At 61.2% G+C, this 107878-nt stretch carries 97 protein-coding genes, 4 tRNA genes and 1 pseudogene; 55 read left to right on the forward strand and 47 right to left on the reverse strand.

The window, feature by feature from the left end; translation table 11 throughout:
- The 3 genes from BLQ55_RS23045 to yjiA form a co-directional block, all read left to right on the forward strand.
- Window positions 1-1965, forward strand: a 1965-nt coding sequence (locus BLQ55_RS23045; protein ID WP_143011703.1) for a carbon starvation CstA family protein, incomplete at its 5' end; no start/stop codon positions are given.
- Window positions 1966-1980: 15 nt separating this feature from the next.
- Window positions 1981-2178, forward strand: coding sequence for a YbdD/YjiX family protein (locus tag BLQ55_RS23050; RefSeq protein ID WP_003182142.1), 198 nt, complete (start codon window positions 1981-1983; stop codon window positions 2176-2178).
- Between the two features lie 330 nt (window positions 2179-2508).
- Window positions 2509-3477, forward strand: a complete 969-nt coding sequence (gene yjiA / locus BLQ55_RS23055) for a GTPase (RefSeq protein ID WP_092257330.1) — start codon at window positions 2509-2511, stop codon at window positions 3475-3477.
- A gap of 156 nt (window positions 3478-3633) precedes the next feature.
- On the opposite strand, the gene BLQ55_RS23060 is transcribed toward yjiA, so the two are convergent.
- The 3 genes from BLQ55_RS23060 to BLQ55_RS23070 all read right to left on the reverse strand — a co-directional run bounded on the left by BLQ55_RS23060 (window position 3634) and on the right by BLQ55_RS23070 (window position 9729).
- Window positions 3634-4173 carry a hypothetical protein gene (locus BLQ55_RS23060; RefSeq protein ID WP_092204222.1) on the reverse strand — a complete coding sequence of 180 codons (540 nt, stop codon included), beginning with the start codon at window positions 4171-4173 and terminating at the stop codon, window positions 3634-3636.
- 224 nt (window positions 4174-4397) lie between these two features.
- Window positions 4398-5651, reverse strand: coding sequence for a serine hydroxymethyltransferase (gene glyA / locus BLQ55_RS23065; protein WP_060740543.1), 1254 nt, complete (start codon window positions 5649-5651; stop codon window positions 4398-4400).
- A gap of 229 nt (window positions 5652-5880) precedes the next feature.
- Window positions 5881-9729 (reverse strand): sensor domain-containing protein, encoded by a 3849-nt coding sequence (locus BLQ55_RS23070; protein ID WP_092204223.1) that lies wholly within the window; start codon window positions 9727-9729, stop codon window positions 5881-5883.
- A 271-nt stretch (window positions 9730-10000) separates the two neighbouring features.
- Here BLQ55_RS23070 and ettA point away from each other — a divergent pair, with 271 nt between their 5' ends.
- On the forward strand, window positions 10001-11665 hold the full coding sequence (ettA, locus tag BLQ55_RS23075) for an energy-dependent translational throttle protein EttA (RefSeq protein ID WP_018601028.1): 1665 nt from the start codon (window positions 10001-10003) through the stop codon (window positions 11663-11665).
- Between the two features lie 59 nt (window positions 11666-11724).
- On the opposite strand, the gene lanM is transcribed toward ettA, so the two are convergent.
- The 7 genes from lanM to BLQ55_RS23100 all read right to left on the reverse strand — a co-directional run bounded on the left by lanM (window position 11725) and on the right by BLQ55_RS23100 (window position 18991).
- The gene (gene lanM / locus BLQ55_RS23080) at window positions 11725-14793 is read right to left on the reverse strand and encodes a type 2 lanthipeptide synthetase LanM (protein ID WP_092257333.1); all 3069 of its coding nucleotides are present in this window, start codon (window positions 14791-14793) and stop codon (window positions 11725-11727) included.
- Between the two features lie 84 nt (window positions 14794-14877).
- Window positions 14878-15036 carry a hypothetical protein gene (locus BLQ55_RS32250; RefSeq protein ID WP_170842353.1) on the reverse strand — a complete coding sequence of 53 codons (159 nt, stop codon included), beginning with the start codon at window positions 15034-15036 and terminating at the stop codon, window positions 14878-14880.
- 153 nt (window positions 15037-15189) lie between these two features.
- The gene (locus tag BLQ55_RS32255) at window positions 15190-15333 is read right to left on the reverse strand and encodes a hypothetical protein (protein WP_176814241.1); all 144 of its coding nucleotides are present in this window, start codon (window positions 15331-15333) and stop codon (window positions 15190-15192) included.
- Window positions 15334-15524: 191 nt separating this feature from the next.
- Window positions 15525-16016: a GreA/GreB family elongation factor gene (locus BLQ55_RS23085; protein ID WP_092204225.1), complete on the reverse strand. Its 492-nt coding sequence runs from the start codon at window positions 16014-16016 to the stop codon at window positions 15525-15527.
- Window positions 16017-16086: 70 nt separating this feature from the next.
- Window positions 16087-16443: a putative periplasmic lipoprotein gene (locus BLQ55_RS23090; RefSeq protein ID WP_092204226.1), complete on the reverse strand. Its 357-nt coding sequence runs from the start codon at window positions 16441-16443 to the stop codon at window positions 16087-16089.
- A gap of 116 nt (window positions 16444-16559) precedes the next feature.
- Complete coding sequence (locus tag BLQ55_RS23095; protein ID WP_092257336.1) at window positions 16560-18413, reverse strand: Lnb N-terminal periplasmic domain-containing protein; 1854 nt, start codon at window positions 18411-18413, stop codon at window positions 16560-16562.
- 89 nt (window positions 18414-18502) lie between these two features.
- On the reverse strand, window positions 18503-18991 hold the full coding sequence (locus BLQ55_RS23100; protein ID WP_057451579.1) for a DUF3015 domain-containing protein: 489 nt from the start codon (window positions 18989-18991) through the stop codon (window positions 18503-18505).
- A 274-nt stretch (window positions 18992-19265) separates the two neighbouring features.
- On the opposite strand from BLQ55_RS23100, the gene BLQ55_RS23105 reads away from it, so the two are divergent.
- The 4 genes from BLQ55_RS23105 to BLQ55_RS23120 all read left to right on the forward strand — a co-directional run bounded on the left by BLQ55_RS23105 (window position 19266) and on the right by BLQ55_RS23120 (window position 23801).
- Window positions 19266-21704: a Lon protease family protein gene (locus tag BLQ55_RS23105; RefSeq protein WP_060740549.1), complete on the forward strand. Its 2439-nt coding sequence runs from the start codon at window positions 19266-19268 to the stop codon at window positions 21702-21704.
- A gap of 313 nt (window positions 21705-22017) precedes the next feature.
- Window positions 22018-22359, forward strand: a complete 342-nt coding sequence (locus tag BLQ55_RS23110) for a PA4575 family protein (RefSeq protein WP_013694243.1) — start codon at window positions 22018-22020, stop codon at window positions 22357-22359.
- Window positions 22360-22491: 132 nt separating this feature from the next.
- Window positions 22492-22980, forward strand: a complete 489-nt coding sequence (locus tag BLQ55_RS23115; RefSeq protein WP_025215565.1) for a TIGR00645 family protein — start codon at window positions 22492-22494, stop codon at window positions 22978-22980.
- A gap of 203 nt (window positions 22981-23183) precedes the next feature.
- Window positions 23184-23801 carry a BamJ family beta-barrel-assembly machinery protein gene (locus BLQ55_RS23120; protein ID WP_003205746.1) on the forward strand — a complete coding sequence of 206 codons (618 nt, stop codon included), beginning with the start codon at window positions 23184-23186 and terminating at the stop codon, window positions 23799-23801.
- Between the two features lie 135 nt (window positions 23802-23936).
- On the opposite strand, the gene BLQ55_RS23125 is transcribed toward BLQ55_RS23120, so the two are convergent.
- From BLQ55_RS23125 to BLQ55_RS23135, 3 genes are all read right to left on the reverse strand, one after another.
- Window positions 23937-24194 carry a PA4570 family protein gene (locus BLQ55_RS23125; protein ID WP_003205743.1) on the reverse strand — a complete coding sequence of 86 codons (258 nt, stop codon included), beginning with the start codon at window positions 24192-24194 and terminating at the stop codon, window positions 23937-23939.
- A gap of 205 nt (window positions 24195-24399) precedes the next feature.
- A complete protein-coding gene (locus tag BLQ55_RS23130) occupies window positions 24400-24741 on the reverse strand; it encodes a zinc ribbon domain-containing protein YjdM (protein ID WP_053123983.1) in 342 nt (113 codons plus the stop codon).
- Between the two features lie 198 nt (window positions 24742-24939).
- Window positions 24940-25908, reverse strand: a complete 969-nt coding sequence (locus BLQ55_RS23135) for a polyprenyl synthetase family protein (protein WP_092204228.1) — start codon at window positions 25906-25908, stop codon at window positions 24940-24942.
- A 239-nt stretch (window positions 25909-26147) separates the two neighbouring features.
- On the opposite strand from BLQ55_RS23135, the gene rplU reads away from it, so the two are divergent.
- The 5 genes from rplU to BLQ55_RS23160 all read left to right on the forward strand — a co-directional run bounded on the left by rplU (window position 26148) and on the right by BLQ55_RS23160 (window position 30044).
- Window positions 26148-26462: a 50S ribosomal protein L21 gene (gene rplU, locus BLQ55_RS23140; RefSeq protein WP_003176051.1), complete on the forward strand. Its 315-nt coding sequence runs from the start codon at window positions 26148-26150 to the stop codon at window positions 26460-26462.
- A gap of 35 nt (window positions 26463-26497) precedes the next feature.
- Window positions 26498-26755 carry a 50S ribosomal protein L27 gene (gene rpmA, locus BLQ55_RS23145; protein WP_003205738.1) on the forward strand — a complete coding sequence of 86 codons (258 nt, stop codon included), beginning with the start codon at window positions 26498-26500 and terminating at the stop codon, window positions 26753-26755.
- 190 nt (window positions 26756-26945) lie between these two features.
- Window positions 26946-28169 carry an Obg family GTPase CgtA gene (gene cgtA / locus BLQ55_RS23150; protein WP_092204229.1) on the forward strand — a complete coding sequence of 408 codons (1224 nt, stop codon included), beginning with the start codon at window positions 26946-26948 and terminating at the stop codon, window positions 28167-28169.
- Window positions 28170-28451: 282 nt separating this feature from the next.
- Window positions 28452-29570, forward strand: coding sequence for a glutamate 5-kinase (gene proB / locus BLQ55_RS23155; protein ID WP_072411890.1), 1119 nt, complete (start codon window positions 28452-28454; stop codon window positions 29568-29570).
- Between the two features lie 9 nt (window positions 29571-29579).
- The gene (locus tag BLQ55_RS23160; RefSeq protein WP_030140286.1) at window positions 29580-30044 is read left to right on the forward strand and encodes a CreA family protein; all 465 of its coding nucleotides are present in this window, start codon (window positions 29580-29582) and stop codon (window positions 30042-30044) included.
- Between the two features lie 172 nt (window positions 30045-30216).
- Here BLQ55_RS23160 and rpsT read toward each other — a convergent pair whose 3' ends face one another.
- A complete protein-coding gene (gene rpsT, locus BLQ55_RS23165) occupies window positions 30217-30495 on the reverse strand; it encodes a 30S ribosomal protein S20 (RefSeq protein ID WP_003185593.1) in 279 nt (92 codons plus the stop codon).
- Between the two features lie 254 nt (window positions 30496-30749).
- On the opposite strand from rpsT, the gene murJ reads away from it, so the two are divergent.
- From murJ to ispH, 6 genes are all read left to right on the forward strand, one after another.
- Window positions 30750-32288, forward strand: a complete 1539-nt coding sequence (murJ, locus tag BLQ55_RS23170) for a murein biosynthesis integral membrane protein MurJ (RefSeq protein WP_092204230.1) — start codon at window positions 30750-30752, stop codon at window positions 32286-32288.
- A gap of 129 nt (window positions 32289-32417) precedes the next feature.
- On the forward strand, window positions 32418-33356 hold the full coding sequence (gene ribF / locus BLQ55_RS23175) for a bifunctional riboflavin kinase/FAD synthetase (protein ID WP_170847636.1): 939 nt from the start codon (window positions 32418-32420) through the stop codon (window positions 33354-33356).
- Window positions 33357-33369: 13 nt separating this feature from the next.
- Complete coding sequence (ileS, locus tag BLQ55_RS23180; RefSeq protein ID WP_092204232.1) at window positions 33370-36201, forward strand: isoleucine--tRNA ligase; 2832 nt, start codon at window positions 33370-33372, stop codon at window positions 36199-36201.
- Window positions 36194-36706, forward strand: coding sequence for a signal peptidase II (gene lspA, locus BLQ55_RS23185; RefSeq protein WP_092257339.1), 513 nt, complete (start codon window positions 36194-36196; stop codon window positions 36704-36706). The genes ileS and lspA overlap by 8 nt, the downstream gene beginning before the upstream one ends.
- On the forward strand, window positions 36699-37136 hold the full coding sequence (fkpB, locus tag BLQ55_RS23190) for an FKBP-type peptidyl-prolyl cis-trans isomerase (protein WP_060740558.1): 438 nt from the start codon (window positions 36699-36701) through the stop codon (window positions 37134-37136). The genes lspA and fkpB overlap by 8 nt, the downstream gene beginning before the upstream one ends.
- Before the next feature lie 206 nt (window positions 37137-37342).
- Window positions 37343-38290: a 4-hydroxy-3-methylbut-2-enyl diphosphate reductase gene (ispH, locus tag BLQ55_RS23195; protein ID WP_060740559.1), complete on the forward strand. Its 948-nt coding sequence runs from the start codon at window positions 37343-37345 to the stop codon at window positions 38288-38290.
- On the opposite strand, the gene BLQ55_RS23200 is transcribed toward ispH, so the two are convergent.
- The gene (locus BLQ55_RS23200) at window positions 38244-38783 is read right to left on the reverse strand and encodes a GspH/FimT family pseudopilin (RefSeq protein WP_092257342.1); all 540 of its coding nucleotides are present in this window, start codon (window positions 38781-38783) and stop codon (window positions 38244-38246) included. The two genes, ispH and BLQ55_RS23200, sit on opposite strands and share 47 nt — an antisense overlap.
- A 157-nt stretch (window positions 38784-38940) precedes the next feature.
- Here BLQ55_RS23200 and BLQ55_RS23205 point away from each other — a divergent pair, with 157 nt between their 5' ends.
- The 8 genes from BLQ55_RS23205 to BLQ55_RS23240 all read left to right on the forward strand — a co-directional run bounded on the left by BLQ55_RS23205 (window position 38941) and on the right by BLQ55_RS23240 (window position 46900).
- Window positions 38941-39414 carry a GspH/FimT family pseudopilin gene (locus BLQ55_RS23205; protein ID WP_092204235.1) on the forward strand — a complete coding sequence of 158 codons (474 nt, stop codon included), beginning with the start codon at window positions 38941-38943 and terminating at the stop codon, window positions 39412-39414.
- Complete coding sequence (gene pilV, locus BLQ55_RS23210) at window positions 39411-39872, forward strand: type IV pilus modification protein PilV (RefSeq protein ID WP_092204236.1); 462 nt, start codon at window positions 39411-39413, stop codon at window positions 39870-39872. The genes BLQ55_RS23205 and pilV overlap by 4 nt, the downstream gene beginning before the upstream one ends.
- On the forward strand, window positions 39869-40594 hold the full coding sequence (locus tag BLQ55_RS23215) for a PilW family protein (RefSeq protein ID WP_092204237.1): 726 nt from the start codon (window positions 39869-39871) through the stop codon (window positions 40592-40594). Before pilV ends, BLQ55_RS23215 begins: the two co-directional genes overlap by 4 nt.
- Window positions 40595-40608: 14 nt before the next feature.
- Entirely contained in the window at window positions 40609-41079 is a 471-nt protein-coding gene (locus BLQ55_RS23220; RefSeq protein WP_092204238.1) for a pilus assembly PilX family protein, read from the forward strand.
- Window positions 41066-44164, forward strand: coding sequence for a pilus assembly protein (locus tag BLQ55_RS23225; protein ID WP_092257345.1), 3099 nt, complete (start codon window positions 41066-41068; stop codon window positions 44162-44164). Before BLQ55_RS23220 ends, BLQ55_RS23225 begins: the two co-directional genes overlap by 14 nt.
- Before the next feature lie 9 nt (window positions 44165-44173).
- The gene (locus BLQ55_RS23230) at window positions 44174-44575 is read left to right on the forward strand and encodes a type IV pilin protein (protein WP_092204240.1); all 402 of its coding nucleotides are present in this window, start codon (window positions 44174-44176) and stop codon (window positions 44573-44575) included.
- A 57-nt stretch (window positions 44576-44632) separates the two neighbouring features.
- Window positions 44633-45733 (forward strand): glycine oxidase ThiO, encoded by a 1101-nt coding sequence (thiO, locus tag BLQ55_RS23235; RefSeq protein ID WP_072411916.1) that lies wholly within the window; start codon window positions 44633-44635, stop codon window positions 45731-45733.
- An 849-nt stretch (window positions 45734-46582) separates the two neighbouring features.
- Window positions 46583-46900, forward strand: coding sequence for a DUF6124 family protein (locus BLQ55_RS23240; RefSeq protein ID WP_092257348.1), 318 nt, complete (start codon window positions 46583-46585; stop codon window positions 46898-46900).
- Between the two features lie 111 nt (window positions 46901-47011).
- Here the strand turns inward: BLQ55_RS23240 and BLQ55_RS23245 are convergent, their stop codons facing one another.
- From BLQ55_RS23245 to BLQ55_RS23260, 4 genes are all read right to left on the reverse strand, one after another.
- Window positions 47012-48358 (reverse strand): sigma-54-dependent transcriptional regulator, encoded by a 1347-nt coding sequence (locus BLQ55_RS23245; RefSeq protein ID WP_092257352.1) that lies wholly within the window; start codon window positions 48356-48358, stop codon window positions 47012-47014.
- Window positions 48355-49944 carry a sensor histidine kinase gene (locus tag BLQ55_RS23250; protein ID WP_092257355.1) on the reverse strand — a complete coding sequence of 530 codons (1590 nt, stop codon included), beginning with the start codon at window positions 49942-49944 and terminating at the stop codon, window positions 48355-48357. Before BLQ55_RS23250 ends, BLQ55_RS23245 begins: the two co-directional genes overlap by 4 nt.
- Window positions 49934-50167, reverse strand: coding sequence for a PP0621 family protein (locus BLQ55_RS23255; protein WP_092204244.1), 234 nt, complete (start codon window positions 50165-50167; stop codon window positions 49934-49936). The genes BLQ55_RS23250 and BLQ55_RS23255 overlap by 11 nt, the downstream gene beginning before the upstream one ends.
- Window positions 50168-50293: 126 nt before the next feature.
- Window positions 50294-51310 carry an outer membrane protein assembly factor BamD gene (locus BLQ55_RS23260; protein ID WP_092204245.1) on the reverse strand — a complete coding sequence of 339 codons (1017 nt, stop codon included), beginning with the start codon at window positions 51308-51310 and terminating at the stop codon, window positions 50294-50296.
- Between the two features lie 150 nt (window positions 51311-51460).
- Between BLQ55_RS23260 and rluD the strand changes: the two genes are divergently transcribed.
- From rluD to BLQ55_RS32975, 9 genes and pseudogenes are all read left to right on the forward strand, one after another.
- Window positions 51461-52423, forward strand: a complete 963-nt coding sequence (gene rluD / locus BLQ55_RS23265) for a 23S rRNA pseudouridine(1911/1915/1917) synthase RluD (protein WP_060740571.1) — start codon at window positions 51461-51463, stop codon at window positions 52421-52423.
- Window positions 52420-53145: a peptidoglycan editing factor PgeF gene (pgeF, locus tag BLQ55_RS23270; RefSeq protein ID WP_092257358.1), complete on the forward strand. Its 726-nt coding sequence runs from the start codon at window positions 52420-52422 to the stop codon at window positions 53143-53145. Before rluD ends, pgeF begins: the two co-directional genes overlap by 4 nt.
- 129 nt (window positions 53146-53274) lie before the next feature.
- Entirely contained in the window at window positions 53275-55839 is a 2565-nt protein-coding gene (gene clpB / locus BLQ55_RS23275) for an ATP-dependent chaperone ClpB (protein WP_053125348.1), read from the forward strand.
- Window positions 55840-56138: 299 nt separating this feature from the next.
- Window positions 56139-56214 (forward strand) — tRNA-Asn (locus BLQ55_RS23280).
- 7 nt (window positions 56215-56221) lie between these two features.
- Window positions 56222-56298: transfer RNA gene (locus tag BLQ55_RS23285), tRNA-Pro, on the forward strand.
- Window positions 56299-56303: 5 nt separating this feature from the next.
- Window positions 56304-56379 (forward strand) — tRNA-Lys (locus tag BLQ55_RS23290).
- Between the two features lie 93 nt (window positions 56380-56472).
- Window positions 56473-56549, forward strand: a tRNA-Pro gene (locus BLQ55_RS23295).
- Between the two features lie 146 nt (window positions 56550-56695).
- Window positions 56696-57466: pseudogene (locus tag BLQ55_RS32970) on the forward strand (MCP four helix bundle domain-containing protein); the annotation flags it as partial.
- Window positions 57458-58321, forward strand: coding sequence for a methyl-accepting chemotaxis protein (locus tag BLQ55_RS32975; RefSeq protein WP_371128550.1), 864 nt, complete (start codon window positions 57458-57460; stop codon window positions 58319-58321). The pseudogene BLQ55_RS32970 and the gene BLQ55_RS32975, both read left to right, overlap by 9 nt.
- Window positions 58322-58504: 183 nt before the next feature.
- On the opposite strand, the gene BLQ55_RS23305 is transcribed toward BLQ55_RS32975, so the two are convergent.
- Genes BLQ55_RS23305 through BLQ55_RS23320 form a run of 4 tightly spaced genes read right to left on the reverse strand, consistent with a single transcriptional unit; the run spans window position 58505 to window position 61240 of the window.
- Window positions 58505-59803, reverse strand: a complete 1299-nt coding sequence (locus BLQ55_RS23305; protein WP_092204248.1) for an NAD(P)/FAD-dependent oxidoreductase — start codon at window positions 59801-59803, stop codon at window positions 58505-58507.
- Window positions 59804-59863: 60 nt separating this feature from the next.
- Complete coding sequence (locus tag BLQ55_RS23310) at window positions 59864-60037, reverse strand: DUF3094 domain-containing protein (RefSeq protein WP_003185543.1); 174 nt, start codon at window positions 60035-60037, stop codon at window positions 59864-59866.
- A gap of 52 nt (window positions 60038-60089) precedes the next feature.
- Window positions 60090-60617 carry an MOSC domain-containing protein gene (locus BLQ55_RS23315; RefSeq protein WP_092204249.1) on the reverse strand — a complete coding sequence of 176 codons (528 nt, stop codon included), beginning with the start codon at window positions 60615-60617 and terminating at the stop codon, window positions 60090-60092.
- Window positions 60614-61240 carry a DUF1780 domain-containing protein gene (locus BLQ55_RS23320; RefSeq protein WP_025215531.1) on the reverse strand — a complete coding sequence of 209 codons (627 nt, stop codon included), beginning with the start codon at window positions 61238-61240 and terminating at the stop codon, window positions 60614-60616. The genes BLQ55_RS23315 and BLQ55_RS23320 overlap by 4 nt, the downstream gene beginning before the upstream one ends.
- A 131-nt stretch (window positions 61241-61371) precedes the next feature.
- Between BLQ55_RS23320 and BLQ55_RS23325 the strand changes: the two genes are divergently transcribed.
- Both BLQ55_RS23325 and BLQ55_RS23330 read left to right on the forward strand, forming a co-directional pair.
- Window positions 61372-62058 carry an energy-coupling factor ABC transporter permease gene (locus tag BLQ55_RS23325; protein ID WP_092257362.1) on the forward strand — a complete coding sequence of 229 codons (687 nt, stop codon included), beginning with the start codon at window positions 61372-61374 and terminating at the stop codon, window positions 62056-62058.
- 63 nt (window positions 62059-62121) lie between these two features.
- Window positions 62122-62337 (forward strand): hypothetical protein, encoded by a 216-nt coding sequence (locus tag BLQ55_RS23330; protein WP_053125334.1) that lies wholly within the window; start codon window positions 62122-62124, stop codon window positions 62335-62337.
- Between the two features lie 100 nt (window positions 62338-62437).
- On the opposite strand, the gene yacG is transcribed toward BLQ55_RS23330, so the two are convergent.
- From yacG to pilB, 5 genes are read right to left on the reverse strand one after another with little or no spacing between them, the layout of a single operon-like run.
- Window positions 62438-62638, reverse strand: a complete 201-nt coding sequence (gene yacG / locus BLQ55_RS23335) for a DNA gyrase inhibitor YacG (protein WP_046065035.1) — start codon at window positions 62636-62638, stop codon at window positions 62438-62440.
- Window positions 62635-63258 (reverse strand): dephospho-CoA kinase, encoded by a 624-nt coding sequence (coaE, locus tag BLQ55_RS23340; RefSeq protein WP_072411773.1) that lies wholly within the window; start codon window positions 63256-63258, stop codon window positions 62635-62637. The genes yacG and coaE overlap by 4 nt, the downstream gene beginning before the upstream one ends.
- Window positions 63258-64127, reverse strand: coding sequence for a prepilin peptidase (locus BLQ55_RS23345; RefSeq protein WP_092257365.1), 870 nt, complete (start codon window positions 64125-64127; stop codon window positions 63258-63260). The genes coaE and BLQ55_RS23345 overlap by 1 nt, the downstream gene beginning before the upstream one ends.
- 1 nt (window position 64128) lies before the next feature.
- A complete protein-coding gene (locus tag BLQ55_RS23350) occupies window positions 64129-65346 on the reverse strand; it encodes a type II secretion system F family protein (RefSeq protein WP_092204253.1) in 1218 nt (405 codons plus the stop codon).
- Window positions 65347-65348: 2 nt separating this feature from the next.
- Window positions 65349-67049 carry a type IV-A pilus assembly ATPase PilB gene (gene pilB, locus BLQ55_RS23355; RefSeq protein ID WP_092257368.1) on the reverse strand — a complete coding sequence of 567 codons (1701 nt, stop codon included), beginning with the start codon at window positions 67047-67049 and terminating at the stop codon, window positions 65349-65351.
- Between the two features lie 223 nt (window positions 67050-67272).
- Here pilB and BLQ55_RS23360 point away from each other — a divergent pair, with 223 nt between their 5' ends.
- Together BLQ55_RS23360 and BLQ55_RS23365 are read left to right on the forward strand one after the other, a co-directional pair.
- On the forward strand, window positions 67273-67689 hold the full coding sequence (locus BLQ55_RS23360) for a pilin (RefSeq protein ID WP_092257409.1): 417 nt from the start codon (window positions 67273-67275) through the stop codon (window positions 67687-67689).
- A 272-nt stretch (window positions 67690-67961) separates the two neighbouring features.
- A complete protein-coding gene (locus BLQ55_RS23365) occupies window positions 67962-68315 on the forward strand; it encodes a BON domain-containing protein (RefSeq protein ID WP_092204256.1) in 354 nt (117 codons plus the stop codon).
- Between the two features lie 312 nt (window positions 68316-68627).
- Here the strand turns inward: BLQ55_RS23365 and BLQ55_RS23370 are convergent, their stop codons facing one another.
- From BLQ55_RS23370 to dksA, 14 genes are all read right to left on the reverse strand, one after another.
- A complete protein-coding gene (locus BLQ55_RS23370) occupies window positions 68628-68924 on the reverse strand; it encodes a DUF2845 domain-containing protein (RefSeq protein ID WP_092204257.1) in 297 nt (98 codons plus the stop codon).
- 1 nt (window position 68925) lies between these two features.
- On the reverse strand, window positions 68926-71859 hold the full coding sequence (locus tag BLQ55_RS23375; RefSeq protein ID WP_176814242.1) for a DUF748 domain-containing protein: 2934 nt from the start codon (window positions 71857-71859) through the stop codon (window positions 68926-68928).
- Window positions 71860-71979: 120 nt separating this feature from the next.
- Window positions 71980-72996, reverse strand: a complete 1017-nt coding sequence (locus BLQ55_RS23380) for a class I SAM-dependent rRNA methyltransferase (RefSeq protein WP_092257374.1) — start codon at window positions 72994-72996, stop codon at window positions 71980-71982.
- Window positions 72997-73092: 96 nt separating this feature from the next.
- Entirely contained in the window at window positions 73093-75030 is a 1938-nt protein-coding gene (gene acs, locus BLQ55_RS23385; protein ID WP_092257377.1) for an acetate--CoA ligase, read from the reverse strand.
- Window positions 75031-75229: 199 nt separating this feature from the next.
- Entirely contained in the window at window positions 75230-76894 is a 1665-nt protein-coding gene (gene pgi, locus BLQ55_RS23390) for a glucose-6-phosphate isomerase (RefSeq protein WP_060740585.1), read from the reverse strand.
- A gap of 329 nt (window positions 76895-77223) precedes the next feature.
- Complete coding sequence (gene panC, locus BLQ55_RS23395; RefSeq protein ID WP_092204262.1) at window positions 77224-78084, reverse strand: pantoate--beta-alanine ligase; 861 nt, start codon at window positions 78082-78084, stop codon at window positions 77224-77226.
- Window positions 78081-78881, reverse strand: coding sequence for a 3-methyl-2-oxobutanoate hydroxymethyltransferase (gene panB, locus BLQ55_RS23400; protein WP_092257380.1), 801 nt, complete (start codon window positions 78879-78881; stop codon window positions 78081-78083). Before panB ends, panC begins: the two co-directional genes overlap by 4 nt.
- Window positions 78882-79245: 364 nt before the next feature.
- A complete protein-coding gene (gene folK / locus BLQ55_RS23405; protein ID WP_092204264.1) occupies window positions 79246-79731 on the reverse strand; it encodes a 2-amino-4-hydroxy-6-hydroxymethyldihydropteridine diphosphokinase in 486 nt (161 codons plus the stop codon).
- 3 nt (window positions 79732-79734) lie between these two features.
- Window positions 79735-81132, reverse strand: a complete 1398-nt coding sequence (locus BLQ55_RS23410; protein ID WP_170847638.1) for a polynucleotide adenylyltransferase PcnB — start codon at window positions 81130-81132, stop codon at window positions 79735-79737.
- Between the two features lie 790 nt (window positions 81133-81922).
- Window positions 81923-83356 carry a sigma-54-dependent transcriptional regulator gene (locus BLQ55_RS23415; protein ID WP_092257383.1) on the reverse strand — a complete coding sequence of 478 codons (1434 nt, stop codon included), beginning with the start codon at window positions 83354-83356 and terminating at the stop codon, window positions 81923-81925.
- Between the two features lie 22 nt (window positions 83357-83378).
- On the reverse strand, window positions 83379-86333 hold the full coding sequence (locus BLQ55_RS23420; protein WP_176814243.1) for a sensor histidine kinase: 2955 nt from the start codon (window positions 86331-86333) through the stop codon (window positions 83379-83381).
- On the reverse strand, window positions 86317-86493 hold the full coding sequence (locus BLQ55_RS23425) for a hypothetical protein (RefSeq protein WP_003176118.1): 177 nt from the start codon (window positions 86491-86493) through the stop codon (window positions 86317-86319). Before BLQ55_RS23425 ends, BLQ55_RS23420 begins: the two co-directional genes overlap by 17 nt.
- 77 nt (window positions 86494-86570) lie before the next feature.
- Complete coding sequence (gene gluQRS, locus BLQ55_RS23430) at window positions 86571-87452, reverse strand: tRNA glutamyl-Q(34) synthetase GluQRS (protein WP_092257389.1); 882 nt, start codon at window positions 87450-87452, stop codon at window positions 86571-86573.
- A 234-nt stretch (window positions 87453-87686) separates the two neighbouring features.
- Window positions 87687-88130: an RNA polymerase-binding protein DksA gene (gene dksA, locus BLQ55_RS23435; protein ID WP_003205639.1), complete on the reverse strand. Its 444-nt coding sequence runs from the start codon at window positions 88128-88130 to the stop codon at window positions 87687-87689.
- Window positions 88131-88468: 338 nt separating this feature from the next.
- On the opposite strand from dksA, the gene BLQ55_RS23440 reads away from it, so the two are divergent.
- Both BLQ55_RS23440 and sfsA read left to right on the forward strand, forming a co-directional pair.
- Window positions 88469-89641, forward strand: a complete 1173-nt coding sequence (locus tag BLQ55_RS23440; protein ID WP_092204268.1) for a pyridoxal phosphate-dependent aminotransferase — start codon at window positions 88469-88471, stop codon at window positions 89639-89641.
- A complete protein-coding gene (gene sfsA, locus BLQ55_RS23445; protein WP_092204269.1) occupies window positions 89641-90396 on the forward strand; it encodes a DNA/RNA nuclease SfsA in 756 nt (251 codons plus the stop codon). The genes BLQ55_RS23440 and sfsA overlap by 1 nt, the downstream gene beginning before the upstream one ends.
- On the opposite strand, the gene BLQ55_RS23450 is transcribed toward sfsA, so the two are convergent.
- Complete coding sequence (locus BLQ55_RS23450; RefSeq protein WP_092257391.1) at window positions 90352-90669, reverse strand: Rieske (2Fe-2S) protein; 318 nt, start codon at window positions 90667-90669, stop codon at window positions 90352-90354. The two genes, sfsA and BLQ55_RS23450, sit on opposite strands and share 45 nt — an antisense overlap.
- Before the next feature lie 255 nt (window positions 90670-90924).
- Here BLQ55_RS23450 and BLQ55_RS23455 point away from each other — a divergent pair, with 255 nt between their 5' ends.
- The 4 genes from BLQ55_RS23455 to BLQ55_RS23470 are packed head-to-tail and all read left to right on the forward strand — an operon-like array spanning window position 90925 to window position 94475.
- Complete coding sequence (locus tag BLQ55_RS23455) at window positions 90925-91803, forward strand: heme/hemin ABC transporter substrate-binding protein (protein ID WP_092204271.1); 879 nt, start codon at window positions 90925-90927, stop codon at window positions 91801-91803.
- 50 nt (window positions 91804-91853) lie between these two features.
- Window positions 91854-92837 (forward strand): FecCD family ABC transporter permease, encoded by a 984-nt coding sequence (locus BLQ55_RS23460; protein ID WP_170847640.1) that lies wholly within the window; start codon window positions 91854-91856, stop codon window positions 92835-92837.
- Window positions 92837-93604, forward strand: a complete 768-nt coding sequence (locus BLQ55_RS23465; RefSeq protein WP_092204273.1) for a heme ABC transporter ATP-binding protein — start codon at window positions 92837-92839, stop codon at window positions 93602-93604. Before BLQ55_RS23460 ends, BLQ55_RS23465 begins: the two co-directional genes overlap by 1 nt.
- A 22-nt stretch (window positions 93605-93626) precedes the next feature.
- The gene (locus BLQ55_RS23470; protein ID WP_092257394.1) at window positions 93627-94475 is read left to right on the forward strand and encodes a ChaN family lipoprotein; all 849 of its coding nucleotides are present in this window, start codon (window positions 93627-93629) and stop codon (window positions 94473-94475) included.
- Between the two features lie 221 nt (window positions 94476-94696).
- On the opposite strand, the gene BLQ55_RS23475 is transcribed toward BLQ55_RS23470, so the two are convergent.
- The 3 genes from BLQ55_RS23475 to BLQ55_RS23485 form a co-directional block, all read right to left on the reverse strand.
- Window positions 94697-94969, reverse strand: a complete 273-nt coding sequence (locus BLQ55_RS23475; RefSeq protein WP_003205623.1) for a TfoX/Sxy family protein — start codon at window positions 94967-94969, stop codon at window positions 94697-94699.
- A 223-nt stretch (window positions 94970-95192) separates the two neighbouring features.
- Window positions 95193-95534, reverse strand: a complete 342-nt coding sequence (locus BLQ55_RS23480; protein ID WP_060740600.1) for a pentapeptide repeat-containing protein — start codon at window positions 95532-95534, stop codon at window positions 95193-95195.
- A 91-nt stretch (window positions 95535-95625) separates the two neighbouring features.
- Window positions 95626-97182, reverse strand: a complete 1557-nt coding sequence (locus BLQ55_RS23485; protein WP_092257397.1) for a bifunctional aminoglycoside phosphotransferase/ATP-binding protein — start codon at window positions 97180-97182, stop codon at window positions 95626-95628.
- A gap of 119 nt (window positions 97183-97301) precedes the next feature.
- On the opposite strand from BLQ55_RS23485, the gene mrcB reads away from it, so the two are divergent.
- Genes mrcB through BLQ55_RS23500 form a run of 3 tightly spaced genes read left to right on the forward strand, consistent with a single transcriptional unit; the run spans window position 97302 to window position 100685 of the window.
- A complete protein-coding gene (gene mrcB, locus BLQ55_RS23490) occupies window positions 97302-99620 on the forward strand; it encodes a penicillin-binding protein 1B (protein ID WP_092257400.1) in 2319 nt (772 codons plus the stop codon).
- Between the two features lie 16 nt (window positions 99621-99636).
- On the forward strand, window positions 99637-100356 hold the full coding sequence (locus tag BLQ55_RS23495; protein WP_092204277.1) for a tetratricopeptide repeat protein: 720 nt from the start codon (window positions 99637-99639) through the stop codon (window positions 100354-100356).
- On the forward strand, window positions 100356-100685 hold the full coding sequence (locus BLQ55_RS23500; protein ID WP_092204278.1) for a YqcC family protein: 330 nt from the start codon (window positions 100356-100358) through the stop codon (window positions 100683-100685). Before BLQ55_RS23495 ends, BLQ55_RS23500 begins: the two co-directional genes overlap by 1 nt.
- Before the next feature lie 6 nt (window positions 100686-100691).
- Here BLQ55_RS23500 and BLQ55_RS23505 read toward each other — a convergent pair whose 3' ends face one another.
- The gene (locus tag BLQ55_RS23505; protein ID WP_175459562.1) at window positions 100692-101114 is read right to left on the reverse strand and encodes a DUF4124 domain-containing protein; all 423 of its coding nucleotides are present in this window, start codon (window positions 101112-101114) and stop codon (window positions 100692-100694) included.
- A 401-nt stretch (window positions 101115-101515) separates the two neighbouring features.
- On the opposite strand from BLQ55_RS23505, the gene BLQ55_RS23510 reads away from it, so the two are divergent.
- From BLQ55_RS23510 to msrQ, 6 genes are all read left to right on the forward strand, one after another.
- A complete protein-coding gene (locus BLQ55_RS23510) occupies window positions 101516-103240 on the forward strand; it encodes an acetolactate synthase 3 large subunit (protein ID WP_060743130.1) in 1725 nt (574 codons plus the stop codon).
- A 2-nt stretch (window positions 103241-103242) separates the two neighbouring features.
- A complete protein-coding gene (gene ilvN / locus BLQ55_RS23515) occupies window positions 103243-103734 on the forward strand; it encodes an acetolactate synthase small subunit (RefSeq protein WP_003205610.1) in 492 nt (163 codons plus the stop codon).
- A gap of 44 nt (window positions 103735-103778) precedes the next feature.
- On the forward strand, window positions 103779-104795 hold the full coding sequence (ilvC, locus tag BLQ55_RS23520; protein WP_024779611.1) for a ketol-acid reductoisomerase: 1017 nt from the start codon (window positions 103779-103781) through the stop codon (window positions 104793-104795).
- A 145-nt stretch (window positions 104796-104940) separates the two neighbouring features.
- The gene (gene pssA, locus BLQ55_RS23525; RefSeq protein WP_092204280.1) at window positions 104941-105786 is read left to right on the forward strand and encodes a CDP-diacylglycerol--serine O-phosphatidyltransferase; all 846 of its coding nucleotides are present in this window, start codon (window positions 104941-104943) and stop codon (window positions 105784-105786) included.
- Between the two features lie 75 nt (window positions 105787-105861).
- Window positions 105862-106875 carry a protein-methionine-sulfoxide reductase catalytic subunit MsrP gene (gene msrP, locus BLQ55_RS23530; RefSeq protein WP_092257406.1) on the forward strand — a complete coding sequence of 338 codons (1014 nt, stop codon included), beginning with the start codon at window positions 105862-105864 and terminating at the stop codon, window positions 106873-106875.
- Window positions 106875-107495 carry a protein-methionine-sulfoxide reductase heme-binding subunit MsrQ gene (msrQ, locus tag BLQ55_RS23535; protein ID WP_092204282.1) on the forward strand — a complete coding sequence of 207 codons (621 nt, stop codon included), beginning with the start codon at window positions 106875-106877 and terminating at the stop codon, window positions 107493-107495. The genes msrP and msrQ overlap by 1 nt, the downstream gene beginning before the upstream one ends.
- Window positions 107496-107878: the final 383 nt, after the last annotated feature.

A 107878-nucleotide genomic window follows, 5' to 3' on the forward strand; every position in this document is an offset into this window, starting at 1 on the left:
ATCAACGCCCTCTGGATCGTCGTCGCCGCCGTGGCCATCTACCTGGTCGCCTACCGCTACTACAGCCTCTTCATCGCCAACAACGTGATGCAACTCGATGCGCGCCGGGCCACCCCCGCCGTGCTCAACAACGATGGCCTGGACTACGTCCCGACCAACAAGCACATCCTCTTCGGCCACCACTTCGCGGCCATTGCCGGCGCGGGGCCGCTGGTCGGGCCGGTGCTGGCGGCGCAGATGGGCTACCTGCCCGGCACGCTCTGGCTGATCGCCGGCGTGGTGCTGGCCGGTGCCGTGCAGGACTTCATGGTCCTGTTCCTGTCCACGCGCCGCAACGGTCGCTCCCTGGGCGACATGGTGCGCGAGGAAATGGGCCGTATCCCCGGCACCATCGCGCTGTTCGGCTGCTTCCTGATCATGATCATCATCCTCGCGGTGCTGGCGCTGATCGTGGTCAAGGCCCTGGCCGAGAGCCCGTGGGGCATCTTCACGGTGATGGCGACCATCCCGATCGCGATGTTCATGGGCCTGTACATGCGCTACATCCGCCCGGGCCGCATCGGTGAGATCTCGCTCATCGGCGTGCTGTTGCTGCTGGGTTCGATCTGGCTGGGCGGGCAAATCGCCGCCGACCCGGTCTGGGCCAAGGCCTTCACCTTCACCGGGATCCAGATCACCTGGATGCTGATTGGCTACGGTTTCGTCGCGGCGGTGCTGCCGGTGTGGCTGATCCTGGCCCCGCGGGACTACCTGTCGACCTTCCTCAAGATCGGCACCATCGTCGCCCTGGCCATCGGCATCCTGGTCACCATGCCCGAGCTGAAAATGCCGGCGCTGACCCAGTTCACCGACGGCACCGGGCCGGTGTGGAAGGGCGGGCTGTTCCCGTTCCTGTTCATCACCATCGCCTGCGGCGCGGTCTCGGGCTTCCATGCGCTGATCTCGTCGGGCACCACGCCCAAGCTTTTGGATAACGAAACCAACGCCCGCTACATCGGTTACGGCGGCATGCTGATGGAGTCCTTCGTGGCGATCATGGCCATGGTGGCCGCGTCGGTGATCGAGCCGGGCGTGTACTTCGCCATGAACAGCCCGGCGGCCATCGTCGGCGGTGACGTGGTGGCCGTGGCCCAGACCGTCAGCAGTTGGGGTTTTGCCATCACGCCCGAGGCGCTGCAGGCGGTGGCCAAGGACATCGGCGAGACCACCGTGCTGGCCCGTGCCGGCGGTGCGCCGACCCTGGCGGTGGGGATCGCGCAGATCCTGCACTCGGTGCTGCCGGGTGAGAACACCATGGCGTTCTGGTACCACTTCGCGATCCTGTTCGAAGCGCTGTTCATCCTCACGGCCGTGGACGCCGGCACCCGTGCCGGGCGGTTCATGCTCCAGGACTTGCTCGGCTCGTTCGTGCCTTCGCTCAAGCGCACCGAATCCTGGCCGGCCAATCTGATCGCCACCGCAGGCTGCGTGGCGCTGTGGGGGTACTTGCTGTACCAGGGCGTGATCGATCCGCTGGGCGGCATCAACACCTTGTGGCCGCTGTTCGGCATCTCCAACCAGATGCTGGCCGGTATCGCCCTGATGCTCGGCACCGTGGTGCTGATCAAGATGAAGCGCCAGCGCTACGTCTGGGTCACGCTGCTGCCGGCGGCCTGGTTGCTGATCTGCACCACCACCGCGGGCCTGATCAAGCTGTTCGACGCCAACCCGGCGATCGGCTTCCTGGCCCTGGCGCGCAAATACAACGATGCCCTGGCCGCCGGCCAGATCCTGGCCCCGGCCAAGAGCATCGAGCAGATGCAGCACGTGGTGTTCAACGCCTACACCAACGCAACGCTGACGGTGTTGTTCCTGTTCGTGGTCTTCAGCATCCTGTTCTACGCGCTCAAGGTCGGCATCGCTGCCTGGGGCACCAAGGAACGCACGGACAAGGAAGCGCCATTCCAGGCCCTGCCGGACGCTTGATAGAGGATTGCAACAATGTTCAATGACTTGAGTCGCCTGGGTAAATACCTCGGTCAGGCCGCCCGCCTGATGGTCGGCATGCCCGACTACGACAACTACGTCGAGCACATGCAAACCAAGCACCCGGACAAACCGATGATGGACTACGAGGCGTTCTTTCGCGAACGCCAGGAGGCCCGTTACGGCGGCAAGGGTGGGCCCAAGTGCTGTTGAACTGATGGCCGGTGGATGATGCAACCCTTGTGGGAGCGAGCTTGCTCGCGATGGTGGTGGGGCAGTTGACGATGATGTCGACTGACCCGACGCTATCGCGAGCAAGCTCGCTCCCACAGTTGTTGTGGGGTGGCCTCAGGATGTGCATGCACCCAGATCCCTTTGTGGGGTGGCCTCAGGATGTGCATACACCACAGATCCTCTTGTGGGAGCGAGCTTGCTCGCGATGGCGGAGTGTCAGTTAATGATAATGTCGACTGACCCGACGCCTTCGCGAGCAGGCTCGTTCCCAGAAAATCGCTTTCCTTTCAGGCATCAAGGAGATTCAGTTTGTCCTCTCCCATCCCGGTCACCATCCTCAGCGGCTTCCTCGGCGCCGGCAAGACCACGCTGTTGCGCCATCTGCTCAAGGCCGAGCACGGCCTGAAAATCGCCGTGATCGAGAACGAATTCAGCGATGCCGGTATCGACACCCAACTGTTGGGCGGCGAGCCGGTGCAAGTCATGACCCTGGCCAACGGCTGCGTGTGCTGCACCATTCACACCGACCTGACCAAAGCCCTGTACCTGTTGCTCGAGCGGCTGGACAGCGGCGAGATCGCCTTCGACCGCCTGGTGATCGAGTGCACCGGCCTGGCCGACCCGGCCCCGGTGGCGCAGACTTTCTTCATCGACGAGGACCTGCGCGAGCGCTATATCCTCGACGGGATCCTGACCCTGGTGGACGCGGCTCACGCCGACGTCCACCTGACCCAGGCCATCGCCCAGGCCCAGGTCGGGTTTGCCGACCGCCTGCTCCTGAGCAAGACCGACCTGGTGGACGCCGCCCAGGTCCAGGCCCTTGGCGAGCGCCTGACGCGCATCAACCGACGGGCACCGATCAGGGTGGTTGAACACGGCCGGATCGACCTGGCCGAGTTGCTCGACATTCGCGGTTTCAATCTCAATGCGGACCTCGGCGCAGGGCTCAGCCTTCGACCGGTGGGCAAGGCAACCCCGGGCGATCGCATCAGCAGCCTGGTGCTGCGCACCGACAAGGCCCTGGATATCGACAAGCTCAGCGAGTTCATGAACCAGTTGCTGGAAGATCACGGCAAGCAATTGCTGCGCTACAAAGGCGTGCTGAGCATCGCCGGCGAACCCCGTCGACTGGTATTCCAGGGAGTACTCAAGCTGTACGGTTTCGATTGGGACACCGAGTGGGCCGCAGATGAACCCCGGGAAAGCGTGATCGTCTTCATCGCCGACGAGCTACCCGAAGAGAAAATCCGTGCCGGTTTTGAAGCGATTCTGTTTTGATGTCCCCTGTCTGCGGCCGGCGAAGCCGCTATGAAAACCAGGCACCTGGATGTGCCTGGTAGATTGGGTCGTTCCTGTGAGGAATGCTTCGCAGTCCAGCGGGGATAAATCCCCTCGCCACACAGGGTTGCCTGGTTTTATATGTTTTGGCTGGCCTCACTTTCCTTCGCGCAGGCTCAAGATAAAAGTGATCTTTGATTTTTCTTCGGTCTCGGCAAGATAGAGATAAGGTGAGCCGCGCACTCTTAATCCACCGACATATTTATGAGTGGCGGTCATGAGCGAGACGGGTGTGTGCAGGGTGTTAATGTTTTTCCGTGTGATGATGTTTTGTTGATGATCGATAAGAATAAAGCGCGTCGGATTGACGGTGTTTGGATTTTCTGCGCCGAGCACTTCAAGCCAACGCTTGCTGATCAGTTTGTTATAGTGTTCTCCGGGGTTTTTCAGGGTCAGAATATAGCCATTGGGCGTAGGCCGAAAATGCAGGATCAATTGAGCGCGGTCCATGCCCTGGGTTTCGGCGCGGATGCCGAGCAAGTGTGAGTGATCATGGGTTTGCGGTTTGCCGGTAAAAAATCCACCGCTGAATGAACTGACGGTTGCCATCGCGGGTTTGCCATGCAGTGTTTCAAGTAGATTTACGTGGGCGTCAAACATGCTGAGTGTTGCATGAAAGGAATGTTCACTGTCCATGTGATACATGAGTCCTGTGTTGAGTTTTGAAGTGTGGGTGCGGCGAGTTGGATCTTATTGGTTTATTGCTTGTTGGTGGTGTTATCTGTATTGCAGAAAGTTAAGTGCAAGGCAGATGTTGAGTGTTGTAAAGGTGGTTTGCTTAGGTGGCGTGGTCTTTTAAAGGCCAATAAAAAAGCCCGCATCGAAAGAGGCGGGCCTTTTATTGCGGTCTGACGGGCTGATTAAGCGCCGTATACCGGCAGCTTCTTGCAGATAGCCTTGACCTTCTCACGCACGGCGTCGATGACCGCTTCGTTGTTCAGGTCCGCCAGGATGTCGCAGATCCAGCCGGCCAGTTCCTTGCACTCGGCTTCCTTGAAGCCGCGAGTGGTCACGGCCGGGGTGCCGAAGCGCAGGCCCGAAGTGACGAACGGGGAGCGTGGGTCGTTGGGTACCGAGTTCTTGTTCACGGTGATGAACGCCTTGCCCAGCGCCGCGTCAGCGTCTTTGCCGGAGATGTCCTGCTTGATCAGCGAGAGCAGGAACAGGTGGTTTTCAGTACCGCCGGACACCACGTCGAAGCCGCGCTCGATGAACACGCCGGCCATGGCCTTGGCGTTCTTCACGACTTGTTGCTGGTAAGCCTTGAACTCAGGCTGCAGCGCTTCCTTGAAGCAGATCGCCTTGGCTGCGATCACGTGCTCCAGCGGGCCACCCTGGGCGCCCGGGAAGACGGCGGAGTTCAGCTTCTTCTCGATGTCGGCATTGGCGCGCGCCAGGATCAGGCCGCCACGTGGACCGCGCAGGGTCTTGTGGGTGGTGGTGGTGACCACGTCGGCGAACGGCACCGGGTTCGGGTAGACGCCCGCGGCGACCAGGCCGGCTACGTGGGCCATGTCGACGAACAGGTAGGCACCGACTTTGTCGGCGATTGCGCGAAAACGCGGGAAGTCGAGGATCTGCGAGTAGGCGGAGAAACCGGCCACGATCATTTTCGGCTTGTGCTCGAGGGCCAGGCGCTCGACTTCGTCGTAGTCGATCAGGCCGTTGCCGTCGATACCGTACTGGATGGCGTTGTACAGCTTGCCGGAGGAGGAAACGCTGGCGCCGTGGGTCAGGTGACCGCCGTGGGCCAGGCTCATGCCCAGGATGGTGTCACCGGCCGACAGCAGCGCCAGGTACACGGCGGCGTTGGCTTGGGAACCGGCGTGCGGCTGGACGTTGGCGTAATCGGCGCCGAACAGTTCCTTGGCGCGGTCGATGGCCAGTTGCTCGACCACGTCGACGTACTCGCAACCACCGTAGTAGCGCTTGCCCGGGTAACCTTCGGCGTACTTGTTGGTCAGTACCGAGCCTTGAGCTTCCATCACCGCGGGGCTGGTGTAGTTTTCCGAAGCGATCAGCTCAATGTGCTCTTCCTGGCGCTGAGCTTCTTGCTCCATGGCGGCAAAGAGATCGGCGTCGTACTTGGCAATAGTCAAATCACGGCTGAACATGGCGGTCCTCAAGGATCGGGGCAGAAAAGGGGGGCATTCTACCTCAACCGGTTTTGGAAGGCATATGAAAGGGCGTCATGTCGCGGACGAATGGGATTCAAGCGCCATTCTGCGTGGCCTTGGCGGGCCCTATCGCGAGCAAGCTCGCTCCCACAGGGTGATGGGCACGCACGTCCAAATGTGGGAGCGAGCTTGCTCGCGATGAGGCCACTACAGGCAGCGAAGAACCTCAGTCGAGCATGAACAACGCATCATTGCTGAACTGTGCTTCGAACCGATTGGCCGGCATCGGCCGGCCGAACAGGTAGCCCTGGACCTCGTCGCAGCCGTGCTCGCGCAGGAAATCCAGCTGCTCGTGGGTCTCGACGCCCTCGGCGATCACCGCCAGGTTGAGGCTGTGGGCCATGGCGATGATTGCCCGGGCGATCTGCGCATCCTGCTCGCCGGACGGTAGGCCGTCGACGAAGGTGCGGTCGATCTTCAGCACGTCGATGGGGAATTGCTTGAGGTAGTTGAGCGATGAATAACCAGTGCCGAAGTCATCGACGGCGATGCTCAGGCCCAGGTTTTTCAGCCCGGCGAGGATCTGCATCGCCTCGCTGACTTCGCGCATCAGGATACTTTCCGTCAGTTCCAGCTCCAGGCAGGCCGGTGGCAGACCGGTGCTGCGCAGGATATTGGCGATGCGCGTGCCCAACTGGCCATCGGAGAACTGCCGGGCCGAAATGTTGACCGAGACCTTCGGCACCCGGACCTTGGCCTGGTGCCAGGTCCTGAGTTGCCGGCAGGCTTCGGTGATGACCCAGTCGCCGACGTCCACCACCAGCCCGAGCTCTTCGAGCACCGGGATGAAATCCCCCGGTGGCACCAACCCACGTCGCGGATGGCGCCAGCGCAGCAGGGCCTCGGCGCCGGTCAACCGTTTGCCATCGCCGCTGAACTGCGGTTGGTAATACAGCACGAACTCGTTCTGCTCCAAGGCGTGGCGCAGGTCGCTTTCCAGTTCCAGGCGCTCCAGGGCGCTGGCGTTCATGTCGGCCTGGTAGAACTGGAAGTTGTTCTTGCCACGCTCCTTGGCGTGGTACATGGCCGTGTCGGCGTTCTTCATCAACTGGCTCAGTTCGTTGCCGTCCTGGGGGCTCAGGGCGATACCGATACTGGCGGTGACGAAAAACTCGCGGCCTTCGAGCACGAAGGGCCGGACCAGGCTGGCGAGGATCTGCTCGGCCACAGTGATGGCCCGGTTCAGCGCCATTTCACGGCTGACGCGCGGTTGCAGCAGCAGGGTGAACTCGTCGCCGCCCATGCGCGCCACGGTGTCGTCGTCGGCGACGCAGCCGAGCAGGCGCGTGGCCATCTCCTTGAGCATCCGGTCGCCGGCGGCGTGGCCCAGGGAGTCGTTGATCGGCTTGAAGCGGTCGAGGTCGAGGAACATCAGCACGACCCAGGTCTTCTGTCGCTCGGCCGATTGCAGCGCGGTGTGCAGGCGATCCTGGAACAGCGTGCGGTTGGGCAGGTGGGTCAGGGCGTCGTAATAGGCCAGGCGATGGATGCGCTGCTCGCTGGCCTTGCGTTCGCTGATGTCGCTGAAGAAGCACACATAACTGGCCAGGTCGCCTTCGTCGTCCAGCACGGCGGTGATGCCGACCCAGGCCGGGTAGTGTTCGCCATTGCGACGCTTGAGCCAGACTTCGCCTTCCCACGTGCTGTGTTGCTGCAACTGCTTGAGCACGTAGCGCAAGTGGGCTTCCTGTTGCTCGTCCACGGTCAGCATGTTGGGCAACTGGTCCAGCACTTGTGACACGGCATAACCGCTGACGCGACTGAAGGCTTCGTTGGCCTGGACAATGTAGCCGGCCGGGTCGGTGATCAGGATCGCCGAGGTCGAGTGCTCGAAGACCGTGGCGGCCATGCGCAGGTCTTTTTCGGCGCGACGCTGCTGGCTGATGTCGCGGCCAACGCCCAGCACGCCTTCGAACGCGCCGTGTTCATCCCACACCAGCACCAGCCGCAGCTCGATGGGGATCTTGCGCCCGTCGGCGCGCAGGCAGTCGAACAGGAACAGTTGGGTCTGCATCTGGTTGCGCAGCTCGGCCAGTTGCTCAGGCTTGTCGAGGGCCTTGCTGACGCGGTCCATCAGGCTGTAGATGCCGGTCAGTTGTTGTGGATTGGCGATGATCGATTGCCAGCCGTTCTGGAAAATCCAGTCGGCGGTGTAGCCCAGTACCGCTTGCACCGACGGGCTGACATAGTTGAGCGAAAGCTTGTTGTCGGTGGAGAAGATCACGTCGCTGATGCTTTCGGCGAGCATCCGGTAGCGTTGCTCGCTGTCGCGCAGCGATTCGCTGGCCTCGATCTGCTCGGTGACGTCCTTGGCCACGCCGATGATCCGGGTCACCTGGTCATGCCGGTCCCGGGCCAGTGCCTGTTCGCGAATGTCGAAACAGCGCCATTTGCCATTGCGATGGCGAAAGCGCAATTGGCATTGCAGCAGCTGAGTGTAGCCGCCACGGCGTTGTTCCTGGCGCAGGTTGTGGTAGTGATCGGCGTCGTCGCTGTGCAGCAGGATCTCCCAGAAGTACTCGCCCATCTGGTGCAGTTCGGTGCGGTCGTAGCCCAGGGTCTGGCCCAGGTGATGGTTGCTGAAGATCATCCGCTGGCTGATGACATCCTGCACGTAGAGATGATCCGGAACGGTGCGCACCACGTCGGACCAGAAACCTTCGCGTTCGAGCAGCGAGAGCTCGATCAGCTTGCGGCTGGTGATGTCGCTGATGCTCAGGATGACGGCGTTATAGTCGGGCTGTTTTTCCGGCAGGCGCAGCACCAGCCACAGGTGCTGGTCGCGGCCATGGGCGTCCTGGAGCTTGATTTCCAGCTCCAGTTGCTTGTGTTGGTCGAGCAGCGCTTCGAGCAGTTTCGAGCCGATGGGGTTGTTGTCTGGCGTGCCCTTGCCGACCAGCAACTGCCAAGCCTGGGCACAGGAGTCGACGTTGAGCAGTTTCAACGCCATCTGGTTGACTTCGGTGACGTGAACTTCCTGGCGCAATTGCTCGAGTTGGTGAGCGGTTTGCAGCCAGGCGCGCAATTGATCGCCATTGTGCAGGCCCGCCCGCTCAAAAAACGCCTTGAGCCCCGACAGGTCCAGCACACACAGGGCCACGCCGGTGCCTTCGAAAATATCCTGGTAACGCCGTCGACCTTCGTGCAACTGTCGCTGGCGCCGACGCATGTTCAAGAGGGCGATGACGGGCAGCAACGAAAACGCCAGGCCCAGCAGGCACTTGCCGATGAAGGCCGGCAGCAGTTGCTCGATCACCTGGCGCCGGTCGAACAGCCCCCGCAGTTGCCAGTCGCTGCTGCTCAGGGGCACGGTCAGTACCGTGTTCTCCAAGTCATCCGGCGACAGATGGGTAGGGCTGATCGAGGGCAGGCTCTCGTCGCGGCTGATGATCTGCTGGTTGAGGCGGTTTTCCACCAGCCACAGCGGGCGCAGCCCCACATCGGCTTGCTTGGTCAGGGTGGAGAAAAAATTCGGGGTCAGGCGCAGGGCCCAATAGCCACGGCTGCTGCCGCTGGCCTGGTGCAACAACAGATGCACCACGGAGCCGTCTTCGGCATTGCTGAAATAATGGGCCTGGGCCCGGCTGCGCCGCACCAGCTCGCCCAGGTAGTCGGCGTCATGGCTGTCGGCATCGCTGTCACTGAGCACCCGGCCGGAAGGGCTCAGCAGTGCCAGGCTGCGCAATTCGGGTAACGATTGTTGGAGTTTACGAACCAGGGCCTGCTGTTCGTCGGCACTTTGTGGCTGTTCGACGATCGGTAGCAGGTTGAGGGCGATTTGCGCGTTCAGGGCCATGTTCAGGCTGACTTGCGCGGCAAGATCGGCGGTGTAGTCGATGGTGTATTGGCGCTGTTGTTGTTGGGTTTCACGCAGTTGGTCAAGCAGTTGCCAGAACAGCAAGCCGAGCAATAGCAGCACCAGCGTGGCCAGCGCGCCCTTCAGCGTCCCGCGCAGGGGCGAGCCGGGCACGACAGCGGGTGCGCGAGGGGACAGGGGCGGAGTGACGTTGGACAAGCTGTAATCCTGCAGTTTGCTGGACTGGCGCGACGTGCACTATAAGCCGGACGCCCGAAGGGCGGCTAGCATGCCTTGACTTGTGGCAAAGTGCCAGCCCCTGGCGGCTGGACCTTGACCGACGGTTGAGGTAGCTTTGCCGGTCAAACAAGAGCGTTCCAGCTCCAGATTCCCAGGCTCTATCCGCCCGCAGGCATTGATGACCGTCAAGTGCCGGCGCCGCGCATGGCCTGGCTCGTTCTTTTCAACTGTCACTGACGCTAGGTTCACCATGGCTCAATACGTCTTCACCATGCATCGGCTGAGCAAAGTTGTTCCGCCGAAGCGGGAAATCCTGAAAAACATTTCATTGTCGTTCTTCCCCGGGGCCAAGATCGGCGTACTGGGTCTCAACGGCTCGGGTAAGTCCACGCTGCTGAAAATCATGGCCGGCGTCGATAACGAATTCGACGGTGAAGCCCGTCCGATGCCAGACCTGAACATCGGCTACCTGCCCCAGGAACCGCAGCTGGACCCGAGCAAGACCGTGCGTGAAGTGGTCGAGGAAGCGGTCAGCGTGATCAAGGACGCCCAGGCGCGCCTCGACGAAGTCTATGCCGCCTACGCCGACCCGGATGCCGACTTCGACAAGCTGGCCGCCGAACAGGCCAAGCTCGAAGCGATCCTGCAGGCCAGCGACGGCCACAACCTGGATCGCCAGCTGGAAGTGGCCGCCGATGCACTGCGCCTGCCGGCCTGGGACGCGAAGGTCGAACACCTCTCCGGTGGTGAAAAGCGCCGCGTGGCCTTGTGCCGCCTGCTGCTGTCGGCTCCGGACATGCTGCTGCTCGACGAACCGACCAACCACCTGGACGCCGATTCCGTCGCCTGGCTCGAACACTTCCTGCATGACTTCCCAGGCACCGTGGTTGCGATCACGCACGACCGTTACTTCCTGGACAACGTCGCCGGCTGGATCCTGGAACTCGACCGCGGCGCAGGCATTCCGTACGAGGGCAACTATTCGGGCTGGCTGGAAGCCAAGTCCGATCGTCTGGCCCAGGAATCCAAGCAGCAGTCGGCCCATGAAAAAGCCATGAAGGAAGAACTGGAGTGGGTGCGCAAAGGCGCCAAGGCCCGCCAGTCCAAATCCAAGGCCCGTCTGCAACGCTTCGAGGAAATGCAATCCCAGGAATTCCAGAAGCGCAGCGAAACCAACGAGATCTACATCCCGGCCGGTCCGCGCTTGGGTGACAAGGTCATCGAGTTCAAGAACGTCACCAAGGGTTATGGCGACCGCGTGCTGATCGACAACCTGTCGTTCTCCATGCCCAAAGGTGCCATCGTCGGGGTGATCGGTGGTAACGGAGCGGGTAAATCGACGCTGTTCCGCATGCTGATGGGCAAGGAAACCCCGGATTCGGGCAGCATCGAAATCGGTGAAACCGTGCAGTTGGCCTGCGTCGACCAGAGCCGCGAGGACCTGGACGGCAGCAAGACCGTGTTCCAGCAGATCTCCGACGGTTCCGATCAGATCCGCATCGGCAACTATGAAATCCCGTCGCGCACTTACGTCGGCCGCTTCAACTTCAAGGGCGGCGACCAGCAGAAGTTCGTCAAGGACCTGTCCGGCGGTGAGCGCGGTCGCTTGCACCTGGCGCTGACCTTGAAGGAGGGCGGCAACGTCCTGCTGCTCGACGAACCGTCCAACGACCTCGACGTCGAAACCCTGCGTTCCCTGGAAGAAGCCTTGCTGGACTTCCCGGGCGCCGCCATTGTGATCTCCCACGATCGTTGGTTCCTCGACCGCGTGGCGACCCACATCCTGGCGTACGAAGACGACTCCCAAGCGGTATTCTTCGAAGGCAACTACACCGAGTACGAAGCCGATCGCAAGAAACGCCTCGGCGAAGCGGCCGCCCAGCCGCATCGTGTACGGCACAAGAAACTGGCCTGATAGGGTCGGTTGCAGATCGGAACTGTGGGAGCGAGCTTGCTCGCTCCCACAGTTCCAGCCTACGTCTGCAGCGCGAAATCGAGCGAGAGTATGTTGGGGATCGTTGGATCGATCTCATACAGCAAGGCATAACCTGCGCCGGTAATGCCCGTCAGCAGGCTGACATCGGGAACCCGGTCATGGTCGAGGAAGGGGCCTTCGAAAAACTGCCTGGCGACCTCGCCAAGGGCCTGCTTGACCCTGCTGATACCCTCGGGGTCATCGGCGTGCCGATACCAGTCATACAGGCACATCAGATTGCCGAAATCGCCATGGCACAGGTTATAGCCATCGCCCAAGCCGTGCTGCCAGAGGTTGTTCTCGCAACGCTGGATATCGTCGAGCACCGTCTGTCGGGTGGTTGCGTCCAAGGCCTCGCCCATCGACTTCATGAGTTGTCGCCTGGCGATGAGGATACCACCGTCTCCGTGACACCACTTGGTGGCATGGTCGACGGGGCCCAGGTCTCTCAGGTCCAGCCAGAAACCCTCTCGGCTCAAGCGATTTTCACCCTCCAGCACCTGGATGGCCAAGGGCACCAACGCCCCATCGCCGGTCACGTCATAGGCTTTGCACAAGGCCTGGATGACGCCGGAGAGACCATGGGACAGGCCCGTTAAAATGACGGAGCGATCATCGCGTCGAAGAAGCTGGCCTTCTTCGATCAGTATCTGGTCCTTTATGTAAGCAACCATGCGCCGAATGGCCGGCAGCACATCCACTTGCGCCGATAACCCATGAATATTGGCCAGCAGCGTCACCGCACCACAACAGCCGCCCAGGAAGTCGAAATCGTAGTCTTCAGGGGGGGCATCAATCAGTTGGGTCAGCAGGCTGGCAATTTTCTCATCGTGTTTCGGATCACCGGTGATTTGGCGACGATTGATGAGCAGATAGAGATAGGAGCCCAGGCCATGATAGGCACTGACGGTCAGGTCGGCTTTGAAAAAGCCAAAGTGTTGTTCCAGTGAGGCCAGTATCTGATCCAGGAGCGACAATAAGCGTGGTTTGCCGCTTACCTTGAACAGGCTCAGATAAAACAACCCAATCCCGGCGATACCGGAGTACAACCCATGATCCATGGGTGAAGGGTATTTTCCACGTGTCGTTGGGTGCGTACGGAACGCCAACCAACTGACGTCCGTTGCCGTTCCCTTGATCGCAAGCGCTTCGAGGCGGGAACTGATGCCGAGTATCGCGTCGAGTCGATCCGCTTGGGGCGCTTTTTTTAGGGGGACACGTGATGACGGCTGTCCATTTGACTCCGGATACAAACACATTTCGAGCAGCGTGAGTTGTAATGCCCTGTCGGCTGCGGACAGATTGGCTATTTTCTGTAGGCAGCTTTTTATCGGAGGTTGTACTTTCGTCATGTCTATTGTTTCACCTTGTGCGCTCATCAACGCGTTGGAATTGAGCGGCATGGTGAAACACGGAATGCTGGATCTTTGCAGGTCGGCTATTTCATAACGCGGAATGCCCTTTGCTCGATAAGGCTCTTTCAAGTCTTTCCACAGGGTTGCAAGCAGAAGCTCCCGGTCCAGCATGTTTTTCATGAAGCGAGGATGGCGGCTCAGCCCGATAAAGTCCGCATATCGTTGAGAGTTTTTGAGCAAAACACGGGTTGATAATTCGCCTGCGGCTTGCTCAAGCATCTGCATGATCGTGTGCCGATGCGTCATCAATTCGCCATAAGCATATTCAAAGCCGTGGACAAGTTCGGCTTTATACGTTTCATGCCCCTTGCGTTCCCCCTGCAAAAGCGGCAAATGCTTTTGCGCCAGAAGGTGTTCGAACTCGACTTTACGTAAATGGTAAAAGCCATTTTCGAAAACCAGGGAGTGGCGGGTGGAAATGAACAGCGCTTGCCGAGTCAGCCCGCTCTGGTCGTTATTGGATTTTTGTGAAAAGGGTACGAAGCCGCTGGAACACACCGACTGCTGGATCACTTTGAAGGTGTTGGACAGTGCGCTATCGAGCGGCAGTTCGAGTAGCAGGTCGCTGGTGGACGCAGTGAACAAGCACTCAAGATCGATCATGACAGGGCTGCTGCCACACGCAATGATGTTCTCGTAATGGAAGTCGATGCCGTTGAGTGCATGAATGACGGCGATCTGTGCCCCCATCTTTTTATAGAACAGCGCCACGTCCGCTGCGCTGTCACAAGGCGTGTTGTCGACCTTTTCTATCCAGCTATGTCGCTCACGGCTGAGGATTCTTGGCGCGTGGATGGCAAAACAATCCGCGCCAGTCCACTCACGTAATTGTCCCAGCAGGCGATTGAAAAAAACTGCTTCGCGGCTTGCCCGTGGTTTGTAGACCAAGGAGGTTGTGCGGAATTTGACCTGGCAGACCGTTTCACCGCGACCGTGAGGGTCACCCAGGCCGAACTCGATAGCGTCGATTTTTCGGGATGGGATTGAGAATGCCATCTCCAGCGCGTCAACATCGCCGGCGAAGTCGAATATGACCGCATAAAGATAGTCGAGGGTGTCTTCCAGCAAATCAAAAAGCAGTGTTGCCAACACAGGATAGGAATCGAAAAACGCAAACAGTGGCAACGTGCGCAGCTGTTCGCTGAACCCGTCCAGGTCAATCTCGTCGCCGTCCGCAATCCGCGTATTCAGATAGTGGACCAGGCTTTGTTCCGATGTGCGTCCGACACGGGCCAAGACATAGTGCTCAAGGCTTGCCAACAGGGCGGCTTCATCAATGTGCAGTGACGCTTTGGCGTAGCGCCCATCCGCCTTGAACGTATCGATGAAATAAAGAAAAAAGCGGTAGCCAAACCAATAAAAATTGTCTTTGCCGCTCGCCGCCTTTTCCCTGCCGACGTGAAAGCTGTCGAGGCGAGCAAGCTTTTCCTTCAAGGCCCTCAAGACGGTTTCGCCGTCGTCAGGCTGGCGCTGTGGGTTACCGGGTGCCTTGGCATACGACGCCAGTTGTTCCCGGTTCAACCCGAAATGATCCAGCAAGGCCTGATCATCAGCATGCAGGCGGGTCAGGTTGTTTAAAAAAAGGGCGATGTCGCCGTCGGAAGTGAATCTGTACTGACCTCGCTGATTCAACTTCAAAGCGTTAACAAGCATGCCGTCGATCCTGAAATGGATAGAGCAGGCGTTGCCTGCTCTATGGTTATGGGTGTTGCCTGTTTGGACGATCAGTGGAAAGGCTTAGCAGCCGAGTGTCGAGCATTCGAGATTGGTGCACGTGCCAAAGGTGTTGCATTCCATTGTCGTTGCCAGTATCGAGCCCATGTTTTTGGTGGGCGCTTGATAAGCGTCGAAGTCGCTATAGAAGTCACCGGACATGTTCAGGATCTGTTCGCTCATGGTGTTGTCCTCATCAGTTATCAAACATCAAGTACAGGCAGTTGGGTGCGAGCAAGCGCATCCGAACGGTAGGATGTTGATAAAGTTGTTTTATAGTTGGGGTTAGGGAGTATCAAGGACCTGTTGTGCAGGTCTACTTTGATGGAAAAGGATTTAGCATAAAAGAGCGGTGCAGTTTAGGGTGCCGCATTCGACAATGGTCCGTGCTGCTGACTCGGAGGCCAGATCGGTGACCTGTTGGTAGAACTTGAAGTCGCTGTCGAAGTCACCTGACATTACCAGTATCTGTTCGCTCATTAGTGCATCTCCTTTCTGTTTTTACAGCGCGCCGATTACGGTGCGGGAAAAACAGTAGCATGGTCCTGATTTAACGCAAACTTGTTGTTATGACCTCATGTTGCAGTTACATATGGCTACAGACAAGTAACAGGTTATTGTCGGGCTTGATGTTAGAGGCTTTAATCATGTTTTAAAAAAAGCCGGCAACATCATGGAGTATCTATCGCAACGACCTCGATGGCGAGATCCCCCAGTGGTCGCCTCCATATCACTTCATCCCCCACCTTCGCCCCCAACAACGCGCGCCCCAGCGGCGAGCCCCAGTTGATCAAGCCACTGGCCGCATCGGCCTGGTCTTCACCCACTAACTGCACTCGCTGTTCGTGATCCTGTTCATCGACAAAGGTCACCCAATGCCCGATCCGCACTTGATCGGACGACGTCGGTGCAACGACCTGGGCGCTTTGCAGGCGCTGCTTGAAATAGCGCAGATCCCGTTCAAGGTCGGCGATCCGTTGTTTGTCCGCCAGATCCCCTCGGCTTGCCTGCTGGCCGTGCAACGCCTGCAATTCGGCGACCCGGGCCTGGAGTTGGGCAAGCCCGGTGGGCGTAACGTAATTGGGTTGCGCACTGACCTGACGTTCGACCGGCTGGTCGGCCTGGGCAGCGGCGTTGTCTTCGTTGACGAAAGCGCGGCTCATGGTGTTCTCCTCTATTGGAGTTTGGTCCATGGTCGCAGGCTTTTGGTTTCGACGAATGTCTATACGCGACTCACGGCGAGCGATAAGCCCGGCCGGCGTCCCGATCCTTTTCCTGTTGCCAGGCACGTTCGTGGTCATCCCAATGACGATCGCGGTAGGCATTGCGCTCCTCGCTTTCGCGCATCGCCTGGCACTGCCGGAAACCATCGCTCCAGCCTTCGGCGTAGCGTGGGTCCTTGAGGTACCGTGGTACGTCTTTCCTGAACTGACCGGTGATCACCCCCGCCGCTTGCCGACCACTGCTGCAACCGTCGTCGTAGCCGTCGGCGAACGCCGGTGGATAACCTCGGGCGATCAGGTCTTCATGAGTGGTTTCACAGCCACCGAGCAACATCACCATACCCAGTACCACTGCCGCGCGCCTCATTTGAGCCTTCCTGCCGTATCCACTTATACGAGAAGTCTAGAAGCGTATTCGTCAGGCCGATGTGAAAGCCCTGTGATTAATCCGTTTGTCTCTGTGCGCGTGCAGAACGGTGCCGGTCAATAGTGATACCACTTCACCTCGAGCATCACCTCGTTCTCCGGCGACGCCACGTGGCTGAACTCTCGCTGGGCACTCAAGCGCAGGCCGAGGTTGCGGGACAATTCCCACTGCTGGTTGAGGCTCAGGCTACGACGCACTTCGCCGTTGACGAAATAGTCGCCCTTGGCTTCCAGGCTCAAGTTGCCCAGAGGGTTTTTCCACAGCACGCCGCTGTTGAAACCGGCGGCCGGGGCGATGAACTGGGCGAAATCGTTGTTGTGCTCGACCCGCACCGTGCCCAGGGCGAAGCCCAGCACATCTTCGCCCAGCGCCCAGGTGCCGCCGGCGCCGCCGTTGACATGGCTGACCAAGGTTTCATCGTCGTGTTTGCCCGGCACCCGCTCCAGGCCGCCGGTAACCTGCCAGGACAGCGGTTGCAGCAGCTCGTTGCGTGGGGTCAGGGAGCGAATGGTCGCCAGATCCAGTTGCTGCACTTGCCAGTCATTGCCTTCGTACTGGCGCAGTTTCAATTGCAGGATTTCGATCTGTGCCCCCAGCGGGAAACTTTCGGCGTTGTCGTTGAGGTCGTGATAGGCCATGCGCAAGCCGTATTCACCGAACGCCCGGTCGCCCCGTGTGCCGAGGCCGGCCTGCCAGGTGCGCGATTGGTGACCGTCCTCGGGCAGGCCCGGTTGCGGGATGTCGAGTTCCGGCGCGGGGTTCTGGTTGATCGCCCGCAACAGCTCGAAGCTGCGCTGGGCCCGCTGCGGATCGCGTTCCTGGCCGTTGGCGCGATAGCGTTCCAGGCGATACGCCGCGTCGATGACCAGTGCCTGGCGTTCGCGGGGCAGCGCCTTGAATGCCGGTGCCTGCAGTTGCTGCTGATCGGCGCTGACGTTCAGTACCCATTGTTGTTCGTCAGCGCTGAGCGGTTCGGCGCGGCTGAGCAGTTCCCGTTCCCGGGACGGCCGGTACTGGATGCTTTCCACCAGGCCGGCTTCTTTCACCGCCTTGACGGTGTCGGTGGGAATCGCCGTCAGCGGGAATTGTTCGGTCAGGCGCAGGCTGGGGCGGGCCACTTGGAGCAATTCGAGCAGGCGATAGGAGCAGTTTTCGTCGAAAAAGAAATAGTCGAACTGAATCTGCTTGAGTTCCCAGACGTGCTCGACCATGCGCTCGGTTTCCGCCTGGCTCAGGTTGAGGCGGTATTCCCACAGGTCGCGGTTCTCCAGGCTACGGTACTCGGAGAGTTTTTCCTGGTACGGCACCAGGGCGAACAGGCCGGGATAGCCCCCCATCAGGCCCTTCCAGGCATAGAGGATGCTGTTGTCCGAGCCTTCGATGTAGGCGCCAAAGTTGATCGCGTAGCTGAGCAGGGCGGTCTTGTCGCTTTGCACATCGGCCTGGTCGATGCGCAACAGGGTGTGGCCGAACATCGAGGAGGGGCTGTTGAGGTACGCGGCGGGGAAAATCATCACTGCGCTGTGGGGCGACACGTCCTTGAACCATTGGGTGAAGTCGCTGCAATTGACCGTCGGCAGGTCCGTCAGGTTGAGCTGCGCCTTCAGCCAGCGGGTGCGCGCCGGGTACACGCACTGGGCATGTTGCTGGCCGGCGCTGGCCGGGCCATACAAGGCTTGCAGCGTGGCGGTCAGTTCACGGTCAGGATGTTCATTGCCATCGGGGGCGAGGAAGAATTTTTTGTCGCTGATATAGCTGCGCCAGCCGCCCAGCTTGGCGGTTTCGTAATGGCCCAGGGAGATCCAGAAGCGGTCATTGGCCAGTTGCTGCAAACGTTGAGGGTCGATATGGGGCGCGGCGGAAAGCGGGGCGCACACACAGAGCGCCAGCCAGGCAAGGCGTTTGAGCATAGTCGGCTACTTGGAAAGTCGAAAAAATAAAGACCGAAGGGGCCCCAAAAAGAAAACCCGCTCCCCGAGAGGAGCGAGTGGTGTCGAGCTTAAGCTTGAGTGGCGTACTTGGCCAGGCGAGGGTCGCTTTTCAATACGGCCAGGGTGTTGGTATGCACGTCTTCTGCGGTCACGTCAGCCTTGCTGAAGATCTGCTGGAAGTGCTCGTGGGTAACGGCGGAGAAGTGTGCGCGATCTTCCGGCGCTACGCCCAGTACCACGGCATAGGTGGTCAGCGCTTCGCCCTGACCCTTGGCCATGTCTTCGGACAGCTCGTTCATCATGCCATTCATGGCCAGCCAGGACTTGCCACCGTAGGTCAGTGCCGCGTTGGTCGAGCAGCCGTTGGTGCCGGAGGTCATGCCGAAGGTGGCGTTACCGGAAGTGCCGTTGGTGGTGGATGCCAGGAAGTGTGCCGGAGTGCCACGCTGACCTTCGAACAGCATGTTGCCCCAGCCGCAATCCGGGCCGCCCGGCGCCTGAGCCATGGCGTTGAGGGATACAGCGGTGAAGAGAGTACCGAGAAGAATCCGTTTCATAGCTATGTTCTCTTTATGTGCATACCAATGGACAGGGTCTGGCCCCTACAGCTGCCAGTGGGCCGGTTATTGTTCCAGCCGCGCACTTTGGAGTTTAGGCACGATCCCAGGGTTCCGTGACATTTTGCAAAAACTATCCTGCAAGTCCTTAATTTATCGAGCCCGGCCAGGGGTATGTCCCTGGACTATGCTTTGGCCTGAGACGCTCCTTGCCAGTCAGGTGCAGGCAGCGCCAGAATGCCGCTATCTGCCCCGCCTGATGTAAGGAAGCCCGATGCCTGATCCTGTTGCTGCCAGCTTGCGTCTAGCGCCCGAAGCGCTGACCCGTCCGTTTTCCGCTGAACAGTTCAGCTTCTCTACCACCAATGATCTGGAGCCCTTCCGCGGTGTGCTTGGCCAGGAACGTGCGGTCGAAGCCTTGCAGTTCGGCGTGGCCATGCCGCGCCCCGGTTACAACGTATTTGTCATGGGCGAGCCCGGCACCGGCCGGTTTTCCTTCGTCAAACGCTATCTCAAGGCCGAAGGCAAGCGCCTGCAGACCCCGGCGGACTGGGTCTACGTCAACAATTTCGATGAGCCCCGCGAGCCCCGTGCCCTGGAACTGCCGTCCGGCACGGCCGGTGCGTTCATCGGTGACATCAACGGCTTGATCGACAACCTGCTGGCGACCTTCCCGGCGGTGTTCGAGCACCCGTCCTACCAGCAGAAAAAAAGCGCCATCGACCGTGCTTTCAACCAGCGCTACGACCGGGCCCTGGATGTGATCGAGCGCCTGGCGCTGGAGAAGGATGTCGCGCTGTACCGTGACAGCAGCAACATCGCCTTCACGCCGATGAGCGAAGGCAAGGCCCTGGACGAGGCGGAATTCGCCCAGTTGCCGGAGGCCGAGCGCGAGCGTTTCCACGAGGACATCTCCGGCCTGGAAGAGCGCTTGAACGAAGAACTCGCCAGCCTGCCGCAATGGAAGCGCGAGTCCAGCAACCAGTTGCGCCAGCTCAACGAAGAAACCATCACCCTGGCCCTGCAACCGCTGCTGGCGCCGCTGTCGGAAAAGTATGCGGAGAACGCCGCGGTCTGTGGCTACCTGCAAGCCATGCAGGTCTATCTGCTCAAGACCGTGGTCGAGCAACTGGTGGACGATAGCAAGACCGACGCCATCGCCCGCAAGCTGCTGGAAGAGCAGTACGCGCCAAGCCTGGTGGTCGGGCATCCGTCCAGCGGTGGCGCGCCGGTGGTGTTCGAGCCGCACCCGACCTACGACAACCTGTTTGGCCGGATCGAGTACAGCACCGACCAGGGCGCGCTCTACACCACGTACCGACAGCTGCGTCCGGGTGCCTTGCACCGGGCCAATGGCGGTTTCCTGATCCTTGAAGCGGAAAAAATGCTTGGCGAGCCGTTCGTGTGGGATGCGCTCAAGCGCGCCCTGCAATCGCGCAAGCTGAAGATGGAGTCGCCCCTGGGTGAGCTGGGACGCCTGGCCACGGTGACCCTGACGCCGCAGCACATCCCGTTGCAGGTCAAGGTCGTGATCATCGGCGCCCGTCAGCTCTATTACGCCTTGCAGGACCTGGATCCGGACTTCCAGGAAATGTTTCGCGTGCTGGTGGATTTCGACGAAGACATCCCGATGGGCGACGAGAGCCTGGAGCAGTTCGCCCAGTTGCTCAAGACCCGCACTTCGGAAGAAGGCATGGCGCCGCTGACCGCCGATGCGGTGGCGCGCCTGGCGACCTACAGCGCCCGGCTGGCCGAACACCAGGGGCGCTTGTCGGCGCGCATTGGCGACCTGTTCCAACTGGTCAGCGAGGCGGACTTCATCCGCCAGCTGGCCGGTGACGAGATGACCGATGCCGGCCATATCGAACGTGCCCTCAAGGCCAAGGCCACCCGCACCGGACGCGTCTCGGCGCGGATCCTCGACGACATGTTGGCGGGGATCATCCTGATCGACACCGCAGGTGCGGCCGTGGGCAAATGCAACGGGCTGACGGTGCTGGAGGTCGGCGATTCGGCGTTCGGCGTGCCGGCGCGGATTTCCGCCACGGTGTACCCGGGCGGCAGCGGCATCGTCGACATCGAGCGGGAGGTCAACCTTGGCCAACCGATCCACTCCAAGGGCGTGATGATCCTCACCGGTTACCTGGGCAGCCGTTATGCCCAGGAATTCCCGCTGGCGATCTCGGCCAGCATCGCCCTGGAGCAATCTTACGGTTACGTGGACGGCGACAGTGCGTCCCTGGGCGAGGCGTGTACGCTGATCTCGGCCTTGTCGAAGACGCCGCTGAAGCAGTGCTTCGCCATCACCGGTTCGATCAACCAGTTCGGTGAAGTGCAGGCGGTGGGCGGGGTCAACGAGAAGATCGAAGGCTTCTTCCGCCTTTGCGAAGCCCGGGGGCTGACCGGTGAGCAAGGGGCGATCATTCCCCAGGCCAACGTCGCGACGCTGATGCTCGACGAGAAAGTGCTGGCCGCCGTGCGCGCCGGGCAGTTCCACGTCTATGCGGTGCGTCAGGCCGATGAAGCCCTGAGCCTGTTGGTGGGCGAGCCTGCCGGTGAGCCAGATGAAAACGGCGAGTTCCCGGAGGGCAGCGTCAACGCCCGGGTGGTGGAGCGGCTGCGGGTGATCGCGGAAATGATCAGCGAAGACGACATCAAGGAAGCGGAAAAGGAACTGGCGCAGCAGGCCTTGGCGGAGGCCAAGCCGGCCTGATTGCGGCGTTTCCATGTGGGACCCTGTGGGAGCGAGCTTGCTCGCGATAGCGGAGTTTCAGTCACTCATCAGTCGACTGTCACACTGCTATCGCGAGCAAGCTCGCTCCCACAATTTTTGAGTTGCTTCAAAAAAAAACGTCGCCACTTTGGCGTCAATATTCACACTATGACCGCTCGGCGCATTCTGGTCTCCAAAACCCATGGGACCGGAACTTTTCTTCTATCCTCAGCTCAAGGATAACGAGAGTCATCATTGGATCGAAACAGCCTCTTCCCGAGACTGAATACCGGATCTACCGAGGGGCGCCGCCATGTCGCGCAACCTTTGCCTCACTCGTCAATGCCTGGGCCTTGTCACCCGTATCGAATGCGCCATCCGCCCCCTGGCGGGAGATACCGGTATGTGGACCTTGCTCTTCGCCGCCGGAATGGCTGGCGAACAACCCTCCGCCATCAAGGCCCAGGGGCCATTTCCCGGCCCGACTGCCGCCGAATCCATCCTCGACACCATTGTGCAGAGCCTGACCTTGCACGGTTATGAGCTGGCCGACGATCCGCAGATCTGGTCCTTGCACATGCAGGCCCAACTGCGTGAAATCAATGGAGGCCGTTGTCGCAATGTCGGCGGCTTCGAGTTTCGTCCGCTGCATTGAAGGCCGTCGCCGCACGGGCACTCGCAGAAAAATTTTGACACAAGAGCAGGGACCAGGGATGGCCCCGGCATTTGTGGGGCAAGTCGTGGCTGATATACTCGCCGCGATTTTTCAGCCCAGGTGTGAGACTCAATGGAACGCTTTATCGAAAATGCAATGTACGCCTCCCGCTGGCTGCTGGCGCCGATCTATTTCGGGCTGTCCCTGGGCTTGCTGGCCTTGGCGCTGAAATTCTTCCAGGAAGTGTTTCACGTCATCCCCAATGTGTTCGCCATGGCCGAGTCCGAGCTGATCCTGGTGCTGCTGTCGCTGATCGACATGGCGCTGGTGGGCGGCCTGCTGGTGATGGTGATGATTTCCGGCTACGAGAACTTCGTTTCGCAACTGGACATCGATTCCGACAAGGAAAAGCTCAACTGGCTGGGCACCATGGACTCTTCATCGCTGAAGATGAAAGTCGCCGCCTCGATCGTGGCGATTTCCTCCATCCACTTGTTGCGCATTTTCATGGACGCCAAGAACGTCGATCCCGAGCACTTGATGTGGTACGTGATCATCCATATGACCTTCGTGGTCTCGGCCTTTGCCATGGGTTACCTGGACAAGCTGACCAAGCACTGAGGCCCGTTCCTCGCGCTGGCGCAACGCCCGTCTGGCGAACTGCAGGCGGGCGTTGTCGTTTCTGGCGGGTTGCTTTGACGTGAGGGCTCGTCACCCGCCGTGGCATCTGTGCTAGTCTGCTCGCCCTTTTGGTTCCGGGCGCTCCGGGAGGCGCTGTGTCACACACGGCCACTCTCGAGCCGTCCGCACAGCGGAGCAGCATCATGTCCGAAGTTAACCTGTCCACCGACGAAACCCGCGTCAGCTACGGCATTGGCCGTCAGTTGGGCGACCAACTGCGCGACAACCCGCCGCCGGGTGTCAGCCTGGACGCGATCCTGGCCGGCCTGACCGACGCGTTCGCCGGCAAGCCAAGCCGCGTGGGCCAGGACGAGATGTCCGCCAGCTTCAAGGTCATTCGTGAAATCATGCAGGCCGAAGCAGCCGCCAAGGCTGAAGCCGCTGCGGGTGAAGGGCGTGCGTTCCTGGCGGAAAACGCCAAGCGCGAAGGCATCACCACCCTGGCTTCCGGCCTGCAGTTCGAAGTGCTGACCCAGGGTGAAGGCGCCAAGCCGACCCGTGAGGACCAGGTACGTACCCACTACCACGGTACCCTGATCGACGGCACTGTGTTCGACAGCTCCTACGATCGTGGCCAGCCAGCCGAATTCCCGGTAGGCGGCGTGATCCCAGGCTGGACCGAAGCACTGCAGCTGATGAATGCCGGCAGCAAATGGCGCCTGTACGTGCCGAGCGAACTGGCTTACGGCGCTCAAGGCGTTGGCAGCATTCCGCCACACAGCGTGCTGGTGTTCGACGTCGAGCTGTTGGACGTGCTGTAAGACCCTGTCCGGTTTTACCGCCGGACAAAAAACTGTGGGAGCGAGCTTGCTCGCGAAAGCGGACAGTCAGTCGACATTCTCGTTACTGACACACCGCCATCGCGAGCAAGCTCGCTCCCACAGGGTTCGCCTGCTTCATCCGTGGAATCTGCCGCTGAAATCACCCGTAGGGCGCAACGCCCGGGCATAGCAGAACAGGAACAGATTGCGCACCAGCTCCTTGAGCACCAGCGGCTCACTGGAATTGAGGCTGTTGAGGTCCAGGTCTCCTTGGTCCTGCAGCTCGTTCAAGGCTTCTTCTTCAAGCACCGCACAGACTTCCCCGGTTTCCCGATGCAGGATCCTGAGGTAGGGATGTGGGCGGTCCAGCCAGGCATCGATCAAATAAGTCATGGTTCTCATCTCCTTGATGGATTCGATGAGAATAATTCTTATTCGCTAAATAGCAAGTCTCTATTGGCGTTGCGATTGTTTTTCTGACGATGGGTTGTGCTAGCTCAAGGCGGCTGGCACTTGGCTAACGCCCGGGAAATGGGACTCAAGCGGGGAGGGTGAAACTCCATCCCACACGCGGGGCATGGGATGGAATGCAGCCGAATCAGACTTTTCTGACGAACTCGGATTTGAGTTTCATCGGGCCGATGCCGTCGATCTTGCAATCGATATCGTGGTCGCCATCGCACAGGCGGATGTTCTTGACCTTGGTGCCGACCTTGACCACCAGCGAGGTGCCCTTGACCTTGAGGTCCTTGATCACGGTGATGGTGTCGCCGTCCTGCAAGACATTGCCGACCGAATCTTTCTTCACGGTGTCGTCGGACGCCGCTTCAGCTTCGCCGCTGGCGGACCATTCGTGGGCACACTCCGGGCAGACCAGCTGGGTGCCGTCTTCGTAGGTGTATTCGGAATTGCATTTCGGGCAGGGAGGCAACGTGCTCACTAAGGTTCCTTGGTGTCAGGAGGGCAAAAGGGCGCACATTATATAGGGTTTTAGGCCGCAGAGGGCAGGGCGGTGAAAAACCCTTGCGGGAGCGAGCTTGCTCGCGATAGCGCTGGATCAGCAAACATTGGCGCTGATTGACACACCGCTATCGCGAGCAAGCTCGCTCCCACAGGTTTCCCACAGGGTTTAATGCAATCAGTGAGTACGGGCCACCGCAAACTCGCTCAATTCCACCAGCGCATCGCGGTATTCGCTGGGCGGCAGGGCATCGAGGCATTTGATCGCGCGGGCGACGTAGTCCCGGGCCAGTTTCGCGGTGTACTCCAGCGAGCCGGAAGCTTCGACCGCGATACGGATGCTTTCCAGGTCTTCGATCCCGCCTTTCTGGATCGCCTGGCGTACCAGCGCCGCCTGCTCTGGCGTGCCTTCGCGCATGGTGTAGATCAGCGGCAGGGTCGGCTTGCCTTCGGCCAGGTCGTCACCGACGTTCTTGCCCAGGGTCTCGGCATCGCCCTTGTAGTCGAGCAGGTCGTCCACCAACTGGAAGGCCACGCCCAGGTGATCGCCGAACGTGCGCAATGCTTCGCTCTGCTCGGTACTGGCGCCGGCCAGGGCAGCGGCGCTGTGGGTCGAGGCCTCGAAGAGCATTGCGGTCTTGCCGCGAATGACTTCCATGTAGGTCTCTTCCGTGGTGCTGGCATCGCGTACCTTGGACAACTGCAGCACTTCGCCTTCGGCGATGATGCGCGTGGCCTGGGACAGGATCTTCATCACCGGCATCGAGCCCAGCTCGACCATCATTTCGAACGAGCGCGAATACAGGAAGTCGCCCACCAGCACGCTCGGGGCATTGCCCCACATGGCGTTGGCGGTCGAACGGCCACGGCGCATGCCGGACATGTCGACCACGTCGTCGTGCAGCAGGGTCGCGGTGTGCAGGAATTCGATGGTAGCGGCCAGCAGGCGCATGTCGTCGCCTTCGCGACCCAGGGCCTTGCCGCACAGCAGTACCAATAAAGGACGCAGGCGTTTACCGCCCGCCGAAGTGATGTAGTCGCCGATTTTCGATACCAGAGGCACGCGGGAAGTCAGCTGCTTCTTGATGATGCCGTCGACGGCGTTAAAATCGTCCGCCACCGCGCGGTAGAAAGCTTGGGGTTGCATCAGCGACAGGTGCTCCAGAAGGGTTGCGCGGCATGCTAGGACCCCCACCCAGGCCTGTCAAGGCACGATGGACGGCTACTTGCAAGGCTCGAACAGCTTGCGTACAATCGCGCACCCTGAACTTCCTGGGCAGCACCTGCCTTACGCAATTGCATCCGGGCCTTCCAGCCCATGCAGCCATGCCAGCCAATACCTCTTCTTATAAAGCGCTGGGTGAGCAGGATTATCGGAGAAATACCATGTCGTACGCAGTAATTGTTACTGGTGGCAAGCAATACAAGGTCGCCCCAGGTGAATACCTGAAGATCGAAAAACTGGAAATCGCTACCGGCGAATCCGTGACTTTTGATCGCGTTCTGTTGGTCGCCAATGGCGATGACGTGAATATCGGCGCTCCAGTCGTTGCTGGCGCTACCGTTGTGGCTGAAGTGATCTCCCAAGGTCGTCACGATAAAGTCCGCATCATCAAGTTCCGTCGTCGTAAGCACCACATGAAGCGCATGGGCCACCGCCAGTGGTACACCGAGATCAAAATCACCGGTATTCAGGCTTAATTTCAGCCTAATTCCTCACTAGGAGAATTGAACTCATGGCACACAAAAAAGCTGGTGGTAGTACCCGTAACGGTCGCGACTCAGAAGCCAAACGCCTTGGCGTGAAGATGTATGGCGGCCAGGCTATCAAAGCAGGCAACATCATCGTGCGTCAGCGCGGCACCCAATTCCACGCTGGCTACGGCGTGGGCATGGGTAAAGATCACACCCTCTTCGCTAAAGTCGAAGGCGTGATCAAGTTCGAAGTAAAAGGCGCCTTCGGTCGTCGTTACGTAAGCGTTATCGCAGCTTAATTGCGAGACCGCTGGAAAAGCCCTGTCTTGCGACGGGGCTTTTTCGTTTGTGGGGTGAGTCTCTTGCAAAACTGTTTGTATGGGCTGTCGGCGCTGCGGTTGGGGCGTGTCATCAGGTCGCTGCGCTCATTTTTGCAAGAGTCTTATGTCTTGTTTTTTTGGCTCGTCCGTATGGCGAGAGGCGTGTGTCATGAAGTTTGTTGATGAAGTATCGATTCGAGTGAAGGCCGGCGACGGCGGCAATGGTTGCATGAGTTTCCGTCGGGAAAAATTCATTGAAAACGGCGGCCCGAACGGCGGTGACGGGGGTGACGGCGGCTCGATCTACATGCTCGCCGACGAAAACCTCAACACCCTGGTGGACTACCGTTACACCCGGCACTTCGATGCCGAGCGTGGCTCCAACGGCGGCAGCACCGACTGCACCGGCAAGAAGGGCGAAGACCTGATCCTGCGTGTGCCAGTCGGTACCACAGTGATCGATTCGGCCACCCAGGAAGTGATCGGCGACCTGACCAAGGCCGGCCAGCGTCTGCTGGTCGCCCATGGCGGCTGGCACGGCCTGGGCAACACCCGCTTCAAGTCCAGCACCAACCGCGCGCCGCGCCAGACCACGCCAGGCAAGCCCGGCGAGCAGCGTGACCTGAAGCTGGAAATGAAAGTGTTGGCCGATGTGGGCCTGCTGGGCCTGCCGAACGCCGGTAAAAGTACCTTCATTCGTTCGGTGTCGGCGGCCAAGCCGAAAGTGGCCGATTACCCGTTCACCACCCTGGTGCCGAACCTGGGCGTGGTCAGCGTCGACCGCTGGAAGAGTTTCGTGATCGCCGACATTCCAGGGCTGATCGAAGGGGCTTCCGAGGGCGCGGGCCTGGGGATTCGTTTCCTCAAGCACTTGTCCCGTACCCGCCTGTTGCTGCACCTCGTCGACATGGCGCCGCTGGATGAAACCGACGCCGCCGAGGCTGCCGAAGTCATCGTCAACGAGCTGACCAAGTTCAGCCCGGCCCTGGCCGAGCGTGATCGTTGGCTGGTGCTGAACAAGTGCGACCAGATCCTCGAAGAAGAACATGAGGAGCGGGTCAAGGAAATCGTCGACCGCCTGGAGTGGGAGGGTCCGGTCTATGTGATCTCGGCCATCGCCAAAGAAGGCACCGAGCGCCTGTGCCACGACATCATGCGTTACCTGGAAGATCGTGCCGACCGCCTGGCCAACGATCCGGCCTACAAGGAAGAACTGGCCGAGCTCGACCAGCGCATCGAAGACGAGGCCCGTGCCCAGCTGCAGGCACTGGACGACCAGCGCGCCCTGCGTCGCAGTGGCGTCAAGTCGGTCCATGACATCGGTGACGACGATTGGGACGAAGAAGATGTGGATGATGAAGACGGTCCGGAAATCATCTACGTGCGCGACTGATCTTGTGCTGGCGTGAAGCCAGGACCTATGGGAGCCCTGTGGGAGCGAGCTTGCTTGCGAAAGCGGTCTGTCAGTTGACATGGTCGTTAGCTGACACGCCGCTATCGCGAGCAAGCTCGCTCCCACAGGTTCAAGTGTTTCAGCGCAGTGTTATCATCGCCGGCAAGCCGGTTCCCAAGGCGCCGCTCATTCGAGCGGCGTTTTGGTATCTGTAAAACGCAAATACGAATAATCCCATGGGCGGCGCTGGGTCGCGCCGTTCGCTGGCAAAGGTTGAAGATGATGCGGAGCAAGGTGACGGGTGCGCGGCGCTGGGTCGTGAAGATCGGTAGCGCACTGCTGACGGCGGATGGCAAGGGGCTGGATCGCCAGGCAATGGCGGTGTGGGTCGAACAGATGGTGGCCTTGCATGAGGCTGGCGTCGAGTTGGTGTTGGTCTCTTCGGGGGCTGTGGCAGCCGGTATGAGCCGTTTGGGCTGGACGTCGCGACCCAGCGCGATGCATGAGCTGCAGGCGGCCGCCGCCATCGGCCAGATGGGCCTGGTGCAGGCTTGGGAGTCGAGCTTTGCCGAGCACGGTCGCCATACGGCGCAGATCCTGCTGACCCACGACGACCTGTCCGACCGCAAGCGCTACCTCAATGCCCGCAGTACCTTGCGGGCGCTGGTGGAGCTGAAGGTCATCCCGGTGATCAACGAGAACGACACGGTGGTCACCGACGAGATCCGTTTCGGCGATAACGACACCCTGGCCGCGCTGGTGGCGAACCTGGTGGAGGCGGACCTGTTGGTGATCCTCACGGATCGCGACGGTATGTTCGATGCCGATCCGCGCAATAACCCCGATGCCAAGCTGATCTACGAAGCCCGTGCCGACGACCCGGCGCTGGACGCGGTGGCGGGTGGCACAGGCGGTGCGCTGGGGCGTGGCGGCATGCAGACCAAGCTGCGTGCGGCACGTCTGGCGGCGCGCTCCGGGGCTCACACCATCATTGTCGGCGGCCGGCTGGAGCGGGTGCTGGATCGTCTGAAGGCGGGCGAGCGCATCGGCACCTTGCTGTCCCCTGAGCGCGGCATGCTGGCGGCACGCAAGCAGTGGCTGGCCGGGCACCTGCAAACCCGTGGCACGCTGGTGCTGGATGCGGGTGCCGTGACGGCGTTGTCCCAGGGCAACAAAAGCCTGCTGCCGGTGGGTGTGAAGCTGGTCCAGGGCAGTTTCCGTCGCGGCGAAATGGTCGTGTGCGTGGCGCCGGACGGTCGCGAGATCGCCCGTGGCCTGGCCAACTACAGCGCCCTGGAAGCGCAGAAAATCATCGGTCAATCGTCTGATGCGATTGTCGGTCTGTTGGGTTATATGGCGGAGCCTGAACTGGTCCACCGTGACAACCTGATCCTCGTCTAAGGAAAAATCATGGGTTTGGCAAAAGGATTGATCGGCTTGCTACTGGCGGTGCCGCTGCTGGCGTCGGCCGAGGAAATTGGCCAGGTGTCGACGGTATTCAAGTTTGTCGGGCCGAACGACCGGATCGTGGTCGAGGCATTCGATGATCCCAAGGTCGATGGCGTGACCTGTTACCTGTCGCGGGCCAAGACCGGCGGTGTAAAAGGCGGCCTGGGCCTGGCCGAGGATCGCGCCGAGGCGTCCATCGCCTGTCGCCAGGTCGGGCCCATCAGCTTCAAGGGTGAGCTCAAGGATGGCGAGGAGGTGTTCCGCGAGCGCACTTCGCTGGTGTTCAAGACCATGCAAGTGGTGCGTTTTCTCGACAAGAAGCGCAATACGCTGGTGTACCTGGTCTACAGCGACCGCGTGATCGAGGGCAGCCCGCAGAATGCAGTGACGGCTATCCCGATCTTGCCGTGGGCTCGTGCTCAATAAGCGGCATATAGCCCTGTGGGAGCGAGCTTGCTCGCGATGGCGGTGCGTCAGTAACAACGATTTGTCTGATGCTCCGCCATCGCGAGCAAGCTCGCTCCCACAATGTTCTGAATGAAGAATCCCGGGCAATAAAAAACCGACCCTGAGGTCGGTTTTTTAACGAGCGCGTCGCTTAGGCAGCAGCGGCAACGTTCAGGGCCTTTACGTGGCCATTCAGGCGGCTCTTATGGCGAGCAGCCTTGTTCTTGTGGATGATGCCTTTATCGGCCATACGGTCGATAACTGGCACAGCCAGAACGTAAGCAGCTTGAGCTTTTTCAGCGTCTTTTGCGTCGATGGCCTTGACTACGTTCTTGATGTAGGTACGGACCATGGAACGCAGGCTGGCGTTGTGGCTGCGACGCTTCTCAGCCTGTTTTGCACGTTTTTTGGCGGAAGGTGTGTTGGCCACCGTCGAGCTCCTCGAAAGACTTTTTGGGAAATAGCAAACAAAATAGGCCGCGAATCATGCCGATGAGTTGAAGTCTTGTCAAGGGCGGGTGACGCGTTCCGCTGAATGGCAGGTGCTGCGCACCGAAGGATTTCTTTCCGGCGTGCGACCTGTAAACTCGCGGGCTTTGGCTCTGCACTGTTTAGCGGCGCGGAGTATCGCACAAGTGGGCGCGTTGTTCGCCTGCTGTTTATCGACAGGCAAAAACTCTTTTCATGAATCTGCTCAAATCGTTGGCCGCCGTCAGCTCTATCACGATGCTTTCCCGCATCCTGGGGTTCGTTCGCGATACGCTGATCGCACGGATATTCGGCGCCGGGATGGCGACGGACGCCTTCTTCATCGCCTTCAAGCTGCCCAACCTGCTGCGGCGGATCTTCGCCGAAGGCGCCTTTTCCCAGGCCTTCGTGCCGATCCTGGCGGAATATAAAAGCCAGAAAGGCGATGAGGCAACCCGTACATTCATTGCCTACGTCACCGGTCTGCTGACCTTGGTGCTGGCGCTGGTCACGGCCGCCGGCATGCTCGCCGCGCCCTGGGTGATCTGGGCCACGGCGCCGGGCTTCACCGACACCCCGGAAAAATTCCAGCTCACCGCGGACCTGCTGCGGGTGACCTTTCCTTATATATTGCTGATTTCCCTGTCGTCCCTGGCCGGGGCGATCCTCAACACCTGGAACCGCTTTTCCGTGCCGGCCTTTGTGCCGACCTTGCTCAACGTCAGCATGATCGTCTTCGCCGTGTTCCTGACACCGTACTTCGACCCACCGGTGATGGCCCTGGGCTGGGCGGTGCTGGTGGGTGGCCTGGCGCAACTGCTCTATCAACTGCCGCACCTGAAAAAGATCGGCATGCTGGTGCTGCCGCGCCTGAACCTGCGCGACAGCGGCGTGTGGCGGGTGATGAAGCAGATGCTGCCGGCGATCCTGGGGGTATCGGTGAGCCAGATTTCCCTGATCATCAACACCATCTTTGCCTCGTTCCTGGTGGCCGGCTCGGTGTCGTGGATGTACTACGCCGACCGCCTGATGGAGTTGCCGTCCGGCGTGCTGGGCGTGGCCCTGGGCACGATCCTGCTGCCCACCCTGGCCAAGACCTACGCCAGCCAGGACCGCCACGAATACTCGCGAATTCTCGATTGGGGCCTGCGCCTGTGCTTTGTGCTGGTGCTGCCGTGTTCCCTGGCGCTGGGGATCCTGGCCGAGCCGTTGACCGTCTCGTTGTTCCAGTACGGCCAGTTCAATGCGTTCGACGCCTCGATGACCCAGCGTGCGCTGATCGCTTACTCGGTGGGTTTGCTCGGGATTATCGTGATCAAGGTGCTGGCGCCAGGGTTCTACGCCCAGCAGAACATCCGCACGCCAGTGAAGATCGCCATTTTCACCCTGGTGATGACCCAGTTGTTCAACCTGTTGCTGATCGGTCCGTTGGCTCATGCCGGCCTGGCCCTGGCTATCAGTGCCGGCGCTTGCCTCAACGCCGGTCTGCTGTTTTATCAACTGCGCAAGCAAAAGATGTATCAGCCGCAGCCGGGCTGGGGCAAGTTCGGCCTCAAGTTGCTGGTGGCCGTGGCCGTGATGTCGGCGGTCCTGCTGGGGGCGATGCATTTCATGCCAGCCTGGGGCGAGGGGCAGATGCTCGAGCGTTTCCTGCGCCTGGGGGGGCTGGTGGTTGCCGGTGTGGTGGCGTATTTCGGTATGTTGCTGCTGATGGGCTTCCGCCTGCGCGACTTCAATCGCAAGGCCTTGAGCTGAGGGCGAGCCCTCGATAATCCCGGGCCGGGCAGCGGTTTTGTCGGTTCGATCACTTTGGGGTGCGGTGTTGCCTGTCGTCGGCCGCCGGGTGTGGTTATAATCGGCCACTTTATGAGCAAGAAGCGCGTTATGCAGCTGGTTCGAGGCCTCCACAACCTGCGCCCCCAGCATCGGGGCTGTGTCGCCACTATTGGCAACTTTGACGGTGTTCACCGTGGCCACCAGGCTATCCTGGCGCGACTGCGCGAGCGTGCGCTGGAGTTGGGCGTGCCCAGCTGCGTGGTGATTTTCGAGCCGCAGCCACGGGAGTTTTTCGCCCCGGACACCGCCCCGGCCCGTCTGGCCCGGTTGCGGGACAAACTGCAACTGCTGGCCGCCGAAGGTGTCGACCGGGTCCTATGCCTGGCCTTCAACCAGCGCCTGAGCAAGCTCAGTGCCGCCGAGTTCGTCGATACCATCCTGGTGGACGGTCTCGATGTGAAGCATCTGGAAGTCGGCGATGATTTCCGTTTCGGCTGTGATCGGTCCGGGGATTTCGATTACCTGCAACAGGCAGGTATCGTCCAGGGTTTCACCGTCGAAGCGGCGCAGACCGTCGAGATGGATGGCTTGCGCGTCAGCAGTACCCAGGTCCGTAATGCCCTGGCGGCGGCTGATTTCGCATTGGCCGAGCGCTTGCTCGGCCGGCCGTACCGGATTGCCGGGCGGATCCTGCACGGGCAGAAGTTGGCGCGCCAATTGGGCACGCCGACGGCCAACGTGCAGCTCAAGCGTCGTCGCGTGCCGCTGACCGGGGTGTTCCTGGTGAGTGTCGAGATCGACGGCAAGACCTGGCCCGGCGTCGCCAACATCGGCGTGCGCCCCACGGTCCAGGGCGATGGCAAGGCCCACCTTGAAGTACATGTTCTGGATTTTGCCGGCGATCTGTATGACCGGCGTTTGACGGTGGTTTTCCACCATAAGCTGCGTGAAGAGCAGCGTTTTGCCTCTCTGGAGGCGCTCAAGACGGCGATCCATGCAGATATCGCCGCCGCCCGTGCCCTTGTCGCAACCAGCGCCAATCGCTAATGAAGAGCCTTAAATGACCGACTATAAAGCCACGCTAAACCTTCCGGACACCGCCTTCCCAATGAAGGCCGGCCTGCCTCAGCGCGAACCACAGATTCTGCAGCGTTGGGACAGCATTGGCCTGTACGGAAAGTTGCGCGAAATTGGCAAGGATCGTCCGAAGTTCGTCCTGCACGACGGCCCTCCGTACGCCAACGGCACCATCCACATCGGTCACGCGCTGAACAAGATTCTCAAGGACATGATCATCCGCTCCAAGACCCTGTCGGGTTTTGATGCGCCGTATGTCCCGGGCTGGGACTGCCATGGCCTGCCGATCGAGCACAAGGTCGAAGTGACCCACGGCAAGAACCTGGGCGCGGACAAGACCCGCGAGCTGTGCCGTGCCTACGCCACCGAGCAGATCGAAGGGCAGAAGTCCGAATTCATTCGCCTCGGCGTGCTGGGCGACTTCGCCAACCCGTACAAGACCATGGACTTCAAGAACGAAGCCGGCGAAATCCGTGCCCTGGCGAAAATCGTCGAGGGTGGTTTCGTGTTCAAGGGCCTCAAGCCGGTGAACTGGTGCTTCGATTGCGGTTCGGCCCTGGCCGAGGCGGAAGTCGAGTACGAGAACAAGAAGTCCTCGACCATCGACGTCGCGTTCCCGATCGCCGATGAAGACAAGCTTGCCGCCGCGTTCGGCCTGGGCAAGCTGGCCAAGCCGGCGTCGATCGTGATCTGGACCACCACCCCGTGGACCATCCCGGCCAACCAGGCGCTGAACGTCCACCCGGAATTCACCTACGCCCTGGTGGACGTTGGCGACAAGCTGCTGGTGCTGGCCGAAGAACTGGTCGAAGCCTGCCTGGCCCGCTACAACCTCGAAGGTTCGGTGGTTGCCACCGCCCCGGGGTCGGCGCTGGAACTGATCAATTTCCGTCATCCGTTCTATGACCGCCTGTCGCCGGTGTACCTGGCCGACTACGTGGAGCTGGGTGCGGGCACTGGCGTGGTTCACTCCGCGCCGGCCTATGGCGTCGACGACTTCGTGACCTGCAAGAAGTACGGCATGGTCAACGACGACATCCTCAACCCGGTGCAGAGCAATGGCGTGTACGCGCCGTCGCTGGAGTTCTTCGGCGGCCAGTTCATCTGGAAAGCCAACCCGGTCATCGTCGACAAGCTGAGCGAAGTCGGCGCGCTGCTGCACACCACCGTCATCGAACACAGCTACATGCACTGCTGGCGCCACAAGACCCCGCTGATCTACCGCGCCACCGCGCAGTGGTTCATCGGCATGGACAAGCAGCCCACCAGCGGCGACACCCTGCGCCAGCGTTCGCTCAAGGCCATCGAAGAGACCCAGTTCGTACCAGCCTGGGGCCAGGCGCGCCTGCACTCGATGATCGCCAATCGTCCGGACTGGTGCATCTCCCGCCAGCGCAACTGGGGCGTACCGATCCCGTTCTTCCTGAACAAGGAAAGCGGCGAGTTGCACCCGCGCACCGTCGAACTGATGGAAGTCGTGGCCAAGCGCGTCGAAGCCGAAGGCATCGAAGCCTGGTTCAAGCTCGATGCCGCTGAGCTGTTGGGGGACGAAGCACCGCTGTACGACAAGATCAGCGACACCCTGGACGTCTGGTTCGACTCCGGCACCACCCACTGGCACGTGCTGCGTGGTTCGCACCCAATGGGCCATGAGAGCGGTCCGCGCGCCGACCTGTACCTGGAAGGTTCGGACCAACACCGTGGCTGGTTCCACTCGTCGTTGCTGACTGGTTGCGCCATCGACAACCACGCGCCATACCGCGAGCTGCTGACCCACGGTTTCACCGTCGACGAGTCCGGCCGCAAGATGTCCAAGTCCCTGGGCAACGTGATCGCGCCGCAGAAGGTCAACGACACCCTGGGCGCCGACATCATGCGCCTGTGGGTGGCCTCCACCGACTACTCCGGCGAGATGGCCGTTTCCGAGCAGATCCTGCAGCGCAGCGCGGACGCCTACCGGCGGATCCGCAACACCGCGCGCTTCCTGCTCTCGAACCTGACCGGCTTCAACCCGGCCACCGACCTGCTGCCGGCCGAAGAAATGCTTGCGCTGGACCGTTGGGCCGTGGACCGTACCCTGTTGCTGCAACGCGAATTGCAGGAGCACTACGGCGAATACCGCTTCTGGAATGTCTACTCCAAGATCCACAACTTCTGCGTGCAGGAGCTCGGTGGTTTCTACCTCGACATCATCAAGGACCGCCAGTACACCACCGGCGCCAACAGCAAGGCCCGTCGTTCGTGCCAGACCGCGCTGTTCCACATCAGCGAAGCGCTGGTGCGCTGGATCGCGCCGATCCTGGCGTTCACCGCCGACGAGCTGTGGCAATACCTGCCGGGCGAGCGTAACGAGTCGGTGATGCTCAATACCTGGTACGAAGGCCTGACCGAATTGCCCCAGGGCTTCGAACTGGACCGTGCCTATTGGGACCGGATCATGGCGGTCAAGACCGCGGTCAACAAGGAAATGGAGATCCAGCGCGCGGCCAAGGCCGTTGGTGGCAACCTGCAGGCCGAAGTGACCCTCTACGCTGAAGAAGCCCTTGGCGGCGACCTGGCCAAGCTGGGCAACGAGCTGCGCTTCGTGCTGATCACCTCCACTGCCAGTGTCGCGCCGTTGGTGCAGGCGCCGGCCGATGCGGTGACCACCGAAGTCAGCGGCTTGAAGCTCAAGATCGTCAAATCGAACCACACCAAGTGCGCCCGCTGCTGGCACTGCCGCGAAGACGTCGGCGTGAACCCGGAGCATCCGGAAATCTGCGGTCGTTGCGTCGACAACATCAGCGGTGCTGGCGAGGTTCGCCACTATGCCTAACGCAGCGGGCCGTTTCGGACGGCTGGGCTGGCTCTGGTTGAGCGTGCTGGTACTGGTCATCGACCAGGCCAGCAAGTTCTACTTTGAAAGCTCATTGACCCTGTACCAGCAGATCGTGATCATCCCTGATTACTTCAGCTGGACCCTGGCCTACAACACCGGGGCGGCGTTCAGTTTCCTGGCAGACAGTTCCGGCTGGCAGCGCTGGCTGTTCGCCCTGATTGCCGTGGTGGTCAGCGCCGTGCTGGTGGTCTGGCTCAAGCGCCTGGGGCGCAATGAGACCTGGCTGGCCGTGGCGCTGGCCTTGGTGCTGGGTGGTGCGTTGGGCAATCTCTATGACCGCATCGCCCTGGGTCACGTCATCGACTTCATCCTGGTGCATTGGCAGAACCGCTGGTATTTCCCGGCGTTCAACTTTGCCGACAGTGCCATCAGCGTGGGCGCCGTGATGCTCGCCCTGGACATGTTCAAGAGCAAGAAAACCGGAGAAGCCGTCCATGACTGAGCAGCGTATCGCTCAAAACACCGAAGTGAAGCTTCACTTCGCCCTGCACCTGGAAAACGGCGACACCGTCGACAGCACCTTCGACAAGGCCCCGGCGGTGTTCAAGGTCGGTGATGGCAACCTACTGCCAGGCTTCGAAGCGGCGATCCTCGGTTTCAAGGCCGGCGACAAGCGCACCGTGGTCGTGCCACCGGAAAACGCCTTTGGTCAGCCCAACCCGCAAAACGTGCAGACCATGCCACGCTCCCAGTTCCAGGACATGGAGCTGTCCGAGGGGCTGCTGGTGATCTTCAACGACGCGGCCAATACCGAGCTGCCGGGTGTGGTGAAGGCGTTCGATGACGCCCAGGTGACCGTGGACTTCAACCATCCGCTGGCGGGCAAGACCTTGAACTTCGAAGTGGAAATCCTCGACGTCAAGGCGGTTTGAGATTTAACAGGCAGTTCCTGCTGCCAACCGATTCACTGTGGGAGCGAGCTTGCTCGCGATGACGGAGTCACTTTCAATACAGGGGTGACAGACTCACCGCCATCGCGAGCAAGCTCGCTCCCACATGGGATTTCCTTGTTTTCGGGCCTTTCGCTCGATCAACAGGCAGGCATTCAATTTCTTGCGCGCAAGACACGAGGCACAGCATGCAAATCAAACTCGCCAACCCCCGTGGTTTCTGCGCCGGAGTGGACCGGGCGATCGAAATCGTCAACCGCGCCCTGGAAGTCTTCGGGCCGCCGATCTACGTGCGCCACGAAGTGGTCCACAACAAATTCGTCGTCGAGGACCTGCGCAGCCGCGGGGCCATTTTCGTCGAGGAACTGGACCAGGTGCCGGACGACGTCATCGTGATCTTCAGTGCCCACGGGGTTTCCCAGGCCGTGCGCAGCGAAGCCGCCGGCCGGGGCCTGAAGGTATTCGACGCGACGTGCCCATTGGTGACCAAGGTGCACATCGAAGTGGCGCGCTACAGCCGTGACGGTCGCGAGTGCATCCTGATCGGCCATGAAGGCCATCCGGAAGTCGAAGGCACCATGGGCCAATACGATGCCAGCAACGGCGGTGCGATCTACCTGGTCGAAGACGAGGATGACGTTGCGGCCTTGCAGGTACGCAACCCCGATAGCCTGGCGTTCGTGACCCAGACGACCCTGTCCATGGACGACACCAGCCGTGTGATCGACGCCCTGCGCGCGCGCTTTCCGGCCATCGGCGGCCCACGCAAGGATGACATCTGCTACGCCACCCAGAACCGTCAGGATGCGGTCAAGCAACTGGCCAACGAATGCGATGTGGTGCTGGTGGTCGGCAGCCCGAACAGTTCCAACTCCAACCGCCTGCGCGAGCTGGCCGAGCGCATGTCCACGCCCGCTTACCTGATCGACGGTGCCGAGGACATGCAACGCAGCTGGTTCGAGGGCATCGAGCGTATCGGCATCACCGCCGGTGCTTCCGCGCCGGAAGTCCTAGTGCGTGGCGTGATCCAGCAATTGCAGGCTTGGGGCGCCACCGGTGCCGATGAGCTGGCTGGTCGCGAGGAGAACATCACGTTCTCGATGCCGAAAGAGCTGCGCGTGCGCTCCCTGCTTTAAGTCCTTTTTCGCACAGCGCCTGTTTGGCTTCGACGCTTTCCAGGCGCACGCGGCCGGAAGGCGCCAGTATCACTTGATGATGGCTGACCGGCCCGCGTTTGGCGCAGACATGCAGCGTGCCTGCCTGGAATGCGCCGCTGGGGTGCAGGGCTTCCCCTTGGCTGCCGAACCTCACCCGGCGTTTCACCGGCTGGTTGCCGACCACCCGGGCGCTGGCTCTGCGCTCCATCAGCACGGTCTTCTCCTTATCGTCCAGGGTGATGCGCCAGCCCCGGCCCCAGTCGTTGTCTATCCCCCTGAGCACGACCGTCCGGTTGCGCGTGATGGCCTCGCTGCGCGCGCTGCGTAACCCGCTGATCAGCAACTGCGCGGTGTCCTTGCGCTCGATGGATGCGATCAGTTCTTTGTAGCCCGCGCTGGCCCACGGCAGAACAATTGCGGCAATTGCCAGTCCCATGAGCAGCTCGATCAGGCTGAAGCCCTGTTGGTGCATGACATCTCCTCCCTGGAGAATGTGAAGCGGATTCAAGATTAATGGCCCATTGTGGCGAGGGGATAAATCCCCTCACCGCAGGGCAGTGTCGAGCACACGGCGGTGGTTTGTTCTAGCGTTTAGAGGCAGGTATAGCCGACGGCAACGGAGGGCACCGATGGATCTTCGTACAAAAGGTTTCACGCTGGTCGAGGTGCTGGTGGCCCTTGGCGTGCTGCTGATCCTGATTACCATGGCGGTGCCGTCATTCACCGGCTCGCTGCAGAGCACCAAGGCCGACACTGAGGTCGACGACTTGCGCCGGGCGCTGAACTTTGCCCGGCTGGAGGCGATCGACCGAGGTATCACCACGCGCATCCGCCCCACGGTCGAGGGCAGCGTCTGGAGCGGCGAACTGACGGTGTATGACAGTACTGGCACGCCGGCCAATGTATTGCGGGTTGTTCCAGCGATGAGCAGTGGCGCGACTCTGACGCTAACCTCAGCAGTGAGCAACATCGATTTCAACAACCTCGGCGGGTTATCGGCACCGGCCACGCCGGTGAGTTTCAATTATGTACGAGGGGCGCAGAGCAGGACGCTGAGTGTCTGCCTTAATGGAAGAATCGTATTGGGTGGAAGTTGCGGATGAAGGATTGCAGTAAAAGGGCACAGGAGGGCATGACGCTGATCGAGGTGCTGGTGGCGGTGCTGATTCTCGGTGTCGGCTTGCTGGGGGCGGCGATGATCCAGCTAAACGCGCTCAAGTACACCGACAGTTCGCGCATGACCAGCCAGGCCAGCTTCATTGCCTACGACCTGCTGGACCGCATTCGCGCCAACTCCGGCGCCGACTACACCGTCACACCGCCCAGCTCGCCGAACCTCAACGTGGCCCGGGACCAGGACCTCTACGATTTCAAGACCAACATCATCGCCTTCGGCGGTGCCACGGCCACCGGCACCATCGCCCTGAACCAGCGGGTCTACACCATCACCATTTCCTGGGACGACACCCGGGCCGCCAACACCACCAACGCGGCCGAGGCGCGGCGCAGCTTCGTACTGACCAGCCGCGTCGCCGTCGATCCGCCGGGGACGCCGCCATGAACAGGCGTTGCCGAGGATTCGGCCTGATTGAATTGATGATTGCCCTGGTGCTCAGCCTGATCGTCATCCTGGGTGTCGTGCAGATTTTCATCGCCGCCAAGAACACCTACATCAGCCAAAGTGCGGCAGCAGTGATGCAGGAGGACGCCCGGTTCGTCCTGAGCAAAATGGTCCAGGAAATTCGTATGGTGGGCATGTTCGGTTGCCTGGGGAGCATCACCGATGCGTCCTCGGCCGGGGATTTCAATGCCAGCCAGATCACGCCGATCCGCTGGGACAACGCCAACCTGAAGCTGACCCTGGTCACGGCGGATGTCGGTGGCGGTGGTGGGGCGCCGACCTGGACCGTCGTTTCCGATTGTCGGACCTCGGCCACTGCCTACACCGGGATCAGGGCGCCGGCGGCAGGACAGATGGCGTTCCCGATCCGGCGTTTGGTCTACAGCTTCAGCAATAACCAGTTACTGATGGGCGTCCAGACAGCCGGCGGTCCAGCCAACCCGACCATGGCAGTGCTGGTGGATAACGTCCGCACGTTCAACGTGACATTCGGCGTCGCCGGCAGCTCGACGGACATCGCGGCCTCCAGCTACAGCAGCAATCCGGCCGACCCTGCACTGATCCGCAGCGTGCGCCTGACCCTGACGCTTTTTGATCCAAGGAACGCAGTGCGCGAGCAGACATTCAATGTGGTTGCCGCCTTGCGCAACCGGTTGCTATGAAGGAGTTGACTTCGATGGGGCAGGTGCACCGCCAGCGGGGTATGGCATTGCTGGTCAGCCTGGTCTTCCTGTTGCTGCTGACGTTGATCGGTCTGTCATCGATGCAGAACGCCACCCTCCAGGAAAAGATGACCAGCAGCGTCATGCAGCGCAACCAGTCGTTCCAGGTGGCCGAGGCGGCGCTGAGGGTGGGGGAAAGCGCGGTGCAGGTCGAAACCTATTCATTGCCGGTGTGTACCACCACGACCCAGTGCGCGCCGCCGGCCGAGTCGGCGACGCTGACCGGGGCTGGGCGCAATTCGTCGTCGGGGGTGCTCTGGGTTGCCGCCGCCGGTGGGTTTTATGGCGTGCAGAACATCGGCACGACGCTTACGGCGGTCAATGTGCCGGTCAATACGTCGGCGACGCTGTACCGGATCACGGCGGTGGCGGTGGTGGGGAATAACCAGCGCAGCGTGGTGGAGAGCATTTATGCGAAGTACTGAGGTGCGCGGCAGTTGGAGGCAAGTGCTGTGGGGGGCGTTGCTCAGCCTTTACCTGGCGGCGCCGGTCTATGCGTTCACGCCTTCGGATTCGCCGTTGCTGAGTGCGGCCGCCGTCACGCCGAACGTGATGCTGCTGATCGATGATTCGGGGAGCATGAACAACATTATCTGGGCGGCGGGGTTTGATCCCAATGTCTCGCGGCCGGCGGTTCTCAATTGCAACTCCAGCAACAGCTGCTTCGGTGGAACATCTCTCGATCCGGACGATGGCAACGTCTTGCTGGCAAGTCTGTTGCGTGGTGGCTGCTCCAGTGGCTGGTATGGCTTTTACCGGGGCGCCCTGTCACGTGTCTGCCTGCGATTGCCAGACCCGGTGGGTGACGGCAATACGCGCTATACCACCAAATACCTGGCGTACCTGTTGACCCTCGCCAATGGCTCGAACCGGGACTTCACCACCGGCTCCATCCCCACCGACTACCGCATCAACGTGGCGCGGGACGTTTCCAACGACCTGGTCGCCGGTAACCGCGCCCTACGTATCGGCCTTGCTACCTTCAACCCGCCGAACAGCAGTAACTCCGGCCCCGGGGGGTACATCGCCCGCGCCATCAGCGATCTGTCACCGGTCAGTGGCAGCGTGACCCAGACCCAAGCCAACAGCAACTACAGCGCGCTGATCAATGCCATCAACGGCCTGGGTGCGGTCGCCAATACCCCGTTGGCCGAGAGCTACTACGAGGTCACCCGTTATTTCAGGGGGATGGCGCCTTACTACAATGGAACGCCCGCCACCTACACCAGCCCGATCCAGTACCGTTGCCAGAAAAACTTCGGCGTGGTGATCACCGACGGCTTGCCCACCTATGACCGGACGTTTCCCACCAACGACCCGCTGGGCTTGGCCCGGTTGCCGAATTGGGATGGCATCAATAACGATGGCGACGATCTCAATGGTGATGGCGAGGGCGATACGCTGTACCTGGACGACATCGCCAAGTTCGCCTTCGACATCGACATGCGCTCCACCGGCACAGACGCCACCGGCAAGAGCTGGAACGCCACGGATTTTCCCCGGCAATACCTCAATACCTATACCGTGGGGTTTACCGCCGCCAACCCGATGTTGTCAGACGCCGCCCGCTATGGTGCAGGCAAGTATTACCAGGCGACCGACAGCGAAGGCCTGAACTCGGCGTTGGCCTCTGCCCTGAGCGACATCACTTCCAAGGCTGGCTCCGGGGGCGGCGGCACCACCAACGCCGCCACATTGTCGAGCACCTCCAGCTACTACCAGACCACGTATGACCCCAAGGACTGGCGCGGCACCATCCGGGCGTTCGGCTTTACCTCGGCGGGCACGGTCAACACGGCAGCGGTGCAATGGACCACCGATACCGCCATCGTGCCCGGCGCCACGGCACCGATCTATCAGTCCTGGAACACCGCGACCAACGTGCCGATAACCCTGGCCTACGGCAACTTTTCGCCAGCCCAGCAAACCAGCCTCAGCCAGAACCTGCCCACGGGGATCACCGGTAATGACCTGGTGGAGTGGAGCAAGGGCGTCAACAAGACCGGCCTGAAGGTGCGCAGCGCGTTGCTGGGGGACATCATCAATTCGCCGCTGGTGTTGGCATCGCCCAATGACCAGACCGCTGCGGACCTGCTCAACGACACCAGCTATAGCACCTACCTGGCGACCAAGGCGACGAACATGAGCACCAGCCTGGTGGTGAACGGCAACGATGGTTTTTTCAGTGTCATCAACAGTGCAAACGGCACGCGGCGTTACGCCTACATGCCTTCGAACGTGCTGCCCTCGTTGCAGGACATCGCCGACACCAGCTACATCAATGGCGTGAACCACAAGTTCCTGGTGGATGGACAGGTCGGTGTATTCGACGTGCAATCGGGGAGCGCCTGGAAGACCGTGGCCCTGGGCGGCACGGGGGCCGGAGGCAAGACGTTTTTCGCGGTGCAACTGTTCGATGCGGCGGCGGGCAATGCGTTTCGGGCGCTATGGGAAATCAGCGCGCCAACCGTTGCCAGCACCGCCAACGCCTTCAATGACCTGGGTTATGCCTACGCACGCCCCGAAGTCGCGCGCCTGGCGGACGGTCGCTGGGCGGCGTTCATCGCCAATGGCTATGGCAGCAACAGCGGCGTGGCGGCGTTGTACGTCGTGGATATCCGTGACGGTTCGCTGATCCGAAAAATCGTCATCAACAACAGTGAGACCGATAACGGCCTGTCGTCGGTCAAGTTGCGGGTCAACTCCCAGAATGTGGTGCAAGCCGCCTACGGTGGCGACCTGAAGGGGCGGATGTGGAAATTCGACCTCAGCGGCACCTCGCCCACCGCGTGGGGCCTGGCGTTCGCCGGCCAGCCGTTGTTCACCGCCCCCGGCGGCGCGACCCAACCGATCACCGTGCAGCCTCTGCTGGCAGACAATCCCCAGGGCGGCACCCAGGTTTTTTTCGGTACCGGTAAGTTCAACGAAGCGGCAGACAAGCTCAACAAGGATCTGCAAGCGTTCTATTCGATCTGGGACGCCATTGGCGGCGGGGGGCAAATCACCGTGTCGAGCCTGCAGGCCCAGTCGATCACGGGGGTGTTTTCAGGCAGCGCCGGGCAGTTCGTGACCACCAGCCAGACCGACGTGACGTACCCTGCGAAGAAGGGCTGGTACCTGCCTTTGGTGTACAACAATGCGCTGACCGGGGAGCGGGTGATCAACCCGGCCAACCTGGTGCTCGGGCGCGTGATCTTTACCACGGCCGCCGTAGACACCACCGACCCTTGTGTCAGCTTCGGCACCGGCAAACTGATCGAATTGGATGCATTCAACGGTAAGATGCTCAACTATGCGGTACTCGATACCAACAACGATGGTTCGCTCACCAGCCTCGATACGATTTCCGCCGGCGTGGTGTTTACCGGCGGTATTCCGACCCTGAGCGCCGTCGTCAGCGCCAACGGGGCCACCAATATGATCGTGAACGACTCCAGTGGCGGTATCACTGACCTGCTGGGCAAAACCGTCGGCGGCAGCCGCCGCATCATGTGGCGGCAAATACAATGAGGGCAAGGCATGCGCAGATCCAACCGGGGTTTCACCTTGATCGAAATCATGATCGTGATCGCGATCATCGGTATCGTGATCACCATCGGCTATCCGAGCCTGACCGAATACATGAAGAAGGGCCGACGCACTGAAATTGCCGGGCTCTTATCCGAGCAGGCACAGATTCTCGAGCGCTACTACTCGAAGAACAATGTCTACACCAATGCAACCGGGCTGAGCAGCGGCAACGATTTCTACACCATTACCCAGACGCTGGCGGACCAGAGTTTCACCCTGACCGCCGTACGCAAGAGCGGCTCGTCCATGGCCACGGACAAGTGCGGCGATTTCACCCTCAACAACACTGGCGCACGGGGCATGCTCAACGCCACTGCGGGGCTGACCACCAAGGATTGTTGGGGCCGCTGAGTTTCTTTCATTCGGGCGCGCTTTTGCGCCCTTTGTTTTAGTGAGTCGAATCAGAACATGACCAGGCAACAGCAAGTGGTGATCGTCGGTGGCGGAGTCATCGGCCTGCTGACGGCGTTCAATCTGGCGTCCGAAGGGCAACGTGTGGTGCTGCTGGACCGCTCCAATGTCGGCCAGGAATCGTCCTGGGCCGGCGGCGGCATCGTTTCGCCGTTGTACCCGTGGCGCTACAGCCCGGCAGTCACGGCGCTGGCCCATTGGTCGCAGGATTTTTATCCACAGCTGGGTGAGCGCTTGTTCGCGGCCACCGGGATCGATCCACAAGTGCACGTGACCGGGCTGTATTGGCTGGACCTGGACGACCAGGACGAAGCGCTGGCCTGGGCCGAGCGGGAAGGCCGCCCGCTGCGGGCCGTGGATATCTCGACGGTCCACGACGCCGTGCCGGTATTGGGCGCGGGTTTTTCCCGGGCGATCTACATGGCTGGCGTGGCCAACGTGCGCAACCCTCGGCTGGTGAAATCCCTCAAGGCGGCGTTGCAGGCGTTGCCCAATGTCACGCTTCATGAGCATTGCGAGGTCAGCGGGTTCATCCGTGATGGCGGACGTGTCGTGGGGGTGGACAGTTCGGCGGGACCGATGCGTGGCGATCAGGTGGTGCTGGCGGCGGGGGCCTGGAGCGGTGAGCTGCTCAAGACGCTAGGGCTGAAGTTGCCGGTCGAGCCGGTCAAGGGCCAGATGATTCTGTACAAGTGCGCGTCGGACTTCTTGTCGAGTATGGTGCTGGCCAAGGGGCGTTATGCGATCCCGCGTCGTGATGGGCACATTCTGGTGGGCAGTACGCTGGAGCGCGAAGGTTTCGACAAGACCCCGACCGAGGTTGCATTGGAGAGCCTGAAGGCATCGGCGCAGCAACTGATTCCGGCGCTGGCGGGTGCCGAGGTGGTGGGGCATTGGGCTGGGCTGCGGCCTGGCTCGCCTGAAGGTGTTCCCTATATCGGCGAGGTGCCGGGGGTTGCTGGGTTGTGGCTGAACTGTGGGCATTATCGTAATGGACTGGTGTTGGCGCCGGCGTCGTGTCAGTTGTTCACGGATCTGATGTTGGGGCGTGAGCCGGTGATCGATCCTGTGCCGTATGCGCCGGCTGGGCGCTTGTAAGGTCCGGCTTTGATACTGCGCCTGTGCTCAGATCCAATTGTGGGAGCGAGCTTGCTCGCGAAGAGGCCAGTACATACAACATCCTAGTCGAGTGCGGTCGCATCCTCGCTGCAGCCTGTTCTCGATAACAGTAATTCCGTGACATAGCGGTTGGATTTACTACCGTAATCGCGAGCAAGCTCGCTCCCACATTTTCGACCTTCAACAATCACAAAATTTGTATACGCCACACATCCCTTGTGGGAGCGAGCTTGCTCGCGATGAGGCCAGTAAACGCAACATCCTCATCGACTGTGACATCGCCTTCGCGAGCAAGCCCGCCCCCACAGGAGAAACGCGGTCCCACTCAAACCAGGTCGGCTATCAGGCCGCCTCGCTTCGGCTTTTGATCTGGGGCGCCCCGTTAACCACGATGGCCGAACGAAGGTATTGCGCAATGGGCACCTCGGCATGGATGCCGAGGTAGCCGCGCTGGGCCATGGATGGCCCTTCGCGGCGGCCCACGGAGCAATGCCTTCGTTCGGGCATGCCGAGCCTAGGCGAGGCACCGAGTGGTGGGGCAAAGCGCTTTTGTTTACTTTTGGCGCTCTTCCAAAAGTGACCCGCTGTAAGAGCGGAACCGTCAGCAGCCGTTACCGCAGAAATGGATATACACACTGCCCTCACAACCGACCAGGCTTTGTGGGGATGTTCGGACAAGATCCTGTTTCGAAAAGAATTTTCCGACGAGCTCTGGCGGTTACCGGGTGGGAAGAACTCTGGCTAACCTTTCCCCGTCGCTGCCAATTCAGCGTCCGGGCGTCGCGGCCCGAAAAACTTGGTAATCCATTCCCTCTTTGGAGTACCGCAATGAGTGACAAACCCCTACCACCTTCAGAAACCAATAACGCTTCTCCTGACTCCAGCCTTAACCCAAAAGGGCTTGATGAAGCCGCCAAACGCGCCTTCGACTATTACCTTGGCCCAAAGCCCGAAGCCAAAAAGAAACCCGCCTCAAACCAGCTATTCACTGTCGTGGACGGCATAGACGTCGAATGCCTCCTCACCAACCTCAGCGAAACCCTGGCCTCAGCCAGCGCAACGATCAGCGACCTGGCCTTCGAACTTGAAGGCTCGCGACGGCATATTGCCTTGGGGGTACAGCAGTTGATTGAGCTGAGCGAATGACTGGCCAATCGTGTGCTGGACGAGCGGATACCGGTGCCGGAGGGCTAGAGAACTGTGGCGAGGGAGCAAGCTCCCTCGCCACAGGTTAAGCACGGGCTTCAGGTCCGCGCTTTAATCCAGCCCCAACTTCTTCAACCGATACCGCATCGACCGAAACGACAACTTCAACCGCTGCGCCGCGGCCGTGCGGTTCCAGCGGGTTTCCTCCAGGGCTTGGAGGATGAGTTTACGTTCGACGTCTTCGAGGTAGTCTTCCAAGTTGTCGACCTGCATCAAGTCGGGGTTGCCCGCCTCAGAGCTGGCATTGCCCTCGGCCAGGCGTAGGTCGTCGGCTTCGATCAGTTGTTGTTCACACAGGGTGTAGGCCCGTTCGAGCATGTTCTCCAGCTCCCGCACATTGCCCGGGAAACGGTAGTTTTGCAGGGCTTCCAAGGCCTTTGGATGTAGCTTGGCCGCAGGGCTACCGGTGTTGCTGGCGAGCCGCTGAAGCATGTGATTGGCCAGCGGTTCGATGTCTTCGCGGCGTTCGCGCAAGGGTGGGACGCGCAATTCGATGACATTCAGTCGGTAATACAGATCCTGGCGAAAGCGTCCGGCGGCGACTTCGGCGTCCAGGTCCTTGTGGGTGGCGCAGAGGATGCGCACATCCACCACTTCTTCCTGCTGACCGCCGACGGCGCGCACGGCCTTTTCCTGGATGGCGCGCAACAGCTTGACCTGCATCGCCAGGGGCAGGTCGGCCACTTCATCGAGGAACAAGGTCCCGCCATGGGCAGCCTGGAACAGTCCGGGCTTGTCTTCGATGGCGCCGCTGAAGCTGCCTTTGCGGTGGCCAAAGAACTCGCTTTCCATCAGTTCCGTGGGAATCGCCCCGCAATTGACTGGCACAAAGCTCTGGTTGGCGCGGGGGCCTTGTTCGTGGATCAGCCGGGCGACCAGTTCCTTGCCGCAGCCTGATTCCCCACTGATGTACACCGGTGCCTGGCTGCGGGCGAGCTTTTCGATCTGTTTGCGCACGTTGCGCATTGGCGGCGAGTCACCCAGCAGGCAGCGCTCGATGGTGCTGGTCGGTGTGGCGATGGGTGGCAGGCGCAGGGCGCTGGTGACCAGCTCCCGCAGCCGACCCAGGTCGACCGGCTTGGTCAGGAAATCGAAGGCGCCGGCCTTGAGGGCGTCGATGGCGGTTTCCAGGCTGCCATAGGCGGTGATCATCGCCACGGGCAGCTGTGGATAACGTTGCTGGATGTGCTGCACCAGCTCCAGGCCGGTGCCATCGGGCAGGCGCATGTCGGTCAGGCACAGGTCGAAGGCATCCCCCGTCAGCAAAGCTTGGGCCTCGGCAAGGTTCTTGGCGCTGCGGGTGTCGAGTTTCATCCGGCCCAGGGTGATGTCCAGGAGTTCGCGGATGTCCGGTTCGTCATCGACGATCAGGATTCGTTGCCGTGAGCGATTATTCAAAGCTGTTTCCGTCCGTGAGCAAAGGTGATGCGAAAGCAACCGCCGCCTTGGCGTGGTTTGAAGTCTAGGCGGGCTTGATTGCTTTCGCACAGCTCACGGGACAGATAGAGCCCGAGGCCGGTGCCCTGGCTACTGGTGGTAAAGAAGGGTTCGAACAAGTGCGCCTGCTGCTCCGGCGTTACACCGGGGCCGTTGTCGATGATGTCCAGTGTCGACAGCTGGCTGTGGGGGTCGATGAACAGTTTCAACCAGGCCTCGGCCTGTTCATGAACCATTGCGCTGTGACGCCAGGCGTTGCGCAGCAGGTTGTCGAGTACCTGGGTGAGCTGGTCGGGGTCCATCAGTGTGGTGTAGTCCCCCGGCTCGATGCTCAGGTGCAATCGCTGGTGTTCGGCCATGCTTTCGCGGGCCTGCCGGACGAATGGGTCGAGCCAGGTGCGCAGGTCGAGGCGCTGGGGTGTGGTTTGTTGGCGGCGAGACAGTTGCAGAACGTTTTCAATGACGCGATTCATTCGTTGGGAGTGATCTTGAATAATCTGCGTCAGACGTTGATCCGCGTCGTTCAGTTCCTCGGATTCGCGCAGCAATTGCGCCGCGTGACTGATGGCGCCCAATGGGTTGCGGATTTCATGGGCGATACCGGCAGTGAGGCGCCCGAGGGAAGCGAGTTTCAACTGCTGGGCCTGTTGGGCGACCTGGGCCAGGTCTTCAAGGAACACCAGGACCTGCTGCTGATCGTGATACCCCAGGGCGATGAAGCTCGGTTGCAGGGTCAGGCCCGTGCCGGTAACGGTCAGGCTGGACGGGCGCAGGCTGGGGTTGTTCCGCCACAATTGCAGGCGTTCGACCAGGGCCGTGGCGTAATCGTCGAGTTGCTGGCCGACCAGATCGTGCATGCCCAGCAGGTTCAGCGCGCTTTCGTTGGCCAGTTGCACCCGACGCTCACGGTCAAGCACCAGGATGCCGGTGCGCATGCGTTGCAGGATCAGGGCGTTGAGCGCTTCCAGGCCGATCACTTCGCTGGCCCGTTGCTCGGCCAGGGTTTCGCTGGCTTCCAAGCGTCGGGTCAGGCCCTGCACCAGCAGCGCGGCGGCAAAGCACAGTGCCCCGAGGGTACCGGCCTGCAAGTAACTGCTGGGACGGTTCGAGTCGCTCAAGCCAAGAAAGAAGCTCGAACCGACGATGCCGAGGGTGGCGACGGCCGCGATCAACAGGCCGATCCGGCCTCGCAGCAGCGTGTTGCCGATGGCCACCGAGACAATGAGCAGGTTGCCGATGGCACTGGGCACGCCGCCGGCTGCGAAAAACAGCCACGAAAGCAACAGCACGTCGGCGAGGGCCAGGCCGAACAGCCGGGCAGGGCGACGCGTGTTCTCAAGGAACACCACCAGCAGGATGTTCAGCACCAGGTACAACCAGCTGCCGCTGCGCAGCAGGTCGTCGTTGGCGAACTCCAGCAGGCGGTTGTCCATGTTGCTGGAGATCAGCAGCACCAGGGTGATGCCGATGCTCAGGCGGTACAGGTGATAGAGACGCAGCAGGCGCTGCGTCTGTTTGACGCGTGGGCTTGAGGCCTCAGCGCTCACGATTGCCCGGGCCTTGCTCGAGGTGAGCCTGGCTGCAATACCATTGTTGTTCGAGGGCCAGCGCCCGGTCACGGGGCAGGTGCACGCCGCATTGGGCGCAGCGCACCATGGGCTGTGCGTCCTGCTCCCGGGGAGCGTTCGGCGCGGAGGAGGCGCCCTTGAACTTGCGCCAGAACCATACAGCGGCGGCAATCAGGGCTATCCAGAACAGTAAACGAAGCATGATGGGCGGCTTTTCGGCTAATGATCCGGCAGTTTAGCCAAGGACACGAACGGCGCACAGGGCAATAAAACCCGGGCATGAAAAAGGGAGACCGCCGGGTCTCCCTTTTTGCGCTTTGCCCTGGTCTCAGTCGAACAGGCCGAAGGTCAGGTGGCTGAACCAGGAACGGTCGCTGGACTCGTTCTCGGGCTCTTCTTCTTCGATCACGTCGCCGTTTTCATCCTTGGGCTTGAGTTCGTTCGGAATGGCTTCCTTGGCATCCTGGAACTGACGCTGTACGTCCTGGTTGGCGCGGGTTTCGCCCGGCGGCAGCGGTGGACGGGATTCGATCAGGCCCAGGGTCGCCTTGCTCAGCCACGAACGGTTGTCCGCTTCGTCGACCCGTGGGGTGAACTGGCCATCGACCAGCGACGGGTGGTCCGGGTAGTTCAGCTTGAGAGTTTCCAGGCTGGTGGCCGCCAGGTCGTCCAGGTGCAGGCGCTGGTAGGCTTCGGTCATCACCGCCAGGCCGTCACCCACCGAAGGGGTTTCCTGGAAGTTTTCCACCACGTAGCGGCCACGGTTGGCGGCGGCGACGTAGGCCTGACGGGTCAGGTAGTAGTCGGCCACGTGGATTTCGTAGGAAGCCAGCAGGTTGCGCAGGTAGATCATGCGCTGCTTGGCGTCCGGCGAGTAGCGGCTGTTGGGGAAGCGGCTGGTCAGCTGGGCGAACTCGTTGTAGGAGTCGCGCGCGGCGCCCGGGTCACGCTTGGTCATGTCCAGCGGCAGGAAGCGCGCCAGCAGGCCGACGTCCTGGTCGAAGGAGGTCAGGCCCTTGAGATAATAGGCGTAATCGACGTTCGGGTGCTGCGGGTGCAGACGAATGAAACGCTCGGCGGCGGACTTGGCGGCTTCCGGCTCGGCGTTCTTGTAGTTGGCGTAGATCAGCTCCAATTGGGCCTGATCGGCGTAGCGTCCGAACGGATACCGCGACTCCAGCGCCTTCAGCTTGGCGGTGGCGCTGGTATAGCTGTTGTTATCCAGGTCGTTCTGCGCCTGTTGGTACAGTTCGACTTCGCTCAGGTTTTCGTCTACGACTTCCTTCGACGAGCAAGCAGCAGTCAATGCGAGGATGGCGATCAGCAGCAGGTGTTTCACTTGCATGGCGGCTTGCGTCCCTATGACGGCCGCTGTCTTGGGCGGGGCCGTCCTGTTATGATGAGCGCCCCGTTGAAAGCCTCGGGGCAAAAGACGCCGTATTTAACCACAAGCGCGCAGCCGAAACCAAAGGCTGTGCCGACGCCCAGTCCGAGCATGTCCGATAAAATAGAACTTCGCGCAGAGGTGCCGTCCGAATTGGGCGGCCAACGCCTCGATCAAGTCGCCGCACAACTCTTTGCCGAGCACTCTCGCTCGCGCCTTTCCGCCTGGATCAAGGACGGCCGCCTGACTGTGGATGGGGCGGTGATTCGTCCGCGCGACATCGTCCATGGCGGCGCCATCCTCGAACTGACTGCCGAGCAGGAGGCCCAGGGAGAATGGGTCGCCCAGGACATTGCCCTGGACATCGTCTACGAAGACGATGACATCCTGGTGATCAACAAGCCTGCGGGCCTGGTGGTGCACCCGGCGGCCGGTCATGCCGACGGCACGCTGCTCAACGCCTTGCTGCACCACGTACCGGACATCGTCAATGTGCCCCGTGCCGGTATCGTGCATCGCCTGGACAAGGACACCACCGGCCTGATGGTGGTGGCCAAGACCATCCAGGCACAGACACAGCTGGTCACACAGCTGCAAAGCCGCAGTGTCAGCCGCATCTATGAATGCATCGTTATCGGGGTCGTCACCGCCGGTGGCAAGATCAACGCCCCGATCGGTCGTCACGGCCAGCAGCGCCAGCGCATGGCGGTGATGGAAGGTGGCAAGCAGGCGGTCAGCCACTATCGTGTGCTGGAGCGTTTCCGTTCCCACACCCACGTGCGGGTCAAGCTGGAAACCGGTCGTACCCACCAGATCCGTGTGCACATGGCCCACATCAATTTCCCGTTGGTGGGCGACCCGGCCTATGGCGGTCGTTTCCGCATTCCGCCAGCCGCCAGCCAGACCATGGTCGAATCGCTGAAGAACTTCCCGCGCCAGGCGTTGCACGCGCGTTTCCTGGAACTCGATCATCCGACGACCGGCAAACGCATGAGCTGGGAATCACCGTTGCCGGATGATTTCGTCTGGCTGCTGACGTTGCTCAAGCAGGACCGCGAGGCGTTCGTCGGATGAGTGCCTGGCTGACGCCCGACTGGCCCGCGCCGGCCCGGGTCAAGGCCTGCGTCACCACCCGCCAGGGCGGCGTCAGCCTGGCGCCGTTCGACAGCCTCAACCTGGGCGATCATGTGGGCGACGACCCCACGGCCGTCGCCGAAAACCGCCGTCGTCTCATCGACCGATTCGTCATCACCCCGGCCTGGCTGCAGCAGGTCCACGGCATTGCCGTGGTCGAGGCTGACCCGACCCGGGTGGCGACCGCCGATGCCAGTTGGACCGCCACGCCGGGTATCGCTTGCACGGCGATGACCGCCGATTGCCTGCCGGTGCTGTTCTGCAACCGTGCCGGCACCCGTGTCGCGGCGGCCCATGCCGGTTGGCGTGGGCTGGCGAACGGTGTGCTGGAAGCCACCCTCGACAGCCTTGCCGTGCCCGCGAATGAAGTCCTGGCCTGGCTCGGCCCGGCCATCGGGCCGCAAGCGTTCGAAGTCGGGCCGGAAGTGCGTGAAGCCTTCATCGCGCAACGGCCTGAAGCGGTAGAAGCCTTTGCCGCGAGCCCCAATGCCGGCAAGTTCCTCGCCGACATCTATCAGTTGGCCCGCTTGCGGCTGGCGGCGCGTGGTGTCACCGCGGTGTACGGCGGTGGCCTCTGCACCGTGAACGACCCACGTTTCTTCTCCTACCGGCGCAACCCGCGCACCGGCCGCTTTGCCTCGCTGATCTGGATCGAACGCTAGACTTCCCTGATCTGCATCAAGGCTGCGCTGCTTGAAACTTCCAGAATCGACCACATCTATAAGGGTATCTGGCAGGTTTCTTCATTCAGGATGTGTTTAGGTCCGGCCTGCTCAAAAGGAAGGTGACCCATGCGTATTGATCGTTTAACCAGCAAATTACAATTGGCCCTGTCCGATGCCCAGTCCCTGGCCGTCGGCCTGGACCATCCCGGTATCGAACCGGCGCATTTGATGCAGGCCATGCTCGAACAGCAGGGCGGCTCCATCAAGCCCCTGTTGATGCAGGTCGGCTTTGACGTCAACAGCCTGCGCAAAGAACTGGCCAAGGAGCTCGACCAGTTACCCAAGATCCAGAATCCGACCGGTGACGTGAACATGTCCCAGGATCTGGCGCGGCTGCTCAACCAGGCCGACCGCCTGGCCCAGCAGAAGGGCGACCAGTTCATTTCCAGCGAATTGGTGCTGCTCGCCGCCATGGACGAGAACAGCAAGCTCGGCAAGCTGCTGCTCGGCCAAGGGGTGAGCAAGAAAGCCTTGGAAAATGCCATCAACAACCTGCGTGGCGGCGAGGCGGTCAACGACGCCAACCACGAGGAGTCGCGCCAGGCGCTGGACAAATACACCGTCGACCTGACCAAGCGCGCCGAGGAAGGCAAGCTCGACCCGGTGATCGGTCGTGACGATGAAATCCGCCGCACGATCCAGGTGCTGCAACGCCGCACCAAGAACAACCCGGTGCTGATCGGTGAGCCAGGCGTGGGTAAAACCGCCATTGCCGAGGGCCTGGCCCAGCGCATCATCAACGGCGAAGTGCCGGACGGCCTCAAGGGCAAGCGCCTGTTGTCCCTGGACATGGGGGCCTTGATCGCCGGTGCCAAGTACCGTGGCGAGTTCGAAGAACGGCTCAAGGCGTTGCTCAATGAACTGTCCAAGCAGGAAGGGCAGATCATCCTGTTCATCGACGAACTGCACACCATGGTCGGTGCGGGCAAGGGCGAGGGTTCGATGGACGCCGGCAACATGCTCAAGCCTGCGTTGGCCCGGGGCGAGTTGCACTGCGTCGGCGCGACCACGCTCAACGAGTACCGCCAATACATAGAGAAGGATGCGGCGCTGGAGCGGCGCTTCCAGAAAGTGCTGGTGGAGGAACCGAGCGAAGAAGACACCATCGCCATCCTGCGCGGCCTTAAAGAACGCTATGAAGTTCACCACAAGGTGGCGATCACCGACGGCGCGATCATCGCCGCGGCCAAGCTCAGCCACCGCTACATCACCGATCGTCAATTGCCGGACAAGGCCATTGACCTGATCGACGAGGCGGCCAGCCGCATCCGCATGGAAATCGACTCCAAGCCCGAAGTGCTGGATCGCCTGGAGCGGCGCCTGATCCAGCTCAAGGTCGAGTCCCAGGCCTTGAAGAAAGAAAGCGACGAAGCGGCGAAGAAACGTCTGGAAAGGTTGCAGGAAGAAATCGTTCGTCACGAACGCGAGTATTCCGACCTCGAGGAGATCTGGAACTCGGAGAAAGCCGAGGTCCAGGGCTCGGCGCAGATCCAGCAAAAGATCGAACAGTCCCGCCAGGAACTGGAAGCGGCTCGCCGCAAAGGCGACCTCAACCGCATGGCCGAGCTGCAGTACGGGGTGATCCCGGACCTGGAGCGCAGCCTGCAGATGGTCGACCAGCACGGCAAGAGCGAAAACCAGTTGCTGCGCAGCAAGGTCACCGAGGAAGAAATCGCCGAAGTGGTGTCCAAGTGGACCGGCATTCCGGTCTCGAAAATGCTCGAGGGCGAGCGCGACAAGCTGCTGAAGATGGAAAGCCTGCTGCACCAGCGCGTGATAGGCCAGGAAGAAGCGGTAGTGGCGGTCTCCAACGCTGTGCGCCGGTCCCGCGCCGGGTTGTCGGACCCTAATCGTCCAAGTGGCTCGTTCATGTTCCTCGGCCCGACCGGCGTTGGTAAAACCGAGCTGTGCAAGGCGCTGGCCGAGTTCCTCTTCGACACCGAAGAGGCCATGGTGCGCATCGACATGTCCGAGTTCATGGAGAAGCATTCCGTGGCACGGCTGATCGGTGCTCCACCGGGTTATGTCGGCTATGAAGAGGGCGGTTACCTGACCGAGGCTGTGCGTCGCAAGCCGTACTCGGTGATCCTGCTCGATGAGGTCGAGAAAGCGCACCCGGATGTGTTCAATATCCTGCTGCAAGTGCTGGAGGATGGTCGCCTGACCGACAGCCACGGACGTACGGTGGACTTCCGCAACACGGTGATCGTGATGACCTCCAACCTGGGTTCGACACAGATCCAGGAGTTGGTGGGCGACCGTGAGGCGCAGCGCGCGGCGGTGATGGACGCGATCTCTACCCACTTCCGCCCGGAATTCATCAACCGGGTCGACGAGGTGGTGATCTTCGAGCCGTTGGCCCGGGATCAGATTGCCGGCATTACCGAGATCCAATTGGGTCGTCTGCGCAGCCGTCTCACCGAGCGCGAACTCAAGCTGCAATTGAGCGACGAGGCCTTGGACAAGCTGATCGCGGTGGGTTACGACCCGGTCTATGGCGCGCGGCCGCTCAAACGAGCGATCCAGCGCTGGATCGAAAACCCGCTGGCGCAGTTGATTCTGTCCGGTCGCTTCATGCCGGGCGAAACCGTGACCGGTACGGTGGAGAACGACGAAATCGTCTTCAACTGAAGGCTGGCTCTGCCGACGATGGAAATGGCCTTGCCTTGCAAGGCCATTTTTTTCATCAGGCCGTTGAACTCAAAGGAAAAGGCTTGTAAAGTGCGCCCCGCAGTACGTCACCCCAAGGACGACTTCTCACTGGGAAGTAATCCAAAATAAGTTGCAAATCATTGTCTTGAAAGCAATTTAAGGGGTTGACAGAGGTTTTGAAGATTGTAGAATAGCGCGCCTCAGACACACGAACGCAGCGATGCGCAAGGGTAGAAGAGGTTGAAGCTAGCTTCAATGTTGTAGCTTGAAATATCAGTTCCGTGATAGCTCAGTCGGTAGAGCAAATGACTGTTAATCATTGGGTCCCAGGTTCGAGTCCTGGTCACGGAGCCATTTCAATCGGGGTATAGCGCAGTCCGGTAGCGCGCCTGCTTTGGGAGCAGGATGTCAGGAGTTCGAATCCCCTTACCCCGACCATATTTGGGTCGTTAGCTCAGTTGGTAGAGCAGTTGGCTTTTAACCAATTGGTCGTAGGTTCGAATCCCACACGACCCACCATTTTTGAAACCAGTTCGCTGGAATCGAATCTTAAGATCAGAGGCCAAAAGCGCTGATCGAGAAGGCGACTTGCGAAGGTCGCCTTTTTTTTACCGGGGTATAGCGCAGTCCGGTAGCGCGCCTGCTTTGGGAGCAGGATGTCAGGAGTTCGAATCCCCTTACCCCGACCATATTGAAAATCCTCGTATCGAAAGATACGGGGATTTTTTTTGCCTGCAATAAAGTGGACTGACTTAAGTCGTCGTACGACCTGCCGATAACCTAGCGACAGGGGCGTGGCCCCACCTCAGGCCAACAATAAAAAAAGGCACCCCTTATGGTTCTTCGTCAGTTGAATATCGCCCCGCGTGCCGCGTTGGGTTTTGCCTTGATTGCCGTGCTGGTGGCGTTGCTCGGGGTATTCGCGCTGGGGCAGATGTCCAGCATCCGTGACAGTGAAGTCGCCGTGGAAACCCAATGGCTGCCCAGCATCCGTGGAGGGGACGAGATTCGCGAGTGGATGCTGCGTATCCGCACGATTTCCCTGCGCATGGCCCTGGACCAGGACCCGAAGAATATCCCGGTGTACCGCGGACAAATGGACACCCGCGACAAAGAACTGGGGGAAAAAATCGCTGCCTACGAAAAACTCGTCGTCACGCCTGAAGGCAAGGCCCTCTACGACCAGTTCAAGCAGACCTTTGCCGCTTACCGCACGGGCATCGCCCAATCCTTCACCCTGGCGGAGCAGGGGCGTCGGGACGAGCTGATCAAGCTGTTGCTGGTGGACATGAAGACCGTGGTGGATGGTTCCGGTAAACAGCTCAATGACTTGGCGGAGTTGTTCTCCAAGCAGGTGTCCATCGAAAGCCAGAAGTCCCAGGAGCACTACGTCAATTCCCGGATGATCGTCAGCCTGTTCGTGGTGCTCGCGGCCCTGGCCACGGTCGTGCTGGCCATGCTGCTCACCCGCAGCATCGTCAAGCCCTTGGGCGAGGCGCTGAATGCCGCTGAGAACGTGGCCCGAGGCGACCTGACCCGACCGATCGAGACCCATGGCAACGACGAAGTGAGCCGTTTGCTCAAGGCGCTGGCGACCATGCAGCAGAACCTGCGGGAAACCCTGCAGGGCATCAGCGGCTCGGCTGCACAGCTGGCCACCGCCGCTGATGAGTTGAACACCGTCACGCTCGACAGCACCCACAGCCTGCAACAACAGAATAACGAAATTGAACAAGCGGCCACCGCGGTCACTGAAATGACCACGGCCGTGGAAGAGGTCGCGCGCAATGCGGTTTCCACCTCCGATGCCACGCGTCAGTCCAGTGAATCGGCGTCCCTGGGGCAGCAGCGGGTCAGCGACACGGTCGATGCCATCGGCGCTCTTGCCAGCGATGTGCAGGTGACGGGTGGGCTGGTGCAATCGTTGGCCAACCAATCGCAGGATATCGGCAAGGTGCTGGATGTGATCCGCGCCATCGCCGAGCAGACCAACCTGCTGGCCCTCAACGCCGCCATTGAAGCGGCCCGGGCGGGTGAGAGCGGGCGTGGGTTTGCGGTGGTGGCGGACGAAGTCCGGGCGCTGGCTTATCGCACGCAGCAATCGACCCAGGAAATCGAGCAAATGGTCCAGGGCATGCGCAGCGGTGCCACCCAGGCACTCGATTCCATGCAGGCCAGTTCGACTCGCGCCGCCAGCACCCTGGCCATGGCGGAGCGGGCAGGGGACGCGCTGCAGACCATCACGGCCTCGGTCAATGAAATCCACGAACGCAACCTGGTCATCGCCAGCGCCGCCGAAGAACAGGCGCAAGTGGCCCGCGAGGTGGATCGCAACCTGGTGAACATTCGTGATTTGTCGGTGCGCTCGGCTTCCGGCGCGGGCCAGACCAGTGCCTCCAGCCATGAGTTGTCGCAACTGGCCAATTCGCTGCGCACGATGGTGCAGCGGTTTCAGGTTTGATTGATGGATCGCTCGGACAGAGATTCTGCCCGAGGTTAAGTATTGATTGCGCCGCCGTCATCGCGAGCAAGCTCGCTCCCACAGGATGACCGCGATCAACTGTGGGAGCGAGCTTGCTCGCGATTGCGGTAGATCATTCAGTGTCAATGTTGTTGATACACCGCAGTCGTCAGCGGTTCATCCTCAGTGCAACTTGAGCCTGGGCTCGGTCCCGCGCCCGATCTTGCTGCCCAGCATCAGCATGGCCGTGCGGAACATCCCGTACAGCGCCATCTGGTGCATGCGGTACAGCGAGACGTAGAACATCCGCGCCAGCCAGCCTTCGAGCATTACGCTGCCGGTCAGGTTGCCCATCAGGTTGCCCACCGCCGAGAACCGCGACAGCGAAATCAGCGAGCCGTAGTCGGTATATTTGTAGTCGGGCAGGGCCTTGCCTTCGATCCGCAGCTTCAGGGATTTGGCCAGCAGCGAGGCCTGCTGGTGCGCGGCCTGGGCGCGGGGCGGAACATTGCGATCGCTGCCGGGTTGCGGGCAGGCGGCGCAATCGCCGAAGGCGAAGATGTTCTCGTCGCGGGTGGTCTGTAGCGTCGGCAGCACGTGCAGCTGGTTGATCCGGTTGGTCTCCAGTCCGTCGATGTCCTTGAGGAAGTCCGGGGCGCGAATCCCGGCGGCCCAGACTTTCAGGCTCGCGTCGATCACTTGGCCGTCCGCGGTAATCAGGCTTTCGGCGGTCACCTGGCTGACGGAAGCATTGGTCATGACGTTGACCCCGAGTTTCTCCAGGGTCTTGTGCACCGGTCCGCCGATACGCTCCGGCAGCGCTGGCAAGACCCGTGGACCGGCCTCGATCAGGGTGATGTGCATGTTCTCCGGTTTGATCCGGTCCAGGCCATAGGCGTGCAGTTCGTGAGCGGCATTATGCAGCTCGGCCGCCAGTTCGACACCGGTCGCACCGGCGCCGACGATGGCGACGCTGATGCGCTCGACAACATCGGTCTGTCCGGCGTGGGCACGCAGATAGTGGTGGAGCAATTGCTGATGGAAGCGCTCGGCCTGCTTGCGCGTGTCGAGGAACAGGCAGTGCTGCGCCGCGCCTTCGGTACCGAAGTCATTGGTGGTGCTGCCGACGGCAATCACCAGGCTGTCGTAACCCAATTCCCGAGCCGGCAACAGCTCGACGCCCGCCTCGTCATAGGTGGCGGCCAGCTGGATTCTCTTGCGCTCCCGGTCCAGGCCGCTCATGCGCCCAAGCTGGAACTCGAAATGGTTCCATTTTGCCTGGGCGACGTAGTTGAGTTCGTCTTCGGAGGAGTTCAGGGAGCCGGCAGCCACTTCATGCAGCAGGGGTTTCCAGATGTGGGTCAGGTTCGCGTCGACCAGCATCACGCTGGCCGTGCCACGCTTGCCCAGAGTCTTACCCAGACGGGTAGCCAACTCCAGGCCGCCGGCGCCGCCGCCAACGATGACAATACGATGAGTCATGGGGATATCTCGCAAGGCTAAAGGAATTCGGTGCCGTTACCCGAGCGAGCGCCAGGCGGCTCATAGCGTCAGGTAACTGATCAGTCGGCTCAACAGGCCCAGGCCGATGGTCACGGCCAGTACCACCACCAGGAGCATCCACGGCCGGAAAGGCCGGCGCTCGACTCGGTGCTGGGACAGTTGCAGGTACTCTTCGACATGCTTCTGGTCATCTGGGTTCAGGCGGCTGGTCATAAAGGCCTCGTCAGGTAGACGTTGCGAAAGGTGAAGACGTTACAGCGTCCGGCTAGCCGGCATTGAAAGCTGCGTAGCCGCTCGCCGGCACAGGTTCGACGCTCAGGCTGTCGTCCAGGCGAATGATTCCACTTTTTAACACCCGGGCGGTGATTCCGCCATGGCCGCGTACGGCCTGGAACGTCCCTTCGCCGAGGTTTCGCTCCAATCGGGCACAGGGCTGGCACCAGCCGGTGGTTTCAAAGATGGCTTGGCCGATGCGAAAGCGCCGGCCCTTGAGGCTGAACAGATTGATGCCACTGACCACAATATTGCGTCGCAGCTCATGTGGCAGCACCGGCCGGTCCTCGGGGCGGCCCATCAGCGAGCCGATCACGGCCAGGTGCTCCCATTGGATCAACGTCACTTGTCGCGCATTGCGTACTCCGGGGCGGGCATGATCGCCGGTCAGTCCGGCTTCCAGGCGGGCTTCCACGGCGTCCAGTTCGATCATCGGCGCGTGACCCTGGGGGCGCACGCCAATCCAGCGTACGCGGCCCTGCTGCGGCACGGCGGCAATCAGTTCCTGCAATGGGCTCACAGGCTGATACCGACGTCGAACACGATGCTGCGCCCCAGGTTGCCTCGCAAAAAGTCTGGCGCGTCGGGATGGGCGAACAGCACCCGGGCAAACGTCGGCCCCACCAGCGACAGCGAGCGCCAGCCCTGACGCAGGTATTCGGTCGGCGGTGGAAAGTGACTGTTGAGGTCCAGCACTTCGCGCTTGAGGCTGGCGAAGGCGATGATGTCCAGGTCGCCCAGGTCCATGCCGCGCTCGGTGTAGTTGTGGGCTTTCTTGCGCAGGGTAGGGGCCAGGCGCATCAGGAATTCATTGGCCGGAATTCGCCGGGGCTTGGCCTCGCGACGCACCAGTTGGCTCAGGGAAAAGGCGCTGCGGCGACGTTGCAATTCATCGCGCCATTCGTCATTGAGGCGGCGGCCCTCGTCGAGCACGAAAAATACCTCGAAATTGGCATCGCGAAACAATACGTCCGGTGGCTCGCCGGCCGGGGCGAATTCGTCGGCGCGATAAGGCACGTTCAGCCCTTGCAACAGACGCTGGCAGACCCAACGCTCACGCTCCCATTTGCGGGCATTGGAGAGAAAGGCGTTGGCTTGCTCGGCCGCGATGGTCAGCAGGCGTAAATAATCGGAATCATCCATGAGCCCAAGCTTAGCGTTCAATTGCGACAAGCTGAAAGCGTTGCGTGGATTAATGGGTGTTATGGGGGAGGTGTAGACTGCTGGCTTGAAGTAACCCTGTTCGAGGCAGGGGCAAGCGAAAGGAGTAGTCCATGATCGGTGCTGAACTGCTATCACCGCAAACCCTGGCGGTCGGTTGGCTGGTTTATGTGCCGGTGCTGGCCTGGGCCGTGGCGCGGGCACCATGGGTCGAGCTGTTCACCGACAGCCGTCGCCAGCATCTGTTGTTCGGCACGGTGCTGGCGTTGTTCATGCTGTGGCTGGTGCGACGGGATTTCGATACGGGGGTCTCGTATCATTTCATCGGCATGACCGCCGTGACGCTGCTGCTGGACTGGCCATTGGCGCTCCTGGGTGGCCTGTGCGCGCAGATGGCGCTGGTGCTGCTGGGGCGTCAGGACATGGCGGCGGTCGGGGTCAACGGGGCGCTGCTGATCCTGCTGCCGGTGCTGATCACCGAATGTTGCGCAGTCCTGGTGGAGCGCGCCCAGCCGCGTAACCTGTTTGTGTATATCTTTTGTTCGGGGTTCCTGGCCGCCGCGCTTTCGGCACTTGCCTGCCTGCTGCTGGGGCTCGGTTTGCTCTGGTACGACGGCCTGTTTGCCATGCCTTACTGGCTGGAGGATTTCATCGGCTACCTCTGGTTGATCATTTTCCCAGAGGCCTTCATCAACGGCATGGTGATCAGTGCGTTGGTGGTGTTCAGCCCCGAATGGCTGGAAACCTTCAACCGCACGCGCTACCTGTCGGCACCGTGGAATGACGATGACAAGCCTTGATTCACGTCAAAGCTGACCCACCGCATGCCCTGCATGCTCTGGAAAACTTCCAGGAGTACAACCATGAGTGTTTATGAGTGGGCCAGGCAAGAGATCAGGCGTAGCCACGATGCCGCAATGGAGATCGGTTTCGACCCGGGCTTGAGCCTGCGTGCCTTGCTCAGTGCGATCGTGCAGCAGAGCAAGACAGTGCGCAGCGCTGAAGACCTGGCCGACGAGTTGAGTTTCCTGGCGGAAAACCTCGACGACGAACAGGACTACGGTTTCATGCGGCCTTAATGGCGAATGCTGCACACCCAAGGAAACGATGACTCTGTGGCGAGGGGATAAATCCCCTCGCCACAATGACTCAGACCTTTCCTGAGTGAGCGACACTGCCTTAATGCCGAGGCTCGAAATCTTCGCTGAACAGCTCATCCTCGGCGTCGGGGCTGACCGGGATCTTGTGTTCTTCCGACGCCCAGGCGCCGAGGTCGATCAGTTTGCAGCGATCGGAACAGAACGGCCGGAATGTGCTCTGCGGGCTCCATTCCACAGGGGCGCCACAGGTTGGGCAATCAACGGTTGGGGTTTGGCTCATGAGTGGCCTCCACGCAAAGTAAGGTAAAAGTGATGCAGGCGCTCGACCTCGCTGTGCAGCCAGGCGAGGTCGCGATCATTGACCACCACGTCATCGGCATGGCTCAGGCGATCCTGGCGGCTGGACTGGGCCTTGAGGATCGCCTGGACCTGCTGTTCGCTGGTCTGGTCGCGTTGCAACGTACGTTCGATCTGCAGTTGTTCCGGCGCGTCGATCACCAGGATCCGCTGGGTCATGGCGTACTGCCCTGACTCGATCAGCAGCGGCGACACCAGGATCGCGTAGGACGATTGTGCCTGAGCCAGGTGATGGGCGATTTCCTCGGCGATCAGCGGATGCAGCAGCGCTTCGAGCCAGCGGCGTTCATCGGCATGCTCGAAAATCAGCTTGCGCAGCGCCGCCCGGTCCAGGGCACCGTCGGCCTGCAATACGCCAGGGCCGAAGTGCTCGGCGATTTTCGCCAGCGCCGGGCGTCCGGGTTCGACCACCCAGCGTGCCGCATGATCGGCGTCGATGACGTGCACACCCAGATCGATGAAATGCTGGGCCGCCGCGCTCTTGCCGCTGCCGATGCCACCGGTCAGGCCGAGAATCCAGGGTTTTTCCAGAGGGGTATTCATTAGAAACCGACAGACTGCCAATAGAAGTCGGTTATTTGACCACCCCAGAGCAAGGCAATCCAGCCGGCAATGGCCAGATAAGGTCCGAAGGGGATTTGCGTCGACCGGGGAGCGTCACGCAAGCGCAGCACAATGACTCCGATAACGGCGCCCACCAGCGACGACAACAGCAGCGTCAGCGGCAGCACCTGCCAGCCGCCCCAGGCGCCCAGCATCGCCAGCAGCTTGAAATCCCCGTAGCCCATGCCTTCCTTGCCGGTGATCAGCTTGAACACCCAGAACACCGACCACAGCGTCAGGTAGCCGGCCACCGCGCCCCACATCGCCTGGTCCAGGGAAACGAACAGCCCGAAGCTGTTGACGATCAAGCCCAGCCACAACAACGGCAACACCAGGGTATCGGGCAGCAGTTGATGCTCGGCATCGATCAGGCTCATGGCCAGCAGGCCCCAGGTCAACACCATCACCATCGCGGCGTGCCAGCCAAAGCCGAAATGCCAGGCGACGAACGCCGACAACGCGCCGCAGGCCATTTCGGTCAGGGGGTAACGCTTGCCGATGGGCGCGGCGCAGCTCGAACAGCGGCCATGCAGCATCAGGTAGCTCAACAGCGGAATGTTCTCCCAGGCGCGGATGCGATGGCCGCAGTGCGGGCATTGGGAATGGGGCAGCATGAGGTTGTAGACCGGGCCCGGGGTCTCGGCCGGCAGGCCCAGCAGGTCGTGGGCTTGCAGGCGCCATTCGCGGTTGAGCATCTTCGGCAGGCGCCACACCAGCACGTTGAGGAAACTGCCGACGATCAGGCCGAGTAATGCCGCAACAAGCACGAAAGCCACGGGATACAGCACGAAAAATTCGCTCAGGGGCATGTCAGATCGCAGAGCCGAGTTGAAAGATGGGCAGGTACATGGCAACCACCAGGCCACCCACGACGACCCCCAGGATCACCATGATGAAGGGTTCCATCAGGCTGGTGAGGTTGTCCACCAGATTGTCCACTTCGGCCTCATAAAAACTCGCCACCTTGTCGAGCATGTCGTCCAGCGCGCCGGATTCCTCGCCGATGGCGGTCATCTGGATGGCCAGGTTCGGAAAGATCCCTGACGCGCGCATGGAAAAATTCAACTGCATGCCGGTGGAGACGTCCTGGCGGATGCGCTGCACGGCGCGTTTGAACACCACGTTGCCGGTGGCGCCCGATACCGAGTCGAGGGCTTCGACCAGCGGCACGCCGGCGGCGAATGTCGTCGAGAGCGTGCGGGCGTAGCGGGCCACGGCGGACTTGTACATCAAGGCGCCTATCAGCGGTAGCTTGAGTAGCCATTTATCGCGCCAGTCACGAAAGCGCTCGGAACGCCGGAGCGCGTATTTCACGCCAAAAAACGTCCCCACAAATCCGCCAAGCACCACCCACCACCATTCCTGCAAGAATTCCGACAGGCCGATGACCATCACCGTGAAAGCCGGCAGCTGCGCTCCGAACCCGGAGAAGACCGATTCGAATTGCGGTACCACCTTGACCAGCAGGATGCCGGTGACCACCGCCGCGACGAGTATCACCGCCGTCGGGTAGGTCATGGCTTTCTTGATCTTGGTCTTGAGCGCTTCGCTCTTTTCCTTGTAGGTCGCGACCCGGTCCAGCAGTGTGTCCAGGGCACCGGCCTGTTCACCGGCATCCACCAGGTTGCAGTACAAATCGTCGAAATACTGCGGGCATTTGCGCAGCGAGGCGGCGAAGCTGTTGCCAGCGGCGACTTCCTGCTTCACCTGGTCCACCAGCTTGCGCATGTTGGCGTTGTCGAAGCCTTCGCCGATGATGTCGAACGCCTGCAACAGTGGCACGCCAGCCTTGAGCATCGTTGCCATCTGGCGGGTGAAGAGGGCGATATCCAGCGGCTTGATGCGCTTGCCCTTGCTGAATATCGAGGTGGATTTCTTGCGCACCTTCTCCGGGTTGATGCCTTGTTTGCGCAGTTGTGCTTTGACCAGGGCCGGGCTCTGTCCCGTCAGCTCGCCGGTCATTTTCGCGCCTTTGCGGTCTTTGCCTTCCCACGTATAGACGTCGGTTTTTACTGCCTTGACCGCCATGCTCAATCCTTGGTGACCCGGTTGATTTCCTCGAGGCTGGTGACGCCTTGCATCACTTTGAGCAGCCCCGATGTGCGCAGGTCATTGAAGCCGTCCTTGCGCATTTGCAGATCGATTTCCAGCGAGTTGCCCTCGGCCATGATCAACCGTTGCAGCTCGGGCGTGTTCTTGACCACTTCGTAAACCCCCACGCGCCCTTTGTAACCGTGGTTGCACTGTTGGCAACCGACCGGCTCATAGATCGTGAATGTGCCGATGCGTTCCCGGGGGAAACCTTCCTTGAGCAGGGTTTCCTCGGGAATCTCGATGGCTTTCTTGCAGTGGGGGCAGAGCTTGCGCGCCAACCGCTGGGCGATGATCAGGTGCACGGCGGTGGCGATGTTGAAGCCCGGGATGCCCATGTTCTGCAAGCGGATCAGGGTTTCGGCGGCGCTGTTGGTGTGCAGTGTGGAGAGCACCAAGTGCCCGGTCTGGGCGGCCTTGATGGCGATTTCGGCGGTCTCCAGGTCGCGGATCTCGCCGACCATGATCACGTCCGGGTCCTGGCGCAGGAACGAGCGCAGGGCCTGGGCGAAGTCCAACCCCTGGCGCGGGTTCACGTTGACCTGGTTGATGCCTTCCATGTTGATCTCCACCGGGTCTTCGGCGGTGGAAATATTGATGTCCACGGTATTGAGGATATTCAGCCCGGTGTACAGCGACACGGTCTTGCCCGAGCCGGTCGGGCCGGTGACCAGGATCAGCCCTTGCGGTTGCTTGAGGGCGGCCATGTACAGGTCTTTCTGATCCGGCTCGTAGCCCAGGGCATCGATGCCCATCTGCGCGCTGGAGGGGTCGAGGATCCGGATCACCACTTTTTCGCCCCAGAGCGTCGGCAGGGTGTTGACCCGGAAGTCGATGGACTTGGTTTTCGACAGGCGCATTTTCAACCGGCCGTCCTGGGGTTTGCGCCGTTCGGAAATATCGAGACTGGCCATGACCTTCAGGCGGGCGGCGATACGGGTCGCCAGTTGGATCGGCGGCCGGGCCACTTCCCGCAGCATGCCGTCGGTGCGCACCCGCACCCGGTAGATTTTTTCGTAAGGCTCGAAGTGCAGGTCGGAAGAGCCGCCCTTGATCGCGTCCAGCAGCATCTTGTTGACGAAACGCACCACGGGCGCGTCGTCGGTGTCCTGGCCGCCGATGGCGTCCTGCTTGGAATCGTCGATCGATTCGATGTCCAGACCGTCCAGGTCGACATCACCCATGCCTTCCAGGCCCGTGCTACTGGACTCGAAAAACTTTTCGATGGCGTCGCTGAGCTTGTCGTCCTCCACCAGGATGGCTTCGGTGGTCAGGCCGGTACTGAATTGAATGTCATTGATGGCCTGGTGATTGGTGGGGTCGGAGATGCCCACGAACAACTTGTTGCCGCGCCGCCACAACGGCAGGACGTGATGCTGGCGCACCAGTTTTTCGCTGACCAGGCCCGTGGGCTGGGTTTCCTTGTCCAGGCTGTTGAGGTCCAGCAGGGCGACGCCGAAATGCTCCGAGGCGATCTCCGCGACCTGACGGCTCTGGACCAGTTTGTGCTGCACCAGGTAGCTGACCAGCGGGGTGCGACTGCGTTGGGCCTGTTGATATGCCTGTTGCGCACTTTGCTCGGTGAGCAGTTCAGCCAGCACCAATTGCTTGGTCAGACCGCTGAGGGCGATGTCATTCATGGGGATTCCGGCGGCAGACAGTTCATGACTTATAGCCTAGTCAAGCATCGACGCCAAACCAGCGGGGCAGGGTGACAAAAAATGTCAGATAGTGCGGTTGTTGAGGTAGGACGTCGCTGTTGTGCGGGTTCAACCCCTTTATTGATGGTGCTTCAGGGTTGGCATGTGCCCTGCAATGGCTGTTTCAGGTCATGAGATTTCGACTCATGCATGGGAGATGTCTATGAATAAGCAAAAGGGCTTTACGCTGATCGAGCTGCTGATCGTCGTGGCGATTATTGGCATTCTAGCGACGTTTGCGTTGCCGCAATATTCCAAATACCAGGCGCGAGCGAAGGCTACGGCTGGGTTGGGGGAAATCAGCGCATTGAAGGTGCCGTACGAGGATCTGGTCAATCAGGGTACCGACCCGTCGGCGACCAATATGAACTTCCCGACGTCCAGTAACTGCACGTTTTCCGTCACAGGCACGGCCGCCGCTGGGGGAACCATTGTTTGTACCCTTACGAAAGCACCCAGTCAGGTAATGGGCAAGACCATTACGCTCTCTCGCTCGTCGGCAGGGTCCTGGACATGTGCTTCGAATGCTGCTCAAGATTTTCTGCCAGCGGGTTGTACTGGCTCTGGAACAGCTCCGTGATTTAGGTTTAGTTATGTGGCGGGATTCAACGTCCCGCCCTATAAAATCTTCGAAATCATAAACTTAGAAAAGGACATCGAACCGGCAAGTTGCATGTTGAAAATCGGCAGGTCTTGCATTTTGCATGATTCCAAAAATTGCCGCTTCGCTTAACATGTTGATTTATAAGAATTTTATATATTTTTCAAAACTGGCACAGCCTTCGCACTACTCCTGTTAACCCTGCCGGGATGCACCTCCGGCAGTTTCTGAGAAAAACAGGAGTTACTCGTATGAAGAAGTTCGCTATCACTGCCGCCGCTGCTACCGCACTGACCCTGACCATGGCTAGCGCATTCGCCGAGACCACTCAAGCAACTCAGGCGCCAATGATGCTGGCTGCTGGCGAAGTGACCAAGGCTAAGGAAGAAACTTCCGATACCTGGATCACCACCAAAGTCAAAGCTGACCTGGTCACCGAAAAAGGCATCCCTGGCACTGATATCAAAGTCGAAACCAACAAAGGCGTTGTGTCCCTGTCTTCCACTGTTGCCGTGACCGAGGCTCAGAAAACCACCGCCGTGGCAATCGCCAAGAAAATCAAAGGCGTCAAGGCCGTATCGGCTGACGGCCTGAAAGCCGAGTAAGGCCAAGACTTCTCGCCTGGACTGGGAGAGGGCGCGGCAAGCGGGCTGAGTCATACGCTTGCCGTTGCTTTTGGAGTTCATGCGAAAGGCCACAGGGACGTGGCCATTACAGGCCCCCGGCATTCGTGCCGGGGGCCTGTTCTATTCTGGGGTGGATCAAACTGTGGGGCAGCGGTTGCGGATTAGTCTGTAGGGTCGAGTTGCCGCCATCGCGAGCAAGCTCGCTCCCACAGGAGGACGGCGGTAAACATTGATTTTGAAATCACCCAAAACAATGTGGGAGCGAGCTTGCTCGCGATGGCGGCGGCACATTCACTGCCCCCGCTTGCTGGTGATCTGCACCAGCCGATTCCCCTCGAAGCGCAGGTACTGATACATGCCGCTGTTGGGCCCGTAGGTCCATTCCTCCACCGGGTATTCTTCCCGGCGATTGACACTGCGTTTATAGCCCAGGTCATCCCGCGCCACAGGCTGCCCGCACTTTTGCAGCACTTCGCTGGAGCGGTCACCGACGCTGATCAACTGGCTGCCGCACCGCAGCGTATCGGCCGCCGACGCTTGGCCGGCGGCGAGCAATAGACCCAGGCTGAGCCCGTACACACACTTCATGTCATTCAGCATCCAGGTGCAGAGGAGTGATTACGCGGCCGTCGCTTTCGGCCTGGCCGAGGCTGGCGTCGATGAAATACACGCGGTCGTCGGCCAATTGGCCTTTGTCCACCAGGAAGTCCTTGATGCTGCTGGCCCGCTCCTGTCCCAGTTGACGCAATAGCACGTCGCTGCCGCTCCAGAACTTGATCACGCTTTCGCGCAGTTTCTCGATGCGCGCCTTTTTATCCAGTTGCGCCCATTCGGCAGGCGGCTGAGTCTTGAGGCGCGTGCGGTAGATGCCTTCGAGCAGGGGGGGCTTTTCATCCTCGGGCACCTGTATCAGCGAGGCCTGGGCCGGTACTTTGTCGCCCCGACGTTGCAGCATCTTGTAGTAGTTGTACTGGTATTCGCGTTCCAGACGCTGGGCGGCGAGCAATGGACCGTCGCTGCTTTCGGCGGCGGTGCCTTCGATCTCCAGGCGCAGCTCCGGTCGTTTGCCCAGGGCTTCGGACAGTTTGAGCAGCACGCTTTCGTTATCCTTGCTCAGGTCGCTGGAACCCGGCGCAAATGCCACGCTGCCCAAGTCTTCCGAACCGCCCCCGGCCACCAGCCCGCCGATGAGCTTGAAGGGTGCCTGGGCCGCGCGGACCACCAGGTTGCGCAGGGTCTGCCAGACAATCGGCATGACACTGAACTGTGGATCGTTGAGGTTGCCGCTGACCGGCAGTTCGATGGAAATCTTGCCCTCGGAGTCCTTGAGCAAGGCGATGGCCAGCTTCAACGGCAGGCTCACGGCGTCCGGGCTGTCGACTTTTTCCCCCAACTGCAGTTGTTCGACCACCACCTTGTTCTCCGCCTGGAGCTGGCCCTTGGTGATTCGGTAATGCAGGTCGAGATTGAGCCGGCCCTTGCGGATGCGATAGCCGGCGAACTTGCCGGAATAGGGCGTCAGGGTCGTCAGCTCGACCCGTTTGAAACTGGTGGCGATGTCGAGGCTGGCCATCGGATCGAAGGGGTTTACCGCCCCCTTGATGGTGACCGGCGCGTAACGGTCGACCTTGCCCTTGACGTCCACGCTGGCCGGTTGGGCCTGGCGGCTGTCGATGGTGCCGATCTGGCCATTGAGTTGCTGGATGGCCGTGGCGAAATTGGGCGTCAGGCTGAAGTCGGCGAAGTTGGCCGAACCGTCGTTGATGGCGATGCCGCCGATGTGGATGCCCAGCGGTTTTTCCTGGGACTTCGGTTTTGGCGCGGTGCTCTTCGCGCCGCTGTCGGCCGGTTGCGGGATCAGCAGGTCATCGACGTTGGTGGTGCGGTCGTCGTTGATCATGAAGCGCGCGTAAGGCTGGAACAGGTTGACCTTGTCGATGGACAGGCTGTCACCGTGCTGATAATCGAGGCCTTCGACCACCAGACGCTGCCACTTGAGGAAGTCGCGGGTCTTGAGGGTGTCGAGGGTGTGCAACTGCTCGACCTGGGCGCGGCCGGTGACGGCGAATGCCAGCGGCTCGGTGCTCTTGAGGTCGACCGTCAGGTCACTGCCGAGCATCCCGGAGCGCAGTTCCAGGCGAATGAACGGGTTGATGTAGGACTGGGCGACGCGCAGGTCGATGTCCTGGGTCTTGACCTTGAGCCTGGCGCTGATCGGGTTCAGGTTGACCTCGCCATCGGCCAGGATCTTGCCCTGTTTGCCCAGCCCGGTATCCAGCTTGAGGGTAAAGGGCGAGCCGTTGAGGGTGTCGTAGTTCTGCAGGTCGAGGTTCAGCGGGCCGACCTCCAGGGCCACGGCGGGCTGCGCCTGGCGGTCGGCCAAGTGCACCTGGTAGTCGCGCAGTTGCACGTCCTTGAGCAGCACTTGCCACGGTTTGCTGGGCGGTGCCGGTTCAGGTTTTGGCGAGTCGGCCGCCGCCGGAGCGGATGCCGGTTCTGCCTTGACTTGCGGTTTTGCGGGCTGGCTGGCGAAGAGCTTCTGCCAGTCCAGTTGCCCGTCCGCCTCGCGAGCGGCCCAGGTTTCCAGCTTCTGGCTGCGGATCTTGCCGACCACCACTTGCTGCTTGGCCAGGTCCACCGTGGTTTCGCTCACGTCCAGGCGTTCGAGTTTCACCAGTGGGCGGCCATCGGGGGCCTTGATCGCCAAGGGCGCGACGCTGACCGCGACGTTGTTGAGCAGCAGTTCGGTGCCCTTGGCCAGGTTGAGCTTGTAGTCGGTGCTCAGGTTCAGGACACCGTTTTCCAGCACCAGCGGTACGGCGTCGCGCACATAGGGCCACCAGGCTTTCATCTGGCCGCCAGTGACTTTGAGCGTGCCTTGGGAGGCAATCGGTGTGAGGCTGAAATTACCGGTCCAGTCGATCTGTCCGCCTTCGGGGCCGGCGGCCACCAGGGTCATGTCGGCATTGTCGTCGGGCAGGGTGCTGAGATTCTTCAGCTCGAAATCGAGGGTGTCGTAGAGAAACTCGATGGGCTCACTGGGCCGCAAGTCCTGGAAATGCACGTAGCCGCCGGCCAACTTGATTCGATCGACCCGCAGGGGAAATGGCTTGGCCTCGGGATCGGCGGGCGTCGGTTCGCTGGCCGGCAGCTTGAACAGGCCCAGCAGGTTCAACTGACCGTCCTTGGCGAACACGACTTCGGTCTTGGGCTTGTCCATCTCGATGTCGACCAGGTGCAGGGCGCCGGACCACAAGCTGTCGAGTTGCAAATTGGCGTACAGCCGTTCGAAGCCGACCTGTTCCTTGCCTGGCTCGCCGATATTCAGGCCCCAGAGGGTGACTTCAAGGCTGAAGGGATTGAGTTCCACACGCTGGATCTGCGCCGGCACTGTCGCATGGGCGGCCAGTTGCTGGTTGGCGATACGCAAGGCGATGCCTGGCAAAATCAGAAAACCCAACAGACTGTAGAGGGCCAGTGCGGTCAACAGGGCGCCGAAAGCGCGAATCAATCCTTTGGGCATGTGCGGCTTCATCTAGTGTGAATTCGGAGTGCCTTGGAGTATGGCATGCGTTTACGGTTCCGAAGCCACTGTGATTTATGAGAATTGTCTGGTTTTCTCTGTGAAAATTCCGACGCGGGCCTAGAACTGGAGGATCAACGTCTTGAGCGGTGGCTGCCGGTCCAGGGAAGGGAAATCGCTGCCGGGCGTCAGCACGCTCCACTCGCGCACCGGGCGACCGGCTTTTTCCGCACAGCGCAGTACCTGTTCGCGCCAGTCGTCCATGGACACTTTTGCCAGGTTATTGCAGCAGATCAGCACGCCATTGTCGGCGGTGGTGAGCAATGCCGGCTTCAGCAGGCTTTGGTAGTCGCGCAACAGGTCGACGGTGCCGAATGCACTTTTGGCCCAGGCCGGTGGATCGAGCAGCACCAGGTCGTACTGGCGTTGTTCCAGGCGCACGTAGCTGGGCAGTTTTTGCCCGCGACGCTGGCTGATGGGCAGGCCCGCCAGTTGGCGAATCGCCGGGAAGTAATCCGACTGCACGAACGCCATCGGTGGCAAATCGGGGTTGAGCAGGCCGTTTTCGCGACCCACCGCCAGGTTGCCTTCGGCGAAGTCCAGGTTGCACACCTCCCGCGCGCCACCGGCCGCTGCGCTCAGGCCGACGCCGCAGGTGTAGGCGAACAGGTTCAACACGCTTTTGTCGCGGCTGTGTGCCTTGACCCAGCCCCGGGCGTTGCGCAGGTCAAGAAACAGCAGTGGATCCTGCCCGGCATGGCGGCCGCGAACGCGATAATTCAAGCCCCATTCATGCCCGACCAGGTCTTGCAGGGCGGCTTCGTCTGCCTGATAGACCGTGTCCTGGCGGTCGACGCGCGAATTGCCCCGGGCGCGGTCGTTGTAGACCAGCAGGGTTTCCAGGCCCAGTCGTTCGTTGACGAGGCCGTGCAGTTGCAGCAGGTCGTCCCGTTCCAGCGACTGATGGAAGCTCTGCACCAACAGTTGCGGGCCGTAGCGGTCGACGGTCAGGCCGGGCGCGCCTTCCTGGCTGCCGTGGAACAGGCGATAGCAGTCGGTGCCTTGCGCGTGCAGTTGGCCGAGCAGCTCCTGACGCTGGTCGAGGGCGGCGCGCAGCGCCTGATTCAAGGAAGACATGCCGGGCGCGCCTTAGAGAAATGAGGCGCGGGAGTTTAGCAGTTATGGCTGGCGTGGTCCCTGTGGGAGCGAGCAAGCTCGCTCCCACAGGAAACATCAGCGGTTCAGGCGCTTGTCGATCAGCCCCTCCACCACGCTCGGATCGGCCAGGGTCGAGGTGTCGCCGAGGCTGTCGAGTTCGTTGCAGGCGATCTTGCGCAGGATGCGTCGCATGATCTTGCCCGAACGGGTCTTGGGCAGCGCGGGTGCCCACTGGATCAGTTCCGGCTTGGCGAAGCTGCCGATTTCCTTGCTGACGTGGGCCAGCAATTCCTTCTTCAGCTCGTCATTGGCCTCCACACCGTTCATCGGCGTGACAAAGGCATAGATGCCCTGGCCCTTGAGGTCGTGGGGATAGCCGACGACGGCCGCTTCGGCGATGCTGTCGTGCAGCACCAGGGCGCTTTCCACCTCGGCGGTGCCAATGCGATGCCCGGAGACGTTGATCACGTCGTCGATGCGCCCGGTGATCCAGTAATCGCCGTCTTCGTCGCGGCGCGCCCCATCGCCGGTGAAGTAATAGCCGGGGTAGGGCTTGAAGTACGTGTCCACCATGCGTTGGTGGTCGCCATAGACACTGCGAATCTGCCCAGGCCAACTGGATTTGATCGCCAGTACTCCGCTGCCGGCGCCGCTGATTTCCTTGCCCACCTCATCCAGCAAGACCGGTTGCACACCGAACATCGGCCGGGTGGCGCAGCCCGGTTTGAGCTGTGGGGCACTGACCAACGGGCTGAGCATGATGCCGCCGGTTTCGGTCTGCCACCAGGTATCGACAATCGGGCAGCGCTGTTCGCCTACCGTGTTGAAATACCATTCCCACGCCTCCGGGTTGATCGGCTCACCGACGCTGCCGAGCAATCGCAGGCTTTTGCGGGACGTTTCCTGCAACGGCCCGGCCCCTTCGCGCATCAACGCGCGCAGGGCGGTCGGTGCGGTGTAGAAGATATTGACCCGATGCTTGTCGATGACCTGCCAGAAGCGCGAACTGCTGGGGTGGCTCGGCACGCCCTCGAAGATCAGCGTGGTGGCGCCATTGGCCAGCGGGCCGTAGACGATGTAGCTATGGCCGGTGACCCAACCGACGTCGGCGGTGCACCAGAACACTTCGTTGTCGCGGTAGTCCAGCACGTACTTGAACGTCATCGCCGCTTGCAGCAGGTAACCGCCCGTGGTGTGCAGCACGCCCTTGGGTTTGCCGGTACTGCCGGAGGTGTAGAGGATGAACAGCGGGTCTTCGGCGTCCATCGGTTCGGGTGGACAGTCGTCGCTCATGTCGTGCATGGCCTGGTGATACCAGAGGTCACGACCTTCGACCCAGCCCACCTCGCCCTGGGTGCGCTCGACCACCAGTACGGTGCTGACGTTCGGGCAGCTTTCCAGGGCCTTGTCGACGTTGCGCTTGAGCGGTATGAAGCGCCCGCCACGCACGCCTTCGTCAGCCGTGATCACCGTGCGGCAATCGGCATCAAGGATCCGGTCGCGCAGGGAGTCCGGCGAGAAACCGCCGAACACCACCGAATGCACCGCGCCGATGCGGGTGCAGGCGAGCATGGCGTAGGCGGCCTCGGGAATCATCGGCATGTAGATGCAGACCCGATCGCCTTTCTTCACGCTGCGGCTTTTCAGCACGTTGGCCAGGCGGCACACATGGTTGTGCAGTTTCTTGTAGGTGATTTGCGCCGATTCGGCGGGGTTGTCGCCTTCCCAGATGATCGCGATCTGGTCGCCACGGGTGTCCAGGTGACGGTCGATGCAATTGGCGCTGACGTTCAGCTTGCCGCCGGCGAACCAGGTCGCGTCGCCGTTCTTGAGGTCATAGCGCTGGACGGTTTGCCAAGGCGTCATCCAGTCGAGAAAGCGTGTGGCCTGCTCGGCCCAGAAAGCACTGGGGTGTTCGATGGATTCTTTGTAGAGCCGCTTGTACTCGTCCTGACTCAGTTGCGCAGCCCGGCGGACGGCATCGGCTTGGGGGTACTGGCTGATATCGAACATGACGGTTCCTTATTCTTGTTTTGCGACAAGTCATAAAGATGCGCCGAGTAGCGGGAGGGTTCAAGTCATGCACAAACAACTGTGGGAGCGAGCTTGCTCGCGATGGCGGTGTGTCAGTCAACATGAGTGTCAACTGATCCACCGCCATCGCGAGCAAGCTCGCTCCCACAAAGGTCAGTACCTGGAGTGCGACCTACGATCAGCCGCGGTGACGCCCGCGGAAGTAGTTGATCAAGCCCTGGGTCGAGGCATCTTCGGCCGGGTTTTCTTCGCTGCCCACCAAGCGGTTGTAGACGCCCTTGCCCAGTTCCTTGCCCAACTCCACGCCCCATTGGTCGAAGGCGTTGATGCCCCAGACCACGCTCTGCACGAACACTTTGTGTTCATACAACGCTACCAGTGCGCCGAGGCGCCGTGGGCTGATGCGTTCGACCACGAGGGTGTTGCTCGGACGGTTGCCCGGAATCACCTTGTGGGACGCCAATTTCTGCACCTCTTCTTCGCTGGCGCCCTTGTCCCGCAGCTCGGCCTCGGCCTCGGCGCGGGTCTTGCCCAGCATCAGCGCCTGGCTCTGGGACAGGCAGTTGGCGTACAGCCACTGGTGATGGTCGGAAACCGGGTTGAAGCTGACGATCGGCACGATGAAGTCGGCCGGGATCAACTGGGTGCCCTGGTGCAGCAACTGGTGGTAGGCGTGCTGACCGTTGCAGCCGACGCCGCCCCAGATCACCGGGCCCGTGTCGGTCGACACCGGGGTACCGTCCTGGCGCACGCTCTTGCCGTTGGATTCCATGTCCAATTGCTGCAAATGCTTGGTGATGTTGCGCAGGTAGTGGTCGTACGGCAGGATCGCATGGCTCTGCGCACCCCAGAAATTGCCGTACCACACCCCCAGCAGCGCCAGCAGCACCGGCATGTTCTGCTCGAACGGGGCGCTCTGGAAATGCTGGTCCATGGAATAGGCGCCGGAGAGCAATTCCTTGAAGTTCGACATGCCGATGGCCAGGGCGATCGGCAGGCCGATGGCCGACCACAGCGAGTAACGCCCGCCGACCCAGTCCCACATCGGGAAGATGTTCTCTTCACGGATGCCGAAGGCCACGGCGGCGGCGTTATTGCTCGACACGGCGATGAAGTGGCGATACAGCTCCGCCTCGGAACCACCCTGGGCCAGGTACCAGGCGCGGGCGGCCTGGGCATTCTTCAGGGTTTCGAGGGTGTTGAAGGATTTCGACGAGACGATGAACAGCGTGGTCTCGGCGCGCAGCTTCATGGTCAGTTCATGGAACTCGCTGCCGTCGATGTTCGCCAGGTAGTGGCAGCGAACGCCTTTTTGCGCGTAGGACAACAGCGCTTCGGACACCAGTTCCGGGCCGAGGAAAGAACCACCGATGCCGATGTTCACCACGTCGGTGATGGGCTTTTCGGTGTAGCCGCGCCACAGGCCGTCGTGAATGCGGCCGACCAGGTCAGTGATCTGGTTCAACACCTTGTGCACGTCCGGCATCACGTTGACGCCGTTGACCAGCAACTTGTCGCCCACGGGCCGACGCAGGGCGGTGTGCAGGGCCGGGCGGTTTTCCGAGGCGTTGACGATTTCGCCCTCGAACAGCGACTTGATCGCGCCCTTGAGGTCGACTTCGTTGGCCAGACCCACCAGCAGGTCGCGGGTCTGGGCGTTGATCAGGTTTTTCGAGTAGTCGAGAAACAGGCCGCAGCTCGACAGGGTGAATTGAGTGAAACGCTGCGGATCGGCATTGAACGCTTCGCGCATGCTGAAATCCTGCATGGCTTTGCGGTGGTCATTCAGCGCTTGCCAGGCTGGCAGAGCGGTCACGTCATGAGGGGTTCGGTAATACGCCATCGCTGCGGGTTTCCTTTTTACTTGAACGACCTTTTGTACACTAAAAATTCCGGCGCGGCTCGAGGTGGGCATCCGGACACTGCATCGACATGATCGCCAGACGCAGGGCGACTACAGTAAACCTCGCATTGCAATCTGTCTTGACTTTGTCTGACCGGTGCCCGGTACTTTTTTATACAACGGGGGCGGGAACGGTCCGACAGACGGAACGCAGATGACTCACTGTGGGAGCGAGCTTGCTCGCGATGGCGTCAGGTCAGCCGATATCGATGTCGACTGATGCATCGCTATCGCGAGCAAGCTCGCTCCCACAGGGTTTTTGTGATGTTTCAGGCGGGGGTGTCGAGGTCCAGGTGCAGGTTGTCGATCAGGCGCGTGGTGCCGAGGAAGGCGGCCACCAGAATCACCAGGTCGCGGTCCTCGCTCAACGCCGGGCGCAAGGTCTTGGCGTGACGGATTTCCAGGTAATCGGGACGCAGGCCGGCAGCTTCCAGTTGCTTGAGCTGTTCGCCGATCAACGTCGGGAAATCCCGCCGGCCCTGCTTGATTGCCTCGGCGATCTGGCTCAGGACGCGATAGACCACGGGCGCGACGGCACGTTGATCCGGGCTGAGAAAGCCATTGCGTGACGACAGCGCCAAGCCATCCTCGGCACGCACGGTCGGCTCGCCGATGATCTGGATCGGCATGTTCAAGTCATGAACCAAGGCGCGGATCACCGCCAGTTGCTGGAAGTCTTTCTGGCCAAACACCGCGATGTCAGGCTGGACCATGTTGAACAGCTTGCTGACCACCGTCGCCACGCCCTCGAAATGCCCTGGACGACTGGCGCCGCACAAGCCTTCGGACAATTGCGGGACGCTGACCCGGGTCTGTCCGGCCATGCCGTCGGGGTACATTTCTTCGACGCTGGGGGCGAACAGCAGATGGCAGCCGGCCTGGAGCAGTTTTTCCTGGTCGGCCGCCAGGGTGCGGGGGTATTTGTCCAGGTCTTCGCCAGCGCCGAATTGCAGTGGATTGACGAAAATGCTCGCCACCACGAAGTCGGCCCGTTGTGCGGCCTTGGTGACCAGCGCCACATGGCCGCTGTGCAGGTTGCCCATGGTCGGCACGAAGGCGATGCGTTTGCCTTCGCCGCGGGCACGGGCCACGGCGGCGCGCAGTTCGCGTACGGTTTTGACGGTGTTCATGCGGAAAATCCGTGTTCGGCGCCCGGGAACGTCGCGGCCTTGACTTCAGTGACGTAGGTACTCAAGGCGCCCTGGATGGAGGTTTGCCCGGCCATGAAGTTCTTCACGAACTTGGGCACGCGACCGGTGATCGACAGCCCGAGCATGTCGTGCAGCACCAGCACCTGGCCATCGGTGGCGTTGCCGGCGCCGATCCCGATCACTGGGATCTTCACCGCCTGGGTGATTTCTTCAGCCAGCTCGCTGGGTACGCATTCGAGCAGCAGCATCGCCGCGCCCGCCTGCTCCAGCGCAATCGCATCGGCGCGCATCTGCCGCGCCTGGTTCTCATTGCGGCCCTGGACCTTGTAGCCGCCGAGGATATTCACCGCTTGGGGGGTCAGGCCCAGGTGCGCGCACACCGGAATGCCCCGCTCGGCCAGCAGCCGAATCGAATCGGCCAGCCACAACGCGCCTTCGACCTTGATCATGTGGGCGCCGGCCTGCATCAGCATGGCGCTGTTGGTCATGGTTTGTTCGAGGGTGGCGTAGGCCATGAACGGCAGGTCGGCGAGGATCAGCGCATCGGTGTTACCGCGCTTGACGGCGGCCACATGGTAGGCCATCTCGGCGGTGGTCACCGGCAGCGTGCTGTCGTGACCTTGCAGCACCATGCCGAGGGAATCGCCCACCAGCAGCACTTCGACACCGGCCTCGTTGCAGGCATGGGCGAAGGTTGCGTCATAGCAGGTCAGCATGGCGATTTTTTCACCTTTTTGCTTGAGACCTTGCAGCGTGGTCAGGGTAATAGCTGGCATGAAAAAGTCCTCATTAGGCGCTCGTGAATGACTGCGAGTAACGCGCATGATTCGTTATCTATACAGGCGCACCTTCTATGCGTGGTGCTTGTAAGGCCTGGATTGCGCCCTTTAGTGCCGCGTTGGCGGCAGCGGGACGCCTATAGTCGTGAGGAGCAATCGGGAAGTCAATTGGATGTGTTACCGCCGGGTGTTACCGAGGTGACTGATGCGTTTCAGCTTGGGGGGGCGCCCCGGATGTGACTGTCCGGTACCGGAACCTGTGGGAGCGAGCTTGCTCGCGATGGCGGTGTGTCAGTCACCCTGGATGCTGGATGTGCCGACGCTATCGCGAGCAAGCTCGCTCCCACAGGGGATGTCTTCGTCAGTGGGCGGGCAGGCGTTCCAAACCGACGAATGGGCACGCGGCAAGCAGGTCCTTGAGCAAGCGTCCATCGGCCAGGCGCAGGTCGGCGGGGGCCAGTTCGGCCAGTGGGTACAGGACGAAGGCCCGGGCTTGCATATGGTAGTGAGGGACCTTGAGGCGGGGCTCGTCGATCAGGCGATCGCCGAACAGCAGGATGTCCAGGTCCAGGGTGCGCGGCCCCCAGCGTTCGAGGCGTTCGCGACCTTGTCCGGTTTCGATGGCTTGCAGCGCATCGAGCAGGTCCAGCGGTGCCAGGTGGCTGTCCAGCGCCGCCACCGCATTGGTGTAGCGCGGCTGGCCGGGAAGCAGGGAGTCGCTTTGATAAAACGCCGAGACTCCCGCCAGTTGGGTATCGGGCAATTGCGCCAGCGCCTGGACGGCACTGCGCAGTTGTTCGGCGGGTTCGGCCAGGTTGCTGCCCATGCCGATGTAGATGCGCTCCATCGATTACTCGCCCGATGCGCTCGGTACACCGGCACGCTTGCGTTTGGCACCGCTGCTGCGGCGACGCTTGCGCGGGCCGCTGGCGCCGTCATCCTTGCCGCTGAGCTCACGAATCATATCGCGGCGCTCGCTGTCGTTGGCGTCCTGGTAATCGGTCCACCATTCGCCCAGGCCATCGGTCTGCTCGCCCGCGCTTTCGCGCAGCAGGAGGAAGTCGTAGCCGGCGCGGAAACGCGGATTTTCCAGCAGCAGGTCGGCACGTTTGCCGCTGCGCCGTGGCAGGCGCTCCTGCATGTCCCAGATCTCGCGGATCGGCATCGTGAAGCGTTTTGGAATGGCGATGCGCTGGCACTGTTCGGCGATCAGCTCGTGGGCGGCTTCCTGCATCGCCGGGATCGGCGGCATGCCACGGTCTTGCAGGCGCAGCACCCGGGCCGGCAGGGCAGGCCAGAGCAAGGCGGCGAACAGGAACGCCGGCGTCACCGGTTTGTTCTGCTTGATACGCAGGTCGGTGTTGATCAGTGCTTCGCTGATCAAGGTGTGGGTGTAGGTCGGGTTGTGCTCCAGGGCCTCGGCGCTGGCGGGGAACAGCGGATCGAACAGTTGCAGGTCCACCAGCATCTCGAAGGTGTCTGCCGCGTTGCCTGACAGGAACAGCTTGAGCACTTCCTCGAACAGGCGCGCCGAGGGGATTTCCCGCAGCATGGGCGCCAGTTCGCGAATCGGCATGGCGCTGTGCTTTTCGATGCCGAAATCCAGCTTGGCGGCGAAACGCACGGCTCGCAGCATCCGCACCGGGTCTTCCTGGTAGCGCTGCTTAGGATCGCCGATCAGGCGGATCAGACGATTGCGAATGTCGTGTACGCCGTTGGCGTAATCGAGGATGCGTTCGCTGACCGGATCGTAATACAGGGCATTGATGGTGAAGTCGCGGCGTTGCGCGTCTTCTTCCAACGTGCCGTAGACGTTATCGCGCAGGATGCGTCCGCTCTCGTTGCGGGAAGACTGGTTGCTGTCTTCCTCTTCATCGTTTTGCGGATGATTGGCGCGGAAGGTCGCCACTTCGATGATCTCGCGGCCGAAGTGGATATGAACCAGCTTGAAGCGCCGGCCAATGATCCGCGCATTGCGAAACTCTGCCCGTATCTGTTCCGGCGTGGCGCTGGTGGCGACGTCGAAATCCTTGGGGGTGATGTTGAGCAGCATGTCGCGCACGCAGCCACCGACCAGGTAAGCCTGGTAGCCGGCGTTCTGCAAACGTTCGACGATGTTCACCGCATAACGGCTGAACTGGGCCTTTTGCAGCGAATGCTGGCCGCTGTTGAGCACTTCAGGCGTGCTGCGAATGTGTTGCGTACGACGCAAGGGAGAACGGAATGACTGGAACAGCTTCTTCAGCATGGGATGCACTGTTTGAAGGAATATTCGGCCAAAAACGAAGAATGACCGCATGATGGGCGGGGATTCTAGCATTTAGTCGAGGGATGGTGTAGGACGCAGGCGTTTGAGCTGCATGCTTCAGGCGACAGGCTTGTAGGCTGCGGGGGAGGCGGAACGACAGAAACCACAAGGGGAGCCGAAGCTCCCCCAGAATTAGTTGCGTGCTCTGTTTTTATTATTGGTTTCGGGCTTCTTGTTTTTGTTGAGTGCCCGCGCCACGAGGTTTTCCCTTCGTGACCCTCCCAATCGGGAGTCAAGAGCAAACGGATTGCTTTGGTCGCTGTGTTGCAGTGATCAATCGATCCAACCAGTTCAGGCACCTGTCTTGAGACAGTTTTTATTGTTCTCGGCCTGGTTGTGGGGCAAGCCCCAAATACAACGCCTCTCCAAAAGAATCAGTTAGCTGCGCCTCTCGCCGTCTTGTTTTTATTGTGCGTGAGTCGATTCGTCTTGTTTTTATTGTCTTTTGCATTGCTTGTTATTGTTCTTGTACCAAAGGTATAGCAGGGTGCGTGCCAACTTTTGCGAAACCCAGAGAAACCGGGGGTTCCATGGGTGTGGCCATTTTTCCGAGGCGAAAAAAAGCCGGGGTTTCGTTACCGTAAACCCCGGCTTCTGTTACGTGAAAAAGACTGGGGTAACAGTTTTTTCACATTCCCTGTGGGAGCGAGCTTGCTCGCGATGGGGGATATCAGCTTGCCTATAGCGCGACTGACACACCGCTATCGCGAGCAAGCTCGCTCCCACACAGTCAGCTTTCGCTGGTCGCCCCGGTCTTGCGCCGTGGGATGCCCAGGCGCTGGCGCCGTTCCCACAGGCACTTGCGGCTGACGCCCAGCTTGCGTGCCAGCTCGGTCTCGGTCATGTGGTCCTGGTGTTCGAGGACGAAATGCTGGAAGTAATCCTCCAGGGACAGGTCTTCGGTGGGTTCGTGGCTGGTGTTGTTGGCAGCGCCGCCTTGTTGTGGGGCCAGGCCAATGAATTCTTCGTCGTCCAGGTCGCTCAGTTCGATGTCGATACCCAGCAGGTCGGCGGAGATTTCCGGGCTCTCGCACAGGATCACCGCCCGCTCGACCGCGTTTTCCAGCTCCCGAACGTTACCCGGCCAGGCGTAATGACGAATGGCCTGTTCGGCGTCCGGGGCGAACTTGAGATCGGTGCGGTTGACCCGCGCGCTCTGGCGGGCCAGAAACGCCTGGGCGATTTCATTGACGTCCGCGCCACGCTCGCGCAGGGCAGGGAGCTTCAAGGCGATCACGTGCAAGCGGTAATACAAGTCCTCGCGAAACTGGCCGATTTTCGCCAGGCTCTTGAGATCACGGTGGGTGGCCGCGATCAGGCGGACATCGACCTTCTGCGACTGCACCGAGCCGACCCGGCGGATTTCCCCCTCCTGGAGCACCCGCAGCAACCGCGCCTGGGCCTCCAGTGGCAGCTCGCCGATTTCATCGAGGAACAACGTGCCGCCGTCCGCCGCTTCCACCAGCCCGGCACGCCCGGCGCTGGCGCCAGTGAACGCCCCTTTCTCGTGACCGAACAGTTCGGACTCGATCAGGCTCTCCGGAATGGCCGCGCAGTTCACCGAGATCATCGGTGCCTTGGCTCGGCGCGACAGGTTGTGCAGGGCACGGGCCACCAGCTCCTTGCCGGTGCCGGACTCGCCCTGGACCAGGACATTGGAGTCGGTCGGCGCGACTTTGCGGATCTTGCTGTACAGGTCCTGCATGGGCGGGCAGGAACCGATGATGCCGATCTCGCCATTACTGTTGCTGGCCCCGACTTTCACCGAGGCGGTGGCCTTGCCGACGGGTTCCGCCGGGTTGCTGGTCGCCGCCTGTCGGTCACGCAGAATGCGGGCCACGGCCTGGAGCATTTCGTCGTGGTCGAACGGTTTGGCGATGTAGTCCACCGCGCCCATTTTCATGGAGTCGACCGCCGAGCGCAGGCTGGCATAGCTGGTCATGATCAGCACCGGCGTGCCCTGGCCGAGCTTGATCAGCTCGGTACCCGGGGCGCCAGGCAGGCGCAGGTCGCTGACAATCAGGTCAAACGTGGGAATGCTGAAACGCTCTTGTGCTTCCTGCACTGAACCGGCTTCGCTGACCTGGTACTGGTTGCGTTCCAGCAGGCGGCGCAAGGCGGAGCGGATAATTGTTTCGTCTTCGACGATCAAAATGTGCGGCATTGATTCGATTCTCTCGACGGTCTCAGTTCACAGCGGACGTCGCTTCGACATGACGCGGCAAGGTCACCCGGATACGGGTGCCGCGCTGGCTATGAACATCGGCCGGGCTGTCGATGGTGATTTGTCCATAATGCTCTTCAACGATGGAATAGACCAGTGCGAGGCCCAGACCGGTGCCTTCGCCAGGATCCTTGGTGGTGAAGAAGGGTTCGAACAATCGGTCCATGATGTTCTGTGGGATACCGCTGCCTTCGTCTTCGACGATCAGGTCGACCGTGTGTTCGAACGCTTCGCTCTTGACCCGCACCGCGCTGCCGGCCGGTGAGGCGTCCCGCGCGTTGGAGAGCAGGTTGATCAACACCTGGGCGAGCCGCTGGGGGTCGCCATCGACCCAATGGTCCGGGTCGCACAGGTTGAAGAATTGCACTTCGAAATTGCGCCGGTTGAGGGCCAGCAGACCAATGGCGTCCTGGGCCACTTCGGCCAGGCAGACGGGCTCGTCATTGTGCTGGTGACCGCCGGCATGGGCGAAGCTCATCAGCGACTGGACGATGCGCGACACGCGTTTGGTCTGTTCGAGGATCTGGCCGCTGATCTCCGTCAGCTCGCCGTCGTCCTCGCGCTCTTCGCGCAGGTTCTGCGCCAGGCAGGCGATGCCGGTGATCGGGTTGCCGATTTCGTGGGCCACCCCGGCGGCCAGCCGGCCAATGCTTGCCAGGCGTTCGGAGTGGACCAACTTGTCTTCGAGCATCTGGGTGTCGGTCAGGTCTTCCACCAGCAGCACCAGGCCGCTGTTGCCCGGTGCCAACGGCTCGTCGATCGCCGCCTTGTGCAGGTTCAGCCAGCGGGTCTGGCCGTCGAGGGCCAGGTGCTGTTTGTGCAGGTGCTCGTCAGGCAGGTCGATGAAGCCTTGCAGCAAGCCTTTCCATGGCTCGCCCAGGGTGCTCAGGCGTGAACCGACCACGCGCTGGGCGGCGATCCCGGTCAGTTCTTCCATGGCCTTGTTCCACATCAGGATTTCCTGGTCCTTGGCCAGGGAACACACGCCCATCGGCAGTTCCTGCAGGGTCTGGCGGTGGTAACGGCGCAAGGCGTCCAGTTCGGCGGCCAGGCCGGTGAGGCGCGAATGGTAATCCTCGAGGCGGCTTTCGATGAAGTGGATGTCTTCGGTGACATAGTTCTCGCCACCGGCCTTGTAGGGCAGGAACGTCTCGACCATGTCCTGGGCCACGCTGGGGCCCATCAGGCCGGACAGGTTGGCCTCGATCCGGTCCCGCAGGCGACGCAAGGCATACGGGCGGCGTTCATCGAAGGGCAGGTAAAGGTCGCGCAGGGCCTGTTCGACTTCCTTTTGCGCGGCTTTGGCACCCAGGGGCTTGGCCAGTTGCGTGGCGAACTCCTGGGGCGAGGCAGCGTGCAGCTCGCGGCGCTGCGGACGACGAACATTGTCGACCGCACAGGCTTCGGCGGCGCTGGCCTCTTCGCTGCTGGCGTTGGTGAACAGCGAGATCAGGGTGAACATCAGCACGTTCGCTGCCAGGGACGCGATGGCCGCCATATGCCAACTGGTGTCGTCGAGCACGTAGATCATGTTCAGCAGTGGAATATAGAAACCCTGCAAGTTGCCCATCAGCGGCAGCAGCATCGCCACCAGCCACACCAGGATCCCCGCCAGCAGGCCGGCGATGAAGCCGCGGCGGTTGGCGGTCGGCCAATACAGCACCGACAGCACGCCGGGCAGGAACTGCAAGGTGGCGACGAAGGCGACGATGCCCAGGTTGGCCAGGTCCTGCCCGTCGCCCAGCATCAGGTAGAAACCGTAGCCGGCCATGATGATCGCGACGATCAGCGCCCGTCGGGTCCATTTCAGCCAGCGGTAGATGTTGCCTTCGGCCGGTGGCTGGTAGAGCGGCAGCACCAGGTGGTTGAGGGCCATCCCCGACAAGGCCAGCGTGGTGACGATAATCAGGCCGCTGGCCGCCGACAGGCCGCCGACGTAAGCCAGCAAGGCCAGGGCCTTGCTGTTGGCGGCGATGCCGATGCCCAGGGTGAAATATTCCGGGTTGGTGCTGGCGCCCAGCTTCAGTCCGGCCCAGAGGATCAACGGCACCGCCAGGCTCATCAGCAGCAGGAACAGCGGCAGGCCCCAACTGGCGCTCACCAGCGAGCGCGGGTTGAGGTTTTCGGTAAAGGTCATGTGGTACATGTGCGGCATCACGATGGCCGAGGCGAAGAACACCAGCAACAGCGTGCGCCACGGGCCTTCCTGCAAGGGCGTGTGCAAGGCGGCGAGGGCGGTCTGGTTCTGCAGCAGCCACACTTCCAGCTGTTGCGGGCCGTCGAACACGCCGTACAGGGCATAGAGACCGACGCCGCCGATGGCAATCAACTTGATCACCGACTCGAAAGCGATCGCGAACACCAGGCCTTCGTGTTTCTCCCGCGTGGCGATGTGCCGGGAACCGAAGAAAATCGTGAACAGGATGATCAGCACGCAGAAACTCAACGCCACCCGGTGCTGCACCGGCTCGCGCGTCAGGATGCTGATGGAATCGGCCACGGCCTGTATTTGCAGGGCCAGCAACGGTAACACCCCGACCAGCATGAAGATCGTGGTCAGGGCGCCGGCCCAGGTGCTGCGAAAGCGAAAGGCGAACAGGTCGGCCAGGGAGGACAGTTGGTAGGTGCGGGTGATTTTCAGGATCGGGTAGAGCAATACCGGCGCCAGCAGGAACGCGCCCGATACGCCGAGGTAACTGGAGAGGAAACCATAGCCGTACTGATAGGCCAGCCCGACCGTGCCATAGAACGCCCACGCGCTGGCATAGACACCCAGCGACAGGGTGTAGGTCAGCGGGTGGCGGATGATCGCCCGGGGAATCATGCCCCGTTCGCTGATCCAGGCCACGCCGAACAGCACCGCCAGGTAGGCGGCGCTGATCAGGATCATCTGGGTCAGGCTAAAGCTCATCGGCATCTTTTTGGCTCTGCAGGATGAAGGTCACGACAATCAGGATCAGCCAGAGCAGATACGGCCGATACCAGGCACCCGTGGCATCGATCCACCAATCCATGATGGCCGGGGAGAACAAGTAAATCCCCACTACCAGGAGCAGGACCAAGCGATAGATATACATCCCGGCCTCTCTAATTTATGCGCGTGCCCGAAAACGTGCGGCGATGGTAACGGATGGGCGCCAAGCTGCAAGGGCCGTCAACGTATTTGCGCTTCGGGCAGGCTCAGTGTGCGCGGGATCTTGCCCGCGTCCCAGTGGCGAATGCCCCAGGCCAGCAGTTCCCGTGGGCTGGCGTCGTCCAGTTCGGGCCCCGGTTGCTGGCCCAGCGCGCGCAACGCCCGTAGCAGCAGCGGCGTGGCCTGGTCGGCCGCCAGTGGCGGTGAACGGTAGGATTTGCCGAGCTTGTGCCCGTCGGGCTGGGTGATCAACGGCACGTGCAGGTAACGCGGTTGTGGCAACCCGAGCAGTTCTTGCAGGTAGAGCTGGCGCGGCGTGGAGTCCAGCAGGTCGGCGCCGCGCACGATATCGGTCACCCCTTGCCAGGCGTCGTCCAGGACCACGGCCAATTGATAGGCATAGAGTCCGTCGCGGCGGCGGATCACGAAATCACCGACTTCACGGCCCAGGTGCTGGCGGAATTCGCCCTGGACCCGGTCGGTGAAGTGGTACTCGAGCTCGGGGACGCGCAGGCGGATGGCGGCGTCCTCGGTGCCGTGCCCGGCATTGCGGCACAGGCCCGGATAAATGCCCCGGTACGCCTCCAGTTGCTTGCGCGAACAGGTGCAGGCATAGGCCAGGCCCTGGCTGAACAGCCGGTTGATGACTAGGTCGTAGGCGTCATGGCGCTCGCTCTGGCGAACCATTTCGCCGTCCCATTCAAACCCGTAGCTTTCCAGCGCCTTGAGAATCGCCGCTTGCGCGCCCGGTTCTTCCCGGGGCGGGTCGAGGTCTTCCATGCGCAGCAACCAGCGGCCGTCCACGGCCCGAGCATCCAGGTACGATGCCAGTGCGGCGACCAGCGAACCGAAATGCAGGTGGCCGCTGGGGGTGGGGGCGAAGCGTCCGATGTAGGCAGTCATAGGGCAAATGTTACTGGGTCCGGGCGGTGGGCGTGCAATCTCGACAACAAAGCATATCCCCTTGTGGGAGCGAGCTTGCTCGCGATAGCGGCCTGTCAGCCACATCACTGTTGGCTGACCCACTGCTATCGCGAGCGAGCTCGCTCCCACAGGGGGGCACCAAAACGTGGGGGTAAATATCGGAAACAAAAAACGGAGCGTATGAACGCTCCGTTTCGATAACAGCTCCGGCGATTACTTGCCGACCTGTTTTTCCTTGATTTCCGCCAGGGTCTTGCAGTCGATGCACAGGTCGGCGGTCGGTCGGGCTTCCAGGCGACGAATGCCGATCTCGATGCCGCAGGACTCGCACCAACCGTACTCTTCGTCTTCGATCAGTTGCAGGGTCTTGTCGATTTTCTTGATGAGCTTGCGCTCACGGTCACGGGCGCGCAGTTCGAGGCTGAACTCTTCTTCCTGACTGGCACGGTCGGCCGGGTCGGGGAAGTTGGCCGCTTCGTCTTTCATGTGATCCACGGTGCGGTCGACTTCCTGCATCAAGTCCTGTTTCCACTTGTTCAGGATCTTGGTGAAGTGCGCGCGCATGGGGGCGCCCATATACTCTTCGCCAGCTTGCGGGACGTAAGGCTCAAACCCGCTGAGCGACTGATTTTGATTTTGCTTTGCTTGGGTGGGCATGAATGGACCGCCTCTACTCTTGTAATCCACTACGCAGGATTGCTCCATCACCGACACCTGCCGGCCCTGCGGCTGCAAGCGGGCGAACTTACCAGATCAAATCGGGCCGCGCTACTCCCGGTTGTCGAGCCTGCGGCGGCCGGGGCCTGTAAAACGTGGCCGGGTTCGCTTCGGTGGGGATCTAAACCTGCTCAATGCTTGATTCTAGTCAAGCCTGGGCCAATCGCGGGAGTCATTTCCTGCAATTCGAGGGCTCAGACCGCTTTGGTCTCGCGCGTGTTCCCGCAGTTGTTCCCGAGTTGGGTAGAATCGGTTCTTTTTCCCCTGAAGGAAGGCCAATGGCTCAGCCCTACAGTGCGCGCAGCCGCGCCATCGAACCTTTCCATGTGATGGCGCTGTTGGCTCGCGCCAACGAACTGCAAGCCGCCGGGCATGACGTTATCCACCTGGAGATCGGCGAGCCGGACTTTACCACCGCCGAACCGATCATCCAGGCCGGCCAGGCCGCGCTGGCGGCGGGCAAGACCCGTTACACCGCGGCCCGTGGCATTCCCGAGCTGCGCGAAGCCATCTCCGGTTTCTATGGTCAGCGCTACGGGGTGGACATCGATCCTCGACGGATCATGATCACGCCGGGCGGCTCCGGCGCGTTGCTGCTGACCAGCGCCTTGCTGGTGGACCCGGGCAAGCATTGGCTGTTGGCCGACCCCGGCTATCCGTGCAACCGTCATTTCCTGCGCCTGGTGGAAGGCGCGGCGCAATTGGTGCCCGTGGGGCCGGACGTGCGCTACCAATTGACGCCGGACCTGGTGGACCGTCATTGGGACCAGGACAGCGTCGGTGCGTTGGTGGCCTCGCCAGCCAACCCGACCGGGACGATTCTCACCCGGGACGAGTTGGCAGGGTTGTCCAAGGCCATCAAGGGCCACAACGGCCATCTGGTGGTGGACGAGATCTATCACGGCCTGACCTATGGCACCGACGCCGCCAGTGTGCTGGAAGTCGACGACGACGCCTTTGTCCTTAATAGTTTTTCCAAGTACTTCGGCATGACCGGCTGGCGGCTGGGCTGGTTGGTGGCCCCTTCGGCGGCCATCGGCGAGCTGGAAAAACTTGCACAGAACCTCTACATCAGTGCGCCGAGCATGGCCCAGTATGCCGCCCTGGCCTGTTTCGAGCCCGCCACCATCGAAATCTTCGAGCTGCGGCGGGCCGAGTTCGCGCTGCGCCGCGACTTTCTGCTGCCGGCCTTGCGGGAATTGGGCTTCGGTATCGCGGTGGAGCCCCAAGGGGCGTTTTACCTCTATGCCGATATCAGCACCTTCGGCGGCGATGCCTTTGCGTTCTGCCAGCATTTCCTGGAAACCGAACACGTGGCCTTCACCCCGGGTCTGGATTTCGGCCGTCACCAGGCCAGCCACCATGTGCGGTTCGCCTACACACAGAGCTTGCCGCGGCTACAGGAAGCGGTGGCGCGAATCGAACGTGGACTGCGGAGCTGGCAAGGCTGATGCGTTTCTCCCCTGCGTTGGAAGAAGGTCGTCTGATTCGACGTTACAAGCGTTTTCTCGCTGATATCGAGACCGTTCACGGCGAACTCCTCACTATTCACTGCCCCAACACCGGCTCGATGCTCAACTGCATGGCTGAAGGCGCGCGCGTCTGGTTCAGTCGCTCCAGCGACCCCAAGCGCAAGTTGCCCGGAACCTGGGAAATCGGCGAAACCCCTCAAGGGCGGCTGGCCTGCATCAATACCGCACGCGCCAACGCCTTGGTCGAAGAAGCCTTGCGCGCCGGAGTCATCAGTGAACTGAACGGGTTCACCGGGCTCAAGCGTGAAGTGGCTTATGGCATGGAGAACAGCCGCATCGATTTTCGCCTGGACTACGCTCAAGGCTCGGCCTGGGTCGAAGTCAAAAGTGTCACGTTGGGTTTCGATGGCACCCAAGTGGCGGCGTTTCCCGATGCGGTCACGCTGCGCGGAGCCAAGCACCTGAGGGAGCTGGCCTGCCTGGCCCGGGAAGGTGTGCGAGCGGTGCAGCTTTATTGCGTGAACCTGAGCGGCATCGAGGCCGTGCGCCCGGCACACGAGATCGACCCGGTATACACCGCAGCCCTGCATGATGCGGTGGCGGCGGGGGTGGAAGTGTTGGCCTACGGAGTTACGCTGACGCCCGAGCAGATGTGGGTGGACCGTGCGTTGCCAGTGTTGCTCACGACGCTAGAGTTCGACCCAGATGCCTTGCTTGTCCTCCCGGCTGTCTAGCGCGGCCAGGAACTGGCCGGCGCAGGGGCCGGCCACGCATTCACCGCTCTCGATCAGGAACAGCGCGCCGTGAGTGGCGCACTGGATCAGGCTGGCGCTGGGGTCGAGGAACTGGTCGGGTTGCCATTCCAGTGGCACGCCCCGGTGCGGGCAGCGGTTGAGATAGGTATGCACCTGGCCGGCGCGTCGCACGGCCAGCACCTTGCGCCCATTGAGGTCGAAACCGCGACTGCCGTTTTCGGGCAGTTCGGCGGCAGTGCAAAGAAACTTCATGTGTGTCTCTATATATCTGTCGGAGTGAGCCTCTGTGGGAGCGAGCTTGCTCGCGATAGCGGTCGATCAGCCAACATTAAGGTGACTGGTACACCGCTATCGCGAGCAAGCTCGCTCCCACAGGTTTCGTGTGGCAAAAGATCCACCCTTGACGCTCAAATGAAAACAATTATCAAATGGCGCTTCCTTCGCAGGTGGTCGAGGATACTTGGCCCGGCCCGGTCCTGCGAAAAACTTCTTTGAGGAAGCTGCCCGATGCGTCTGAACATCCGCGTTGTTGCGCTCTGTGTCGCACTGTTGGTCAACCAGGGGGCCAGCGCGGCTGAATCGCCGCAGCGTTGGGTCAGCGCCGGCGGCGCCTTGTCGGAGTGGGTCAGCGCGTTGGGGGGCGAGTCGAAACTGGTGGGCGTGGACACCACCAGCCAGCATCCTGAATCCTTGCGGGCCCTGCCCAGCATTGGCTATCAGCGACAACTGTCCGCAGAGGGCGTATTGAGCCTGCGTCCGCAGATCCTGGTGGGCACCGAGGAAATGGGGCCGCCACCTGTGCTGGCGCAAATCCGCGGCGCTGGCGTAAAGGTCGAATTGTTCTCGACCACGCCAGACCTGCCGACCCTGCAGGGCAACTTGCAGCACCTGGGGCAATTGCTGGGGGCGCAGGCCGAGGCGACACGGTTGTTCGACCGTTATCAGGAACAGCTCGCCCAGCAGCAGGCCCGGGTGACCGAGGCCCAGCGCAAGCAAAAGGCTCCCGGCGTATTGCTATTGGTAGGCAGTTCCGGTGGCAAGCCACTGGTCGCTGGCAAGGGCACGGCTGCCGATTGGCTGTTACAGCAAGCCGGCGGTCACAACCTGGCGACCCACAGCGGCTATAAATCCTTTTCAGTGGAAACCCTGGCCAGCCTGAATCCTGAAGTGCTGGTCTTCGCCGACCGAGCCTTGAGTGGTGAAGAAGCCCGTGCGGCGCTGTTCAGGGAAAATCCGATTCTTTCCTCGACCCGAGCCGCCAGGGACGGGCGCGTCATGGAGCTCGACCCGACGCTGCTGGTGGGCGGATTGGGCCCGCGGCTGCCGCAGAGCCTGGTGAAACTGACGGCAGGCTTTTATCCGGCTGAGCCGGCCGCGGCGCCATGACTTCGTCGGTCAAGCCTCGCACCTTGTTTATCGGCCTGGGCCTGCTGTGTTTGCTGACGACCTGGCTGTCCCTGGCCCTGGGGCCGGTGAGCCTGCCCCTGCTGGACACCTTGCGCGCCGCTTTGCGGCTGTTGGGCCTGCCGGTGGCCGCCGATGGCCTGGAACAGGCCGAACTGATCCTCGGCCAGATCCGTTTGCCACGCACTCTGCTGGGCTTGGCGGTGGGCGGGGTGTTGGCGTTGTCCGGTGTGGCGATGCAGGGGCTGTTCCGTAACCCGCTGGCAGACCCGGGGTTGGTGGGCGTGTCCAGCGGTGCGGCGTTGGGCGCAGCCGTCGCCATTGTCGGTGGCTCGGCGCTGGGTGGATTGCCCGAAGCCTTCGGCCCTTACGTGTTGTCGTTGTGTGCGTTCCTTGGCGGGCTCGGCGTTACGGCGCTGGTCTATCGCCTCGGCCGCCGCAATGGCCAGACCCATGTCGCGACCATGCTCCTGGCCGGCATCGCCCTGACCGCGCTATCCGGCTCCGCCGTCGGCCTGTTCACCTACCTGGCGGACGACGCGACCCTGCGCACCCTGACGTTCTGGAACCTGGGCAGTCTCAACGGCGCCAGTTACGCAAGGTTGTGGCCGCTGTTGCTGGTCAGCGCCGGCGTGGCGCTCTGGCTGCCACGCCGAGCCCGGGAGCTCAATGCGCTGTTGCTGGGCGAGTCCGAGGCAGCCCATTTGGGCGTCAACGTCGAAGCCCTCAAGCGTGAGCTGGTATTTTGTACGGCCCTGGGGGTTGGCGCGGCGGTGGCGGCGGCGGGCATGATCGGTTTCGTCGGGCTGGTGGTGCCGCATCTGGTGCGCCTGGTGGCCGGCCCCGACCACCGTGTGTTGCTGCCCGCTTCAGTGCTGGCGGGGGCAAGCCTGCTGTTGCTCGCTGACTTGGTGGCACGCTTGGCGCTGGCCCCCGCGGAATTGCCAATCGGCATCGTCACGGCCTTCATCGGTGCGCCGTTCTTCCTCTATCTATTGGTACGAGGGCGCGGCTGATGTTGCGAGCACAAAACCTGCACATTCAACGTGGCCGCAAAACCGTGCTGGCGGACATCGATCTGCTGCTCAACCCCGGCGAGGTGCTCGGTGTGCTCGGGCCCAACGGTGCGGGCAAAAGTACCTTGCTGGCGGGCCTGTGTGGCCAATTGCGACCGAGCCAGGGGCAGGTCTGGCTCGAAGACCGTCCACTGGCCCAATGGCAGGGGGCCGAGCGCGCCCGTCGCCTGGCGGTCTTGCCGCAGTCCTCGACCCTGGATTTTGCCTTTCGCGTCGAGGAAGTCGTCGGCATGGGGCGCCTGCCGCATCAGAGTGGTCGGCTGCGCGACGAGCAAATCGTCGCCGCTGCGCTGCAAGCGGCAGACGCCGCGCATCTGCACGGTCGCAGTTACCTGGCGTTGTCCGGTGGCGAACGCCAGCGGGTGCATCTGGCACGGGTGTTGGCGCAGTTGTGGCCGGGTAAAGCGGGGCAGACCCTGTTGCTGGACGAGCCGACCTCGATGCTCGATCCGCTGCATCAGCACACCATCCTCCAGGCGGTACGTGAATTCGCCGGTCGCGGCGCCGCTGTGCTGGTTATCCTGCATGACCTGAACCTGGCGGCGCGCTACTGTGATCGCCTGTTGCTGCTCGCGTCCGGTCGACCGGTGGCCCTGGACACGCCCCGGCACGTGCTGCGTCCGGAACCGCTCAAGGCGGTGTTTGGCCTGGATGTGCTGGTGCAAGACCATCCGGAGCGCGGGCATCCATTGATCATCGCCCGTTGAGGGCGCCCTGGAGGATACGGACGTGCGCCTGCTCCTGATTCTGGCATTGAGTGTATTGACGGCGTGCCAGAGCATCGCCCCGCCCCCGCTCGGCGGACGGATTCGTGATTTGCACAACGGCCAGGCCGTGACGCCACAGGCACTGGTCGAACGCCTGGCAAAGGCGCCTCGGGTGGTGGTAGGGGAGCGGCACGACAATCCTGACCACCACGCGCTGCAGCTATGGCTGCTCCAGGCCTTGGCCGGACAGCGGGCCCAGGGCAGCCTGTTGCTGGAAATGCTCACCCCCTCCCAACAGCCACGCGTTGATTCGGTCCGCCAACTGCCCGCCTTGCCCAAGGACCTGCCCGACGCGCTGGCCTGGTCCCCCGGCTGGGATTGGAGCCTGTACGGACCCATCGTCGAGTTTGCCCTGGCGCAACGCTATCCATTGCTGGCCGCCAATCTGGACCCCGCCGAGATCCAGCGTTTCTACCGACAAACGCCCAGCTTGATGGGCGCGCGCGCCAATGCCGCCACGGTGAAAGACGCGTTGTTGGGGCAGATCCGTGAATCCCACTGTGGTTTGCCGCCAGAGTCGCAAATGCCACCGATGCTGGCCGTGCAGCAACAGCGTGACCGGCGCATGGCCGAACGCCTGCTGCAAGCGCCGACACCGGCATTGTTGTTCGCGGGCGCCTGGCATGGGCGAAAAGATGTCGGCGCGCCGCTGCACGCGTTGGACCTTGGTGCCAGCGAGGCTCCGATCGTCCTGATGTTGGCCGAGGAGGGCAGTGACGTGACGTCGGCCATGGCGGACTACGTGTGGTACACCCAGGCCATGCCGCCCCAGGATTATTGTGCGCAGATGCGTGAACACATCGGTAAGTGATATCGCAGGCAAAAAAAGACCCGGCAAGAGCCGGGTCAAATAACCGTGATTAGCCTGATGAGGAGATATCTGAGAGTCCGAACCAAGGGCTGTTCAAATATCGGCCAGTCTCGCGACTGGATGTGGTAATCATAGCGATTCTCATTACCATGTCAAACATTGTTTTTGCGATTCGTCGAAATAACCTCGCGGCCAGGGTTCGCACTGGAAACGAAAGGGCATCAGGCTTTGTGACGCGTCGAAATGGCGTCCAGCTGTTTATTCAGGGCTTCCTTGCGTTCAGCGGGGATGTCGTTCCAATGCACATCCATCAACGCACCCTCGATGGCGTACAGCAACACCTTGGACGCCCGGAAGCCGCGCGTGCGCACCGCGCGATAGGCGTCCACCGCCCCAAGCCGGCGTAGATCGGAAGCGCTGTGGATACCCACGGCGTGCAGCCACTGGGCCGACGTCTTGCCCAGATTCTTCAGGTGTTGCAGTTCATCATTCATCGAGCCTCCTTGCGACGGCCGACTGGTGCGGTGGGCAAGCTTCTGAGCAGTGTAGCGGTCAGTAGGAAAAGCGTGATTCTTTGGTGGGATTCGATGCAAAAGCTTCTAATGCATTACGCACGATGAGGAGGGAAAAGACTGCATTCTCCAGCGCAAGCGGGGGCGCTGGAGGTCCGTTCGGTCGTGGCGGGTCCGCGCGTCGGCCGGCCCGGTTCAGGCACTGTCAGCGGGTGCGGTAGCGCAGCCGGGTGCCGAAGTTCATCGACATCAGGATTTCATCCGCAGACAGTTCGGGCGGAAAGTAGGCGCCGGATATCTGCGCATGGGCCAGGCTCGCGCCTTCCAACGACGACTTGCGAAAATCGATGCCGCGCAAATCGGCGGAGCGGAAGTAGGCGTCGCTGAAGTCAACGTCGTCCGCGTTCAGTTCCCGCAGGTCAAGGCCTCGAAAATCGCCGCCGCGCATGTCGACCGGACCTTGTGGGCGTTCGCTGTTGAACCCGGCGATATCATCTTTGCGCAGCAAGGCATAAAGCGGGGTACCGAGAAGTTTGGGAAGGCTCATTTCATATCACCTGATGGTTTTATGACGCCAGTATAGTGCCACTATTTGACAGCCGTGAAGCCGGACATCGCTTCACGGCCGAAATAATGATCTACAGGCCTGGCAGGCGCTGGCGGATCTGCGCGACCACGACGTCGAGCGTACCGCTTTCGTTGGTTTGGACCCGTTTGCTGCAGAGAATTTCCGCCGGGGTCAGGGCTTCACGGCTGGACTGTTGTGCGGCGATGACTGCCAGGTTCGCATCGGAGGGGTCTTGTTGGTCGGCCTGGCGCTGTGCCAGCCGGCTTTCGATGACCGCTTGCGGCGCGTCGCAGTCGAGGATCAGGAACGGAGCGCCCGTGGCCTCGGCGACTTTTGCCGCGGCGTCGCGCTGATCGTGTTTGAGGTAGGTGGCGTCGATCACTACTGGGAATCCGGCGCGCAGGATCGCCGCGGCGACTTCATGCAGGCGGGCGTAGGTGGCGCTGCTGGCGTCGTTGCTATAGATGCCGGCTTGTGGATCGTTGGGAACCTGTTGCTGGCCGAACAGGCGTTTGCGCTCCACGTCCGAGCGCAGGCGAATGGCGCCCAGTGCCTCTACCAGGCGCATCGCGACATGGCTTTTGCCAACGGCCGAAACACCGTGGGTGATGGCCAGGAAAGGCGATGGAATGGTGCTGTAGCTTTCGGCCAGGTTGGCGTAGTTGCGGTATTGGCGCAGGGTGGTGGCGCGCTGCACCGGATCGGCTTCGGCCGGCATGCTGAACAGCGCGACTTTTGCCCGGACGAGGGCGCGGTAGGCTTTATAGAAGTTCAGCAGTTCCAGGCCCTGGTAGTCGCCGGTCAGTTCCAGGTACTGGCTGACGAAACGCCGCGCCAGGGACTTGAGACCACGGTCCTCCAGGTCCATCGCCAGGAAGCCGGTGTCGGCGTAGACGTCAGTGAAACGGAACGGTTCGTTGAACTCGATGCAGTCGAAAATCACCACCTTGCCGTCGATCACAGTGGCGTTGCCCAGGTGGATATCGCCGTGGCATTCGCGGATGAAGCCTTCGGCCTTGCGCTGGGTGAGCAGCGGCTTGAGGCGTTCGAAACTGCTTTCGGCCCAGGCTTGCAACGCTTCGAGTTGCAGCAGGTCGGCCTTGTCGTTGAGGAACGGGCGGATCTGTTCGAAGTTCTGCAGCACCGGCGCCATCACGCTTTGCGGGGTACCGGCGGCGTTTTCGGCGGGCACCTCGGGCGTGGAGAGGTGGAACTGGGCGATCTGGGCGGCCATTTCGTCGATGTGCGCGGTGGTCAGTTCGCCGTTGGCTTGCAACGTGCTGAGCAATTGGCTTTGCGGGAACTGACGCATCTTCAGGGCGTATTCGATGGCCGGACCGTCGCCACCCAGTTGTGGTGCTTCGACGCTACCGGTAATCGGCAGGACGTCCAGGTACAGGTCTTGGGTCAGGCGCTGGTTCAGGCGCAACTCTTCTCTGCAGAAATGCTGGCGCGCCTCGAGGCTGGTGAAATCGAGGAAGCCGAAGTTGACCGGCTTTTTGAATTTGTAGGCGTAAGGCCCAGTGAGCAATACCCAGGAAATGTGGGTTTCGATGACCTGGAACGCTTCGACGGGATGTGGGTAGAGGGCCGGGTTTTGCAAGGCGGCGATCAGGGATTGGCTCACGGGCGGTCCTTCAGAGTCTGAGAAAATTCAAGGCCGTCATTATGGCGGCAAGCCGCGCTAACGCAAACCGCGTGGCGGGCTCATGTTGAACCGCGGCAAAGTGCGTATAATCCGCCGCCATGACTCGTACCCGATCCCCCCGTACCCCCAAGAAACCACCCGCCAGCCGCCTGCGGCCCTGGCTGGGCTGGGCCCTTAAACTCAGCCTGGTGGGCCTCGTCGTGCTCGCCGGTTTTGCGGTCTATCTCGATGCCGTGGTCCAGGAGAAATTCTCCGGCAAGCGCTGGACCATCCCGGCCAAGGTCTATGCCCGGCCGTTGGAGCTGTTCGTCGGACAAAAGCTGAGCAAGGACGACTTCCTGACCGAACTCGATGCCTTGGGTTATCGCCGTGAAAGCGTGGCCAATGGCCCGGGTGCGGCCTCGGTCAATGGCAATACCATCGACCTCAACACCCGTGGTTTCCAGTTCTATGAAGGCATGGAACAGGCGCAACCGGTGCGGGTGCGTTTTTCCGGTGACTATGTGGCTGCGCTGACCGGCGCCAACAACGCGAGCCTGTCGGTGGTGCGCCTTGAACCGCTGCTCATTGGCGGCCTGTACCCCAAGAACCTCGAAGACCGGATCCTGATCAAGATCGACCAGGTGCCGCCGTTCCTGCTCGACACGCTGATCGCCGTCGAAGACCGCGACTTCTATCATCACTTCGGCGTCTCGCCCAAGTCGATCGCCCGGGCCATCTGGATCAACACCTCTTCGGGTCATATGCGCCAGGGCGGCAGTACCCTGACCCAACAGCTGGTCAAGAACTTCTACCTGACCAACGAGCGCAGCCTGACCCGCAAGCTCACCGAAGCCATGATGGCGCTGTTGCTGGAGCTGCACTACGACAAACAGGAGATTCTGGAGGCGTACCTCAACGAGGTCTTCGTCGGCCAGGACGGTCAACGGGCGGTGCACGGTTTCGGCCTTGCCAGCCAGTTCTTCTTCAGCCAGCCGCTGTCCGAGCTCAAGCTGCATCAGGTGGCGTTGCTGGTGGGCATGGTCAAGGGGCCGTCTTCCTACAACCCGCGTCGTAATCCGGAACGTGCCCTCCAGCGGCGCAACCTGGTGCTCGACCTGCTGCAACAACAAGGTGTGGCGACGGCCGAGCAAGTCGAAGCCGCGAAAAAGATGCCGTTGGGCGTGACCAAGCGTGGCAGCCTGGCGGACAGTTCGTTCCCCGGCTTCATGGACCTGGTCAAGCGTCAGCTACGGGAAGACTACCGCGACGAAGACTTGACCGAAGAAGGCTTGCGCATCTTCACCAGTTTCGACCCGATCCTGCAGATGAAGGCCGAAGCCTCGGTCGAGGACACCTTCAAACGGCTGGGCGGACGCAAGGGTGCCGACGAAGTCGAAGCGGCCATGGTGGTGACCAACCCGGAAACCGGCGAAGTCCAAGCCATGATCGGCAGCCGCCAGGCCAGTTTCGCCGGCTTCAACCGGGCCCTGGATGCGGTGCGTCCGATTGGCTCGCTGATCAAGCCGGCGGTGTACCTCACCGCCTTGGAGAAACCGAGCCAGTACACGCTGACCAGTTGGCTGTCGGACGAGGCGTTCTCGGTCAAGGGCGCGGATGGCCAGGTCTGGAAACCGCAGAACTATGATCGTCGTTCCCACGGCACGGTGTTCCTCTATCAGGGGTTGGCGCATTCCTACAACCTGTCGACGGCTCGCCTCGGGCTGGAAGTCGGCGTGCCGAACGTACTCAAGACCCTCGCGCGCCTGGGCGTAAGCCGCGAACTGCCGGCTTTCCCGTCGATGTTGCTGGGGGCGGGCGGGCTGACGCCGATAGAAGTGGCGGCGATGTACCAGACGCTGGCCAACGGCGGTTTCAATACGCCGATGCGCGGGATCCGCAGCGTGCTGACCGCCGATGGCGAGCCGCTCAAGCGTTATCCGTTCCAGATCCAGCAGCGCTTCGATCCGGCCTCCATTTATCTGATCCAGAGCGCGATGCAGCGGGTCATGCGTGAAGGCACCGGCAGTTCGGTTTATAACGTGTTGCCCCGGACCCTGACCCTGGCGGGCAAGACCGGGACCAGTAACGACTCGCGCGACAGTTGGTTCGCCGGTTTCAGCCAGGACTTGTTGGCGGTGGTCTGGCTCGGACGCGATGACAACGGCAAGACCCCGTTCACCGGCGCCACTGGCGCGTTGCAGGTCTGGACCAGTTTCATGCGCAAGGCCGACCCGTTGCCGCTGGACATGCCGCAACCGGACAACATCGTCCAGGCCTGGGTCGATTCGCGCACTGGCCAAGGCTCCGACGCCAATTGCCCGGGCGCCGTACAGATGCCGTATATTCGCGGCAGCGAACCGCCACCCGGTGCAGCCTGTGGCGGCACGAATCCCGCCGAATCGGTGATGGATTGGGTCAAGGACTGGATGAATTAAGCAAAGAGGGTTTCAAGTGAACAAGTGGTTGATTCCAGCGGTAACGGCCGTGGCTTTGCTCAGTGGTTGCTCTACCGTACAGCGCGGTTCGATTCCGGTCGTCGACTCCGGCACGGCTGTGTCCAACAGCGAGCGGGTCTCGGCCAACGGCGGTTTCCGTCAAACGACAGTGAAGCGGCCTGTGCAAGGCCAGGTCCAGGCCATCCCGCAGGGTGACACCGGTGTCGTCGTGATGGTGCCCGGCGGTGGTGCGACAACCTCGGTGCCGATCAGCAGCACGCCGATCACGCCGGGCCCGATCACGCCAGGGCCTATCGAAACTTCGCCGATCGATCAGGGCAGCTACAGCATGCCTTCGACGCCGAGCAGCGTCCCGTCGGCAAGTTCCGGTGGTTTGTCCGCCGATGAACAACTGGACGGCCCGGTGCTGGCCCTGCTGACCACGGCGCAACAGCAACAGGCCGGCGGTGACCTCAACGGTGCGTCCTCCAGCCTGGAGCGCGCCCAGCGTGTAGCGCCGCGCGAACCCCAGGTGCTCTATCGCCTGGCCCAGGTGCGCATGGCCCAGGGCGATGCGCCGCAAGCCGAACAACTGGCCCGCCGTGGCCTGACATTCTCCAGTGGTCGCCCGGCGCTTCAGGCCAGCCTGTGGGAATTGATCGCCCAGGCCCGTGAGAAACAAGGCGATTCCGCTGGCGCGGCGCTGGCCCGTCAAAAGGCCAAGGTTTCGCTCTGATGGATAGGCGTTTTCCCCAAATCGCCGATCAGTTGCTGCTGATCGAGCGGGAGCTGCGGGTCCAGGGTTGGTGGAGCGAGGTATCGCCTTCGGCCGAGGCGCTGGCCAGTGTGGAGCCGTTCGCGGTCGACACCCTGGATTTCGAGCAGTGGCTGCAATGGATTTTCCTGCCCAGGATGAAAGCCATCCTGGAAAACGATCTGCCGCTGCCCAACGCCTCGGGCATCCTGGCCATGGCCGAGATGGTCTATGCCCAGCGTCCCGGGCAGGGCGTGGCGTTGCAGCGGCTGTTGGCGCAGTTCGATCAGATGATCAGCAACGTCGGCTGACCGACGTCACTGGCAGTGCTCATCGATCTGCTTGCGGGTTTCCTCGATGCGCTGGCGCCGCTCTTCGTCATTGAGGCGGCGCATTTCCCCTTCCACGTCTTCACGTACCCGCGGGTTGTTCTGCAGCTGCGCCAGGTTGGTCCTGGCCTGCTCGCAAAACGCCTTGAGCTGGGCTTCCTGCTCGGCAATCTGTTTCTTGACCTCTTTATCGATCGCCTTCTGGTCGCCAATGACGCCGCCGGAAGGAGGCGCGGGCGGTTTGGCGACGGATGGCGAGGACTTGATCACGGTCGTGGCCTCGGCGTCCTGGGGCGGCTGGGATCCGAAGTGGGTGACACCTTGGGCATCCACCCATTTGTAGACCTGGGCGGCCATGCATATCGGGCTCAGGCCAACCAGCAGGCTGGCCGTCAAGAAGATCATTCGCATGCTGTTTCCTTGTCTTGGGTTGCGCAATTGAAGCTAACACAGTTGCCGTTTAAGGGTTTTTTCTTGCGTTCTCATGCGCTTACTTCGAATAAAGCACATAGACGACTTGACTTGAAGGAGGCGAAACAGAAGAATCCAAAGTCCGCTGTAGAGGGACTGCCAGAAGCAGGCCCGCTCGGCAGATCATGAGGCGCACATCCGCGCCGACCTGTTACACCCGCAACGCGTTACCTCGCGCTGGGTGGGAAAGGCCCGCAACACTTGGGACGATCCCAATACTTGCTCAGTCAGTGCTGACGTAGTCGGCGACCACCGTCGCTCATGCTCTGCCGAGAAGTAAACCTATTAAGACCCGTCCCCTTTTTGTGGGTCGGTATTCTGGCGTTTTAGAGGTGAACAACGTGGAGCTTTTATCTGGCGGTGAGATGCTCGTCCGCTTTTTGCGTGACGAAGGCGTCAAATATATCTACGGGTACCCCGGTGGTGCTCTTCTTCATGTCTACGATGCCCTGTTCAAAGAACCGGAAGTGACCCACATCCTGGTTCGTCACGAGCAGGCGGCCACCCATATGGCTGATGGTTATGCCCGTGCTACCGGCAAGGCCGGCGTGGTCCTGGTGACGTCCGGTCCTGGCGCCACGAACGCCATCACCGGTATCGCCACCGCGTACATGGACTCCATCCCGATGGTGATCATCTCCGGCCAGGTGCCCAGCACCATGGTGGGTACCGATGCGTTCCAGGAAACCGACATGATCGGTATCTCCCGGCCGATCGTGAAGCACAGCTTCATGATCAAGCACGCGTCGGAAATCCCGGAAGTCATGAAGAAGGCTTTCTACCTGGCTGAATCCGGTCGTCCGGGCCCGGTCGTGGTCGATGTCCCGAAAGACATGACCAACCCGGCCGAGAAGTTCGAATACATCTTCCCGAAAAAAGCCAAGCTGCGTTCCTACAGTCCGGCGGTCCGTGGTCACTCCGGGCAGATCCGCAAGGCAGCCGAAATGCTGCTGGCGGCCAAGCGCCCTGTGCTGTACTCCGGTGGTGGCGTGATCCTCGGCGGTGGCTCCGCGCCGCTGACCGAACTGGCCAAAATGCTCAACCTGCCGGTCACCAATACGCTGATGGGCCTGGGCGCCTTCCCAGGCACCGACCGTCAGTTCATCGGCATGCTCGGCATGCACGGCAGCTACACCGCCAACCTGGCGATGCACCACGCCGATGTGATCCTGGCGGTCGGTGCGCGTTTCGACGACCGTGTGATCAACGGCCCGGCGAAGTTCTGCCCGAACGCCAAGATCATCCATATCGACATCGACCCGGCGTCCATCTCCAAGACTATCAAGGCAGACGTGCCGATTGTTGGTCCTGTCGAGAGCGTGCTGACCGAAATGGTCGCCATCCTCAAGGAAATCGGCGAGGTTCCGAACAAGGAGTCCGTGGCCAGTTGGTGGAAGCAGGTCGATGAATGGCGCGGCGATCGCGGCCTGTTCCCTTATGACAAGGGCGACGGCAGTGTGATCAAGCCGCAGACCGTGATCGAAACCCTGTGCGAAGTGACCAAGGGCGATGCCTTTGTGACCTCCGACGTGGGTCAGCACCAGATGTTCGCGGCGCAGTACTACAAGTTCGACAAACCCAACCGCTGGATCAACTCCGGTGGCCTGGGCACCATGGGCTTCGGTTTCCCGGCGGCCATGGGTATCAAGTTGAGCTTCCCGGATGCCGACGTCGCCTGCGTCACCGGCGAGGGCAGCATCCAGATGAACATCCAGGAACTGTCCACCTGCCTGCAATACGGTTTGCCGGTGAAGATCGTGATCCTGAACAACGGTGTGTTGGGAATGGTTCGCCAGTGGCAGGACATGAGCTACGGCAGCCGTCACTCGCACTCCTACATGGAATCGCTGCCTGATTTCGTCAAGCTGGCGGAGGCCTACGGTCACGTTGGCGTGCGCATCACCGAATCGAAGGATTTGAAGTCGAAGATGGAGGAAGCGTTCGCCATGAAGGATCGCCTGGTGGTGATCGATATTGCGGTCGACACCAGCGAGCACGTCTACCCGATGCAGATCAAAGACGGCTCCATGCGCGATATGTGGCTGAGCAAGACGGAGCGTACCTAATCATGCGACACATTATTTCCTTGCTTCTGGAAAACGAACCGGGTGCGCTGTCTCGTGTTGTAGGCCTGTTCTCGCAGCGCAACTACAACATTGAAAGCCTGACCGTGGCGCCAACCGAAGACCCGACCCTGTCGCGTCTGACGCTGACCACCGTGGGGCACGATGAAATCATCGAGCAGATCACCAAGAACCTGAACAAGCTGATCGAGGTGGTCAAGCTGGTGGACCTGTCGGAAAGCGCTCACATCGAGCGCGAACTGATGCTGGTCAAGGTCAAGGCCACCGGCGCCCAGCGCGCCGAGATCAAGCGTACTACCGATATTTATCGTGGGCAGATCGTCGATGTCAGCGCCAGCGTCTATACCGTTCAGTTGACCGGTACCAGCGACAAGCTCGACAGCTTCATTCAATCGATCGGCACTGCCTCGATTCTGGAAACCGTACGCAGTGGCGTCACCGGGATTGCCCGTGGCGACAAAGTACTGAGCATCTAACCAAATTAGCGAATGGCCTGAACGGCCGGATATAGGGGAAATTCATGAAAGTTTTCTACGATAAAGACTGCGACCTGTCGATCATCCAGGGTAAGAAAGTCGCCATCATCGGCTACGGTTCCCAAGGTCACGCCCAGGCGTGCAACCTGAAGGATTCCGGCGTTGACGTGACTGTCGGCCTGCGTAAAGGCTCGGCCACCGTCGCCAAGGCCGAGGCCCATGGCCTGAAAGTGGCTGACGTGGCTTCCGCCGTTGCCGCTGCCGACCTGGTCATGATCCTGACTCCGGACGAGTTCCAGGGCGCCCTGTATCGCGATGAAATCGAACCGAACATCAAGAAAGGCGCGACCCTGGCCTTCTCCCACGGTTTCTCGATCCATTACAACCAGGTCGTGCCGCGTGCCGACCTCGATGTGATCATGATCGCGCCGAAGGCCCCGGGCCACACCGTGCGTTCGGAGTTCGTGAAAGGCGGCGGTATCCCTGACCTGATCGCGATCTACCAGGACGCTTCGGGCAACGCCAAGAACGTGGCCCTGTCCTACGCTGCCGGTGTGGGTGGCGGTCGTACCGGCATCATCGAAACCACCTTCAAGGACGAGACCGAAACCGACCTGTTCGGCGAGCAAGCCGTTCTGTGTGGCGGTACCGTCGAACTGGTCAAGGCCGGTTTCGAAACCCTGGTCGAAGCGGGCTACGCGCCAGAAATGGCTTACTTCGAGTGCCTGCACGAACTGAAGCTGATCGTTGACCTCATGTACGAAGGCGGTATCGCCAACATGAACTACTCGATCTCCAACAACGCCGAGTACGGCGAGTACGTGACCGGTCCGGAAGTGATCAACGCCGAATCCCGCCAGGCCATGCGCAACGCCCTGAAACGTATCCAGGACGGCGAATACGCCAAGATGTTCATCAGCGAAGGCGCCACCGGCTATCCTTCGATGACCGCCAAGCGTCGTAACAACGCTGCGCACGGCATCGAAATCATCGGTGAGCAACTGCGTTCGATGATGCCGTGGATCAGCGCCAACAAGATCGTCGACAAAGCCAAGAACTAAGTCGCGAACTTGAGTCGAAAAACGCGGCCTTGGCCGCGTTTTTTCGTTTGGGCGATGGGTTCTGGTATAAAGCTGCATCGTTTGCGGCCGAACCGTCGTCCCAGACATCTGTCGAATTTTTTCACACCGTTGCAAGGTATTGCCCATGAGCGAACGTCCCGACGAGCCAAACCAGGCTCCTGACGCCGAAAGCCTGTTGCCCATCGATGAGCACGTCGAAGAAGGCCATGACGCTGAAGGCCGTAAGGTCCGGCATCGTGGCATCTATCTGCTGCCGAACCTGTTCACCACCGCGAACCTGTTCGCCGGTTTCTATTCCATCATCAACTCCATGAGTGCCCAGGCTGCCTTGAGCGCCGGTGATAGCGCAGGGGCGAGCCGTTACTTCGCCTTCGCCGCCATTGCCATCTTCGTCGCCATGGTGCTCGATGGCCTGGACGGGCGTGTTGCCCGCATGACCAATACCCAGAGCGCGTTCGGCGCCGAGTACGATTCACTGTCCGACATGGTCGCGTTTGGCGTGGCTCCCGCCTTGCTGGCGTTCGGCTGGGCGCTGGGGGACATGGGCAAGGTCGGCTGGATGGTTGCCTTCATCTATGTGGCGGGTGCGGCGTTGCGCCTGGCTCGTTTCAACACCCAGGTCGGCAAGGCTGACAAACGTTACTTCATCGGCCTGGCCAGTCCGGCCGCGGCGGGTGTGGTGGCCGGTGTGGTCTGGGCATTCAGCGACTATGGCATCCAGGGTTCGAAAATGTCGTTCCTGGTAGCGCTGCTGGTTGCCGCGGCCGGGATGCTGATGGTCAGCAATATCAAGTACAACAGCTTCAAGGAGCTGGATCTGAAGGGCCGTGTGCCATTCGTGGCGATTCTGGCGGTGGTGCTGGTATTCGCGGTGGTGTTCAGTGATCCGCCGCGTATCCTGCTGCTGGTGTTCCTCGCCTATGCCGCTTCCGGCCCGGTGCAATATTTGTTGCGTCTTCGCCGACGCTAAACGTTGCCTTAATGTAATTTCCCCCATACTCCGCAGTCTATTGGTGCATCTGCCCTCCAATACTGCGGAGTTGTCATGCTGATCAAGATCCCCAAGTCGTCCGACTGCCGTGAATCGGACGTCACGCCCGAATCCCTCTATCTATCCCGTCGTCAGATGCTCGGTGCAACCATGGCGGGTCTCGCCGTGAGCAGCTTGCCGCGATGGGCCAGCGCTGCTGAAGCGGCGCGTTATGCCGAGGTCGAGCCGGGCAAGGCGCCGTCCTGGTTCGCCGAGAAATTGCCCTCCATCCAGTGGGAGGCGGTCACGGTCAAGAACGAGTCCATCACACCGTTCAAGGACGCGACCCATTACAACAACTTCTATGAGTTCGGGACCGACAAAGGGGACCCGGCAGCCAATGCCGGCTCCTTGAAGACCGAACCCTGGAGCGTGGTCGTGGACGGGGAGGTGGGTAAGCCGGGGCGCTATGGGTTGGAAGACTTCATGAAGCCTTATCAACTGGAAGAGCGGATTTATCGACTGCGCTGTGTCGAAGCCTGGTCGATGGTCATTCCGTGGATCGGTTTTCCCATCTCGGCATTGCTCAAGCAGGTCGAGCCGACCTCCAAGGCCAAGTACATCCGCTTCGAAACCTTGCGCGACCCCAAGGTCATGCCGGGGCAGCGTTCCGGTTTCGCCTTGATCGACTGGCCGTATGTGGAAGGCTTGCGATTGGACGAGGCGATGAACCCGCTGGCCATCCTCGCGGTCGGGATGTACGGGCGGGAGTTGCCGAATCAGAACGGCGCGCCACTGCGCTTGGTGGTCCCGTGGAAGTACGGTTTCAAAAGCGTGAAGTCCATCGTGCGCATCAGCCTGGTGAGCGAACAGCCGAAAACTACCTGGCAAAGCATCGCATCTGATGAATACGGCTTTTATGCCAACGTCAATCCAACGGTCGATCACCCTCGCTGGACCCAAGCGCGTGAGCGTCGTTTGCCCAGTGGGCTGTTCAGTCCCAATGTGCGCGATACGCTGATGTTCAACGGCTATCAGGATGAAGTCGCTTCTTTATACGCAGGGATGGACCTGAGGAAGGACTACTGATGCGTTTTCCATTCTGGCGAATGAGCGTCTTCATCGCCGCGGCAGTCTGGCCGTTGCTCTGGCTTTACGAAGCCTTGATGAATGCGTTGGGCCCAGACCCGGGCAAAGTGCTGGTGGATCGGCTCGGGTTGGGGACGCTGATTTTGCTGCTGATCACCTTGAGCATGACGCCGTTGCAAAAATTGACGGGGTGGGCGGGGTGGATTGCGGTCAGGCGCCAGTTGGGGTTGTGGTGTTTTGCTTATGTGACGCTGCATTTAAGCGGGTATGCGGCGTTCATACTGGGGTTCGACTGGTCGCAGTTGGGCGTCGAGTTGAGCAAGCGGCCTTACATTATTGTCGGGGCGCTTGGGTTTCTCGGCTTGCTGGTGCTGGCGGTCACATCCAATCGCTACAGCCAGCGCCGACTTGGCGTGCGCTGGAAGAAATTGCATCGCCTGGTGTATCTGATTCTGGGGCTTGGGTTGCTGCATATGCTGTGGATCGTGCGGGCTGATTTGAAGGAGTGGTCGATATACGCCTTTATCGGGGCCGTATTGTTGATGCTTAGAGTCCCGCCGGTTATGCGCCGGATCCCGCGTTTGCTGGGTAGGAAAGTCCCTTCTGCAACAAAAGCGTAATTAAGGGTTGACGGCAGATTCTGGAAGTCTATAATTCGCCCCACTTCCGGCGCAGTCGAAACGGAAAACTCCTTGAGATTCAATGAGTTAAGTAGGTTTCGAAGGTGCAGGGCTTCAGTTCATCGAAGTCCGGAAGGCGCAGGTAGAGCAGTGTTGTTTGGCTCTATATGCGGTTCGATCCTCTCGGTCGAAAGCGGTGAAAAAGAGGTGTTGACAGCAGCGAGTAACGCTGTAGAATTCGCCTCCCGCTAACGAGAGATCGGAAGCGCAAGTGGTTGAAGTTGTTGATGTTTCGGAAGCGAAACTTTGAAAACTTCTGAAAATAACCGCTTGACAGATACACGGGGCGCTGTAGAATGCGCGCCTCGGTTGAGACGAAAGGC

This window comes from Pseudomonas sp. NFACC13-1 (genome assembly GCF_900104425.1).
Classification (GTDB): domain Bacteria; phylum Pseudomonadota; class Gammaproteobacteria; order Pseudomonadales; family Pseudomonadaceae; genus Aquipseudomonas; species Aquipseudomonas fluorescens_AA.

Bases quoted from the DNA above. Each gene is read 5' to 3' on its own strand.
- BLQ55_RS23050 (WP_003182142.1), top strand. From the start codon at position 1,981: ATGTTCAATGACTTGAGTCGCCTGGGTAAATACCTCGGTCAGGCCGCC.
- BLQ55_RS23060 (WP_092204222.1), bottom strand. From the start codon at position 4,173: ATGGACAGTGAACATTCCTTTCATGCAACACTCAGCATGTTTGACGCC.
- glyA (WP_060740543.1), bottom strand. From the start codon at position 5,651: ATGTTCAGCCGTGATTTGACTATTGCCAAGTACGACGCCGATCTCTTT.
- ettA (WP_018601028.1), top strand. From the start codon at position 10,001: ATGGCTCAATACGTCTTCACCATGCATCGGCTGAGCAAAGTTGTTCCG.
- lanM (WP_092257333.1), bottom strand. From the start codon at position 14,793: ATGCTTGTTAACGCTTTGAAGTTGAATCAGCGAGGTCAGTACAGATTC.
- BLQ55_RS32250 (WP_170842353.1), bottom strand. From the start codon at position 15,036: ATGAGCGAACAGATCCTGAACATGTCCGGTGACTTCTATAGCGACTTC.
- BLQ55_RS32255 (WP_176814241.1), bottom strand. From the start codon at position 15,333: ATGAGCGAACAGATACTGGTAATGTCAGGTGACTTCGACAGCGACTTC.
- BLQ55_RS23085 (WP_092204225.1), bottom strand. From the start codon at position 16,016: ATGAGCCGCGCTTTCGTCAACGAAGACAACGCCGCTGCCCAGGCCGAC.
- BLQ55_RS23090 (WP_092204226.1), bottom strand. From the start codon at position 16,443: ATGAGGCGCGCGGCAGTGGTACTGGGTATGGTGATGTTGCTCGGTGGC.
- BLQ55_RS23095 (WP_092257336.1), bottom strand. From the start codon at position 18,413: ATGCTCAAACGCCTTGCCTGGCTGGCGCTCTGTGTGTGCGCCCCGCTT.
- BLQ55_RS23100 (WP_057451579.1), bottom strand. From the start codon at position 18,991: ATGAAACGGATTCTTCTCGGTACTCTCTTCACCGCTGTATCCCTCAAC.
- BLQ55_RS23105 (WP_060740549.1), top strand. From the start codon at position 19,266: ATGCCTGATCCTGTTGCTGCCAGCTTGCGTCTAGCGCCCGAAGCGCTG.
- BLQ55_RS23110 (WP_013694243.1), top strand. From the start codon at position 22,018: ATGTCGCGCAACCTTTGCCTCACTCGTCAATGCCTGGGCCTTGTCACC.
- BLQ55_RS23115 (WP_025215565.1), top strand. From the start codon at position 22,492: ATGGAACGCTTTATCGAAAATGCAATGTACGCCTCCCGCTGGCTGCTG.
- BLQ55_RS23120 (WP_003205746.1), top strand. From the start codon at position 23,184: ATGTCCGAAGTTAACCTGTCCACCGACGAAACCCGCGTCAGCTACGGC.
- BLQ55_RS23125 (WP_003205743.1), bottom strand. From the start codon at position 24,194: ATGACTTATTTGATCGATGCCTGGCTGGACCGCCCACATCCCTACCTC.
- BLQ55_RS23135 (WP_092204228.1), bottom strand. From the start codon at position 25,908: ATGCAACCCCAAGCTTTCTACCGCGCGGTGGCGGACGATTTTAACGCC.
- rplU (WP_003176051.1), top strand. From the start codon at position 26,148: ATGTCGTACGCAGTAATTGTTACTGGTGGCAAGCAATACAAGGTCGCC.
- rpmA (WP_003205738.1), top strand. From the start codon at position 26,498: ATGGCACACAAAAAAGCTGGTGGTAGTACCCGTAACGGTCGCGACTCA.
- cgtA (WP_092204229.1), top strand. From the start codon at position 26,946: ATGAAGTTTGTTGATGAAGTATCGATTCGAGTGAAGGCCGGCGACGGC.
- proB (WP_072411890.1), top strand. From the start codon at position 28,452: ATGCGGAGCAAGGTGACGGGTGCGCGGCGCTGGGTCGTGAAGATCGGT.
- BLQ55_RS23160 (WP_030140286.1), top strand. From the start codon at position 29,580: ATGGGTTTGGCAAAAGGATTGATCGGCTTGCTACTGGCGGTGCCGCTG.
- murJ (WP_092204230.1), top strand. From the start codon at position 30,750: ATGAATCTGCTCAAATCGTTGGCCGCCGTCAGCTCTATCACGATGCTT.
- ribF (WP_170847636.1), top strand. From the start codon at position 32,418: ATGCAGCTGGTTCGAGGCCTCCACAACCTGCGCCCCCAGCATCGGGGC.
- ileS (WP_092204232.1), top strand. From the start codon at position 33,370: ATGACCGACTATAAAGCCACGCTAAACCTTCCGGACACCGCCTTCCCA.
- lspA (WP_092257339.1), top strand. From the start codon at position 36,194: ATGCCTAACGCAGCGGGCCGTTTCGGACGGCTGGGCTGGCTCTGGTTG.
- fkpB (WP_060740558.1), top strand. From the start codon at position 36,699: ATGACTGAGCAGCGTATCGCTCAAAACACCGAAGTGAAGCTTCACTTC.
- ispH (WP_060740559.1), top strand. From the start codon at position 37,343: ATGCAAATCAAACTCGCCAACCCCCGTGGTTTCTGCGCCGGAGTGGAC.
- BLQ55_RS23200 (WP_092257342.1), bottom strand. From the start codon at position 38,783: ATGCACCAACAGGGCTTCAGCCTGATCGAGCTGCTCATGGGACTGGCA.
- BLQ55_RS23205 (WP_092204235.1), top strand. From the start codon at position 38,941: ATGGATCTTCGTACAAAAGGTTTCACGCTGGTCGAGGTGCTGGTGGCC.
- pilV (WP_092204236.1), top strand. From the start codon at position 39,411: ATGAAGGATTGCAGTAAAAGGGCACAGGAGGGCATGACGCTGATCGAG.
- BLQ55_RS23215 (WP_092204237.1), top strand. From the start codon at position 39,869: ATGAACAGGCGTTGCCGAGGATTCGGCCTGATTGAATTGATGATTGCC.
- BLQ55_RS23220 (WP_092204238.1), top strand. From the start codon at position 40,609: ATGGGGCAGGTGCACCGCCAGCGGGGTATGGCATTGCTGGTCAGCCTG.
- BLQ55_RS23225 (WP_092257345.1), top strand. From the start codon at position 41,066: ATGCGAAGTACTGAGGTGCGCGGCAGTTGGAGGCAAGTGCTGTGGGGG.
- BLQ55_RS23230 (WP_092204240.1), top strand. From the start codon at position 44,174: ATGCGCAGATCCAACCGGGGTTTCACCTTGATCGAAATCATGATCGTG.
- thiO (WP_072411916.1), top strand. From the start codon at position 44,633: ATGACCAGGCAACAGCAAGTGGTGATCGTCGGTGGCGGAGTCATCGGC.
- BLQ55_RS23240 (WP_092257348.1), top strand. From the start codon at position 46,583: ATGAGTGACAAACCCCTACCACCTTCAGAAACCAATAACGCTTCTCCT.
- BLQ55_RS23255 (WP_092204244.1), bottom strand. From the start codon at position 50,167: ATGCTTCGTTTACTGTTCTGGATAGCCCTGATTGCCGCCGCTGTATGG.
- BLQ55_RS23260 (WP_092204245.1), bottom strand. From the start codon at position 51,310: ATGCAAGTGAAACACCTGCTGCTGATCGCCATCCTCGCATTGACTGCT.
- rluD (WP_060740571.1), top strand. From the start codon at position 51,461: ATGTCCGATAAAATAGAACTTCGCGCAGAGGTGCCGTCCGAATTGGGC.
- pgeF (WP_092257358.1), top strand. From the start codon at position 52,420: ATGAGTGCCTGGCTGACGCCCGACTGGCCCGCGCCGGCCCGGGTCAAG.
- clpB (WP_053125348.1), top strand. From the start codon at position 53,275: ATGCGTATTGATCGTTTAACCAGCAAATTACAATTGGCCCTGTCCGAT.
- BLQ55_RS32975 (WP_371128550.1), top strand. From the start codon at position 57,458: ATGCAGCAGAACCTGCGGGAAACCCTGCAGGGCATCAGCGGCTCGGCT.
- BLQ55_RS23305 (WP_092204248.1), bottom strand. From the start codon at position 59,803: ATGACTCATCGTATTGTCATCGTTGGCGGCGGCGCCGGCGGCCTGGAG.
- BLQ55_RS23310 (WP_003185543.1), bottom strand. From the start codon at position 60,037: ATGACCAGCCGCCTGAACCCAGATGACCAGAAGCATGTCGAAGAGTAC.
- BLQ55_RS23320 (WP_025215531.1), bottom strand. From the start codon at position 61,240: ATGGATGATTCCGATTATTTACGCCTGCTGACCATCGCGGCCGAGCAA.
- BLQ55_RS23325 (WP_092257362.1), top strand. From the start codon at position 61,372: ATGATCGGTGCTGAACTGCTATCACCGCAAACCCTGGCGGTCGGTTGG.
- BLQ55_RS23330 (WP_053125334.1), top strand. From the start codon at position 62,122: ATGAGTGTTTATGAGTGGGCCAGGCAAGAGATCAGGCGTAGCCACGAT.
- yacG (WP_046065035.1), bottom strand. From the start codon at position 62,638: ATGAGCCAAACCCCAACCGTTGATTGCCCAACCTGTGGCGCCCCTGTG.
- coaE (WP_072411773.1), bottom strand. From the start codon at position 63,258: ATGAATACCCCTCTGGAAAAACCCTGGATTCTCGGCCTGACCGGTGGC.
- BLQ55_RS23345 (WP_092257365.1), bottom strand. From the start codon at position 64,127: ATGCCCCTGAGCGAATTTTTCGTGCTGTATCCCGTGGCTTTCGTGCTT.
- BLQ55_RS23350 (WP_092204253.1), bottom strand. From the start codon at position 65,346: ATGGCGGTCAAGGCAGTAAAAACCGACGTCTATACGTGGGAAGGCAAA.
- pilB (WP_092257368.1), bottom strand. From the start codon at position 67,049: ATGAATGACATCGCCCTCAGCGGTCTGACCAAGCAATTGGTGCTGGCT.
- BLQ55_RS23360 (WP_092257409.1), top strand. From the start codon at position 67,273: ATGAATAAGCAAAAGGGCTTTACGCTGATCGAGCTGCTGATCGTCGTG.
- BLQ55_RS23365 (WP_092204256.1), top strand. From the start codon at position 67,962: ATGAAGAAGTTCGCTATCACTGCCGCCGCTGCTACCGCACTGACCCTG.
- BLQ55_RS23370 (WP_092204257.1), bottom strand. From the start codon at position 68,924: ATGAAGTGTGTGTACGGGCTCAGCCTGGGTCTATTGCTCGCCGCCGGC.
- BLQ55_RS23375 (WP_176814242.1), bottom strand. From the start codon at position 71,859: ATGCCCAAAGGATTGATTCGCGCTTTCGGCGCCCTGTTGACCGCACTG.
- BLQ55_RS23380 (WP_092257374.1), bottom strand. From the start codon at position 72,996: ATGTCTTCCTTGAATCAGGCGCTGCGCGCCGCCCTCGACCAGCGTCAG.
- acs (WP_092257377.1), bottom strand. From the start codon at position 75,030: ATGTTCGATATCAGCCAGTACCCCCAAGCCGATGCCGTCCGCCGGGCT.
- pgi (WP_060740585.1), bottom strand. From the start codon at position 76,894: ATGGCGTATTACCGAACCCCTCATGACGTGACCGCTCTGCCAGCCTGG.
- panC (WP_092204262.1), bottom strand. From the start codon at position 78,084: ATGAACACCGTCAAAACCGTACGCGAACTGCGCGCCGCCGTGGCCCGT.
- panB (WP_092257380.1), bottom strand. From the start codon at position 78,881: ATGCCAGCTATTACCCTGACCACGCTGCAAGGTCTCAAGCAAAAAGGT.
- folK (WP_092204264.1), bottom strand. From the start codon at position 79,731: ATGGAGCGCATCTACATCGGCATGGGCAGCAACCTGGCCGAACCCGCC.
- BLQ55_RS23410 (WP_170847638.1), bottom strand. From the start codon at position 81,132: ATGCTGAAGAAGCTGTTCCAGTCATTCCGTTCTCCCTTGCGTCGTACG.
- BLQ55_RS23415 (WP_092257383.1), bottom strand. From the start codon at position 83,356: ATGCCGCACATTTTGATCGTCGAAGACGAAACAATTATCCGCTCCGCC.
- BLQ55_RS23420 (WP_176814243.1), bottom strand. From the start codon at position 86,333: ATGCCGATGAGCTTTAGCCTGACCCAGATGATCCTGATCAGCGCCGCC.
- BLQ55_RS23425 (WP_003176118.1), bottom strand. From the start codon at position 86,493: ATGTATATCTATCGCTTGGTCCTGCTCCTGGTAGTGGGGATTTACTTG.
- gluQRS (WP_092257389.1), bottom strand. From the start codon at position 87,452: ATGACTGCCTACATCGGACGCTTCGCCCCCACCCCCAGCGGCCACCTG.
- dksA (WP_003205639.1), bottom strand. From the start codon at position 88,130: ATGCCCACCCAAGCAAAGCAAAATCAAAATCAGTCGCTCAGCGGGTTT.
- BLQ55_RS23440 (WP_092204268.1), top strand. From the start codon at position 88,469: ATGGCTCAGCCCTACAGTGCGCGCAGCCGCGCCATCGAACCTTTCCAT.
- sfsA (WP_092204269.1), top strand. From the start codon at position 89,641: ATGCGTTTCTCCCCTGCGTTGGAAGAAGGTCGTCTGATTCGACGTTAC.
- BLQ55_RS23450 (WP_092257391.1), bottom strand. From the start codon at position 90,669: ATGAAGTTTCTTTGCACTGCCGCCGAACTGCCCGAAAACGGCAGTCGC.
- BLQ55_RS23455 (WP_092204271.1), top strand. From the start codon at position 90,925: ATGCGTCTGAACATCCGCGTTGTTGCGCTCTGTGTCGCACTGTTGGTC.
- BLQ55_RS23465 (WP_092204273.1), top strand. From the start codon at position 92,837: ATGTTGCGAGCACAAAACCTGCACATTCAACGTGGCCGCAAAACCGTG.
- BLQ55_RS23475 (WP_003205623.1), bottom strand. From the start codon at position 94,969: ATGAATGATGAACTGCAACACCTGAAGAATCTGGGCAAGACGTCGGCC.
- BLQ55_RS23480 (WP_060740600.1), bottom strand. From the start codon at position 95,534: ATGAGCCTTCCCAAACTTCTCGGTACCCCGCTTTATGCCTTGCTGCGC.
- mrcB (WP_092257400.1), top strand. From the start codon at position 97,302: ATGACTCGTACCCGATCCCCCCGTACCCCCAAGAAACCACCCGCCAGC.
- BLQ55_RS23500 (WP_092204278.1), top strand. From the start codon at position 100,356: ATGGATAGGCGTTTTCCCCAAATCGCCGATCAGTTGCTGCTGATCGAG.
- BLQ55_RS23505 (WP_175459562.1), bottom strand. From the start codon at position 101,114: ATGCGAATGATCTTCTTGACGGCCAGCCTGCTGGTTGGCCTGAGCCCG.
- ilvN (WP_003205610.1), top strand. From the start codon at position 103,243: ATGCGACACATTATTTCCTTGCTTCTGGAAAACGAACCGGGTGCGCTG.
- ilvC (WP_024779611.1), top strand. From the start codon at position 103,779: ATGAAAGTTTTCTACGATAAAGACTGCGACCTGTCGATCATCCAGGGT.
- pssA (WP_092204280.1), top strand. From the start codon at position 104,941: ATGAGCGAACGTCCCGACGAGCCAAACCAGGCTCCTGACGCCGAAAGC.
- msrP (WP_092257406.1), top strand. From the start codon at position 105,862: ATGCTGATCAAGATCCCCAAGTCGTCCGACTGCCGTGAATCGGACGTC.
- msrQ (WP_092204282.1), top strand. From the start codon at position 106,875: ATGCGTTTTCCATTCTGGCGAATGAGCGTCTTCATCGCCGCGGCAGTC.